The following is a 115,343-nucleotide window of genomic DNA, read 5'->3' on the forward strand; positions in this document are numbered from 1 at the left end:
ATCAGGTTCAGGTTCGCGTGCTTGATGTGCGTCTTATATCACTCGCAACACACGAGTTCATACGCAATTATGTGTTACCAACCAGTGCATTTGTGTATGTTCAAGGCAGGGGTCAGGTCTGGCTCGATGAAGAGGTATGGACTACAAACCAGTTCTTGCTGCTGCATGGGGGAAAAGGAAGACGTCTGACACTTGAAACGACAGGGGTTATGGAGGTACATCTGATTTTGTACAAATCAACCTTGCCCTCTAACGTGCTTGTGGAGTATCGAATGATGCTGAACCAGCGTAATCCGTTTGAAGAGTCCTGGGCGACAGTGCCGGATCATACACTTGAGTTACGTGAGCTTGTGCGGAATATACATGAATGCTGGTCAGGGCAGGAGCGAGTGGGCAAAATTCAGGTCAAAGTGTATTTCTTTCAATTGGTACAGCTTGTCTTGTTACAGCGGAGTCACATGTTTAACGAAGTTCAACAGCCTTCGCTTACCGATCAGGTTTTGCGATATATCAAAGCTCACTACCGGGAATCGATCTCACTTGATTCGCTTGCCCAGTCCTTGAGTTACAGTCCGCAATATTTATCACGCAAATTCAAGGAACAGACGGGATGTACACCGACAGAATATGTGATTCGGTTACGAATGGGTGAGGCAAGGAGTCTGCTTGCGTCCACAGAAGCTTCATTACAGGAGATTGCTGCGTATGTGGGTTATATGGACCCGTTTTATTTCAATCGTATATTCAAAAAAGAGACCGGTATCACACCAGGGCAATATCGGTTGAAGCAGCAGGAAAACTCGAAATCAGTTTCAAAAAGTACATTAAATGCAACAAATGAATCCATTGTAACAGGAGGGGATCAACGTTATCCTTTAATTGATGATGATAATCATTATCAACATAAGGGAGATGAGGAAATCAACATGTTTAACCATTTTAAATCAGTGATCATGTCGCTTGCGCTTGTACTCACATTGAGTGCTTGTGGAACAACTCAGCAGGGGGCAGAAACATCCGAAGTTGCGGCTGAACCCGAACAACCGGCAGTCGTGGAAACCCAAGTGGTAAATACGACCTTTGGTGAGGTAGAAATTCCTGCACATCCCGAGCGAGTTGCTGCCATAGATTATCTGGGAACGGTGCTTGCTCTTGGTGTCAAACCGATTGGTGGAGGCCAATTTCTGATGAACAGTCCTTATCTGGAAGGTCACATGGATGGTCTTGAAACGATAGGGGATTCCGTTGAACAATTGATGGAGCTGGAACCTGATCTCATTATTACATTGAATCCGGACAAGGCCGCTTATGAGAAATACAGCAAGATTGCTCCAACCGTTTCGATCGCATCCATCACTTTTCCGACACTCAAGGACGAAGTAAACTATTTCGGTAAAGTCCTTGGCAAAGAAGCGGAAGCAGAGAAGTGGCTGGCTGATTTTGATGAGGAGATTGCCAAAATCAAGCAGGAGGTGCAGAGCGTTGTTCCAGCTGACGTTACATTCTCTGTTATGCAGGAATATGATCGCCAAGTCTTCATTTTTGGCAATCAGTCGGGCCGGGGAGGACGTAACATCTATGAATTGCTTGGTTTGCAAGCACCAAAGAACATTCCATCCGAGTTGATGCAGGGCGCCTATCATGAATTCTCTATAGAACTGCTCTCCAAATATGCCGGAGATTACATTGTGCTGACCAGCAAGTCTCAGTTGAAAGATCTTCAGGCAGATCCGATCTGGGGTTCATTACCTGCTATCAAAAATGGAAATGTGTACATATGGACGGAAGAACAATCCTGGTTCCGTGACCCTATCGCCTTGTTGAAACAGACACAGGATCTGGCTGAATGGATTATTGGACTTAATACACCGTCTAAATAAGGAACTTCAAAAAACCGTGCCGCCCAGTTTGCTGAGCAGCACGGTTTTCATATTCTTATGTAGGACTGAACAGTAGAGGGGATTAGCTGCCTGTACGGAGATGAAATAACAGTGTGATTACCTAAGAGTTTATTCGCTCTTTTGTTCGTTCTGAATTTCTTGCAGATCCTCCAGCTGGAGTGTAAGGTCATTCTCGGGGTTTGCACTCACAATGACTTCTGACGGTGATTGTTGCTGACCCGGCTGGTTCGACTTGGCGGCAGGTTTGATCACGTAGAGACTCTGAACGGAGTTGAGCAGGCTCGCAGGGGTGTCTTCATACGTTTCCAGGAAGAGTACATAGTCTTTGGTAGGAATCAGCTTGAGGTTGTCATCATTAATAATCTCGGTGTTGCCTAGTTGTCCGCCAAGTTGCTTCACTTCAAGTTTTTCCCCGGCAGTGTAACCGCCTTTATAGGATTCAGCGACCTGAATCGTGTGGATCGTATAGATTTTGTCAAAAGAAGATGGCTCTCCGCCCGGATCGGACGCGGGGTTTAACTCGTTTTCATTGGCAGCATCGGTAACTTGTACGATATCGTTTAAAGCTTCCACACGAGTCTCAACAACACTGCCTTTCACAATCGTATTTGCTCTCTCGGACAGGTCGCCAATGCTGGCATAACTCGGGTAATCTTCAGAAGCAATAATGGTCATGGGTGCATCGGATGGGGACGCGGTAGGTGTAACAGAAGAACATCCAACAGCAGATAAAATGAAAATGGAAGAGAGAAGCAGCGTTAATACTCGATTTTTGTTCATGGACAGGAATCCTCCTTGGATTTTTGGGATAAGTTCGTAGCGGATTAATACTTGGATTTTACGTTATTGATATCAAAAGTTTGGGGTTGGGTCATGGAATTGCGGTTACGGGAGTAAGACATAATGGAAGGACTGCTTGTTGTTGGGTTGTCACCGAGCCAGATGGAGTGTCCGAGTTCGTGGACAAATACACTTTGAATGAAGTTGGATAAGTTGGTTGCGTCAGGGGTGATCGTGGATGCATTGAGTTCGATGCGGAAGCTTACGACTTGACTGCCGGATACGGAGGCGTAGTTGACACCATATGCTGTATTATTGAAGTTTCCTGCGGTGATGGTGTTTGGGGAGTTACTTGTTTTGGTGAATTTAACTTTGGCACCTGCATTGTTCCAGTTGGTAAGGGAAGCGTCCATGGGAGTCTGCCATGCGGCGGCGTAATTATACGTGCGAATGGGGATGGTGGTACTGGGATAACCGTAGGTTAGAAAGGTTGCCGCATAGATGGTACTGCCAAACATCGCAATCGCTGAGAACAACATGATGCTCATCAAAAACTTCCTTTTCATACTTAAAACCTCCAATAAATGTATTTTATTCTCTATTATAGTAACAAGTAATATTGGAGTTGAAATGAGTCCGAGGTCGTTGTTTTTGTCGTGAAAAACCTAAAATATATCTTGATCCGACCCTAATGGTGTCAAAATAAGTCATTTTCTGTTCGATGTGCATGCATAATTTCCCTAAAGTTACAAACAATACATCCAACTTACACAGGGAAAGGTAGTGCTTGAGCATGTGCAACCGTTTTTCATTGGCAGCCGATCTGGACGAGGTCAGAGATCATTTCAAGATTCAGCGGGTGATGTATTATTATAAAAACCGATACAATATCAGCCCAACCCAGCATACGCCAATTATTTTGCATCAGGATGGTGAGCGTGTATTGGATGAATTTCGGTGGGGGTTCATTCCATTCTGGGGTCGTGATGCCGTTAACGCGAACCTCATGACGGTACATGAGAATCCTTCCTATTACAAACTGGTAGAGACCAAGCGCTGCGTCATTCCCTGCAATGGATTATATTACTGGCGGCAAGAGGGCAAGAAAAGTTATGCGGTTCGTGTTGTCATGCCGGATCGCGGTCTGTTCGGCATTGCTGGGTTATACGAGGTGTGGAGAGATACACGGAAAGAGCCGCTTCGTACCTGCACGATGCTTATGACAGGCGCAAATATGGTTACACGTGAGTTTGGTAGCAAAATGCCAGCCATTCTCTCCGAAGAAGAGATCAACACCTGGCTTGACCCGGCTAATACACGGGTGACTCAGTTGTTACCGCTATTGAAATCGTATAATAGTACAGAGATGAATCTGTATCCAGTCACCCCAATGGTCGCTAACGATGAACACGATTGTTACGAATGTGTAGAAGAGATGGATCAGAAGCTGGCTTACGTTCGGAGTTTCTGAGTATCCTTTGGATGATGTGAAGAAAATGAAGAGGGCTGAGAGTCTGGAGACACTCTGCTCTTTTTTTCCTTTCAGAAAATGAAAAGTTGCAATTGCAGTGAAACGTAACTATAATCATTACAGTAAGTGAACGCATATATTCATATATCTATTAAAAGAGATATTTATAATCAGGAGGGAACCACGAATGAATCCAAAGTTTAACCAGATGTTTGAACAAGTTTCACTACCGACTGGCATTACACTGAAAAACCGTATCGTGCTCGCTCCCATGACTCATATGTCCTCGAATGCTGATGGTACGATATCCGATGCTGAACTTGCTTATTATGCACGTCGCACCGGTGGTGCTGGCATGTCAATTACGGCTGTAGGGCATGTAACAGAGACGGGCATAGGTTTCCCGGCTCAATTTGGTGTTTATGATGACCGCTTCATTCCTGGTCTGAAAAAACTGGCTGAGACCATTAAACAACAGGGCTCCGTAGCCGTATTGCAAATTTTCCATGCGGGCCGTCTGACGCCTGAACAAGCTGTACCTGCGGGTCAAGTAGTAGCTCCTAGTGCAGTTGCAAGTGAGCGTCCAGGATCTCCTGAACCAAGAGAATTGACGGATGCCGAGATTACTTCGATTATCAAAGACTTTGGTGAAGCGACACGTCGTGCAATTGAAGCTGGCTTTGATGGTGTTGAGATTCACGGTGCTAATGGTTATCTGATCCAGCAATTCTTCTCCCCTCATTCCAACCGACGTGAAGATCGTTGGGGCGGAAGTGTCGAGAAACGTCTGACATTCCCACTTGCTGTTGTGGATGAGATTCAGAAAGTGGTTGCCGAACATACCAAACTGCCGTTCATCATTGGTTACCGTTTCTCCCCTGAAGAACCGGAAACACCGGGACTCACAATGGAAGATACGTATGCATTGGTGGATGCGCTGAAAGATAAAAACCTGGATTACCTGCACGTTTCCCTGAACGAGTTCTGGTCCAAGCCAAGACGTGGCGAAGCAGACACACGTTCGAGAATGGAATTCATCCTGGATCGTGTGAACGGCAAATTGCCTGTGATCGGCGTAGGTTCAATTCATACGGCAGATCAGGCTGCTGAGGCGCTTCAAACGGGAGTACCTCTGCTTGCCATTGGACGTGAGCTGATTATTGAACCGGATTGGGTTGAGAAAATCGAGAGCGGACGGGAAGAAGATATTGAGACGATTCTGACCAAATCGGATCAGGAACGTCTGGTTATCCCTGACGGATTGTGGAATGCAATCATCCACACACCCGGCTGGTTCCCTATGGCAGAAGATAAATAACATACACTTCAGGACTGGATTAGAGGGGGCGAAAGCTCCCTCTTTTTGCACATGGTCCAAATTCTCCTTGTCATCGCTCTGTGGTATGATGGATGAAAAGGATCAACTGGATAATCAACGGTTTGGAGTGAAGGAATATGCTCGTAGCTGAACGGTATGAGAAAATAGTGGAATGGGTGGATACGCAAGGCAGCATGCGTGTGACCGAACTTAGTGAGCGCTGCGGAGTGACTGAAGAGACGATTCGTCGTGATCTGGACAAGCTCGAACAGGCGGGCAGGCTCAGACGGTCCCATGGCGGGGCGGTCAGCGTAAAATACAAGGATGAGTTACAGTCGGAGATTCCGTATCCGGAACGGGCTATAGCCCATGCAGAAGAGAAGCGCAGAATTGCAAGCGAAGCGGTGAAAATGGTTGAATCCGGCGACCGGATCGCCTTGGATGCAAGTACAACGGCGTGGTATATGGCGGCAGGATTGCCAAACATTCCACTGACGGTATTAACCAACTCGATTAAGGTCGCCGCAGAGCTGAGTAACAAGGAGCAGATTCGTGTGATTGCCACAGGTGGGCAATTGGCTTCGAAGTCACTGTCTTTTGTAGGACCGCTGGCGGAACGTTCGCTGGATGCTTATCATGTGGATAAAGTATTCCTGTCTTGCAAAGGAGTGCATCTGACCAAAGGTATCAGTGAATCCAATGAATTACAGGCCTTGGTGAAGCAGAAAATGATCCATATTGCGGATGAGGTCATTTTACTTGCAGATTCCAGTAAATTTAACATACAGGCGTTTACCAGAGTTGCTGAGATGAGCAGTGTGGGCAAAGTGATTACAGATCAGGGTGTAGATGAAGATCACGTTAGCGCATTGATCGAGCAGAATATTACGTGTATACGTGTGTAAACAAGAAAGGAATGAATGTCATGAAACATCCTTTTCATCTGAAAGCGGTATGGAATGGTGGGCGTAACAGTGAGGGAACAATTGATGCAGGTGGATTAAAAACGGTCATATCGATTCCGCAGGAGATGGGCGGACCTGGTACGGGAACTAACCCGGACGAGATGCTGCTGGGTGCAGCCTCCACCTGTTACCTGATCACGTTGGCAGCGATGCTGGAGCGTTCGGATATTACGCCGGATGAATTAACGCTTGAATCGGAAGCAACGGTAGATGTTACAAATAACGTATTTACGTACGAACGGATCGTACATAGACCCCGGATTGTGCTCAGCGCAAATGCCTCTGAGGCGGATCTGACCAAGGCTGAGCGCTTGGCGCATAAGGCTGAATCCTCCTGTATGATCTCCCGAGCGGTGGCAGGTAATGTCCAGATGGAGACACAACCGGTCATTGTTACTACAGGTGCTAACGCGGTGTGATATACTGAAGAATAGACGATTCAAGTTGTCATTTGTGTAAAATAAGGAGTAATTCGGTATGAACACACAGAAGCGCAAGACTAACCGCTGGATACGTTTAACACGTGTTATGAAGCTGAATTTTCTCAAATTGTTACGTGCTCCCGGAGGTGCCCATAAAGTATCTACCGGATTTGCCATAGGGTTCGGACTGGAACTGATCGTGATCTCGACGGCTTCCCTGATATATCTCGTATTTTATCCGATTGTGCGACTGTCTGGGGGTTCGGTGCCAGCAGCCATTGTTGGTAATGTGATCGGGAAACTTACGTTTTTACCTATTATCCTGATGCCGCTCGCGAAACAAATTGGCTCATGGATATTGCCTGCTCACAGCATGGGACAGGGACCGGTACATGAGAGTGCATTCATGGAGCTGTTTCGCGGGAACTGGTCGGCCGTGAGTGAATTGTTGCTTGGTGGACTGGATATTCTGGCAGGCATGTCCGTATTTGGTGTCATTCTGGGTGTGATTTCGTACTTTGTCGTAAAATTCTTCTACGTCAGAGCACTCAACCGGCGTTATGAACGCCGGCTGGAGAAACGCCGACAAGCGGATATCGCCTCGGTATCACCTCCGGTATTAATCAGGAAGCCATCACAATCATAATGGGCAGCATCAACATGGATGCAGCGGTGGTCCACAGAATGCAGCGGGATACAAACTGCGGAGAAGCATTAAACTGTTCAGCCAAAATAACGGCGTTCACTGCGGTCGGCATCGATGCGAGGATCAGCAGCACACTGAACAACGTACCTTCGACCTGAAGAGCGGTCAGTATCAGCCAGGACAAGATTGGCGCAGCTGCGAGACGGACCACAAGCCCGGTCCAGAAAGCTCGGCGTACATTGGGCAACCAAGGCACCGTTGCACCTTTTGGTCTGAGCATCTGTGCTCCCAGAATAGCGAGAACGACAGGAGAGTAGCCCGCAGCCAGCATGGAGATCCCTCCATCCAGCGCTTCAGGCAGGCTCAGATTGGACGCACGCAGTGCAATGGCGATGCCAGCAGCATAAATGGATGGCATGCGGAAAACGGACAGGATCGCATCTTTCACCGTGAATTCGGATCTCGCGGCAAAAAAGATACCTACCGTATTAACAATGATCATCTGTCCAATGACGTAGACCGAAGCCTTGTCCAGTCCAAGTTGACCAAAGGCAAGCAGTACAAGCGGGAGCCCGTAATTCACGCAGTTCGTAAACGTGGAGACGAGGGTGAGACCCGCTTTTTCGCTTGCACCCAGACGGAACCCCCGGCTTAACAGCTCGGCGAGGGCCCACAGAGCAATCAGATTAATAATAGAGAACCAGAACGTGCTGGTGACGTCCGTCCAGGTAATCTCTGCATGCAGCAATGTATTGAAGATGAGCGCAGGGCTCAAAATATAAAGGGAAAAGGTCGAGAGCGACCGGGTATCCCAATTCTTGAAGCGTTTTAACAGAATACCTCCGATCACGGGAAGTGATATCGGCAAGAACACATGGTATAAGGTGAGTAAAAATGAGTGAAGCAATGCAATTCAGTCCCTTCTGGATGAAAAACCTATCTTATCATAGCAGAAGATGCATCTCATATGAATGGATTTCAGTATGATGATGTGTAGTAATCGCCTTGCTTAACTAAGGATTTCCCTGATGGGCAGCGACAGCGGATTGCTATTTTGATATGGCAGATTTATTATAGAAGAGGTGCAACAAGATTACATACACATAGAGGAGGAAACTGTAATGAGTGATTCAAAACGCTTGCTCGTACTTGCTGGCTCTTACGCCGAAGCGGAAAATGAGGGCATTTATGCATATGAATTGAATGAGGATACAGGCAGCTTGTCCAAGCTTGACGGCATCGCGGGTGTGAAAAACCCAACGTTTGTCAACGTGGATGCTGAAGGAAACAAACTGTATGCGATTGGTGAAACAGCGTCAGCTGAAGGCAACAAAATGTCTGAAGCTGTAGCTCTGAGCATTGATCCTTCTACAGGGAAATTAACGTTGCTGAACCGGAATGACTCCATTTCAGCTCCACCATGTCATATCCAGCGTGATCCTTCCGGCAAATACTTGATCCTGTCCAGCTACCACGGTGGCCTGGTAGGTCTGCAAGCCTTGACGGATAACGGTGAAGTTGGAGCGCTTCTGGACGAGAAGAAACATGAAGGACAAGGTGCGCATCCTGAACGTCAGGACAAGCCACATGTGCACTCCGCATTCTTCAGCCCGGATGGTAAATACATGATGGTACAGGATCTGGGCGCAGATAACATCGCGATCTATTCCATTGATGCAGACAAAAATGAACTTGTGCTGCACAGTGAAACCAAAACACATCCGGGAGCAGGCCCACGTCACTTGGCGTTCCACCCGAATGGTCATTTCGCATATGTCATCAATGAAGTGGATTCATCCATTACTTCGTTCAAATATGATGCAGCAGCGGGTACGTTGACTGAATTGTCTACCGTATCCACACTGCCTGATGGATATGATGGCAAAGAGAATACAACAGCCGAAATCACTGTTTCCAATGATGGACGTTATGTATATGGTTCTAACCGTGGACATGACAGCATCGTTGTATTTGCAGTAGATGCAGACAAAGGTCACCTGTCACTGGTTGAACATGTATCTGCAGAAGGTGAGCACCCGCGTCACTTTGCTCTGACACCTAACGGCAAATTGCTGATCGCAGCTAACCGCGATACGAACAACCTCGTGACATTCACGGTAGATCAGGAGAGCGGACGTCTGAAATACACAGGTCACAGCACAGGTGTATCCAAGCCGGTATGCGTGAAACCTGTATATCTGTGAATCAATTTCATAATACCTTTTAGTGAGTTATGAAATTGATTCGTGTAAAATGATAAATTCGTAAAACCAGCTCTGCTGGGTTGGAAATGAGAAGGACCCTGCCATGTGGCGGGGTCTTTTATATTGAAAACCTGGTTGGATGATCAGATTGCTGTTCTGCTGTAAACGGTTGGAACAGAGGAGTAATTCTATTATAAGATTCACCTAACAACGAATAATTATTAATAGTATCGTGCAAGTAACTACCCCACTTCAAAGTGCGTACTTCCTAAACGGATAGTCAGGGTCTACAATGAGTGAGTAGCCAAAACAAACACTGCATGCATCTGAACAGACAAATTGGTGCAGGCTAAATATCTGATTATTATTTTTACAGGAACGAATCATACTTGAACAACAAAGGAGAAATACATGATGAAATTGCAATTGGCGCTTGACTTGGTAAATATCCCTGAAGGTATCGCACTGGTTAAAGAGGTTGAACAATATATTGATATCGTTGAGATTGGTACTCCAATCGTTATTAATGAAGGTTTGCACGCGGTAAAAGCGATGAAAGAAGCATTCCCTAATCTGCAAGTTCTTGCAGACCTTAAAATCATGGACGCTGGTGGTTATGAAATCATGAAAGCAGCTGAAGCTGGTGCGGATCTGATCACTGTACTTGGGGCAACCAATGACAGCACGATCAAAGGTGCAGTAGCAGAAGCGAAGAAACAAAACAAACAAGTTCTTGTTGACATGATCAACGTGCCTAACCTTGAACAACGTGCTCGTGAAATTGATGCGCTTGGCGTAGATTACATCTGTGTACACACAGGTTATGATTTGCAAGCTGAAGGACAAAGCCCGTTCGAAGATCTGCAAACGATCAAAGCAGCTGTGAAAAACGCTAAAACGGCTGTCGCTGGTGGAATCAAGCTGGAAACATTACCAGAAGTAATCAAAGCACAACCGGATCTGGTTATTGTAGGAGGCGGTATCACAGGACAAGCAGACAAAGCGGCAGTTGCAGCTGAAATGCAACGTCTCGTTAAACAAGGGTAAGCAGATGAGCAAAACACAGTACGCAGCTGACATCTTGAAGGAGCTGGAACGTACGTTAAGCCAGATCGACGATGCAGAGATGCAAGCGATGGCTGAGCACATTCTGGCTGCGGAACAGATTTTTGTAGCAGGAGCAGGCCGGTCAGGACTTATGGGGAAGGCTTTTGCCATGAGACTGATGCAGATGGGGCTTCGTGTATATGTGGTGGGCGAGACCGTAACACCTGGGATCAGCTCGAAAGATTTCCTCTTGCTGTGCTCTGGCTCAGGAGAGACAGGCAGTCTTGTAGCCATGGCTCAAAAGGCTAGTCAAGCTGGTGCGCCTGTAGGTCTCATTACGATTAAGCCAGAGTCCACGATTGGGAAATTGGCAACTACGGTAGTGCGCCTTCCGGCTTCAGCCAAAGAGGACACAGCAACTTCCGGAGCAGCAGTAACCATTCAGCCGATGGGCTCGTTGTTCGAACAAGGACTGTTAATCGGCATGGATGCTCTCATCCTTACGATGATGGAAATGAAAGGTATGACCGGAGCGGATATGTTTGGCCGCCACGCGAACCTGGAATAGTGAATAGATGAAAGACCGGAATCCTTTGATTACGAAGGGTTCTGGTCTTTTCTGCGATACATAGTCATTCATGTGCATAGGTTTTATCCGTGATTTACAGTTAAACTTTGCATCCCGACCAGGCTGTAGTAGAATTAATAGATAGCTGTATCGAATGAATGTACTTATTACATCATGCATGGAGCGGAAAGCTTACCTCGTGTGAAGTGTCCCCGTGATATGCGTAATATACGCGATATAAGATTGAAGATGAGGGGGCTCGGAGCCATGGCATCCGAAGTGAAGGAACGGATTAATCTGAAAGAAATCAACTGTGAGAAGGAATTGACCCTTGCGGTGATCGGTGGAAAATGGAAACTGATTATTTTGTGGCATTTGGGTCTGGAAGGTACCAAACGTTTCAGTGAGCTGAAACGCCTAATCCCTCATATTACCCAGAAGATGCTGACCAACCAGTTACGTGAGCTGGAGGAAGACAAACTGATTGAGCGTAAAGTGTATGCCGAAGTCCCTCCTCGGGTGGAATATACATTGACAGATCACGGTCAGAGCCTGATGCCCGTCCTGCATGCGATGTATAACTGGGGTAAAAATTACGGTGAAAATGTAATCTGGAAAGAGAGCTAAACAAGTAAGATCTAAGAAGCTAAATAAGTAAGTTCTATAATGAACCGCCGGGTAAATGGATTCTTCCATTACCCGGCGGTTTTTTCGTTGCTTTTAAATTTTGGTCACATGAGCAAAAGTTTATACGAAACGTAGAGTACAGAAATAGCTTGAAGAAGCGAAGCTAAAAGCTTTCTGAAAGAAAGCTATATCGCAAGCATATACTGGCCTTTATCCTAGATACCCTTTTATATAGATGGAACTAAACATTCACACGAGAACGTAGAGGACAGAAAGAACCTGAAGAAGCGGAGCGTTCGCCTTTATCACCGGATTTTTACCTTTGAAAAAGGGGAATCAAAAAATCTGGGGATAACAGCGATCGGAAGGTTGTTCTGTCATCGGAGTGGTAAGTGTGAATAATCTTTAGTCCAATCTATACTCCCTTGAACTGGAATATGATACGATGAGAGATATTGGAAAATGCAAGGAGGATGACAACTAAAGATGGAAAAAATACGTACACGTGCTGAGGTAAATCAGGAAACAACTTGGGATCTGAAAGACTTGTTTGTAACCGATGTAGAGTGGGAGCAGGAGCTTCGATCACTTCCTCAGGCTGCTGCCCAGATCGAAACGTTCAAAGGGCGTCTAGGCGAAGGCGCTGAACAATTGCTGGCTTGTCTGGATGCGCGTGAAGCTTTGCAAGAGCGGATCGGCAAGACGGCTTCTTATGCCCGTCTGAAGCAGTCAGAGGACAGCACCAATCCGGTTAATATTGAGAATTCAGCTAAAGCAGGAGATATCCTATCAAATCTGTCATCGTCCTTGTCTTTTGTCAATTCGGAGATCGTTGATCTGCCGGATGGAACTGTAGAGCGTTATATTCAAGAACTTCCGGGATTGGAGCCGTATGCCCGCAGTTTGGAGCGTTTGATTCGAGAAAAAGCACATCGGCTCACGCCTGAGACCGAGAAGGTACTTGCTTCACTTGGAGAGGTGCTGGATTCGCCATACCGTATCTATCTGCGCGGTAAACTGGCAGACATGACGTTTGACGATGCTCTTGATGGAGAGGACAATAATCGTCCACTGTCCTGGTCATTCTATGAAAATAATTATGAGATGTCGTCTGATACCAAGCTGCGCCGTTCTGCTTATGCTGCATTCAGCTCGACATTAAATGATTACAAAAATACGTTCGCAGAAGGTTATGCAACCGAAGTGAAAAAACAGGTTGTTTTATCCAGGTTGCGTGGTTACGACGATGTTACAGATATGCTTCTCAGACCACAGCAAGTGAGCAAAGAGATGTACAATAATATTCTGGATATTATCCAGCAGGAACTCGCACCTCATATGCGCAGACTGGCGGCTCTCAAGAAACGTGAGCTGGGTCTGGACAAACTGATGTTTTGTGATCTGAAGGCTCCGCTTGATCCTGAATTTAGCCCTGCCATTACATATGATGAGGCGTGCATACTCATTCGAGAAGCACTTGATGTGCTTGGGCCGGAGTATGGCGAGATCGTAGAGCGTGCATTCAGTGATCGCTGGGTGGATTACGCAGATAATGCAGGCAAATCCACAGGGGCATTTTGCTCCTCTATATATGGTTCACACTCCTATATCTTAATATCATGGGCGAACAATATGCGAGGAGCATTTACACTTGCCCATGAAGTGGGGCATGCAGGCCACTTCATGCTCGCCGGACGTTACCAAAAGCTCACGAATACACGGCCATCTCTTTATTTTATTGAGGCACCGTCGACCATGAATGAAATGCTGCTGGCAGATCATCTATTGAAGCGTTCCGATAATCCGAGAATGCGTCGTTGGGTCATTTTGCAACTGTTGAATACGTATTACCATAACTTCGTTACACATCTGCTGGAAGGTGAATTGCAGCGCAGGGTCTATGCACGCGCAACCAATGATGAGCCCATTACGGCGAAGACGTTAAGTCAGCTCAAAGGAGACATCCTTTCCGAATTCTGGGGACCTGATCTGGTAATTGATGAAGGGGCCAAGCTGACGTGGATGAGACAGCCTCATTATTATATGGGACTATATCCGTATACCTATGCGGCAGGTTTGACGGCTTCTACAGCGGCTGCACAGCAGATTCGGGAAGAAGGACAGCCTGCGGTAGATCGCTGGCTTGAAGCACTCAAAGCCGGTGGAAGTCTCACGCCGCAGGAGTTAATGAAGCTCGCGGGTGTGGATATGTCCGGACCTGAGCCGATTCGTTCTGCAGTTGCTTATGTCGGCAGTCTGGTCGACGAACTTGAACGTCTGTATTCCTGATCTGGTTCATATAGTATACGGACAAGGCAGAACGGGTTGTCTGCATGCACCGCCTTCCTTGCGTGGGGGGCGGTGCATCTTATTTTTGCAAGGGGAAAGGAACGATGAAGAATGGCGTTAACGAGCGTGTCCTCATCGCTGGGCCGATTAAGCGTAGACGGCTTTGGTGTGTTTGACGACATGAATGGGGTACCAGGTTTTGAAGGCAATCAGGGTGGTTTTTTTTCGGGATTTAGTGAGTTTGCTGCAATGAATGCATTTGCTTCGATTTTCATTGGCGCCATATTTCTCATCATTGCGGGAGTTATTGTTTTTGTTATTATTTCAGGCATACGCTCAGGGATGTCAAATAACGCGGCAGCCTTGTTAACCCTGCACTCAACGGTGGTAGCCAAACGAACGGAAGTCTCAGGTGGAAGCGGCGATAGCAGTGCGACTACCCGGTATTATGTTACATTTGAATTCGACAATGGGGAGCGTACTGAACTGATTGTTGGCGGAAACCATTATGGCATGATGGTGGAAAATGATCGAGGGATGCTGACGTATCAGGGGACACGATTCAAGCATTTTGAGAGAGATGTACAACCCCAGTCGGGGGTAAGCAAAGGTCAATTTTATACGTAAAAAAAGAACTGCGGCTCCTCCCAAGTGGGAGAGAGTCGTTTTTGGTATAACCAAAAGAAAGAAAAACCGAAGGGTATTCAAACGCTTACAATGGTGATATACTCGTTAAATAAAGTAAAACAGTATTAAACAAAAATAAACAAACAATAAATACAGAATAAAGTACAGAGTTACGGACTGAATCAAGTGATACGGTTTGGAAAATAGGATTGGTTCGAAAGGTTGGTGAAGCGCGGTGAGTGTGCTGGCTTATGATTTGGGCGCTGGGAGCGGGAGAGCGCTACTGGGACATCTAAATGATCGTGGGATCGAAACAAGCGAAATTCATCGGTTCAAGAATGAACCGGTGAAGATTGGCGAGCGGATGCACTGGGATATCCTGCGATTACATCATGAATTGTTGCAAGGGCTTACCCTTGTGAAACAGCAAGGAGAAAAACCAGAGAGCCTGGGGATCGATTCCTGGGGTGTTGATTTTGGTTTGCTTGGGAGTAATGGTGAGTTGCTTGGTAACCCGTATCATTACCGTGATACACAGTTTAACGGCATGATGGATCAGGTACGGCAAGAGCTGAGCTCCCAGCGAATCTTCGAACGTACAGGGATTCAGTTTCTTGGCTTTAATACCTTGTATCAATTGGCAACGCTTCAACGCAGCGGTTCCCCGTTGCTTCATGAAGCAGAGCGTTTTCTCATGATTCCGGATTTGCTACGTTATTTCCTGACAGGGGAAGCGGTGAATGAGTTCACCAATGCAACCACAACACAATTATACAATCCATCAGCGGGGCAGTGGGATAGTGAGTTGCTGGCGCATATTCGTATTTCGGAGAAACTGTTTGGTGAAGCCGTGCTGCCAGGTACCCTTGTTGGACAATTGCGAAGCAGTATTTGTAACGATCTGGGATTGTCCCCGATCCCCGTGATCGCTGTTGCGGAGCATGATACGGGTTCAGCCGTTGTGGCTGTTCCTGCAACGGAACGTTCATTTGCTTATCTGAGCTGTGGAACCTGGTCCCTGATGGGTACGGAGATAGATCATCCTGCGATAAGTAGCCAGAGTCTGGCCTTGAACTTCACGAATGAAGGCGGGGCGGGCGGAACATTCCGTCTGCTGAAGAACATTATGGGCTTATGGATTTTGCAGGAAAGCATGCGCGAGTGGGATCGTCAGGGGCAGGGAATTAGCTTCGATGCGTTGTTGGCGCAGGCGGAACAGGCACCTCCATTTGCCAGTTTGTTTGATCCGGATGATGAACTGTTTATGCCAGCAGGAGATATGACGACGCGTATACGTCAGTATTGCCGTGATACAGGGCAAGTGGTACCAGAGGATCAGGGGGCTATTGCCCGGGCAATTCTGGAGAGTCTGGCATTGAAGTATAGAAGAGTTCTGGAATGGACGGAGCAATTGTCGGGTCAGACGTTCAACGGATTGCATATGGTCGGTGGAGGCATCCAGAACCGCCTGTTATGTCAGTGGACTGCAAATTCCATTGGCAAGCAGGTATGGGCAGGTCCGGCAGAGGGAAGTGCCATCGGGAATATGGCTGTGCAATGGATGGCGAGCGGAGCTTTTAAAGATATCTGGGAAGCTCGTAAGGCCATTCGTGATTCATTTCCGGTAACTGTGTATGAGCCGCAGGACGGATCAATCTGGGAAGATGCTTACGGCAGATTTCTGCGTGTGACGGCTTCATCTAATTCACAAGCGGGGAGTGAGGTGTAACATGCTGGCAGCCGAGCGGTATGACCGAATTGTGGAGATGGTGAATGTAAAGGGCAGTATGCGTGTATCTGAGCTTAGTGAGCGCTGCCGAGTGACGGAGGAAACCATCCGGCGGGATCTGGATCGGCTGGAACAGGCAGGACGACTGCGTCGCTCTCACGGTGGTGCAGTGAGTGTGAAGGAAGATCAACCGGAGATCCCTTACCGGATCAGGGAGACAACCCATGCGGAAGAAAAAAAGCGGATTGCACAAGCTGCTCTGGCGATGATTAATCCGGGTGATCGCATTCTGTTGGATGCGAGCACAACGGCAGGTTATATGGCAGCGAATATGCCGGATTTCCCGCTGACGGTCTTAACCAACTCGATTCAAATTGCCACTGAACTCAGCAGCCGTGACAAGGTTGAGGTCATCTCAACAGGGGGCCAGCTGGCATCGCGCTCGTTGTCTTTTGTTGGGCCGCTCGCGGAGCGTTCTCTGGAAACGTATCACGTGGATAAAATGTTCATGTCGTGCAAAGGTGTACATCTCGAAGGTGGCGGGATCAGTGAATCCAATGAACTTCAAGCAAGGCTGAAGCAGAAGATGGTTGGCATATCCGATCAGGTCATCTTACTTGCAGATGCCAGTAAATTTGGTGTCCGTGCTTTTGCCCGGGTATCCGGGTTAAATGCAGTCCATACGATCGTTACCGATCAGCCATTGGAGGCTGAACAGACAGAACGTTTGAGCGGATACGATATTGGTATCATCACGGTTTAAGCTTTTATATTTTATTTATTTAAATTGAACTAAATTAAAAAATCTGGGGATAACAGCGATCGGAAGGTTATTCTGTCATCGGAGTGTCCAGTGCAAATATTCTTTAGTCAATTCATCTACTAATCAGTTAATAGGAGCGTGTAATTATGAAGGTCTCCTTATTCATTACCTGCCTCAGCGATGCCATCTATCCCCGAGTTGGGGAGGCCATGGTCAGATTGCTCGCCGCTCATGGCGTTCGGCTGGATTTTCCACCGGTTCAGACCTGCTGCGGTCAGCCTTCCTACAATAGCGGGTACTGGGATGAGACTCGGGTAGCGGCCAAGACAATTCTTGAAGCGTTTGACGACAGTGATTTTGTAGTTTGTCCATCCGGATCGTGTACGTATATGATTCATCATTATCCCGAACTGTTCGCGGACGAACCGGTATGGCTGGAGAAGGCAAAACGATTGGAAGCCAAAGCCTATGAGTTTACTCAGTTCCTTGTTCAGGTACTCGGGATAACCGATCTGGGCGCACATTTTCCGCACAAAGTAACCTATCATCCATCCTGCCACGGCAGCCGTCTGCTTGGTGTAAAAGATGAGCCGATGGCGCTGCTCTCTCAAGTAAAAGGACTGGAATTGGTTCCACTTCCATTCGCTGAGGATTGCTGTGGGTTCGGGGGTACGTTTGCCATTAAAATGTCCGATATTTCAGGAGCGATGGTGACGGAGAAAGTCGATCATGTCAAAGAGACACAAGCTGAAGTGCTGGTTGGGCTGGACATGGCCTGTCTGATGAATATCGCAGGTAATCTGCGTTATCGGAATGAACCGGTGCGTGTGATGCATCTGGCGGAACTACTGTATGAGGGGGTGCGAACAGGATGAGCCAACCGGGAGTTATGGATACTACGGTCAAAGAACGTGCCGGACTGGCCTTGAATGATGATTTTCTGCGAAAAGCGGTCAAATTCACGACAGAACGTTTGCGTAACGGGAAGAAATCTGCCTCAGAAGAACATGGAAACTGGGATGAATGGCGGGAACGTGGCCGTCAGATTCGTCTGCATACGATTGCGTATCTGGATTATTATCTGAATGAATTTGTGAATAACGCCCGTGCGAACGGGGTTCATATTCATTTTGCAGATACATCGGTGGAAGCAGCGGCGATTGCGCTGGATATTGCGGCGCACAAGCAGGCTTCTACGGTGGTGAAGTCCAAATCGATGGTCTCGGAGGAAGTACATCTGAATCATGTGCTGGAGTCGGCGGGCATTGAAGCTATCGAGACCGACCTGGGTGAATACATCATACAGTTGGCAGGCGAGGCCCCATCTCATATTGTCATTCCAGCCATCCATAAGAACCGCTATCAGATCGCAGAGTTGTTGTCGAAGGAAGCGGGTGAGATTCTGGAGCCGGACACGACGGTACTTGCCGGATTTGTTCGCAAAAAGCTGCGCGAGAAGTTCCTCGAAGCGGATATCGGTATGACCGGCTGCAATTTTGCGATTGCAGAGACAGGCTCCATGGTTTTGTTCGAGAATGAAGGCAATGCCCGTATGGTATCCACTGTTCCCAAAACGCAGATTACACTCATGGGCATGGAGCGGATCATCCCATCGTGGACGGATCTGGAGGTCATGGCAACCTTGTTGCCACGCTCTGCAACAGGTCAGAAACTCACGATGTACATGTCAGGCATCACAGGTCCTCGCCGTACAGCGGATGCGGATGGACCGGATGAAATGCACATTATTATCGTGGATAACGGTCGATCCCTTCAGCTCGGTGATCCCGAATTCCAAGAACTGCTGAATTGTATTCGCTGCGGTGCTTGTCTGAATGCTTGCCCGGTATATCGCCATATTGGAGGTCATGCCTACGGTGGAACATACAGTGGTCCGATTGGCGCGGTACTGACACCTGCACTCAATGGCAACATTGATGAATGGAATGATATTGCCGGTGCTTCGAGTCTTTGCGGAGCCTGCTATGAAGCATGTCCGGTCAAAATTCCGCTGCATGATATGCTCGTTTATTTACGCAGACGCAAGGTAGAGGATGGTCATGGAAACAAAATGGAGAGCATGGGCATGAAGGGCTTTGCTGCCGTGGTTTCCAATTCGAAACGCTTCAGTGCGGCCATACGTCTCGGACAGATCGGGCAGAAGGCAGTTGTACGCAACAACGGCATTTCTCTCAAGCTGGGTCCACTCAAAGGCTGGAATAATTATCGGGTTGCGCCAAGTCTCGCCAAGAAATCTTTCCGTCAGCAATGGAACAAGCTGGATCAGGAATTGAACCAGGAGCAACCAACCATGAATTCTTCCGTTCGCAGCCGCATGGAGCAGATTATTCGTGAACGAGAGGAAGGGGAGGATAAGCATGGTCACTGAACATCAGCAATGGCTCGCGCAATTGGAGAAGAAGTCCATGGAGCAACAGGAGCAGTTCATGAACGACATCGCTTCGAAATTGAGAAGACCAAGGCAACGACATGGGCCAACACAACCTTTCCGGGGAGCACCCGACTTTTGGACTGAGCTGGAATGGGATGAAGAGAAGCGTATTCAAGCATTTACAGATAACTTTGTGAGTGTAGGCGCCCACATTGCCCGGGTTCAGAACATGGAAGAAGTGTCTCAATTCATTGCCAACAAATCGCATGAGCTGAGTGCGAAATATATCATTCGTCAGAATGAACAGGCGTTAAAAGATCTCGGATTGGAAGGGCAGTTACCGGATGTGCAGATCTCAGTCTGGAATAGTCAAGCGGATGAGAACTGGAGGGCACGTGCAGCTGAGGCTGATATCGGTGTGGTCATGGCGGATTATGCAACAGCATACACAGGTTCGGTCACTGTACTTTCTTCACCGGAAAAAGGTCGGTCAGTGAGTCTGTTGCCTACGGTACTCATCATCATTATTCCAGTGGATCGACTGTACACCAGACTGGGTGAGACGCTGAATCGATTTGACGAAGCGGGAAGAGAGAATCTTCCGGCAGGCATCCATTTTATTTCAGGGCCAAGCCGCTCTTCCGATATTGAAAATGATTTAACCATTGGCGTACATGGACCAGGTATTGTATATGGTTTGATTATGGGTTAACGGTGTGTTGAGCGTGATGGCCAATCATGATTTTAATAACTGTCCTAGATGCAGAATTAGTCTGCTGAGGGCAGTTTTTTGTTTACGTTTTATAGTTAAAAACTATTAATATTATATTTATTATATATTTAACCTATTAATAATGGAGGTGTATAATCCATTTCAAGAGAGAATTTATATGGGATACGAAAATGAAAGAGGAGGATGAATACAGATGAGTATATTTTCTTACCAGGTTCCGTTCATGAACGGCCACGAGGGTGATTTTTCTGCGTTGAAAGGCAACGTACTGCTTATTGTGAATACAGCAAGTCGGTGTAGCTACTCCCGGCAGTTCAGTGAACTTCAGCAGATGTATGAGAAATATGGTGAACAGGGGCTGGAGATTCTGGCTTTTCCTTGCAACCAGTTTAACGAGAAAGAACCTAGCAGCAGCGTTGAGATTGCCGAGTATTGCAGAAGTCAGTTTCAGATATCCTTTCCGATCTTGGAGAAGGTTGAGGTCGTTGGGCAATCGATGCATCCGTTGTTCCGTTATCTGATCAACCAAGCGCCATTTCAAGGTTATGATCTGAACACGAAGGAGGGACAGTGGATGGACACCTTTGTGAAGGAGAAACATCCAGAATTGTACCAAGGAGACGGGATCAAATGGAATTTCACCAAATTCCTGATTGACCGCAGTGGGAACGTCCATGGCCGTTATGAAACGACAGTAGCTCCATTAGAGATGGAGTCGGTTATTCAGAATTTGTTGAAGAAATCATAGGTATATCGTAATCCCTGTCCTGAGGTCCTATGACTTTGGGACTGTTGAAGATTAGAACTGGAAATGTTAGGGTAAAAGAAGATAACGAGGTCATCCATTTTTTTTAATCAAAAATGACCAATATACCATTTCGGTCAGTTAGTTCTTTGATGGTTTTATCGTTATCTGGATGAAATATGAAAATGTGCAAAAAATAACTTGAATCTGTTGATCTGAAGAGTAAGTGTAATCGCGTCTGTAAATCAAGTCATTATTTTTAGTTGTATAACTCTTAACTTGGAAAGAAGGAGTGAGCGTCATGCCACCAATTTCAGTGCCTCAACCGAAAACATTTGGCCCACTGGGCAATTTGCCGCAATTGAACTTTGAAGAACCGGTGCAATCCCTGGTGAAACTGGCTGAAGAATATGGACCGATCTTTCGTATGGAGTACCCTGGGCGAAGTGAATTGTATATTTCCGGTCACGAGCTGGTCGCTGAGGTAACGGATGAATCCAAATTCGACAAACGGGTGTGGGCACCCCTTGCGAAGGTTCGTGCTTTTGCAGGAGATGGACTGTTTACGAGTTGGACCGAAGAACCGAATTGGAAAAAAGCCCATAACGTGTTGCTGCCAAGTTTCAGTCAACGTGCGATGCAGGGATATCACAACAAAATGATTGATCTGGCTGTGCAGCTGGTTCAGAAATGGTCACGGTTGAACCCGGATGAGACGGTTAACGTTCCGGATGATATGACACGTCTTACGCTTGACACAATTGGCTTGTGTGGGTTCAACTATCGGTTTAACAGCTTCTACCGGGAGGAACCACATCCATTCATTACGAGCATGGTTCGGGCGTTGGATGAATCCATGAGTTCATTGCAGCGACTGCGTCTGCAAGACAAGTTGATGATCACCAAAAAGAAACAGTTTGAACAGGATATCCGTTCCATGTTCTCGTTGGTAGATCACATTATTGCCGAGCGTAAAGAGAAACCGCAGGAAGGGGCAGACGATCTGTTGTCCCACATGCTCAGCGGCAAGGACCCGGAAACGGGAGAAACACTGGATGATGAGAACATCCGTTATCAGATTATTACATTCCTGATTGCTGGACATGAGACCACAAGTGGACTGTTATCCTTCGCCGTTTATTATCTGATGAAGAATCCGGATACGCTGGCTAAGGCCCAAGCAGAAGTGGATCAGATTCTGAAAGATCCGGTTCCCACGTACAACCAGGTTCGCAATCTGAAGTACGTTCGTATGGTTTTGAATGAAGCATTGCGGTTATGGCCGACGGCCCCGGCATTTTCTCTGTATGCAAAAGAGGACACCGTACTTGCGGGTCAATATCCTTTGCAAAAAGGAGACAGCGTCAGTGTGCTTATTCCCAAGTTGCATCGCGACCGCGAAGCCTGGGGAGATGACGTAGAGGAATTCCGCCCGGAACGGTTCGAAGATCCGAGCAAAGTGCCGCATGATGCCTATAAACCTTTTGGTAACGGTCAACGGGCCTGTATTGGTCAGCAGTTTGCACTTCAGGAAGCAACGCTGGTACTGGGCATGGTGCTGAAGCATTTTGACTTCATAGATCATTCTGATTATCAGTTAAAGGTGAAAGAAACGCTGACGCTTAAACCGGATAACTTCACAATTCGTGTACGTGCGCGTGGCGGGCAACCAGTCATGGCCGTTCCGGGTGTAGCGGTCGAAGAACCAAAGCCGGTTGCCAAAAGAACAGAGCCGGATGCAGCAAATGCCCACCACACACCGATGCTTGTTCTGTACGGTTCCAATCTGGGCACCGCTGAAGGCATTGCACGTGAAATTGCGGATACCGCCAGATATCAGGGTTTTCGGAGTGAGGTCGCTGCGCTGGATGATCGTGTTGGCAAACTGCCAAAGGAGGGTGCCATCATTATTGTCAGTGCATCCTATAACGGTCAGCCGCCAAGTAATGCCAAGATGTTTGTCGAGTGGATTGAACACGCGGATGCCAATGAATTCAAAGGTGTGCGTTTCGCCGTTCTTGGATGTGGTGACCACAACTGGGCCAGCACCTATCAGCGTATTCCGCGTTTAATAGATGAACAGTTATCTTCCAGAGGAGCAGAGCGGTTATCACCGCTGGGTGAGTCAGATGCCAGCGGAGATTTTGAGAAACAGGTGGGGGATTGGACAGAGCAATTATGGCCAGATCTCGCACGAACGATGGGACTGAAACTGAACACAAGCTCCAATAGTGAACGCAGCTCACTATCTGTACAGTTTGTCAGTGGGCTCGCCGTAACACCGCTTGCGGATACGTATGATGCCCATGTGGCAGAAGTACTCGAGAACAGGGAGCTTCACGACGCGGGCAGTGAACGCAGCACACGTCACCTGGAGATCAAATTGCCTGAAGGCATAATCTACAAGGAAGGCGATCACCTGGGCATTCTGCCGCAGAACCCACCAGAGCTGGTGGAACGTGTATTGCGTCGTTATGGATTCACCGGAACGGAGCATCTCGTTCTGGATGCATCCGGTCGCAGTGCCGCGCATCTGCCGCTGCATCAACCGGTGAACCTGTATGATCTGCTTAGTCATAGCGTTGAGCTTCAGGAGGCGGCAACTCGTGCCCAGTTGAGAGAAATGGCAGCATACACAGTATGTCCACCGCATAAGAAAGAACTTGAAGCGCTGCTTGATGAATCTGTGTATATGGATGAAGTGCGGAACAAACGGATCTCCATGCTGGATTATCTGGTGAAATATGAGGCATGTGAACTGCCGTTTGAGCGTTTCCTTGAATTATTGCCTTCATTAAAAGCCAGATATTATTCGATCTCCAGCTCACCGCGTGTTCAGCCCGATCAAGCGAGTATTACGGTCAGTGTTGTGCGCGCCCCGGCATGGAGTGGACAGGGAGAATACAAAGGTATTGCGTCCAACTATCTGGCTAACCTGAAACCGGGTGACGAGATCGTGATGTTCACGCGGACACCGGAATCCGGGTTCCAACTGCCGGAGGATGCACAGGTTCCCGTCATCATGGTAGGCCCGGGTACAGGTGTTGCTCCATTCCGAGGTTTCTTGCAAGCAAGGCATGTATTGAAGGAACAAGGTCAAGAGGTTGGCGAAGCCCATCTGTACTTTGGATGCCGGAATCCCGAGCATGATTATCTGTACAAAAATGAATTGGAAGCAGCCCAGCAAGAAGGGCTTGTGAAGCTTCATACTGCCTTCTCCCGTGTAGACGGGGAGGAGAAATGTTATGTACAGCATCTGATGAGAGACGATGCCCGTCACCTGATTCCTTTGTTTGAAGAGGGTGCGCATCTGTATATCTGCGGTGATGGCAGCAAGATGGCACCTGATGTGGAAGCTACACTCCAGCAGGCATACGCTGATATTCATGGCAAGTCCGCGAAGGAAGCAGAAGATTGGCTTAATCAGCTTCAGCAGGAAGGTCGTTATGCCAAGGATGTATGGACAGGCATCTGATATACACATGTGAAGGGTCAGCTTGATCCGTAACTGGCTGAGCGGTGAGATACAGAAGCAGTTCTGTTCTCACCGCTTTTTGACATAAAATGATTCTTCAGCAGATAAGTGGTTGCATGGGTTATAATTATATATTGGAAGGGGGCACCCGTATGCAGACATTTGGGAACCATTGTAAGGCTTGCGAAAAGAACCAGCTTTACTTCCGCCTACAAGGCCGTTTCAGGTTTTTTCTTCCAGTGGTTGGCCGATAAATCGACTCGACGCTGGAGAGAGGAAATAATATACGGGAAGGGACTCTGCCTTTTCCCTGAAGTTCAAGATAATCCAGTCCCACGCCCACAAGTCTGATATTGTTAAATGCATTCCTGGAAGGGAAAGTCGTGCGGATTCCCACTCTCACGCCTCGCCGTGTTCGAGGAATATCGAATACCCGAATGGAATTCAGACTAAGTGGAATGAATAACTGCCGGTTTACTTTGATAAACTGCCTTAGATAGACACGACGAATACGTCCCGGTTCCAACCCGGAGAGTGGAGTATTCAGTTCTGCAAGGTGCCCCTGGAGTTCTGCCAGGCGCTGCTGAAGTGTTTTTCCGGTATGGAGATGCTGCCAGCTCATAAGTATTCCTCCGTTCGCCATTTGTACCTAGTATATGAAGGCACGGGGTCGGAAGGTGTACGTTTGATAGCCCATGTTCGCTAAGGCTAACGGGGTTTCTTTTATAATAGAGGAGTGATTCAAATGATCGTAGAAATGTATAAAGACCTCATTAAGGATGAGCGTGGCAATTATTATATGGCAGTGCAGATCGAGGGCAATGAGCTTACGCTCGTTAATGCTTTCGTCGAAGCGGCATTCACACCTGAACTGATCTACAATGAAGAATTTCGTAGCAAGCATAAAGAGATGGAAGGCGGGTTTGTAGGCAAAATTGCGATGGACCTGCTAAGGCACGATGTGGTCATGGGGATGAAGCAAATCGACCGAAAACTGTTGAACTTGTCGGATGTGGAACAGCAGTTCACGGTAAATTATATTGATACGATTGAATTTTATCGTCACCCGGCGTGGAACCGGAAGGTGTAAGGTGAAAGTCATCTCCTCTGTAACCAGAGAGAGAATGATTTCCGAAGTGGTCGTCAATTTCTATCTTGTGTCCTTATGAATAAGAAATTAAGAAATGTAAACGCGCAAAAGGGAAAAGCGCAAGTGCAGGGGAAGTGAGCCTCCGCAACTTGCGCTTTTTGCATACAAACAATTAACGATACGTAGGATAGATGATGCCAATATCGCGCTCGGTTCTGAAACTTCCATCAGTGTAACGCTGCATTTCATTTCCTTTGATCCGAATCGGGATGTGCTCTCCTTGATAGTAAAGCTCCCCCTCGACGGTGCGAACGGTCATTCCGATGACTGCCTCCAGATGCCCACTATGATCCGTTACAAGCCGGATCCCTGACGGGCCGTCCAGATGAACCTTGCCTTCCAGATATACCGTCATGCGATCTGGCGTGTTGACCAATTCATATCCTACTCCTTTGACTTTTCGGCTATAAGCCGTGTTGCCAGATACGATCTCGCCATGATCCATGTCGATGGGGAGCAGTCCGGTAAACCAGAGCTGATTCGATCCAACAGGCATAATTCCGCATAGTCGCTCCACATAATCGAGGAGACAGAGAATGGAGGGTGAGTAAGTCTCGGTAAAACCTTGTTCTCCGGTCCATGGGCTTAGTACCTGACCAAATCGTTTATCTTTGGATAGAGCCGACAAGATTGGCTGCATTACCCAGGTTAGCTCCACATATCGATGATGATACTCAAATGCGTGTGGTGCCCGGATCAGACTCAGGAAATTGGAACCCCCTCCCCAGCTGTTATAGGAGGAAAAGGGATCAAATCTGGGATCATCCATTGAAATCGATGTAAACGGGTATTTAGCGAAAAACTTGCTTGTATTCAACAGATACCGACGCAGTAGGTTATCGAATAATTCACGATCACCAACTTCGCAGGCCATCACGCGGAGTAGCACATCGGATTGGACTCTGACCATTTCGTCATTACGGTCCCGATCATAGAAGAACATATCCTGTTCGTCGTAACAATAACGAAAGAGACTTTCCAGACTGGAATGGGCTTTTGCTTTCCAATCTGTCCCCGATTCTCCCAGTTCTTCAGCCATACGGGACAGATACATGCGCTGACAATAGATATTGGCAGTCAGATCTGGTGCCAGAAAAGGCAGAATCGGAGAATCCGGGTGATAGGCAGAAGCATCATTCATGTAAGGTGTATCCGGAACATGCCAGAAACGGGGGGATAAGTCATGTCCGGTATCAAACGTACTGAAGGCTTCTACACAGCCGGTTCTTCGGGTATTACGGTTGCGTGCAATCCACTCATCGTAACGAACCATAGCCTTATACATCGTATTCAGGAAAGGCGAGTGCTTACCATGATTGTCATGAAGCTGATAGTGGTTCCATACACTGCGTGCCAGCGGAGTTACCAACTGGATTTGCCGGAAAGAGGGTCCGTTTGCCGTGAGTTTATACGGAAGCAATCCATCATCTCTTTGCTGCTTGGCAAATGCGAGGTACGTTGTTTCGGATACGGAAGGCAGCAGGCGAGACAGCAGCTCCGCATTGATGGTACCTGTACTCTCTAACCAACATCCGAGATAGATGCCACCTTCTTGTAAAATAGGATTGCTGTCTCCCATGGGCAGGATACAAGCAAGCAATTCCTCCACTGCTGCATAATACGTAGCTTCCATTCGTCCGCCCGATGCCACAAACCGGATACCCGACGCATGCCATTCCTGTAATAACTGCTGATCTTCCGGTTTAACTGGCTGAACTTGATCCATAATCGAAATGTTGCGCAGCCGATTTAATATCTCTGCTGTCATATGTTCCTCCTCACAGTGTCTGTTTCTGGTTATTGATTCGATTCAAAAATACGAACGGTCCCGTTATAGAAGTCGGAGACAGCTTGCTCCACACTTTTTCTTCCAAATCCGATCTCCTGATTCGTTGTCTGAGCTAACTTGGAGAACTCTGCAAACCCAGGTGGGTTGTAACTCACGTCAAAAGGTTCAGTCTTCGTAGCTTCAGAGACAAGGTTTGTATAGTTATAGACAATCTCCTCCACAGGGCCTGCACCCTCCTGAAGAAGATTTCGATTGGCTTCTGTAACGGGCACGCCACGGTCATTACCAAGGATTTTGGCTGCTTCCGGATCATGAATCCAGAAATCCATTAACGTTGCCACTTCCTTCGGATGTTTGGTATTGGCATAACCTGATAATCCCTGACTGGATTCAAATACAACACCCGTTCCCTTAGGGCCTCGTGGTACAGGGAGTAACACCAGAGGATCTTCCGTCAAACTCTGGAATGCAGCAAGTTGGTTGGATGGTAGTAGAGTCATGGCTGCTTTGCCTGTGATTAACAGGGACTTACTGGTGTCATCATGCGGGTTGGATACCTGCAATTCCGGTGTAACTACACCGCCGGATGCCGAAGTCTTTTCCCAATACTGGAACCATTCCAGAATATCTTCTTTGGCGAATCCGAGTGTGCCGTTTTTCATGTCATATAGTTGTTTACCCCGTTGTTTTAGAAAAATATCCATTCCGTCGACGGTAAAATTGTACGTTCCATAGAAGCCGTCTCCGAGCTTGTCGGACAACTCCTTGCTAATGGCGGCATAGTCCGCCCAGTCCCAATCTGAAGCTGGCAAAGGCACGCCGGCTTTCTCAAAGAGTGCCTTGTTAACAACAATTCCTCGTGCGTTCGCACCGGCAGAAATATGTTGCAGCTTCCCGTCGAGACGTCCGTATTCGATCATGGTTTCATCCATACCATCCAGATTCAGTTCGTTGCCTACATACGGGTCCAGATTAAGCAGGACATCTTTTTTGGCATAGTCTACGACATTTCCACCGAGAAAAAAGATATCTGGTGCTGTGCCTGATGCCAATTGGGTATTCAGCTTGTCGAAATATCCGGAGGAAGGTGCAAATTCTCCTACAATTTTAATATCCGGATGTTTCGCCTGAAAGATCTTCAGGGCTTCATTCGTAATATCTGCCCGTTTCTGGTCACCCCACCACATGATGCGAAGTTCGACCTGTCCGCCCTCGGTAGTTCCATTATCATTACCATTGCCTGCATTATCATTAGCCCCTGTATGGTCTGTTCCAGAGCAAGCTGTTACGAATAACAAAAGTGAAGTGATCATACCGATCATGAAACGTTTGAACATGGTAAATCCCCCTGTCTATGGATAATGAGAAACGTATTGTTACTTCAGACCTGTCGTTGCAATGCCCTCAAGGAAATATCGCTGAAACAGTAAAAAGATGATGGTCACGGGAAGCAGTGACAGGGTGGACATGGCGAGTAATGCGCCCCAATCGGATTGTCCTGATGGATCAAAGAGAGATCGAATGCCCAACTGCACGGTGAACAGATCAATTTTGCTCAGATAGATCATCTGGCTGAAAAAGTCATCCCAGCTCCACAGGAAGGTGAAGATCGCTGTTGTAATCAGTGCCGGAACGAGCAGTGGCACTACGATTCGGAAAAAGATCTGTGATTGCCCGCAACCGTCAATGGTCGCACTCTCGTCCAGCTCTCGCGGTATACCGCGTATAAATTGAACCATAAGCAAGATGAAGAAGGAATCCTGCGCAAGCCACTTGGGCAGAATCAGCGGGAAATACGTGTTAATCCATTGAAGCTCATTATAGAGAATATACTGGGGCACCAGAGTAACATGGTAAGGCAACATAATTGTGACCAACATCATGCTGAACCACAGGCCTTTGAATCTAAATTTCAATCTGGAGAAGGCGAAGGCTGCAAGGGAACAGGAGATCACATTGCCCAGCACACTCATGACCGAGATCAGCACGGAGTTGCCGAAGAAACGGCCGAAAGAGATGCCCTGTAGACCTTTCCAGCCGTTAATATAGTGCTCCAGCGTAAAACTGGTTGGAAATAGACTGCCACTGGTGAAAATGAGATGGTTCGGTTTAAACGAACTGAGAATTAACCATAGTACTGGATATAACATCAGCAGACCGAAGAGTACATTGGCGGCATGCCTCCCGGCCTGAACCAGTTGTCGTTTGATTGGCATATGCATTACCTCCCCTCCTGATTATCCCCGTAGAACACCCAAAATCGGGATGTGACAAAGACGATTGCGGTGAATACCCCGATAATGACCAACATGATCCAAGCCAGAGCCGAAGCATAACCCATATCAAAGAACGAGAAACCTTTCAGATACAGATACAAGGTATAGAACATTGTTGCGTCGAGTGGACCCCCGCGGCCATCCCCGATCACATAAGCTGGTGTAAACGCCTGAAATGAATTGATCATGCTCATGATCAGGTTAAAAAAGATAACGGGGGAGAGCATGGGCAGGGTGATTCCAAAAAATTGACGTATCTTTCCCGCTCCATCGACATCGGAAGCTTCATATAAGTCTGCCGGGATCTGTTTCAGACCTGCAAGAAAGATGACCATGGCAGACCCGAATTGCCACACGGATAGTGTGATGATGGTATAGACCACATAATCCGGATGCGCAATCCAGGATGGACCTGAGATACCAAACCAGCTTAAAAACTGGTTAACCAGTCCGTTCCCCTCAAAAAGTTGCCGCCAGACGATTGCAATCGCGACGCTGCCGCCCAAGAGGGAAGGGATGTAATATACAGTCCGGTAGATGCCAAGGGCTCGAATACCTTTGTTCAGCGCCATCGCCACCAGTAAAGCAAAGGCGAGCCTTAGTGGAACGGATAGAAAGACATAATAAAACGTCAGCCCGAGGGACCTGCGAAAGGTATCGTCCTCGGTAAAGATGTGAACATAGTTGCTAAGTCCGGTCCAAGTCGGTGATGACAGCAGGTTGAATTTGGTCATGGATAAGTATAGGGACGCAACCATTGGTCCTAGTGTCAGACAGAAGAGTCCGATCAGCCAGGGGAGAAGAAACAAGTAGGCTGTGGTATTGTGCTGACCGTATAAGGGCTTGGTCTGTTTTCTCATCATGTGCCTCCCTTCTGAATGGGTAAGTATAATGGTTACCAATTATGAATCCGCTTACAACATACGGCTTTCTCTTGGTAACCACATCATACCGGGGAAGGGGAGCAGCTTGAATCTCATTTCTTCGGATCATGGCTATCGATTTTTTCGGAATGCTGCAAGCGATAGTCTGAAGGACTCATGTTGAACATTCTTTTGAATTTCGAGCTGAAATAACTTGGCGAACTGAAGCCGGTCAGTTCTGTAATATCCCACACGGTTAATTGGGTTTCCTTCAGCAGTTGCAAGGCGTGTTTCATCCGAACGCCCGTCACATACTGAATAAAAGAGGTACCTGCACCTTCCTTAAACAATTCGGAGAAATAGGTAGGATAATAGTTAAATCGTTCAGCGAGTAACGTTAACGTTAGCTCCTGCATGTAGTTCTCCTCGATATATCGCTTGGCTAAATCTATAACCGTCCCATCCCCATCTTCTGAAGGAAGTTGTCGACTCAGGAAGTCTTGAGCCCATTGCATTAATAAGCGTTCTGCTTGATCTGGCGTCTTAAGCCACAGTATCCATTCCGGGGCCATAGGAAAATCCATCAACAGTGACATTTGAAAAATGCTTCGTGTCATTCGGGAGGGAGAAAGCTGGAATGCCTCGTGAAGTTCCTTGCGGATGATGCTGCGGAAGGAGTCCAGTTCCCCTCGAATGAGGCAACGATGCAGCAGGCGTGTCGTTTCTTCAGGAAGTAATGGACTATAATCTGTTCCTGCCTGAGGGTTTGGCCCGCTGCCAGCCCGTTCAGCTGATTTCCATGCCAGAAGGGAATGGATATAACCTTCTTTCCAGTGCTCAAGTCCAGAACCAGAAAGCCCCACCCCAATCTTGAGTTCCACGGAAAAAACAGATGCCGTATGTCCCGTGAGCTGTTGGATGAATTCATGCTGCATACCGTCTTGTACCATGAAATGCATGATCCCTGCGTGTGCCGAATCATGAAAAACCTGGACATTGTCTGAATCAGACTGGGCGATTTCATAACATACCATCTCGAAAGGAAGATGCATCTGCTCGTGTAAGCGATCTTTTCGAATATCCTGCTTGTCCGATTGACTTATACTCGCGGTGATGAAACAGATCTTCTGATCCTGCCATGATTCGAGATGAAATAATCTGAGCCGTTCTGGCATGGAGGAAGGCGGTAGGCGATTGCCTTTGACGAGATCAAGAAGGAAACGTTCCTTCATTTCCCTGTAATACTGAGAGAGTCGCCATTGCATCAATTCGGAATCGCCTCGTATTTTACGTTGTTCATCCAGATTTTCTTTGATTTTGCCTAATGTCGCCTTCAGTTCATCACGAGTTACAGGCTTCAGTAAATAATCCATCACCTGGCTGCGGACCCCCGCTCTGGCATATTGAAAATCTTCATAACCCGTGATAATGACAATCTGGATAGAAGGATTATAACTGCGGCAGACATCCAGTAATCGGACACCGTCCATGACAGGCATGTTCATATCGGTAATCAGCAGGTCAAAATGTTCAGATTTCAAAAGTTCATCCGCTTCGGTCCCGTTAGAGGCTTCTCCTGTTATGACAAAACCCATGCCATGCCAATCGACTTTCAATTTCAAGCCTTCGCGAACTTCGATCTCGTCATCTGCGATTAATACGTTGTACATCATATTCCTCCTGTACGGGTAGAATCAGTTCAATACATGCGCCTCCGTTTTCATCGTTCTCCATGTGGACCGTGAACAAGCCACCATAATGCAGACGGCAACGAGCAATGACATTGCCCAGTCCAATATGCCAGCCTTCATTATGCAATATGGATTCCAATGAGGAGGGAGCAACCGGATGTTGCAACTTGTGGATTATTTCTGCTGGAATACCTGGCCCATTGTCTGAAACACTGATATGCAGACGATCATTCATCCGGTTGATCCGTATCTGTACCTGAGCTGTCGTCTGATGCTGGAAGCTGTATTTCACTGCATTTTCAATAAGCGGCTGAAGAATAAACTTGATGATGACCACGGAGTTCAGTGTACCTTCCAACGTTACCGAAATGTCGAGTTTATGACCGAAACGGGTCTGCAAAATGGAGATATAACGCTGCACATAATCCAGCTCTTCGGTTAGGGGAACACGGTCGTCATTGGTGTTGATAGAAAAGCGCATCATTTTACCCAAATCCTCAATGACCTGAACCGTATCATTCGTTCTGCGCTGAATGGCAAGGCTGCTCACCAGCTCCAGAGTATTAAACATAAAATGGGGATTAATCTGTATGAGAAGTGCTTTGTACTCTGCTTGCTGGCGAAGAAGTTTCAGTTCAAATTCATTCTGGATATGCTGCCGCAGCTGACTGATCATATAACGGAAGGTGAAGATTACATAACTGATTTCGCTCTTTACATTTTTATCCGGAGGAAGAAGTGAATCCGCTTGGTCAAAAGCACCTCGTTGAACCTGTCTCATCGCCAGTACCAGTCTGGTCAAAGGTTTGGTTACGCCATGAGATAACCATGCAGCAGCCAAGAGGGAGATCAGAATCAGGGCAATCGTCACCACCACAATCGTGCTTTGGAGCTTATGGAGAGAGAGGTACATTTCCTTTTCCGGTGCCAGCCCCGCCAACATCCAGCCCGTACGTCCCAGTTTCTTGAATACAAGGATGTCTCGCTGTCCTTCATGGTTTGTGAGATACGCCACACCGGATTTCAGCGGGCTGTTTCGAAAACGATCGATCTCTGCGGTAGCTACAGCACCCAACGCGTCTATCTGTTGTGACAGAATAGGATTTCCCTGCTCGCCCAGTAGAAAAATAGTGCTATTCTCCGCAAGATGTATGCGCCGGAGCGGCTCCAGAAAATAAGATTCACTGACATTCACCTTCATGACATTCTGCGCTGTAGCATGATGAAAGGTGCCAATGGGCATCAGCAGACTGACCACCGGATTACCATGATCTCTGACACGTTCATGTTGATCGGTGTGTGCAGGTAACCAGCGTTCCCCCAACGTGTAGAAATTTGTATACCAGGATTCTTGTACAAAGGCAGGGTCATATGTTACCTGATTCTCGCTGCCAATTCGCAGTCCATTCCGTCGATAGATGGATACATCAGAGATACTAGTGTAACTGTTGGTTGCCTGAGTGAGAAAACGGCTCATCGCGAGGTTGGCCAGCATCTTTTCTCCTTCCGAAAGGTTCGGATCTCCGATCGCATTATCCCAGTTCTTGCCCATATCACTATTGAAAACAAGAGAGGCGACATCATAGATCTGCATCTGTACCATGTCTACATATGAACCGTACTCCTCCATTTTCTCAAGAGCAGAGGATTCGATGTAAGAGCGAATGACCGTGCGTGATTCCTTGAAGAGCAGGTAGGAGAGTGTGCCAAAAGCGAGGACAAACAGGACAACGATAAAGGCAATCAGACGGTTTTTTAAAGAGAAGAACATGGATTTCCTCCTTCTACCGAGTCAACTTGCGTGCAGATTAATTATAAAAATATAAAAAAGACTGCGTGATATGCGCAGCCTTTAAATGAAATTAATAATGTAGTGCAGACCTGGGAGACTTAGAAACGAACCAGATTATTGACATTGACAGGCAAACCCGTCGCGATGGCGCGATTGGCAGCAATACCCGTCAGAATGGATCTGGCACCGTCCACGTGGTTAGCAGCGCGATGGAACGGATCTTCTACAGGCTCTCCAAACAGATCATTCAGCAGAACCGGGTCACCTCCGCCATGTCCACCTGCTTTCTCTTCCACTTCAACCTCATATGGCGCATCAAACATTGGAAGAACCCGCAACGTTTTACCGATTAAAGCACCTTCTTTACTTTTGTCACCCAATGAATTGACATAGGATTGCTCCACAATGTTCATTTCAATCCGGCCTTTGGTGCCATTAATGGCAATGCGATAACCCTCCCATGGCTGGTAGGCAACGAGGGAGTAGGTCAGAATGGCTTTGTTCCGATACTTCACAAGAACACCCATCGTATCCTCAATGTTGATGCCATCCCCAAATACACTCTGATCGCGCTGGTAACCATCTTCCGATTCGGCATCCAGATACATGGACTTCATATGTGCGTCTGAATCCAAATGCAGTGCAAAAGGGTCATCCTTTGCGATCGGGTTGCCGGTTGCCCGGTTGTAGAATTGCGTTACACCGCGTTCTTCTGCGTTTTCTCTGCCGTAATACATCAGATCACCAAATGCAAACACGGTATCCGGTTGCGAGCCAATCCAGAAATTCACCAAATCGAAGTGATGGGTGGATTTGTGCACGAGTAATCCGCCGCTATTACGCTTGTCCCGATGCCAACGGCGGAAATAATCTGCCCCGTGGCGGGTATTCAGCAGCCATTCAAAGTGAACGGAAGTGACTTTCCCGATGGTATCATTCAGAATAAGTTCCCGAATCTTAGTATGGTGCGGTGCATAACGGTAATTAAAGGTGACTCTTACGTTCTGGCCAGTCCGCTTGACAGCATCCAGAATCTCCTGACATTTCTCCTCATCGATGGTCATCGGTTTTTCAGTGACAACGTCACAACCCAGTTCCATCGCACGAATGATGTACTTGTGATGGGTGCGGTCAACACTCGTTACGATGACATAGTCAGGCTTCTCGTTCTCAATCATCTGATCAAACTGATCTGCAGGATAAGTGGGTACCTCAGGATACTCGTACTTTTCCTTCAATAGTTGATTCGCGTAGTTCATGCGGACTTGATTTATATCACAAAAGCCGACAAGCTCGGATGTATCCCTGTAATCCCGGGTCAAAGCACCATAAAAAAATTCGGCGCGGCCGCCGGTTCCAACTAATACATAACGTTTTTTGTTACTCATGTCTATCGCCTCCTTGAATATAGCTCTAGACTATAACAAGGGAGTACTTCTTTCGCCGCATTTTATGCGTAACCGCTTTCAAATGCCGCATATTTTGCTATAATTTATGGAAAGGAGAGAGGGCGATATGACAGAACCTTTCAGTGCAGATTTTCATGATCCCTCGGATTTACTGCACATCGAATATGATCGTCGCATTGGATATTTCTCGATGACGGATGACCATCTGCATGATCATTATGAGTTATATTACTTGTTGTCTGGTGAGCGTATCTATTTCATCAAGGACCGGACTTACCGGGTAAAGGCTGGTGATCTGGTGTTTGTTGACCGAAATACGGTTCATAAAACATTGGAGAGTGGCATGCCTGACCATGAACGGATGGTGCTGTATTTGAAGCCTGAGCTTTTTGCAACCATAGCTATTTCCGCGGAGTTAGTTGAAGGCTTGAAGGAACCCTTCTGTTGGGAGATTCCTATTGTAAGGTTTCCATCTCAAGTCACTGAGGTTCTAGAACGGATGGTTAGCGAAATGGTGGATGAAATGCTTCGTCCTCAACCTGGAAGCAACCTGTTGCTCCGTCACCGGGCTGTTGAATTGTTGCTCCATGCCTATCGTAATCAACACTTGGGCAGGTTAAACTCCGATGATCGTGAGCCGGTTCTTCATCCCAAGACACAGGCAGTTGTACGTTACCTGAATGAGAACTATCAGAAACCACTGACATTACCGGAGGTGGCGGGCATGTTTCGCATTAGTCCGCATTATCTGAGTCGATTGTTCAAACAAACGACGGGATTTACCTTCAGTGATTATCTGAATCTGTTACGGGTGAAGGAAGCACAGCGTTTACTGCGAGAAAGTGAAGAATCCATTACGGACATCGCCTGGCTTGCGGGATTCAGTAACTTCTCTCATTTTGGCAAGATGTTCAAACGTACCGTTCAGGTATCACCAAGAGTTTATAGACAGGAATACAAGGAATCGGGTTCCGTGAGGACCATAAAAGAGGGAGAGAATATACGATGATTGAAGCGAGACTAAATGAACTGGGGATCATTTTGCCACAGGCCAGTGCCCCCGCAGCGAAATACGCCAATGCCGTTATTGTGAATGGAATTATGTATGTATCCGGGAAAGGACCGGATACCTCCGAACGCGGCAAACTGGGATCAGACTTCACAACAGAGCAGGGGTATGATTTTGCCCGGAATGCTGGACTGGAGGTGCTTGCTGTCGTTCGAGATGTGTTGGGTTCACTGGATCGGGTGAAGAGAGTGGTTAAAGTGCAGGGATTCATTAATGCGTCCGCTTCGTATCAGGAGCATCATAAAGTGCTAAATGGATTCTCGGATCTGATGATGGAGGTATTTGGGGATCAGGGAGTACACGCTCGTTCAGTATTCGGTGCAGTGTCCGTAAGGGATAATTTGCCGCTGATCATTGATTCTATTTTTCAAGTGGAGGAGTAGGTATAACGATGACAGAATCGTCTTCATTTAATCCAATTATGCTAACGATTCCCGAGAGCTTCCACACGGAACGCCTCACAATTCGAGCACCGCAGTGGGGGGATGGCGTAGCCGTTAATGAAGCGGTCCGTGAGAGTGCGGAGCAGCTGCGGTTGTGGTTACCTTTTGCCGAGAAAATCCCTTCGTTGGAAGAGTCTGAAGTGACTGTTCGCAAAGCAAGGCTGCAATATCTGGAACGTACCGACATGATGTTACATTTGCGTGATAGACATACGGATGAATTCGTAGGCAGCAGCGGGTTACATCGCATCGACTGGAATGCACGTTGTTTCGAGATCGGTTACTGGATTCGCACATCGCGAGTTGGTGAAGGTTTGATGACGGAAGCGGTGAAGGGCATTGAGCAATTCGCCATTACTCATCTGGAGGCAAACCGGCTGGAGATCCGCTGTGACGCCCGCAATGTGCGAAGTGCCAAAGTAGCCGAACGAGCGGGTTATACGCTGGAAGGTATACTGCGCAAGATGCGGCGGGACAGTACAGGCACGCTGGTTGATTATATGGTTTTCTCCAAAGTCAGAGGAAGTGAGTTCGAGTAAAAGGGCGGGTAGATATGGAGCGAATTGGTCAGGGAAGAACTGCAGAAATCTATGCCTATTCGAACGAGCGCATTATAAAGTTATATAAAATGGATTCTTCACTCAATGTAGTCCAGAATGAAGACAACATTGCCTGATTAACAGCAGATCTGTCATGGCGATTTTCACCCTGATAATGTTATGCTCAGTGAGGCTATGATCCATACTGGGGTCAACGATTGGATGACTGGTATGTCGGGGTGATCCTGCGGGTGATGTGGCTCGAAGCTGGGTAATATTAATGAGCGGCATATTGCCGGAGGATACAGAGCCAGTTATACAATAGTTCAACTTCTATAAACGAATCTAACTATTTTATATAAGGGTAGAGATTGAGAGGGGACGAATACATGCTGCATTCATTAAAAGCCATACAATCATACAAGTCAGGAAACACGGTGGAAGCCCAGCAGATATGGCTGCAACTGCTGGCAGCAGCAGAGAAGCCCCATATTAACCTCGAACGTATTCATTCCATTGCCGAACTTGAGGGAACAAATCCGGTGCTGGATTACACAGAGCGTACACTTCACGTGCTGGAGGAGCTTCAGGTTTCTTTTTGGGTGCGAGAAATTCTGGAGGAAGTATTAATCTGGTCAGAGACAGCGAAGGCCGGATCACGGGAGCAACGGCGGGTATGGCAAAAGCAGGGCGTTAACTTGTTTGTACACAATGTGGGGTCCGCTCAGTTATATGACTTATACGCAGTGGCAGAGCACCTGGATAATGACATCGGTAAGACCAAGGAGACGAGTATATATCAACTTGGTTCTCCGGGCGATGCCTTAAGTAAGAATGCGGATATAAGCGAGCATGATGCGCTGAATACACACACTCCAAGGCATGAGATTATACGTACTCTAATTGCTACGCATGGACTTATTGGTCAATACATACGTGGAGAGATTCCATTTGCCGAGAATGCTTCGCTCCACGCCTTGATCGTCAAAGGATGGCTTACTACAGATGAATTGCACACTATACTGATGGCATTAAATGAATGCATTATTGCAGGCGTTGATCCAGCGTTATGGAATCAGGTTCAGGTTGAGGTACAGCGCATTGTAGGCTGGATTATCGCTGGACCAGATCATGAGGACTGGAGCGTGAAGGAACGGTTATCCCGCTTAAGAAGTTCATCCATTCGGCAGGGAGAAGCTATGGATAAGGCTTACGCCAAGCTCCAAACGGAACTGGATGTAGAACAGGCGCTGGCTCCGCTGGCTCATCGTACTCTGTGGTATGTGGAGTCTGCCCTGCAGGATTTTTCGTTGCAGGAGATGGTAAAAGTGTTCCTGTTGACGCTTCGCAGCGAGAGCATGCATCCAACATCCATGGAGAGTCGATCTGAAATCGTTCGCCATATCAGCTTCGAACCATTGATGAATACGATGTATTACGACTACAAAGGCGTCAAGAAGCTCAATATTTACAAGAAACGAATGATTGAAAAATATTTGGAACAGTATGCGTGGGAACAGATTACGGCAGGGGAGCAGATCGTCTATCCTCATCTAACCCACCGCATTGAACGTCATACGGATCTGCCGGATACATTATTCGTGACCTTTGAATTTTCCCCAGCGGCTGAGAAGCTGATTGCATTCTGTATTGAAGCGGAAAAGTCACCATTATACGAGAAGGCTGTACTGCTGTTATTTGACCTGTTCGGATTGCGCCGGGATGCCTATGACCGTTTCCACAACGAAGAGACGTATTTGTCCGATATGAACAGCTCCGGTGATTATAAAAAAGTACTGCTTGACTATATCGTTGGTAAACGGGTACTGGATATTGGTCCAGGTGGAGGAATTCTGCTGGATCTGATTGAGCAGGAAAAACCGGAAGTGGAGCCTATTGGTATCGATATCTCAGCCAATGTCATTGAAGCGTTGGAACGCAAAAAACAACGTGAGGGACATCGCTGGCAAGTGATGAAGGGCGATGCCCTGCAACTGGAGCAATATGTGCAGCCGGGCACCGTGGATACGGTTATTTTTTCATCCATTCTGCATGAACTATATTCCTATATTGAACTGGACGGTCGAAGATTTAATTCCGATACGGTTGTGGCCGCGCTGAGAAGTTCATTCCGTGTGCTGTCACCTGGAGGAAGAATTCTGATTCGGGATGGCATCATGAGTGAACCGGAGGCACAGAAGCGCCGGATTCGTTTTCTGGAACCGGATGGAATGCGCTGGCTGGAGCGGTATGCAGAGGATTTTCAAGGACGTGCAATTCAATATGAGCGGGTCTCAGACAATGAGGTTGTATTGCCGATCAACGATGCGATGGAATTTCTCTATACCTATACGTGGGGGGAAGAGGCATACGTGCATGAAATTCAGGAGCAGTTCGGTATATTCACGCCGACAGCCTATGAGAACTGTATTCGAGCAGCGCTGGGTGAACAAGCCGAGATTATTACGCTCCGACATTTCCTTCAGGAGGGGTACACGGAGGCACTTGGTGAACGAATGATCTTCATGGAGGAAAATGGTGAGCCTGCGCCTTTGCCAGACAGTACCTGCCTGATTGTCATTGAGAAGAAAAAAGGGTTGGCGGATGGATGATGAGCGAAGCCAGTACGTTTTTGTATTTTGTCAGACATGCGGAGTCTCGATATGTTGACGGACAGGAACGCGAGCGTGGACTGACAGAGCAAGGTCATCAAGATGCAGAAACGGTTGCCAGTCTGCTCCATGGGGAGCAGATTCAACTGTTCTATTCCAGCCCTTACAGGCGAGCGGTGGATACAATTCAGATTCTGGCAGAGCGGTCAGGTGGAATTGTGGTGACAGAGGAAGATCTGCGTGAACGCCAGTTGTCGAGTTCGGATGTGAGGCACGATAATTTTCGTGAAGCCAAGCAGCGGTTGTACCGTGATCCTACGTATGCGTATCCTGGTGGAGAGTCTGGTGAACAGGCACGCTCAAGAGCAGTAACGGTCATCGATAGAATTCTGGATAAACATGTGGGTCACAAGGTAGTCATCGGAACCCATGGAGATGTAATGACGCTTATTTTACAACACTATGATTCTTCCTACGGTTATGATTTCTGGGAGAAGACTACGATGCCGGACATCTATAAGTTGCAGTTTGATGGAACGCGCAAGTTGGTCCAGGTCACTCGATTGTGGGAGTAACAGAGTTAAATATGAGCAATGCATTAACCGTGATGAGAGTAGAGAGGAGTGAGTTGAACGGATGAAAATTACGCTGTTGCCTGATACATACTTTATTGAGAATCTAAGCGTATCTTCATTACAGGATAGAATGTACTGTATATTTGATCTCGAAGGTACGGGCATTAATCCTGTGGTGGAGAGTGTGACACAATTTGGTGCGATGCATTACCAGAGAGGTCAACAATGTAATACAACATATTCTTCACTTGCACGCGCGAACAAACCTATACCAGAACCTGTGGCCAAGTTAACAGGCATTTCGAATGAGGATATGGTGGAGGCTCCTTCGTTCGTAGAAGCATTTCAGACCTTTCAGGAATTCATTGGGGATAACGTCCTGGTGACACAAGCCGGATATGAGTATGACCTGCCCATCTTGAAGCGGCATTGTGATGAATATGGCCTCCCGCTGTTGACTAACCCGGTGCTGGATACAAAAGCGATGTTTACCTATATTCATCCTGAGATTACCGAGGTCGTCTCAACGGATTTTCTGATTCGGTATTATGATCTGAATACAGATGGAATTCACAGGCACAATGCTTTGGCAGATTGTGGTGTGATTGCTCGTATCTTTGAAAGTATCCTTAGCGAATATGAGGAACTTCAATTGGATCATTTTACAGCCGATTCTAATCGAATGATGAAGCGTTTTGTTATACCTGAGATGTATCTGACATGATGATGAACTGGAGGTGAGATCAATGAGCAAAACGGATGTGGAGAAGCTACTGTTTGATCTTAACAAGGGACGGATTCTGACCAAGCAGACATTCGAAGGATTGGATGTGGAAATTTACTTGGATGAAAGGGATGCTTCTGCATTTGCTGACGAGTGGATGCAAGCTTTTGAACGATGGGCTCAAGATACCGCGGTAGCTGAAGAAGAGGTGCTGCGCGCATGCAGGGAACAGGCTTTCAAACAGACATTAGCTATCACCGGCGAACCTGAGTTAGCGGGATATGTGAGTGATGATATAGGTTTAATTGGCGCTGCACTGTTACAGGATGTGATGCAAGATTCCTTTGTGAATCAGCTATTGGAGAGTTATCGTCAAGGTCGGTTGCCCCTGCGATAAGCGGGGAGCGATCAATATGGTTGTTTTCGTTTGTATAAAAAAATAGCATCAAATGTACATTGTGAGTCGGCTGAAGCATGAGTTACAATTCACCTAGGCAATAGATGAGAATGATAATCATTATATGTATAACATTCTCACGGTTACATCAACAGATCACATAGGGGTGAAGGGTAACATGGTAGGTTTTATTAAAGGTTTCAAAGGGTGGGCGATCACATTATTGCTCATGGGTCTAGTTATTTCAGGATGTAGTACAAATACCGCTACGAATGCGGAACAGACTCCTGCAACTGAAAGTGCAGCTTCTGGAGAAAATACTACTGAAACCGAGACAGAGCCTGCTACACGGGTTGTACAGGATGAATTTGGAGATGTGACGATTCCGGTTCAACCAGAGCGGATTGCTGGAATATATGTGGAGGATTATCTGAAGGCGCTAGATATTACACCTGTAGTGCAGTGGTATCATCCGTTGTGGGGTGTACAGAATTATTTAGGACTGGATGTTCCGCAATTTGACACCACAGGGAGCATTGAAGCTTTGTTGGCATATGATCCGGATCTCATCATTGTAGATGGTGGAGTGGATATGGAGAAATATGAGATGTATTCCAAGGTGGCACCAACCTATCGCTTGCCTGAGAGCGTATTGCAGGATTCGAATCAAATTTTGAAAACCATTGCCGATGTTGTGGGTAAACCGGAAAAGGGTGAAGAAGTTGCTACGGCATTCGGAGCTAAGGTTGCAGATGCTAAGGCGAAGTTGCAGGAAGCGGTTGGAGACGAGACCGTCGCAGTTGTCCGGCTGAATGTTAACGATGATACACTGGCGTTATTCGGTGTGAAGAATCGATTTACCGGATTTATTTATTCGGAGCTTGGTCTAACACCTCATCCTCTGGTTAGCAAGATGGAGGAATACCAGGAGATTCTGTCTGAAGAGGCCGTACCGCAACTTGATGCGGATCATCTTATTATTTTCCCTTCCAATGGAGAATGGTCTTCTCCTGAGAACAAGGAAGCCTTGAAGGTACTTGACAGCAAGTTGTGGCAGTCTCTTCCGGCGGTTAAGAACAATCAGGTGTATATCATGGAAAGAGCACATTGGCAATCAGGTGCGATTACAGCGAATTCCATGAAAATAGATGATCTGTTGGAAAAAATGACTCCATAAGTGAATCAATTTCATAAGACCTTAATCCATTTTTAGTGAGTCATGAAATTGATTCGAGCATGATCCCATAAGAAAGTTCTTCAGCCAGGGTTGAAGAGCTTTCTTTTTTCGTATACACTATTTTAAATGATAATAATTCTCAGTTAAGGAAGATGAACATGTGCCCCACGATAATACAATGGATTCCCAAGCCCTGGCTATGCACGCTTCAACATATGGAATACGTAGATCACAACACATCACATATTGATAAACGTTTGCTATACAGAATATCGTCTTCCCACTCTCTATTCGTTGTAACGTCTGGGAAGGGTTCAATGCTTTGCTCAGATCGGGAAGTTCATTTGGAAAAAGGAATGATTATGTTTGTTCCCGCTGAAACATCCATTAAAATAGAAGGTTCTACTTCAATAGAAAGTGATTTGCAATACTATAAGCTTGATCTAATGGTGGCTCAATTGAAAGAAGAGAATTCGAACGCTTTGTCTAGAAGAAACACTGAAGAGCAGCAAGAACTTCCCGACAGTACAGATTCTCCGACAATACTACCTCTTATGCAGCTCAGTTACAGTCCATGGAGTTCCTGTCTCGAAGCCTTGGAACAAATACTGCGTCAACAGGTCACTGGTGATTGGCTGGAGCAATGGGAGGTACAGCTTCGTTTCCAGGAGTGGTTCCGTGCTTTGCTTCGCCAGAGTAATCCTGAAACAGAAGCACCCGATGAGCGTGCACGTCTTCAAAATTCAATTCGCTATATTGGCGACCACTATGATCAGACCATAACCGTGGATGAGCTCGCGGCAGATATTGGTCTTACCAGAGCAAGCTATACTCGGCAATTCAAAAAAATTACAGGCAAGCTTCCGCTTGATTATGTGAATACGGTTCGGTTGGAGCGCTCGAAACAACTATTGCAGCTGACGGATGACCGTATCCATGAAATTGCACAGAATGTGGGATTTAGCAGCGAGTATTATTTTGGTCGCCGTTTCAAGCAATATGCTGGTATTTCACCTGGATTGTACCGCCGTCATCACCGTCAAGAGGTTCGTGTCTTTGCTCCGTATCTGGAAGACTTTGTGTTGGCTCTAGGTGTAAAACCCGTATTGCAATGTTCACATCATTCGTGGGGCAGACAGCAATATTTGGGGTTGGATGATGTACCCGAATTTGATGTGAGCCAGCAGGATGCGCAATTTAATCTGGGCCATGTACCTGATTTTATCATGCTGGATAAGGGATATGACCGATGGAATCTGGACCGCTTTGAGCATGTGGCACCCACATTTTACGTCGATCATCTGGGAGAAGATTGGCGCTCCATTTTGAAATCGACAGCCGATGTATTGGGGAAGGTGAATCGGGTTCAAGATGTAATTGGTGCGTATGAGGACAAGGCATTACAGGCTAAGGGTCTTTTAGCACGTTATATGCGTGGTCAGACGGTAGCTTTCTTGCGTATATCTTCCTCAGATATTACTCTCTATGGGGATCAACAGGGTTACGTGGGCCCTGTAATTTATCAGGATCTTGGACTGACTCCGCACTCCCGTGTGCAGCAATGGACAAGACACGAGCGGAGGATTTTCATTGGGTTGAAGCAGTTAAGTCAGCTTAATGCGGATCACTTGTTGATTACATTTGACACTGGAAATTCTGCTAAACCTGGAGATGAGCGCGAACTGCTCGAAAGGGATGAATGGAAACGTCTGCCTGCGGTGAAGAGTGGCAATGTGTATGAGGTGGATTTTATGAGCTGGATGAACTACGGTGTGATCTCACATGGGAAGAAGATTGAGGATGTATTGCGGTTTATGGCTTGAACAATGCATGGTCTGTGAGATGTTTTTCGAAAAAATCAAGAAAATCTTATACTTTCAAAGCTATCAAAATTTTGTGATGTAATTCACAGGCACTCTATGAATCTACTGGTATTATCCTTTTTAATCAATAATCTGTTTGTTTAATAGACTAAATAAAGGAATTTCAATTAGATTGAGGAATATCTTATAACAGATAGGATATAACCTAAAGGAGCAGATTAATGATCAAGGATAAAATTCCAATTTGGTTCTGGTGTACCTCGGTAGTAGTTGTCATTATGCTAGTATATAACTTGTTTCAAGTAGATTCTCGTATTAACATGCTTGCACTAGGCATTCTAAATATTGCTAATGCCATTCGGATGTGGAAGAAATATCCGAACTCAGCAATTATATTTTTGATAATAGGTGTTCTTTGTGCAGTTTTATTTTTCAAATATCTATATCAATAATCATCTTGAAGCCTGACCGTCATTTATATGGCGGTCTTTTTCGTTTTTAAAAATTAAAACAGTGGAGGTATCACAATAAGCGAAAAACTACAAAATAACAAACACGCTGGATTCAACATCGGAGAAAAGGAAAATATTATAACAATCCATTTTAATGTATAATATAGGAAAAATGAATTGGAGAATAGACATCCTATGCATAAAAAAATCTGGGCCTCGCTTTTAGTAATAGCTGTTATTGGGATGATTCCTGTTACAGCAATATCGACGACTGCGGTCGCCGAATCGCATGAAATTTCGGGTGAAGATCTTCCTGAAAGCTTAAGATATGATTCTAACCATCCAGATATAATTTATGTGAAGGATTGTGGGGTCTTCGAGAAAGTGGATTCGAGTTTAGTAGATTACGGCGAAGAAGAAGTTGTGTTCGATGATATGCAAAAGGTAACAGATAAAACAAATGTAATTGTTGCTTATGATGCAACTTACATCAAAAAAGGTGAATGGGAATAGCTAATTCATTAGATTTACAATCTGGAAGCGCAAGGAGAGATTTATTCTCCTTGCGCTTTTTTATATCCAATAAAAAAATAAAATTTCAAAAATTTAGCTGAATTTTATAGTTGAGCAAGTTTATGTTTAGACACATAAACATATATAGACTAAAGTGTGCTTGTACATAAACACTTTAGGAGGATTCATGTGAAAACAACATTTTTTAAGAAAGTCGGATTATTTATTGGAGCATTTATTTTTACAATTGGTTTTGCATCTAATTCAGGGGTACATGCTGCGGTAGATTATAGCGGCGGGCTCATGGATAAGATGGTAATGACACTTAGCGATACTGAAAGCAAGGGGAGTAAATCTACATATGCATTAACAGACAATAATGAAGCTACAAGCGCGATTATAGAAAAATGGAACACGCCATCTACAGCGGTGGATCATGCAGTTGGAATCTTTAATGGAACAGTTACAGCGAATGCTATCCGTGTAAAAGCAGATTTTGATGTTTCAATTGGATTATTCGATTCCACTGGAAAGGCGATTTTACCGACGTATTGGTACACAGTAAAAGAAAATCAGGCTGATGGAAGATTAATTTATCTTCCTACAACGTACAAAGGAATAGCAAAAGTTAACTTGTTTAATTACTCCAATACACGGACAGTCAGTGTATCCGAGTTTCAGCTGTATAATATCACACCTCCAGCTAATCCATTAGATCTCGAAGCATCTGCAGATGAATCATCCATTGGATTGACATGGAATGAAGTAGCAACAGCAACCAGTTACACAATTAAAAGATCAACTACAGCAAATGGGCCATATACAACAGTGGCAACTGGCGTAAACAAGGCCAATTATACAGATTCAGATGTAACCTCAGGTACAACCTATTATTACATAGTGACTGCTGTTAATCCTATTGGTGAAAGTGTTAACTCAAACGAAGCATCAGCAATTATTGAGAGCAACGGTCAGGTTGATCCGGAACCAGAGCAACCAACCACACCAGAACCTGAAGAACCTACAACTCCGGAACAACCAGAGCAACCATCCACCAACCGTGCCATCTTTGTCGTCACCATGACAACGGGTTTGGAGAAAGAATTCGACCTAAGCATGAAAGAAGTAAATGATTTCATCAACTGGTATGAAGCCAAGCAAGCGGGAAGCGGAAAAGCTTCGTATGCCATCGATAAACACGACAACAACAAAGGGCCATTTAAGAGTCGGAAGGATTATATCCTGTTTGATCGGGTGCTGACGTTTGAGGTAAGTGAATATTAAAAATGTGAAGTTCCTTCAGCTTAGCTGAAGGGGCTTCTTTTTTGTTCACTACGATGAATTAGCGATCTAAATCCATTGACATGTGTTGAGTGTGGCGACGAAGACCTAATGTTATGAATATATAAATACAGGTTAGAACAGCCGATACAGCACTGCTGACCCAGATTCGTTCAAGCCCCGAAAAAGAGGAAAACAGCTGCAGCAAAAATTGAGCGATCCATCCCCCCATTGTGATAAGAGGAAGTGTAATGCCGTGTATACGCTTGTGAATTAAAGTCAGTAGCAGCATGGGACCAAGCATGCAAGCATGCAATGATCCGAACAAATACAGGATTTGAATTGGCGTCATCGATACGGAAAGGGAAATGATGGTTGCTATAAACATGGCCATGCAAATGATGATGTTCCGGGTACGTTTTTCACCGGAGTTGGCAAATTTGAATTGTTCCATACATAATTTCAGAACGGCTTGAAACCGGCTCATATAGGACACCGTGAACATCAGGATTAGACATATAATCAACATCCCAAACAAAACGGGTGAATGGGTTATGGACAATAGCGGATAGATCAGAGACGGTATATTTGCTAGCCCGCCAGAATGAATGGAGACCATCACGAGCAGTAGAAAAGCCATCAGCACGGTCGCATACATCATACCGGACATCATAAATGCTGGCACAATTTTGGATCGTTCGATGTGAAATAGACGCTGCCAAGTGGCCGGATCAGCAATAACCTGTCCCAGACCAACCAATACACCAGTTGCGATAAAAAGCAGGGCAGAATGGTTGTCGATCACAAGCATATAAGGATGATAGAGGCGAATTCCAGAGTAAACCGGGTCAACACCTTGCCGGATAAAATAAAACAAAGGAAACATGATGGCAACGCTGAAAGTCAGAATGACTTGGGGAATAGCCAATGCATAGAGTGTCTGTAATCCAATAAAACCTGCAAGCAAAGAGCAGATGATGATAAAAGTCGTTCGCCCAGCAACTTCGGGAAGACCGAATAATTGATGAAAGAAGAATCCAGATACCATTCCTTGCAGGAGCACCGTTTCCAGAAGGAGTATCGCAAACAATCCTGCCATCAAACGAGCCCCTGAAGGTGTCAGTTTGGCTGTCAGCCATTGACTCAGTGTTAATGCATCACCGGAGTGGCTTCTCACATATTTGCCCAGCCATCCAAATAACATCAGCGCGAGGGCTGTCGCGAGAGAGTACCCCAAAGTGCCGTACAAGCCATAACGCATCAATGCTTCAGGTGAATCTACAATGTTGAGCCCGGTGAGCCATCGCCCAAGTAGCGCAATCGCTCCAAGTCCAATCCCCAGTTTGACAGGTGCCGCCAAATTGTCGCGGAAATGATTGTAGCGCATCTTAACTCCTCTTCTCACGGAACTTTTTGGGTGGCATCCCCACATGTTTATGGAATTGTGTGCAGAAGTAGTGCTGACTGTTAAAGCCACATCGCTCAGCAACGTCTGCAATATTCAAATCTGAATGACGGTGAAGAAGTTGTTTGGCGTACTCCATTCGTAATTGATTCAGATATTCAGAGAAAGAGATACCTACTTCTTCATGGAAGAGTCGGCTCAGATAGGTTGGATTCATGTGAACAGCTGAGGCGAGCCCGGAGAGATTGATTTTTCCTGAAAACTGTTTTTGCATAATCTGGAGTGCTTCCTGAATGACTTTGGACTGCACGGCTGGTGAGTCATTGTGATCAAACTCATGTAATACTTCGAGCAATTCCTGTTCAATGACGGGTTTGGTGATGTAATCCATAACTTTCAGCTTGATCGATTGACGAGCGTATTGAAAGTTGTGGTGTGCAGAGATCATGATAATATGAATTTCGGGGTGAAGACGGCGCAGATCCTCGGCAACGAGCAGACCGGATTTGCCAGGGAGATTAATATCGAGCAGGGCGAGTTGAATCTGCACTTCTTGTCCAATCGATGTGGCTTGTGTTCCATCGGCAGCTTTGTAGAGACGCCAGAAAGGAAATTGAGGCTGAATTAGAAATTCCAGCTGCTCCAGTTCCAGAGGCTCGTCATCAACCAGCAATACATTCATGATGAAGTCCCCCTATTCGTGATGTATCGTTCTCCGTTTCTAATGGACTTTCAATATCTCTTCTTGGGTATAGGGCCAACTGACCTCAACGACAGCTCCTCCTTGGGGTCCCGCTGCTAAGCGGAGATAACTCTCCTCACCAAAAAAGATATGAAGTCGCTTTCTGATATTTTCCAGCCCATGCCCTTGAATCACTTCATCTGAGGATGTTGGTGTGAGACCCACACCGTTATCGATAACGGTAAGCAACACTTGCTTTTGATTTCGAAGACAACGAATGGTTAACTCGACAGGGCCCATTTTGGGTTCAAGTCCATGTTTGAACGCATTTTCTACAATCGTTTGAAGCACAAAGGGAGGGATGAAAGCATCAAGCACATTCTCATCGTAATCCGTGACAAGTCGCAAGCGTTCACCAAAGCGCAGGTGCTGAATCTCCAGATAATGACCGGTATAACGAATTTCCTCTTCCAGACGAATCATGGGCTCATCGGTATTGTACTTGAATTTGAGGAATTTGGAGAAAACCTCAAGTGCACCAACAACCTGTTCGGTACGACGTAGTCTGGCCAGACTGAGAATAACGTTGAGGGTGTTAAACATAAAGTGAGGTTGAATCTGTTGACTAAGCTGTAAATACAGTGATTTTTGGAACTCTTTCTCCAGCTCGATCTGCCTTGTTTGCATCCGAAGCAAGTCCAGCTGTTTCTCGAAAAAAAACAAAATCAATAGAGCAATCGCCCCCACAATGGGAGCGATTATGAATATTAGGATGATGAGAGTAAATTGATCAAGATTAATCATGATGGTCCTCCATGCTAAATGCTAACATTGGGTGTCTATTGAATCTGATAGAGCCATCCGTAAATCATAAATTATAAAAATATGAAGTTGAAATAGAAATGTATTGTCATATTAATGTATTTTGGTAAGTGATTCAATAGAAGGAAAGCAATTTGTAAATGGTGCCCAAAAAGGATGCATGATTTTAGGAAATAAGATGGCAGGCAGCCCGATGTCCCTCATGAATGGTGCGTAGTTCAGGGACCTCAGAAGAGCAGCGATCAACTGCAAATGGACAACGTGTATGAAACCGGCATCCACTAGGTGGATGGATGGGAGAAGGGACATCACCGGTTAACTGAATACGTTCTTTTGGCTGATTACGTTTCGTCGAAGGAATGGAACTCAGCAGTGCACGTGTATACGGATGTTGCGGGCGATCAAACAGCGATTTTTTATCAGCGATCTCGACGATTGTGCCCAAGTACATCACGATCACACGATCAGAGATGTGACGGACCACACCAAGATCATGGGAAATAAACAGGTAGGTCAGTTGATGTTGTTTCTGAAGTTTTTTGAGTAAATTAATAATCTGAGCCTGAATGGATACATCCAGTGCAGAGACGGCTTCGTCACAGATAATCAATCGGGGCTCCAGGGCAAGGGCTCGAGCGATACCAATCCGCTGGCGCTGCCCACCGCTAAATTCATGAGGTAAACGATCAATATGCTCCGGACGCAAACCAACATTGTCCATCAGTTCACGGATACGGTCATCTTGTTTGCCGCGAGGGACTACTTTCTGTATTTCCAGTGCTTCCTTCAAAATCTGCCGTACGGTCTGGCGAGGGTTTAAAGAGGCGAAGGGATCTTGAAAAATAATCTGCATATCCTTGCGCATTCGCTTTAACTCAGCTTTATTTAACTCTAGAATGTTCTTACCCTGAAAATATATCTCTCCACTCGTTGGGTCATCGAGTCGTAGGATGGAACGCCCCGTCGTTGATTTGCCACAACCCGACTCCCCTACAATGCTGAGCGTTTCACCTGCATGAATCTGAAAGCTGATGTCATCCACAGCTTTGACATGGTGAACCACTCTGCCAAGCAGGCCTCCTCGAATCGGAAAGTATTGTTTCAAATGCCTGATATCGGCAAGAACATCAGAACTCGAAAGTGCCGAAGATTTCATGTCCGTTGCGGATAATTGGTGCTTCACATGGATGTTTGTCATATCACTTTACTCCCTTCCTGATTCGTGATGTGCGGTTGGCCGCTTGCATCACAGTCACTCCATTTTTCGTCATACATCCAACAGCGCACCGATTCTTCATCGGAATTCTTCAACAGCTCAGGCTGAGCCACAGAGCAGATATCTTTGCGGAAAGCACATCTAGGGGCGAATCGGCAACCTGAAGGCAGATCATAAGGACTCGGAACAGTTCCCGGGATGGCTAACAACTCGTCCTGGTCCTCATCGATCCTTGGCAGTGACTGAAGCAGCCCCTGGGTGTATGGATGTTTGGGGTTATCAAATATGGAGTCCACAGAGGCGTATTCAACAATCTGTCCTGCATATAGAACAGCCACGCGGTCACAGGTTTCTGCAACAACACCCAAATCATGTGTGATCAGGATGATGGACATGCCCATACGCTGCTGGAGTTGCTTCATCAGATCAAGAATTTGAGATTGTACAGTTACATCGAGCGCTGTCGTGGGTTCGTCTGCGATTAACAGATCAGGTTGACAAGCCATAGCCATTGCAATCATGACGCGTTGACGCATGCCGCCACTAAGTCGGAAGGGTTCCTGATGCGCGCGTTCTTCAGGGGAAGGTATTCCTACCATGCGCAACAGTTCAACAGCCTTTGCCCAAGCTTCCTTCCGTCCCAGGTTCTCATGCAGCCTGAACACCTCAGCAACTTGTTCTCCGACTGTATAAACAGGGTTCAGCGAGGTCATTGGTTCTTGAAAAATCATGGATATCTCTTTGCCGCGAATGCACCGCATCTGTTCTTCAGACTTGGTCAGCAGATCCTCATTCTTGAACAAAATCTGACCTCCGACCGTTCGGCCCGGCCGACTTAGAAGCTGCATGATGGAGAGAGATGTCATGCTTTTTCCACAACCGGATTCTCCAACCAGACCTAGTGTTTCTCCGCGATGTACACTGAAATCAATGCCATCAACGGCTTTGCTAATTCCTTCGTCCGTAAAAAAGTATGTTTGCAGTCCTTGTACTTCCAGCAACTTCTCCTGCGTTACCATAGCCATGCGATTTTCTCCTCCTTAATCCATCTCAATTCTTTTGTTGAAGTACCGGTATAACAGATCCACACCCAGATTCACGAAAACAAAAATGACAGAAGCAACAAGTACGCCTCCTTGTACGACAGGGAGGTCCCTCATACGAATGGCATCAACGATCAATCGGCCCAGACCATTGATAGCAAAAACAGATTCAACCAGAACCGTCCCGCCAAGCAGTGTTCCAAATTGCAATCCGATGACAGTGATTACGGGAATAAGCGCGTTTTTGAGGGCGTGTTTGTATACAATGAGTCTATTTTTCAGACCTTTTGCCCGTGCGGTACGGATGTAGTCCTGATGAATGACATCCAGCATACTGGAACGGGTCATGCGGGCAACGATGGCGGCTCCCGAAGCACCAAGCGTAATAGCAGGTAAGATGACGTGTTCCAGGCTTCCCCAGCCGGTAACGGGTAAGAGATGATATTTGACGGAGAAAAAGGAGATTAACATCATGCCCAGCCAGAAGCTGGGGAGTGAGATGCCCAGCAGGGCAACCAGCATAATCAGACGATCCGCTGTAGTATGCTGGCGAGTGGCGGATACAATTCCCGCTATCATACCGAGTACAATCGTGATGACAATACTGGCCAGTGCCAATTGAATGGTGGTGGGCAGGCGAAGCATAATTTCGTCCATTACCGGATGGTCTGAGCGATACGAGGTTCCCAGATCTCCGCGAAACACATCGAGCACATACTGGATGTATTGCAGCGGAAGAGGTCGATCAAGTCCCAGATCATGGCGGATGGCTTGTACCGTTTCTTCAGATGCCCCGTCTCCGGCGATGAGAACGGCAGGGTCTCCGGGGACCATTTGCATAATGAGAAAGACAACTAGAATGACGCCAAATATAACGGGAACGGTCTGAATGAGGCGTCGCACAATGTAAGTCAGCATATAGGATGTTCTCTTCCTTTCATGAGCAAAGTTATTTTAGTTTGGGGTCAAGTGCATCCCGAAGACCATCACCAAACAGATTGAAGCCAATCACAAGGGTTGAGATGGCGAGACCGGGGAAAAGAGCCAAATATGGGGCACTGAACATGTAATCACGTCCACTGCTTAACAAGGCGCCCCATTCTGCGGAAGGAGGCTGAGCACCCAGACCTAGAAAGGAAAGACCTGCTGCGGACAGAATTGCAGTTGCGAGGCGCAACGTAATCTGCACGATTATAGGCGACATAATATTGGGCAATATGTGCACGAGAATGATTCGCAGATCACTTCCGCCAAGCGTGCGTATGGAATCAATGTATTCGAGCTTCCGGACCGTCAGTGTTGAGCCTCTTACAATTCGTGCAAACATGGGAATGGAGAAGACACCAACAGCAATCATGACATTGATCAGGCTTGCTCCCAGTGCACTGACGATAGCCAAAGCGAGCAAAATACCCGGGAAGGCCAGAAGGATATCCATGATTCTCATAATAATGGCATCCATCCAACCGCCGTAGTAACCAGCTATCAGTCCCAGGAGCACGCCGAAGATTGCACCAATACTTACAGCAGCAATACCGATTAACAGGGATAAACGTGTTCCGTAGATGATGCGACTAAGCAGGTCGCGACCCTTATCATCCGTACCCATCCAGTGATCCCAGGAGGGGAGAAGTAATTTGTCAGGCAGATGGATGTTATAAGGATCGTATGGAGCAATCCACGGGGCAAAAAGAGCAACAATAATATAGAAGAGAACAATGAGGCCTCCGGCAGAGGCTAGTTTGTTTGCTGCCATACGGGTAAGAAACTTACGTAGTTGACCAGGTCTTATTACCGTGTGTGGAGCAGCAGGTGTGATCGTAGATTGATTCATAGGAGCCTCCCTTATCGCTTGATATGTTAATAAAACTAACACAAAATAGTGAAAAATAAAGGATTTTTACACATGAAGTAAAAATAACGAAAATTTAAGTAAAGATCATGTAAATAAACATGACAATAAATCGCTAGAATGGAATTCAAGGCAGGATTGATAGCCTCCAACTCCAAAACAAAGAAGCTAAGAAGGGGGAGATGCGAATTGGACTACATGAATTCAACAGACTACTGGCTGCTTAATGTTCAGATTGAACGCCGCTATGTGTATGACGGGGATGCTGTACGGGGTACAGAAACAGAACTTAGTCATGTACAGATTAGAGAAGGGGTGATTGTGCAAGTCATTGTGGCTGACAGGATGAATTCGGTCAACATGGACGGAGAACAGATTCTGGCGGAGCCTGCGTATGATGGCAGAGGAATGTTGATGTTACCTTCATTTACTGAGAAGCATGTTCATCTGGATAAAACGTTGCTGGGAGAACCGTGGCAAGCGGTTATACCCGCCAGCGGGGTGGCCGGCAGATGTGAAATCGAAAAAAGGCTTCTTCCGCAGCTTGTCACACCGCCGTTGCAAAGGGCTGAACTTCTACTTCAACGTCTGATTGAAGCAGGTTCTACTCATATACGGACCCATATCGATGTGTATCCTGAAGCAGGAACGAAACAACTGGAACCCGTATTGAACTTGTTCCATTCTTATCGTCATCAGATTACACATGAGGTTGTGGCGTTCCCCCAGCATGGTTTATTGCGCTCGGGCAGCAAGGCATTGGTTCGTGAAGCGCTTCAGCAAGGGGCTCATCTGGTCGGCGGGGTTGATCCTGCAACAATGGACACAGATCTGGAGGCGAGTTTGCAGCTGATGGTGGAGCTTGCAGTTGAAGCGAGTGCTGGTATTGACCTGCATCTCCATGATCCGGATTATTTGGGCACCTATACAATGAAGAGATTGGCAAGATTAACTGTGGAGGCAGGACTGCAGGGTAACGTATCGATCAGTCATGCATTTGCACTTGGCGAAGTCAGTGAGGCAGAAGCGCGATCTACAGCAGATCTGTTGGCAGAAGCGGGAATAACCATCATAACCAGTGCGCCTCATGGTCGAACACTGCCACCTGTGCCACTGCTGTGGGAGCATGGAGTGAACGTGGAAGCAGGGTGTGACAACATATATGATACGTGGCAACCCTTCGGAAACGGGGATATTCTGGAACGTGCTTCGAGACTCGCAGAACGGTTTGCCTGGATTGATGAACGTTCATTAGCCCGGTCGCTGAGACTGATCACGGGAGGCAGAGAAACACTGGATGCTCAAGGTGAACGGGTGTGGCCAGTTCCGGGCGATTCGGCAGATTGGGTATTGGTCGATGCAAGCTGTGCAGCAGAAGCTGTAGCCCGCAGAGCACCAAGAAAAGCAGTTTTCTCCAAAGGACATCTCATCTGGGATGATCAGACGGGACACCGAATGGTGCATGAGTAAGCCTGTCTCACAAACCTACGGAAGTTCATTGGATTCAAATCATGTGACGAAGAAGGGGATGAGGAGCATTATACAGCATCAGCATACACCGTATTGGTTACGCAGTGTCCGTCTGGAACAAGGGTATCGTTATGAGAATGATTATATAGCCGGGACCATAAGTGAATTGTTTGATCTATGGATCGAAGATGGAAAAATCATGCGAATCGTTAAAGCCGAAGAACGTAATATTTCAGAAGAAGAAGCGGAGTTGGCCAAGCCATGCTCAGATCGGGATGCGGGAGGGATGCTGCTTTTACCCGGGTTCCGCGAAATGCATATTCACATTGATAAAACATATTACGGTGGACCTTGGATCGCGCCGACGCCGCCTGAAGGAATTTTCAAAAGAATTGCAGAGGAGCGTGAACTATTGCTACGGCAATTGCCGCATGCGCAGGAGAGGGCTGTGAAAGTATTGTCTCTTCTGCAATCCAGCGGGGTTACGCATGTGCAAACCCACTGCAATATTGATCCCCAGATTGGGCTTGCCAACCTTGAAGCAACCGTGTCAGCCGCGGCTCAATTTAGCCAGAGTCTCACATGCGAGATCGTGGCGTTTCCACAACATGGTCTTCTACGCAGTGGCGTCGTTGCAGAAATGAAAGAGGCACTGCGACGGGGGGCACGCTGGGTAGGCGGGGTGGACCCGGCAACGGTGGATAATGATATTGAAAAATCACTCTCTACCATCATGGACCTGGCGGTGGAAGCCAATGCAGGAGTGGATATTCATATTCATGATCCGGGTCATTTGGGCACATTTACGATGAATCGTCTTGCAGCGATGACGGAGCAGGCCGGTTGGCAGGGACGAGTGAATGTGAGCCATGCACTGGGTTTTGCAGATGTTCCAGAAGCGATGCAGGTGCAACTGGCTGAACGGTTTGCGGAACTGGATATCTCGATAACGTCAACTGTACCGCTTAACCGCTGGATGCCCTACTCTCTTCTGAAGAAATACGGAGTTCGAGTTGAATTGGGTGAAGATACCATCACGGATCACTGGGGACCTTTTGGCCGTGGTGACATATTGGAACGAGCCGGACGGTTGGCTGAGCGTGAGCGATGGAGTTCAGAACGGGGATTAGCCGAGACACTGGGATATATTACAGGGGGAATAACCCCGTTAGATGAACAGGGTAATGTTCAATGGCCTCTCATTGGTGATCCAGCGACAGCGGTTCTTGTGCAGGCTTCCTGCTCGGCTGAAGCGATCGCAAGGCGTTCAGCACGGGGAGCATTCATATATCAAGGGAATCTTGTTAACGTGTAACATTCAGACATATTACATCATTCAATCCAATTCAATTCAAACGGAAGTAGGAGATTTATATGAAAAAAAAAGGGTTTGTCGGAAGCATGCTGGCATTGTCCATGACACTTGTAATTAGTGCCTGTTCATCGGGAGGAACATCTACAGCAGGTGGTGAAGCGGTCTCTCCGGGAGAACGCCAATCGGGAGGTACACTGGTCATAGCGAGACAGAGTGATGCAAATAATCTGGACCCTCAGTACAGTTCCCAGATTAATTCGATGGCGGTATACCATCACAAAATAACAGAAGGACTTGTCTTGATGGACAAGAACAGCAAGTATCAACCATTGCTGGCTACGGAATGGACGCAACGGAATGATACAACATGGGAGTTCAAACTGCGTGAGGGAGTGTCTTTCCATGATGGGACACCTTTTAATGCAGAGGCTGTGCAAAAAACGTTTGAACGTATTCCGACTACACCCAAAGCAGGCATGTTCTCCATGATCAAGGAAGTGAAGGCGGTGGACGAGCATACGATTCAGTTTATCCTGAATTATCCTTACGCTCCAATCATGTCGTTGCTTGCCAGTGCGGAAGGAAATATACTTAGCCCGGCTTCCATAGAATCGGCTGGAACAGATATGGTGAAGGAGCCTAGTGGAACAGGACCGTTTGTATTTGAATCATGGACGCCAGGAGACAAAATTGTACTTGCTAAAAATGATAATTATTGGGGTGACAAACCAAACATCGATAAAGTGGAATTTAAAACCGTCCCGGAAGATACGACTCGCTTAGCGATGGTTGAGACAGGAGAGGCTCAGGTAGCAGAACAGGTTCCCTCCACGGAGATTGCACGGATTGAAGCTTCTTCAACCATGAAACTGGGGCGTTACGAGGCTTTTTCTACGGACCATATAGGGTTTAATACAAGCAAAGAGCCATTTAACAATCCGTTGGTTCGCCAGGCTGTAGCGTACGCGGTGGACAAGGAATCTATCGTCAGCGGCGTGTACAACAATATTGGCAAGGTAACGGACTCCACACTCGGAACCACGATGATCGGATACAGTTCCAATGTGAAGGGATACAGTTATGATCTGAACAAGGCTAAGTCCTTGCTTGCTGAAGCTGGGTATCCGGAGGGGTTCTCGGCCACGCTATATACCAGTGATAACAAAACAAGAGTGAACGTAGCAGAGGTACTACAGTCTCAGTTGAAAGGTATCGGAATTAACCTTGAGGTGAAAGTGCTGGAGTTTGGAGCTTACATTGATGCAGCTGCCAAAGGGGAAACCGAAATGTTCCTGAGTGGATGGGGGAATGCAACAGGCGATGCGGATTATAACCAGTTCAACCTGTTTCACAGCACCTCCAAAGGAGTCCCTGGTAATCATTCTTTCTATAATAATCCGGAAGTGGATCAATTCATTGAAGATGCCCGGAAAGAAACGGACCCCGATAAACGCACAGCCATTTATGAAAAAGCCATTCAACTTGAGCTGAACGATGTTCCCATTCTACCGTTCCGTAATGGGGAGAATCTGGCAGCCCTCTCCAAAGATGTGGATGGGGTATGGATTAGTCCATCCGGTTTTGTTGAGATCAACAGTGCAAGCTTTCTGAAATAACGGACGGAGGAGTGGTCAACATGATCCGCCAACTCATTCAAAATTGCCGGATTCCCGGGAGTCATGGACTACATGATATCGTATTACATGGTACAACCATTGAAAAGATCCTGCCGTCTTCGGACGGTGGGGGTTCTTCCATGAGTGACATGACAGCTATGATCCATGGAGAACTTGAAGAAAATCATGGGCAGTATGGATTTATATTTGATGCTAAGGGTGGTCTCGTCCTGCCAGGGTTAATTGAACCACACATCCATCTGGAAAAGGCGCTTTTACTTGATCGCATGCCTGGTGATGCTGCCTCATTGCAGGAAGCAATCTCGATGACAGCTGCGCTTAAGGCAGGGTTCACGGAGCCCGATATGATCCAAAGATCCATAGAAGTGATCCGAAAACTATCCAGTTACGGCGTAACCAGACTCCGTTGTCATGTTGAAGTGGACCCCATGCTGGGACTACGGGCTATGAACAGTGCGTTGACTGTGAAAGAAAAAATGGAGGACATGATGGGGATACAGATTGTGGTCTTTCCGCAAGAAGGAATTTTTAGTACCCCAGGTACTGCAGATCTTATGGAAGAGGCAGTAAGGATGGGAGCCGACGTAATTGGTGGAATTACTTATGTTGATCCTAAACTGGATGACCATCTGAATTTTGCGTTTGAACTGGCTGCACGGTACAATCGACCCCTTGATTTCCATGCTGATTTCTCATTAAATGCTGAAGATGAAGCTATACTTCACATTGCGAATAAGACCTTGGATTATGGGTTCCAGGGCAGAGTTTCGGCTGGTCACGTAACTTCGCTTGCGGCTATGCCTCGGGAAAAGGTGAAGTTATGCGCCAGAAAGATTGCAGAGGCGGATATCCATCTCATGACACTTCCTGCAACAGATCTGTACCTGAATGGCCGAGCGGATAACGATAACACCCGCAGAGGCATAACGCCGGTTGGTTTGTTGCGGGAGGAGGGGGTGAACGTAATTTACGGCGCCAACAATATTCAAAATGCCTTTACACCTTTTGGTAATGGCAATCCGTTTGATATCGCTTGGTTACTTGCCCATGCGGCCTACATGGGGAGTGAAGAGGATGCCGATACTTTGGTGGAGATGGCAACACTTGGTGCAGCACGGGCGCTCGGAATAGACAATTACGGTCTTCGAGCTGGAGCACAGGCCGATCTGGTCATATTTCCAGTGCAGTCAAGGCGTGAACTGATTATTGAACGACCGCGACCTGTTGGAGTATGGAAGAATGGTCGCCTTCTGACTACAAGAGTGGAGGATGGAGAATGTTATGAAATTAGTTATCGATAATGTACTTTTGCCTACGGGAACACACACGTTGGTTATTGAAGAGGGGAAGATTACACAGGTTATAGCAGAATCCACGGATCAGGATCAAATCATACATGCTCGCCAGAGCGATGCCGATTCATGGAACGCTGCCGGGCTTGTGTACCTTCCGGCACTTGCAGACATGCATTGCCATCTAGATAAACATCATATCGGGGAACGTTGGATTCCCTTGGAGCCGTTCCAGACACTGGAATCACATCTTACTTATGAAAAAAAGCTGCTGGGTGGATTGACCCAAACGGTAGGAGAACGGGCGAAAGTTCTTGCGGAACAAATGATTGATTACGGTACGACACGCATTCGTACACATGTTGATGTGGATTCCGAGTTGGGTCTCCGAAATCTGGAGGACATACTGCGCGTACGAGATGAGCTTCGTGATTACATGGACATTGAGATTGTAGCATTTCCACAGCAAGGGCTCATTCGTTCATCATCTGAACAGATCATGAAGGAGGCGCTGGCACTAGGTGCCGATCTGGTTGGTGGTATCGATCCGGCAGGTCTGGATGGGGATATGGAACGCAGTTTACAGATGATGTTTGATATCGCTACAACTGCAGATAAGGGAATCGATCTTCATCTTCATGATGGAGGTGAAACCGGTTTAGCCACCTTACGGCGATTTGCTGAACTGACAATGGAGGCAGGACTTCAGCATCGAACAGCGGTTAGCCATGCCTATTGCTTGGGGGAGCAAACGGAATCCGACGTACAGCCTACCCTTGATGTGTTAAAACAAGCCGGAGTAACACTTGTATCTAGTGTACCTATAGATCGTCCAATGCCGCGAGGAAGCCAGGTTCTCGATACAGGTGTTAACTTTATGCTTGGTTCCGATAACATCCGTGATGCCTGGTCACCATTTGGCAACGGCGATATGTTGCAGCGAGTTTCCCGAATGGCTGAACGTGAAAATTGGGTCAGTGATGACAGGTTGTTAGGCACCTATTCGTGGGTGAGTAATGGCAAGTTAACCCCAAGCGTTGGTGATCCGGCTGACTTCATGTTAGTACGGGCATTGAACGCCCAACACGCTCTAGCTTCTGTACCTGCGCGCACGGCGGTATTCAAAAAGGGCAAACGTATACGTTAAGATAGAAAATACGTTTTACATTCCGAACACAAATGTCGAAGCAAATGTCCTTGACTGCCTCATTGCAACATACCATTAACTAAAGGGCAATTCGAATGGTTGGGTTGCCTTTGAAGCATAGCCATGTAATGGCAGATGGGAGCGCTGTAATGACGAAACGGGTAGTTCTGTTGGAAGAAGGTACGGCAGAGATGAAAGGGCTGATGGGTAGTAAAGGGGCTGGACTTGCAGTGTTGCTTCAGGCAGGTTGGCCCGTTCCGGCCGGGTTCATTGTAACAAGGGAAGGCTGTCGCGCGTTCTGTACCCGTCTTGGACATCTTTCCACAGAAGAAGTTCAAGAGATTGGCAGCGCAGTTCGGCACTTGGAAGGGCAAACAGGAAAATTCTTCGGCGATGCTTTAGCACCGTTGCTACTTGCCGTGAGGTCAAGTGAAGCGAGTTCCCATGATATGGAATCCCTTGCTTTGCTTCATGTGGGATTGAATGATGTGACGGTTGAAGGGTTCGCCAGGCAGACCAATGATCGACAGTATGCGCTTAATTGTTATCGAATTTTATTGCAGGATTATGGTCAGCTAGTACATGGCATCTCGTATTCCCTATTTGAAGAGAAATTGGGTGACTTCTCGATCCTCGATGAAGCGAAGCTGGAATTCGCCATTGCAGAATATAAGCAATTAATAGAAGATATAGGGTTTCATCCATTCCCTCAAGATGTTCAATTACAATTAAAAGAAGCGATTCGTGCGGTTTCTCATACACAACGTGCACCACGACTTAACTCCCAGCAAGAACTTCTTCTCCAATCTACTCGACACTCAGGGGATCATCAAGGAGCTCCGGCTCTTATTCAGGTGATGGTTAATGGTGAGCAAGGTGAACGCAGCGGCAGCGGCACGGTATATTCCCGTCATCCGGGTACGGGTGAAAGAGGCATAACAGGCGAGTACTCTGCATCTGCTTTTTCCCAATCTCAGGATGAAGGACTGGATCAGTTGCGGAGAGAAGAACCTGGAGTATATGGTCTTCTGTTGGATGCTTGCAGTTATCTGGAGCGCTATATGGGGAAAGTTCAAAAAATCCAATTCATTATCGATTCAGGGGAGCTGTATCTTCTGCATGTCAGTCCAGCGTGCTTGAGTGCTAAGGCCGCCTTGCAGAGTACTATTGATTTTGTGCATGAAGGGGTAATCACCAAAGCGGATGCGCTGTTACGTATCGAGCCGTGGCATGTGACGGAGATGTTGAAAGGGTTCTCAAGTGCTACACCGGAACTACAGCTTCTGCTCGAATGGTCTGATGAAATAAAGGAACTGACGATACTGTCCAATATAGATTATCCGCAGGATGCCATGACAGCACGGCTACAGGGGGCCGAAGGAATTGGTTTGTGTCGTACAGAACATATGCTCATGTCTGCTTCAAGGCTTCCTTTTGTACAAAAAATGATCCTGGCAGACAGTGAATCCGAACGCAGGCGTGGTTTGGAGCGTCTGTTGCCGATGCAGCAGTTTGATTTTGAACAGATATTCGAAGCGATGGATGGATACCCGGTAACGATACGTTTGCTCGATTCGCCGTTGCATGAACTGCTACCGGATCTGGAAGTGTTGGAGAAACGACGTGAGTGGTTACAAGCAGAGGAGTGGCAGGAGCAAAAAGACCATCAGATTGAACTGGAGGAACTGGAACGTGTAATTCGCAGAGTCAGTGAATTGCATGAACATAATCCGACATTGGGGCAACAGGCTTGTCGGCTGAATACGGTGTTCCCGGAGATCGTTGATATGCAGCTTGAAGCGATTTTTCGCGCAGCGGTGAAAGGTATCCGGCAAGGCTGGTGGGTACGTCCCGAGATTATGATCCCGCAGATCGGTCATGTGCATGAACTTCAGGTGATGAGAGATCTGGTGGATCATGTGGCTGACCAAGTGCTTGGTGAGGAGAAGCGGCATTGTCTCTATAGAGTGGGGGCGATGATCGAAGCTCCGAGAGCGGCGCTGACGGCGACTCACATTGCTCGCCAGGCTGACTTTTTCTCGTTTGGCACGGATGAGCTGACAGAGATGACATTTGGATATAGTCGCCATGAAGCTGAGAAGCGATTCATTCAACTGGATACGGACTCTCGTACGGTAACGAATAATCCATTTTATGTGCTGGACATTGAGGGAGTCGGACAACTGATTGAGATGGCGGTAGTCCAAGGTCGAATTCGAAAACCTCATCTGAAGACAGGGATCTGCGGAGAAAATGTGGTGGATTTGGAGTCCATTACGTTCTGCCACCGCATTGGTCTGGATTACGTAAGCTGTTTGCCTGCACAGATCCCTTATGCACGAATTGCTGCTGCACAAGCAACCATTAAGGAACAGAGAGAGGGCGCGAACACTCAGAATGCAGATATATCCACAATTGCGTAACACTCACCCCGTCCTACACGGAACTTCCATGGAATAGCAACCAGAAAACTGTTATACTGAAATATGCGTTTTGTAAAATGAACGTAAAATTTCAGGGTAAGGGTTGAAAGCGACCATGTATAATTCCAAAAATGAACGAACTTCATCACGGACCTTATTCGCCGTGTTATTCATTCTTATGCTGCTGAAGTTATCACTGCTGCGGTATTTCTTTTTCCAGGGTCTGTCCGGCATCGGTCTGTTAACTGACGCATTAGGTGCACTAACTGTGGTATGCCTGCTGGATCTGATCGTGCCCAAAGGCTGGAAGCGAGCAGTATACGGAGGATTCAATATTCTGTTTTCTCTGGTTCTGTTCGCGGCTACGCTGTATAACGTTCATTTCAGTTCGGTACCCACCTATACCGCGCTAAGTGAGCTGGGGCAAGTTGCCCAAGTGCGGGGAAGTATCGGACCACTGGTTCGACCTGAGCACTTTCTGTTTTTTGCAGACATCGTACTGGCATTGCCAATATGGTTGATTATGCGCAGACGTGCTGGCGGGCGTAACCACACCAGTTACCGCGATAGCGGTTTGACGTTTGGCAGAATTCGCAGACGTTACTGGGGCAAGCTCGGTGTTGCCCTTACCGCTGCATTTTGCATCGTGCTATCTGGCAGTTTTATTGTCAAAGGTGAAACGATTGATAATGAGCTGGTTCGGGCCGAGAATCTCGGTTTCCTGAACTATCAGGTATCGTCCGCCATTCTGACGAGCAAAGAAAATGAGGCCATTGCGAATGGCAACATTAACGAAACGATCGCCAAGATCAATGAGCTGGTTAGCAAGTATCCGTATCAGGATAAATCAAGTAACGGCTCAGCCGTGAAAGCCAAATATTTTGGTCAGGCCAAAGGTAGTAACCTGATTGTACTGCAACTGGAGTCCTTTCAGAATTTCCCGATTAATGCTTCATTGGATGGTCAGGAGTTAACACCGGTACTGAATGATCTGGCCAAAGAAAGCTATTATTTCTCTCATTTTTTCCAACAGATCGGACAGGGAAACACATCAGACGCGGAGTTCATGTCGAACACGTCTATCTATCCAACCGGAGTTGTTCCCATGTCAGCAGGGTACAGTGACCGCGAACTGCCGAGTCTTCCCAAGTTATTAGGTAAAGAAGGATATGAGTCCGAGACGTACCACGTCAATGACGTCACCTTCTGGAACCGGAATAAAATGTATCCGGCACTCGGATTCACTCGTTACTTCGACAAGCCCAGCTTCGAGAATGACAGATTCAATGACTTTGGACCATCGGATGAAGAGTTGTACCGTGTAGGTGTGGAAAAAATGACTGCGCATCAGGCTGCGAATCAGCCGTTCTATGCTCAGTTCATTACGGCATCGAGCCACTCGCCGTTTACGGTTCCCGCTGATCGTGCACGAATCACGATTCCTGCGACCATCACGAACAAACTGCTTCACGATTATCTGCAAGCGATCAACTATACGGATTATGCCATCGGTCAACTCATTAATGAGTTGAAGGCGAACGGACTATGGGATAACACTACTTTAGTGCTCTACGGAGACCACTTTGGTCTGCCTGCTGACGAAGAGATTACACAGCAGATTCAGGCCAATCTGGGCGTCCCTTATGACGGTAAAGTAAGTCGATTCAACATCCCGTTCATGATCCACACGCCGAAACAGACCAAAGGACAAGTGATTGAGCAGCCAGGCGGTCAGTTGGATATGTTGCCAACGATCATGAACCTGATGGGAGTTTCGCTCCAGGATGAGAAATTCACTGCCTTCGGACATGATCTGCTCAACATGGACCACAATGCCTTCGGTATCCGGTATTACTTGCCAACGGGTTCATTTGTCAACGATGACATCATGTTTATCCCGGGTGCGGGCTTTGACGATGGAACAGCCTATTCGCTGAAGACATACGAGCCGATAACGGATTTGGAACCGTATCGTGCCGATTATGAACATGTGCTTAGCCTGATGAAACTGTCTGACGAGTATGTGAAGTTGTTACCGAAACGTGCACCATAAATCAATTTTTCTGCAATAGGTCAGATCAAAAACGTCACCAGTTCAAAAGCTGGTGGCGTTTTTTTTGCATGTTTCTTGCACAAGTGTGGTAATAAAGAGAATAACTAAAGTTTGAAACTGTAATAATTAATGTTACAATGTAATGAGCAAGAATGAAGTGAGCAACAGCGCGTAATATTCGCAGATCTCATATTCACAGTACTTATGAACCTAACAGACGAGAGGATTGAATATATATGAAACTGAGTGTACTCGAACATGGACATATCAATGAAGGACGAAGTGTACAGGATACGTTGCAGGAAACGGTGAAACTCGCACAACATGCGGATCAATTGGGGTATTCCCGTTTCTGGATGTCGGAGCATCACGGTAGTGGTGCGCTGTCTTTCTCCAGTCCTGAAGTTATGATTGCACATGTGGCTGCACAGACGGATCGAATTCGCGTAGGTTCCGGTGGCGTTATGCTACCTCATTATAGTGCCTATAAGGTTGCAGAGAATTTCCGTCTGCTGGAAGCTTTGCATCCGGGGCGGATTGACCTTGGGATTGGCAGAGCACCAGGCGGCATGCCGATTGCCAGCAGAGCTCTGAATGAGGGGAAATCATCGAATGTACAATTCTTTCCGCAACAGATCGCGGATCTGGGCGGATATTTCCACGAGCAGTTGCCCGAGGATCATCGTTTCGCATCTCTGGTAGCGGGACCATCGGTTCCCACGGTACCAGAAGTGTGGTTGCTGGGTTCCAGCTCTGAAGGTGCAAGAATTGCTGCAGCGCAAGGGACATCGTATGCGTTTGCCCAATTCTTCGGAACACCAGGCGGCGAAGAAGCAATGAAACATTACCGCAGACATTTCAAGCCGTCCATCCTGAATGACAAACCACATTCAATGATTGCTGTTTCGGCATTCTGCGCGGAGACAGAGGAAGAAGCCGCTGAACTGGCGCGCAGCAATGAACTTTTCTTCCTGCGCCTCGGACGAGGTCTTGAACAAAGTTCCTTCCCATCCCTGGAGACGGTGAACAACTATCCATTCACAGCGATGGAGATGGAACAGATCCGTCAACGTCGTTCTTTTTCCATTGTGGGTACACCAGATCAGGTGAAAGATAAAATTACCGCAATGGCTGAACGCCATGAAGCAGACGAAGTCATTATTGCATCAGCGGTCCATTCGTTTGAAGCACGTCTGCGCTCATTCGGCTTGATTGCAGAAGCCTTTGGACTTAAGCAGGACTAATGGTAAGCAAGCGGGAATAACTACTCTAAACAGACTGGAATCTTGCTCATGCAAGGTTCCGGTTATACTCTTGCGTGATCAGGGAGAGGAGAGATTCACATGCGCAGATGTGTCATTAGTGATATTCATGGCTGTTACGATGAATTTAATGCACTGCTTAAGCTTGCAGATTATAATCCGCAGCAGGATGAATTGATTTTACTCGGTGATTATGTGGATCGCGGTCCAAGCAGCAAACAGGTCATCGAACAGATTATGCAGCTTCAGCAACAGCACCATATTATGGTGATTAAAGGCAATCATGATGCCATGATGGTCAAGGCGTTAACCCAGGATGTTGAGCAATATGATCAACACTGGATCCGTAATGGTGGATTACAGACGATGGCAAGTTATCTGGATCTGGAGCTTACTTATGATGAGCAACAGATAGATTGGGAAGCTTATGCTGAAGCCAAAAAGTGGATACGTACACACTATGAACACCATCTTCGTTTTCTGGAACAGCTTCCGCTGGTGTACGAGATTCCGGGTTATATTTTTGTGCATGCCGGGATCAACCCTGACATTGAAGATTGGAGAAGCCAGTCCGAGCGGGACTTCATTTGGATTCGTGAATCATTCTATTCCAGACCAACGACGATTAGAGAGACGGTCGTATTTGGCCACACCCCCGTGAAGCATTTGCATGATGAGACAGGCATTTGGTTTGACCCGAGCGGAGACAAAATTGGCATTGACGGTGGTTGTGCCTACGGAGCGCAATTGAACCTGCTGGAGATTAGCGAAGACGGCAGTCTACAGACCTTTTTTGTACGACAAGGGCAGAGCGCGGAAGAGCCTGAGATTTAATGTTTTCGTTGCGTATCAGGGTTTCGTATGCTAATTTTATAAGGTTGTACGTTGAATAAATACGATACATATCATATCGACTTGAGGGTAATGAACCAAGTTTGGCTATTTTCCAAAATGACTTACCTGAGAATGATTTGCAATCAATTCGCTGTAAAAGGATTGGAATTAAGCCTTATTAGCGCTATAATCAGTAGGGTATGATTAAAATATGACATGTATTATTCTAAATGAGAATTGACGGAGGGCTATAAATATGGAGAAAGCGTTAATCTTCGGTCACAAAAATCCCGACACGGATACGATCTGTTCGGCAATCGCCTATGCGGATCTCAAAACAAAATTGGGTCAGGACGTTGAAGCTGTGCGTCTCGGCGAAGTCAATGGTGAAACCCAGTTTGCACTGGATCAATTCAAAATTGCAGCACCACGTCTGATTAAAACAGCTGCAAATGAAGTAAACAAAGTTATTCTGGTTGACCACAACGAGCGTCAGCAAAGTGTAAGCGATATTGAGGAAGTGACTGTCGTTGAAGTTATCGACCATCACCGTATTGCTAACTTTGAGACAAGCGGACCTCTGTATTTCCGTGCAGAGCCTGTAGGTTGTACAGCAACCATTTTGAATAAAATGTACAAAGAAAATGGTATCGAAGTGAGTGCGCCGATTGCTGGCCTGATGTTGTCTGCGATTATCTCCGATTCCCTGTTGTTCAAATCCCCGACTTGCACAGAGCAGGACGTAGCTGCTGCGCGTGAACTGGCTGCCATTGCTGGTGTAGATGCAGACAGCTATGGTCTGGACATGCTGAAAGCCGGCGCGGATCTGAGCCAAAAAACAATTGCTGAACTAATTTCCCTGGATGCAAAAGAATTTGTAATGGGTCAATCCAAAGTGGAAATTGCACAGGTTAATGCCGTTGACGTGAATGATGTTCTCGTGAAGCAACCTGAGCTTGAAGCAGCTATTGATGCGATTATCTCCAGTAAAGGTCTCGACTTGTTCGTATTTGTCGTAACTGACATTCTGAACAATGATTCCGTAGCTCTGGCATATGGTACATCCACTAAAGCAGTGGAGAAAGCCTACAATGTGACGCTGTCTGATAGCAGAGCTATCTTGAAAGGCGTAGTATCACGCAAATCACAAATCGTACCGGTTCTGACGGAAGCATTCAACACGCTGTAAATCAGACGGATTAGCGTATTCATACGCTCATATGTATTACAAATAACTAGCAACACCATCCTAGCCTGCTCTGATCCGTAAATGGTCAGGACAGGCTTTTGATGTAGAGGAGGAAGAATCATGATCAAAAATGAAAAGATCAAAGCAGCCGAAGTGCAGCTTACGGGTCTGAATGGTGAAGATCTGGGTGTGATGTCCACGCAGGAAGCACTTCAACTTGCGAAGCAGCATAAAGTAGATCTGGTGTGCTTGTCCTTGATGACGAGTCCACCGCCTTGCAAGCTGATTGCAGCTGGAGCGGCCAAAGCAGAAGCGCAGCAGGCGAAGAAAAAAGCGAGTAAATCCGCCGATAAACGTAAAGTAAAGGAAATTCGATTAAACCTTGCGATGGAGGATCATGACCGGGATACGAAGCAGTCTCAGGCGGAGCGCATTCTGAAGAAGGGTGATTCGGTAAAACTCGTCATCCAGGTGCATGGAGCCAAAGAAGGAGTTGCAGGCAAGGAGTGGGCTGAGCAACTGAGCAAATCGCTGGCTGAATTCGGTAGCAAAACGACAGGTGTTCAGGTAAGTGGTAAACAGGTTGTCGTGCAACTGGACCCGAATGCGTAAACTGCCTGGAGCGATCCTCGATGCAGCACAAAGGTAAGGCGAATTTCGATATAGTAATGATCTTTTGGATGTAAAGAAAGCCCAATGAGGTGGCAGGCTAACTGCTGCTGTATTGGGCTTGTTTGTCATCACTTGGGTTGAGGTATTGTGCGCAATTTAATGCAAAAGCCGTTTCCGTTTCAGTAGTTCAACTGCGTAAATAACGGCTGCCACCAAGTCGTACATATAACTGTCCGGGTAATACAGGCGTAGAACCAGCGGCCATATTATTCTGGCTGTTTTTGGCGAATCGGGATAAATAAAAGAAGTCCGGATAGATCACCATATCCATTAAGTAGGCGGAGACCCGGCTACCTGGAACCCGGAACTGATTCAGGGTACGTATAATCTCTTCGCCGCTTGCAATACCAATGCCATGACCATAATACCAGTTCTCACGAAGCATGAACGTATTCTCTCCCTGCCACTCGGGGGTTTCCGGAGAAACATCCGGATTTTTGAAATACAGCACATCTCCTGGAAGGGCGGTTTCGCTACCGTTTTTTTCGGTTAATCGCAGGTCACTGTCATAATGCCAGTCAAAGAGTAACAGATTTCGAAACAGGGAATTAAAGGCGTCTTCTCGAATGCTTCCCAGCACGCCACCATACAGCACAATAACGGTAGCTGTTGCACATTCAAAGGCATATAAGTGTCCATTCCTCCAGATATCCCGGATACCGTCGGCGGGGGTCACGTTTGATCTTAGCTCAAACCCACCTTCCGCATTACGATTCCAGTAGGCGGGATTACATCTGGATTTTTCAAAGGATGCAAAACTCACACCGCTTCGATCCAGTCCTTCCGCGGCTTCCACGAGAGAGCCCCTCAAGTCCCATTCAAATCGAAGATGATCCATGGATTGGTACACATACCTCGTTGGACGATTCTGGAGTTGCTGTAACCAATACCATTCAAAATCAGACCATTCCGAGCGGTTCAGCTGGACGGGTTGATTAGCAACAATGATCATGATCCATAACCTCCGTTCCTATTCGAATATTCAACATTGTATAATCGGGAGAGCACGGGTATTGTGTAGTATATGACGTGATGTGTTCGAATTGGTATGTACACAATGAAAGTTGTCAGCATTCAAAATTAAAAATGTCGATTCATACAGGGATTTTGTCCGATCTCGTTTATCAATCATGGCATTTGGGGTAGTACTCTATAGATGAAGTTATGTTCAGGTCGATCTATTCATACGGAATACATTCAGATTCTCATAAAGGAGGACATGTAATGTCGAAATCCATTACAGAGAGCCGATCTCTGTTCGAACAATTGTATACGCACGCACCAATCGGCATTGCTGTCGCATCGCATGTAAATGGACGGTGGTTGCAGCTTAATCCTGCATTTTGCGAGATGCTTGCATACAGTGAAGATGAACTGATCGATACTTCGGTCATACATATGATCTACGAAGAAGATCTGCATATGGAGGAATTCCGCAGCAAGTTCTGGGAAATGACTCATGAAACAAGTCCGATGTACGAGACGGAGGTTCGTCTGAAACGAAAGGACGGTTCGTTATTATGGGCAACCATTAGAGCTTGCATTGTTAGGGATGAAACGAATGGTGAGCCCTTGTATTTGCTGGTACAAGCTGCTGATATTACGAAACAAAAAGATGCAGAGGAAATCCTCATTGTGCAACGTAAGCAATTGGAAGAGAGCAGTCGCATCTCTCGCCTGCTGGCGGAGTCTTCACTAGACCTGATTGCAATACATGATGCCGATTCAAGTCGTACATTTAAATATGTATCAAATGCATGTAAAAGCATGTTGGGCTATGAGTTGGAAGAAGTTATAGGTAAGCCGGGAACATTTGTGATCTATCCGGAGGATGTGCCTTTGGTTGAAGCGTACGTAGAAGAGCAGAGAAAGGGTCTGGCTCCCAAACGGCTCAATTATCGCCTGTTACATAAGGATGGATCTACGGTATGGGCAGATACGATTACGCACTATGTATATGACGATTCAGGTGAATTAATAGAGATGGTCGCCGTAACCCGGGATATCACAGCCAGCCAGCAACAACAGTTAAGCATGCAGGAGTACAGATCGTTATTTGACTGTAATCCCCTAGGTGTGGCTTCTCTTGATCTGGAAGGCAATCTGCTGAAAGCCAATATGGGTCAGGAACAGTTGACAGGACACACCAAGGAGGAGCTGCTGAGTCGTCCTTTTGATCACCTCATTGATCCTGTGGATCTGGAGAAGACTCGATATCATTTTGAGGAAACGGTGAAGGGCAATGCACAGAGCTACGAGATAGGCCTAATTCACAAAAATGGGCAGCGAATTGAAACAAATGTGATTAATGTTCCTATTATACTTGAGGACAAAGTTGTTGGGGTCTACGGGATTACCAGTGACATTACAGAGTCCAAACGTTACGTCGAGGAAATCGAGAATCTTAGTTATGAACGGGCATTGATTCTGAATGGCATGTCTGAAGGTGTTATTGGACTGGACCTGGAAGGGAATCTGAACTTTGCCAATCCGGCCGCTGCGGAGATCATGAACTTCTGTCCAAGTGAATTGAATGGCAAACCATTAGAGCAGATGATGATCCAAATGCAGAGCGAAGGCATCCCCTACCCATCCAAGGATACACCAATTCTACAGGCCGTTCGTGAGGGACGAGGTCTGCCGCGTACCGAATCCGTATTCTGGAGACCGGATGGATCCAGTTTCTTGGCGGAGTTCCAATTGAAGCCGATTATGGATCAGGGTAGAACCCGCGGAGCAGTGTTGGTTTTCCGTGATATGACATCTGTTAAGGACATCATACGTGCCAAGGAAGCAGCAGAGCATGCAGACCGGGCAAAGTCCGAGTTTCTCGCCATCATGAGTCATGAGCTTCGTACGCCATTAAACGGCATCATGGGCATGGCCCATCTGTTAATGGAAACCGAACTGGATGATGAACAGAAAGGTTTTGCGGAAATCATGATTGATAGCGGCGAATCCCTTTTGTACATTTTGAACGAAATTTTGGATTTCAGCAAAATCGAAGCAGGCAAAATGGATCTTGAGCGTGCACCTGTAGATATTAAGGCGATGCTGGGTGGGGTGATCGAGCTGTTTGCACTGAAGGCATCAGAGAAAAATATTGAACTCTATTGTGAAATGTCGGATCACATTCCTGAACGCATTCGAGGGGATGAGACACGAATCCGGCAGATTTTGATTAATCTGGTGGGTAATGCTGTTAAATTCACAGAGCAGGGCTGCATTATGGTGAGTGTAGGTGCTGATTTCTCAGATGAGCATGGTCAGGATAAGCTGATGTTGACCTTTAAGGTGAGAGATACGGGGATTGGCATTCCAATAGAAAAGCAGCATCAGTTGTTCCAATCCTTCTCACAGCTTGATCCGGCCATCAATCGCAAGTTTGGCGGGACAGGTCTGGGCCTTGCGATCAGCAAGAAACTGGTGGAGTTAATGGGCGGAGCGATTGGCGTACAGAGTGAGCTCGGTGAGGGGGCAGAATTCCAGTTCACCCTCGTAGTGGAGCGGTGGTTAGAGGAAAGTAATGACCCGATTGAAATCACTGCGAATGATGAACTGCAATTGGATCGAGCTAGTCTTGCCCATGACATCAAAATTTTGATTGCTGAGGATCAAGCGGTCAACAGTCATCTGTTGGAGGAGATGCTGCGCAAGTTTGGCGGAGTATGTGATATCGTTGAGAATGGTGCACAGGCCGTCGATTCATTGAACAAGATTCAATATGATCTGGTGTTTATGGATATTCAAATGCCAGTTATGGATGGGATTGAAGCGACCTGCCACATCAGACAGACCCACCCAGAAATACCGGTTATTGCAGCGATTACAGCTTTTGCAGGCGCCGGTGACCGTGAGGAGTGTCTGAAATGTGGGATGCAGGATTTTATCAGCAAACCGTTTCATTCCACGGAGATTAGCCGCGTACTGAATACATGGGTTCCATATATCCGCTCTCAAAGGGTAACGTAACGAAAAAATAACCTGCACCTTGATATTCAAGGTACAGGTTATTCTGTCATTTACTCAAATTAATAGGCACCTGACAACAAAACTCAGGACCAGCCTCCGATTAACCCGGAGAGAGTCACACATTCGTCATCTTCCAAATCTGCAATCAGAGTGAGTTCTTCGTTGTCTTGTGGATCAACGGAGAATAATTCACGGCGTCCGTCCTCATGCACAATAATGACTAACTGATGGCCGCCCTTTGTATCAAACTGGTACTTAACTCCAATACCAGGTAGTGGGCATTCGCGGATATTCATGAAACCTGTCACCTCTTTAGCTTTGCTTAATAAAAAATTAACCGTTCACACAGTACGGATGTATTCTACTATCCATAACACCGTTTGGCAAGTCACAAATAAAATTGGTGTTAAGAATTAATTTTTTCCGCGATGTGATCTTGCACTATGACGCTGTCTGGCCCGTCTGCGACGAACAAAAAACCAAATGAGCAGAGCAGCGATTAATAATAGACCAATGACTGCAATTATGATGATATTACGGATATTGGGAACCTGTACAGTCAGATCCAGTTTATTCATCTGGAGGGGTGAAACGTGCCAAATGAGTGTTTTTCCGCCATCCTCTACTTGATCCGCATTGGAATCGGCTGCCTTGATGGGCAAGGACAACTTGAAGTCAAAGTTAACATCTTTTAACAAGAGGTTTTTAAGAAAGCTAGGCACCTTGTTAATCTGATTTTTAATCTCACCATCTGGCATGGACTCCATGAGGTCGGCTTCTGCTGTAATGTGCATCTTGGAAGTGAAGAAGCCGGGTGAAGTTGATTGTTCAACCTTGATCCCTTGTGGTAACTCGGATGTATCAAAGCTGGTCGTATTGTTTTTTTCAAAATGAGTGGTCGCTGTGAGTTGCTTCTGATCGCCCTGTTCCGAAACCTCTGCCTGGAAGTTATTTCGATTCAATGCATCTGCGATCAGAGGCATGAGATTGTCTTGTCCAATCTTTCCAAGAGCGGAGTTCTTTACGTTGAGATTGAGATCCAGATCCGTTGATCCGTCCATATTCACCGTTAGATGGGCTTCTCCATCCGCACAGGCGGTTAAAACAGATAACATAAGGGCTAGTAAAATAGTAAGAAATAGCTGACGTAAGGGGATGCGAGTTGACATGTCTTTCAACCTTTCTGCGTAAAAATCCAAATTCCATTTCATAGAAGTATAGTATACACCGTAAACATGGCGGATGAAACTTCGCACCGTGCAGCCAGGTACGTATGATTTAGTGTGTTCGGGGAAATAATCCATTTATTAAAATTAAAGATTTCGTATTTTTGTCAATGTTCGGTCAATTCAAACGGCGCTTCACCGTGTACACTAGTAGTAGTGTGATGAATATACGGAAGCAGGGAGGTTACATTCATGACATATATCATTATTATGGCCGTTATTATGGTCGTGGGCATGGTCGGAATGGGCTGGTTCTATCAGATTATGGATAAAGACCAAAGCTAGTATTTTTTAAATGTGAAAAGAAGAGAGACAACCTATAAGCTGGCTTCGCTAACGCGAGGCGGGCTTATTTGTGTGGGGAATATTTTTGAGGCACTGACCTTACATAAGTACGTAATATATGTAACCATTCATGTTGTACAATTTGACCGATGGACAAATATTTTTCGTAATTATGGGATTTTTTAGCTGCTCTTTTGTATAATAGGGGGTAGTTTAACTCGGGATACTCCCGAAATTCTGCCAAACAGGAAAGGGTGTACATAAATGAAATTTAGTGAGTATACGTATACACGTCCGAATCTGGAACACATCAAGACATCTTTCCGTAAGCTGTTGAGCGGTTTTGAAGCTGCGGCAACGGTTGAAGAACAGAGTGGGTTCATGGATCAGATTAACGCGCTACGCAGTGATTTTGAGACACAAGCCCAATTGGTCTACATCCGTCATTCCATTGATACCAATGATGAGTTTTACAAGGCGGAGAACGAATTTTTGGATGAGAATGCACCAATTGTACAGGAATACATCACGGATTTTTACCGTGCATTGGTTAACTCCAAATTCCGCAACGAGTTGGAACAAAAATGGGGTTCACAGCTGTTCCAACTGGCGGATCTTTCACTGAAAACATTCAGCCCAGAAATTATTGAAGAACTCCAGAAGGAGAACAAACTTTCCACAGAATACAATCAATTGATCGCATCCGCTAAAATTCCTTTCGAAGGTGAAGAGCGTACGTTGCCACAGCTTCATCCATTTGAACTGTCCACGGATCGCTCCATGCGGGAGCGTGCTTCGGAAGCCAGATACACTTTCATGGCTGAACATGAAGCTGAATTCGATCGCATTTACGATGAACTGGTTAAAGTGCGTACACAAATCGCGAAGAAACTGGGTTATCCAAGCTATGTAGAACTCGGCTATGATCGCATGAACCGCACGGATTACAACGCAGAGATGGTTGCTAACTTCCGGGCACAAGTTCGTGATTATATTGTACCTGTGGCGACCAAGCTCAGAGAGCGCCAGCGTAATCGGATTGATGTGGATACGCTGTATTATTACGATCAGGGATTCAGCTTCAAGACGGGTAACCCGACACCTAAAGGTGACGCGGACTGGATTATCGATAATGGTAAAAAAATGTACGCTGAATTATCACCAGAGACAGATGCATTTTTCCAAATGATGACCGAAAACGAGCTTATGGATCTGGTAAGCAAAAAAGGTAAACAGGGCGGCGGATATTGTACGTTCCTGAACGATTACAAAGTGCCGTTTATCTTCTCCAACTTCAACGGTACATCCGGTGATATTGATGTATTGACGCATGAAGCAGGTCATGCTTTCCAGGTGTATGAGAGCCGTGATTTTGCAGTGCCTGAATACAACTGGCCGACATATGAATCGGCTGAAATTCATTCCATGAGTATGGAGTTCTTCACATGGCCGTGGATGCAGTTGTTCTTCAAGGAAGATACGGACAAGTACAAGTTTGATCATCTGTCTTCCGGTCTGTTGTTCATTCCGTATGGTGTAGCTGTGGATGAATTCCAGCATTTTGTGTATGCGAACCCGGATGCAACTCCAACGGAGCGCAAGCAGGCTTGGCGCAACATTGAGAAGACCTATCTGCCACACATCAATTACAAAGATAATGCGTATTTGGAGCAAGGTGGTTTCTGGCATAAACAGGGTCACATTTTCTCATCGCCATTCTATTACATTGACTATACGTTGGCACAAATCTGTGCATTCCAGTTCTGGAAACGCAGCAATGAGGACATGAAGTCCGCATGGGCCGACTATCTGACATTGTGCAAAGCGGGAGGAAGCCTGTCCTTCACCGGATTGGTTGAACTGGCTGGATTGAACTCTCCATTCGAGGATGGCTGTGTATCATCCGTAATTGGCGATATTGAGGCATGGCTTGACGGCGTGAACGATAAGGCGCTGTAAGCCTTTGTAAGGATGCTTTTAGTGAAAGTACCTTCGGTAAGGTATAAGCACTGGATAAAGCTTTAAGATAGATAAGTAAGACGGCTTGGAGACCTTCGGGTGTCTGGGTCGTCTGTTTTATTACGGGTAAAAATCAACCTCCAGTGTAACATTTATAGGATTAATTGTGATTTATTTCACTATATCTGAAAACGGATTCAGTTACAATGGAGATAGTAAATCAGGGGTTACAGGAGGCTGGTTCAAATGGCAACACATGCATATTATGTTCCGCCCGTGAACTTGATGGGTAGAGGATGTTTACAAGAAGCAGGTCAGATGATTGAACAGATGGGTATTCGCAAGGCGCTGGTTGTAAGTGATCGTCAATTGATTACTTCAGGCGTTGCTGAACAGGTACTGTCTATATTAAGAAAATCAGGGTTAGACTATGTAGTATATGATGAGGTTCAGCCTAATCCAACATGTCAGAATGTACATGACGGACTTCGAGTATTCCACGATCATGGCTGTGACGCCATTATATCGATAGGCGGAGGTTCACCGCAGGATGCTGCCAAAGGCATTGGCATTGTAGCTGCGAACGGTGGGCATATCCGTGAATATGAAGGATTTCATCAATCGAAACATAAGTCCGTGCCACTTGTGGCTGTTAACACAACGGCTGGCACATCGAGCGAGGTGACAATAAACTACGTGATTACAGATGAGGAACGTAAAGTGAAGATGGTGATGGTGGACCGCAATAGTCTGGTTTCCCTGTCGGTTAATGATCCGGAGCTGATGCTCAGCAAACCTGCAAGTCTCACAGCGGCCACAGGAATGGATGCGTTGACACATGCCGTAGAAGCGATGGTTACACCGGGTGGATTTACAGTGACAAGTGCCACAGCTGCAGCAGCTGTTGAACTGATCTTTGAATATTTGCCAAGAGCCGTGAGAGACGGCAGTGATCTGGAAGCGCGGGAACATATGACGTATGCGTGTTTCCTTGGCGGGATTGCTTTTAATAATGCAGGATTAGGTTATGTCCATGCGATGGCGCATCAACTGGGTGGCGTATATGATCTGCCGCACGGTGTCTGTAACGCAATGTTACTCCCCTATGTGGAAGAGTTGAACGCCAAGCATGTACCCGGCAAATTCCGTCATATTGCTAAGGCAATTGGTATGGATGTGAAGGGTAGAAGTGATGAGGAGTGTTCGGATTACGTCATTGAGGCCATACGCCAGCTATCGAAGGAAGTCGGCATTCCTGAGAAACTGTCTGAACTGGGTGTAAAAGATCCCGATGTGGAACTGCTTGCCGATAACGCGATGAAAGATGCCTGTGCACCAGGCAATCCCTATCAACCGTCCAAGGATGAAGTGATGGAGTTGTTCCGCAAAATTATTTAAGTGAGAACGTATCGAGTCGGAGGGGATCCGGCTCTTTTTTGTTTTTCAAATCTCGGATATTGTATCTATGCCTTTGGGCATCTTCACAAATGGAGTTCAATGCGTAATAATGTAGGTCGGGCCATTGGCAACATATGACATCGACATCAGGAGGCATCATGAGACTTAGTACAAGTAACCTAAACACCTATATTAAGCAATATGAGACTTATTTAAGCGTGGAGCGTAATCTATCACTTAAATCCATTAAAGCCTATCTGTCTGATCTCAATAGACTTGTAGAATGGCTTGATACTAAACATATTCATGATGTAACCAGAGAAAATTTACGAATGTATCTGGAACAATTAAACAGTGAACACACACTTAAAGACTCGACCATTAAAAGAAAGTACATATGCTTCAAAGCATTTTTTAATTATTTGGTTCAAAGCGGAGATATAAGCGAGTCCCCAATTATTGGTTTCGGAAAAAAATTCAAAACGGCAAGACGTATTCCAAAGACACTTTCTGTCAATGAGGTTGAAAAGTTATTAAATGCACCACAAGAGCACATGAAACAATTACACACGAGTTTTAGAAGAAGAATCAACCTTCGCAACGATGCTATCATTGAACTGCTCTATGTGATTGGAATTCGTATTGGAGAACTAGTGAATATTGATATGGAGCACATCGATCTCGAAGAGAAAACCGTGTTGATTTTTGGAAAAGGCCGTAAGGAGCGATTGCTATACATTTCAAGTAGCGAAGTCATCCATAAAATTAAAACATGGTTGCATGCCCGCGAACATTTCGATCCCCAATCTGATGCCTTGTTCCTCAATAAATACGGTGATCGACTCTCCATTTACTCCATTGAGGATATTTACTCTAAATACAGGGACTTATCTAAGGTTAGCAAAAAATCAACACCGCATTATCTCAGACACAGCTTTGCTACACATCTGCTGAATAATGGTGCAGATTTACGATCAGTCCAAGAAATTCTCGGACATACCAATGTCAGCACGACCCAAATATACACAGAAGTGTCTGTTGAACGGAAGAAGGATGTGCTTTCACGGTTTAATCCGAGAAATAATCTAAAAGTGTAGAGAAAAACCTCCAAATAACTATAAATTATTTGGAGGTCTATTGAATAATTAGATTTGAAAGGTATTGTAATATTGCACTCAACAAAAACACGTTCTACAAATCGTAGTAAAAGAAAGGTTTGGGGTTAATGGATGATATAAGCAAAGAAATCTTTATTCGTGAATTTGAAAAAGCGATTTTCCAAGAAAATGCTGCCATTTTTGCTGGAGCTGGCTTATCTCAAAATTCTGGTTTTGTCAATTGGAAAGAGCTTCTGCGAGAATTAGCTACAGAGATTAAATTAGATGTTGATAAGGAATCTGATTTAATCTCACTTGCTCAATACTTTGTAAACGGTCGATCAGGAAGTAAACATGAGTTGTTGACACTTATCCTACAAAAATTTTCTCATAATTATGTAAAGAATGATCCTATGGATATATTAGCGTCAATGCCAATTAAAACATATTGGACAACTAACTATGACAACATAATTGAGAGATGTATAGAAAAACAAAATAAAGAATATGACCTAAAAATCTCTGACTCAAACTTCTCTACAACTAAAGATAATTCTGATGTAACAATATATAAATTTCATGGTGATTCACGCACTCCGGATAGTATAGTTTTAACAAAAGATGATTATAGTTCCTTTTATAGTACTCATCAACTATTTATTAACGCACTCACGGGTCAACTTTTAACTAAAACTTTTCTCTTTATTGGCTACAGTTTTAATGATCCAGATTTTTTACAGATACTTTCCTCTATTCGAGCAATAGCCAAAAATGTTAGAACACATTATTGCTTAACGAAAAGAATAAATAGTTTTGAAATTGAAAAAAAATATTCAGAAACTCCAGAAAACACCCCAGAAAAGAAAAAGTTGAAAATTGAATATGACAACTGCTTATATGAAATAGAGAAGCAAAAACACATAGTAAAAGATTTAAAAAGATTTGGAATTAATACTGTTTTTGTTGATGATCACAAAGAAATCCCTAGATTACTATCACAAATTCAAAAGAAGAATGCCACTAGAAAAATCTTCATAGCAGGTAGTTGCAGGGATTACGGTGTTTGGACTGAACAAGATGCTGCAATTTTAATGAGTAAGTTGGGAGAAAAATTAATAAAAAAAGACTATCATATTTCTACAGGTTTAATTGAGGGAGTAGGTCCTCAAGTAGTCAGTGGTGCATTACACGCCATCGCTGAGAAAAATTTTGATATAAATAAGTATTTATCTATAAAAACGTTGCCCCTTATTAAAGGCAAAGCAGATCACATAGATCATGACGCAAAAAAAATGTACCAGGACGATATGATTAAGAAGGTCGGAATAGTTATATTCTTATTCGGAAATAACTTTTACGATGGACAGCTTAAAGCATCTAAGGGAGTACTAGGTGATTACTCTCGTGCACTTGAACATAACAAATATATAATTCCAGTCGGGGCAACTGGATATGCTGCTAAAGTAATATTAGAAGAAATAGAATTAAACATCGAAAAGTTTTATTATTTAAAGAATTTTATCTCGAGGTTAAATACCGAAACTGATCCTGATATGTTAGTTAATACTATTTTAGAAACGATAGAGTACATTCGTGATTTTGAGTATGACAATCTATTAGAACTTTCCCTATTAAGTTAATAACATCAAGGTCAGAGCGAGTAAACATTTCATTAAAATAAAATTGCAGTTTGATTTCCGTTATGTTTATTAAAACATTAATGAAATTGGGAACTATAATTTTGTTTGTCTTATAAAAGTAATGTATGAACTTACCTATATTATTTGCGGAAATAACACAAGAATCTTTATATTGTGTCTCAATATAACTATATATTAATGATTCGAAAATTGTATTTTCAATTTTAGTTGAAATGCATTTCTTTTTATTTTTCTCAATATAGACAGTAAGTATTTTATTAATTGCATATTGATAGCTATCATCATTAACAGAACGAATAGTTACCCTATCCAGAGATTTTATAAATGAGTATTCCATAGGGATATCTTCCTTGGTAATTTCAAATAATAGTGGAAACACAGGAATATTATTATTGATGAAATACTGAAACTCAATCTGACACCACTTTTTGAAGAAGTAATTATTACTAATGATTAGAATTGCTCCAATGGTCTTCTTTGTTTCATTAAGAACCTCACCCAAATGTTCGAGAACGTTCACACCAAGTGGAACATCGTGAATATCAACCCAAAGTTTAATTCCATATGTTGATAAATCTTTTATTACATGTTCACTAAATCCATCATACGAAGACCTTGAGTAGCTAAAGAAAAAATCAAACTTTGCATTCAAATCTATAAGACCTCCAAATAATTTATAGTTATTAGTATGTAATTCCTCGATAGACTTAATGCTTTAGCAATTTCTAATTACTATTTAAGACCACGATTATCTATTCGACACATTTCTATATATTCCTCTAAAAATTTACAAATAAATTGCCGTTTTCTGATTCGTAAGACCTGCATTTTTGATTTTATAGGTTTATGGGTCTAGAGTGTCACACTTTTACCATGAATTTTCCAAAAGGAGTTTGGTTCCCTATTATCGAATACAATATGAATAACAGCGGCACGAGAAAGGGTAATCTTACCCGCAACTTGATGTCGATGTTTTCCAGTAAGATTCCCCAGTCCGTTTCGTGTTTAATGTTAAATAGGAGTAGTCTATTTCATTGTTCACGAGCTACACCTGAAGTTCTGCATCTAACATTCACCTCTGTAAGACAATCAAGGCAATTCTACACCAGCATCATCTCTATTTCAGGCTTTACAATCCAAGCAGTTCAACTGCAACAAAGATTCACCGGTTACACATCTGTACAGCAAGCTCCTAATCAAGACAACAGTGTCCACACAACAGAATATCGATTATGGGCTCTGAAATGAATCAGAACGAATGCACGTGGAGGAGGCTGTAATGATGGCGAAAAAAGAAGTTGTAGCGATGCTACTTGCCGGAGGGCAAGGTAAGAGGTTAAAAGGATTGACCAAATCACTGGCTAAGCCGGCTGTTTATTTTGGCGGCACGTACCGAATCATTGATTTTCCGCTGAGTAACTGCTCTAATTCTGGTATTGATACAGTGGGTGTATTGACCCAATATGAACCACTTGTCTTACATTCCTATATTGGTATTGGCAGTGACTGGGATCTGGATCGGAAAAACGGCGGGGTATATGTACTTCCTCCACATGAACGTGAAGACGGTAGCAACTGGTACCGGGGTACAGCGGATGCGATCTTCCGCAACCTGAACTTTATTGAACAATTCGATCCTGAGCATGTGCTCATTCTGTCAGGGGATCATATCTATAAGATGGACTACGAAAAAATGCTCCAGTATCACAAAGATAAAGATGCGGATTGCACCATATCGGTCATTGATGTTTCATTGGAAGAAGCCAGCCGATTCGGGGTGTTGAACACCAATGATGACTATAGCATCTATGAATTTGAAGAAAAACCTCCTGAGCCCAAGAGCACACTCGCTTCCATGGGTATCTATCTCTTCAAGTGGGATGTACTGAAACGTTTCCTGATCCAGGATGAACAACAGGCATCCACCTCCTATGATTTTGGTAAAGATATTATTCCTTTATTGCTTGAAAATGAAAAATCCTTATATGCGTATCCATTTGAAGGTTATTGGAAAGACGTTGGTACCATTCGCAGTCTGTGGGAATCCAATATGGACCTGTTGGACGAAGACACACCGTTTAATCTGAATGATCCGGACTGGCGTATTTTCACACGTAATCCGAACCAACCTGCACAATACATCTCACCTTCGGGTAAGGTACGGAATTGTATTATTAGTGAAGGTACTGTAGTTCATGGTGAGGTCAATCATTCTGTTCTGTTCTACGGAATTGAAGTTGGTGAGAACAGTGCTGTCATCGATTCGGTGATCATGCCAAGAGTGAAAATCGGGCAAAATGTGCGCATTTACCGAGCTATTATCGCAGAAGGATTAGTTATTCCTGATGGAACACAGATTTCGCCTGCACCGGGAGATGAGAGTGATATATTGCTCGTGGATCAGGAAGAACTGGAACGTCAGCTTCGCCAAGGAATAACCAGCAAGGCCTAATTGAAGTTAAAAGGACGGTGCATGCGATGAAACAATTGATCGGAGTTATTAACCTTGACCATGAACTTGAGGAATTGAAGGAATTGACGTATTTTCGCTGCGGAGCCGCGGTGCCTTATGCCGGGCGTTACCGTCTGATCGATTTTGTTCTATCCAATATGATGAATGCAGGCATTGAGAGTATTGGTGTATTTGTACGGCGAAAATATCGCTCGTTGATGGACCATCTTGGTGACGGTAAACCTTGGGATTTGGATCGCAAGCATGGGGGTATGTTTATTTTGCCACCAGACTGGAACGATCCAACAGATACATCACAAGGGGACTTGCAGCATTTCCATAACAATTTAGACTTTTTCCACAGAGGGGCAGGACAATATGTTGTGCATGCGGGCAGTCGCCATGTGACCAAAGCAGACCTCCAGGATGTCTACAGATATCACATCAGTAAGGGAGCGGACGTTACACTGGTCTGCAAAAAAGTAGATCAACTGCTGCCTGAGCATGACGCCTGTGTCAAAGTTGAACATGACGGGGACGGTAACGTGGTGGACATTCACCAAAGCGCTAATCACCCGAATATATATACAGAAATTTTCATCATGGAAAAAGAATTGTTCCTGCGCCAGGTGCAACGCTGCATTGATCATGGCGAGAGCCATTTCTTCCGGGATGTGATTCAAAAAAATCCGGATGGATTGAATATCGCTGCGTATGCATATGATGGCTATCACGCAGTCATCAATTCCATTGACAGTTATTATCGCAACAGTATGGATCTGCTGAACACAGGGCAATATGAACAACTGTTCAAGGAAGATCCGATCCAGACCAAAATTAAATATGAAGCCCCTGCCAAATACCTGGATACCGCCGATGTTAAACATTCACTTCTCGCGAATGGCTGTATCGTAGGTGGAGAGGTGGAGGACAGCATTCTGTTCCGTGGTGTGCAGGTGGCCAAGGGTGCCAAAATAAAAGGTTCCATCATCATGCAGAAATGTTACATTGGTGAGGGGACGGTCCTTGAGAATGTCATTCTCGATAAAGACGTGAGGCTGACCGGAGGACAGACGCTGATCGGCGACCCGTCGAATCCATACATTTTAGCGAAAAGTACTATTATCTAATGCCCACACGTAACCGATATCTTCTATAAATATATATAAAATAAAATTCCTGTAGGATGGATTTAAGGTTCATGGACGAAAGTTGTTTGATAAAGAGCTAGGCAGTAAGTGAAGGGGACGAAATCGATTCTGAAGAAGCATAGCGGTCGCCTTTATCACTGTATTTTCACATCTAAATAATAAAATCAAAAAATACAGGGATAACAGCGATCAAAAGAACGATTCGTAACCGTAACGGGCGCATGCTCAAACCAAAATGTTGAGTGTATGAACCGCCACCATCCTACAGGATTTCCCCGGGAGGAACCTACTTTTGTTTGACAACAAGGAAACGTTCAAGAGTATCTTTACACGGAATCTGGTCAGCAAATTGGGCAAACCGATTGAAGAAGCAACACAGGAAGACGTGTACCATGTACTGGGAAGCATGATCCGTGAATATGCAGGCCAGGATTGGGCAGCGTCGAATCAGGGGTTCAAGCAGCGCCAGGATAAACAGGTCTATTACTTCTCGCTGGAATTCCTGATTGGACGTCTGCTCGGCAACAATCTGTTGAATGTGAATGAATTGGAATTGGTGCGTGACAGTTTAGCTGAGCTGGGCTTCTCCTTAGAAGAGATAGAAGAACAAGAGGCGGATGCAGGACTCGGTAACGGAGGTCTGGGACGACTGGCTGCCTGTTTCCTGGATTCACTCGCATCACTACGATATGCAGGACATGGTTGCGGGATTCGATATAAATACGGGTTGTTTGAGCAAAAAATCATCAATGGTAATCAGGTAGAGTTACCCGATAACTGGCTGGATAAGGGCAATGAATGGGAAGTCCGCCGTCCAGACAAAAAGGTGGAAGTACAGTTCTGGGGCCGAGTAGAAGCTCATGAGCAGGATGGAGAATATCAGTTTGTTACAAAAGATGCCGAATCGGTTGTCGCCATACCCTATGACGTGCCTGTCATCGGTTATGGTCAAACCCATGTGAATACATTGCGTCTATGGAGTGCCGAGCCAAAGCGCGAGACTTCACTCGACACCCCTTCGAACTACTACGGTTATCTGGATTATAGCCGATCGGTTGAATCAATCTCGGAATTCCTGTATCCGGATGACTCTCAGTATGAAGGAAAGTTGCTGCGATTGAAGCAGCAATACTTCATGTGCTCAGCAGGTGTACAGAGCGCCTTGCGTACGTTCAACAAGCTGGAGTTACCGTATGATCGTTTGCCTGATAAAGTGGCCTTCCACATTAATGACACGCATCCAACCTTGGTTATTCCAGAACTGATGCGCATCCTGATTGATGTGAAGGGTTACGGCTGGGATGAAGCATGGGATATCACAACCCGTACTGTATCGTATACCAATCATACAACGCTTAGTGAGGCTCTTGAGAAATGGCCTGTATCCATGATCAGCAGGCTACTGCCACGAATCTACATGATCATTGAAGAGATCAACAAACGCTTCTGTGGCATGCTGCTGGACCGGTATCCGGGAGATCAGGATCGCATAGGGCATTTGGCGATTGTTGCAAACGATCAGGTACGGATGGCACATCTGGCGATTGTAGGCAGTCATAGCGTGAATGGTGTTGCTGCTCTGCACACCGAGATTTTGAAAGAGCGCGAGATGGCTCCGTTCTATGAACTGTATCCAGAGCGTTTCAATAACAAAACCAATGGTATCACCCATCGCCGCTGGTTGATGCATGCCAATCCGAAACTGTCGGATCTCATCACGGATACAATCGGTAACGAATGGATAACAGAGCCGGGCAAGCTGGACCAGTTGGCTGGTTTTGCGGATAATACATCATTCCAGGAGCAGTTCCGTTCAATTAAGCGGGATAACAAAGAGCGGCTTGCTGCGTATATTCTGGATCATACCGGGACAGCAGTGAATCCGGATTCCATCTTTGATGTACAGGTGAAGAGACTACATGGGTACAAACGTCAACTGTTGAACATTCTGCATGTTATGCATCTGTATAACCGACTTAAGAATGATGCTTCGTTTGATATGGTACCACGTACGTTCATCTTTGGTGCCAAGGCAGCGCCGAGTTATTATTTTGCCAAGAAAATTATCAAGCTGATCAACAACGTGGCTGACACGGTGAATCGGGATGCGGCCGTGAATGACCGCTTGAAGATATTTTTCCTTGAAAATTATTCCGTCTCTCTTGCAGAGAAGATCATTCCAGCTGCGGATGTTAGTGAACAGATCTCAACCGCAGGTAAGGAAGCTTCCGGTACGGGCAACATGAAGTTTATGATGAACGGTGCTTTAACAATTGGCACGATGGATGGAGCCAACGTGGAGATGGCAGAGCAAGTCGGAGAAGAAAATATGTTCATCTATGGTCTGCGTGCAGACGAAGTGCTTGAGTATTATCGTTCCGGCAGTTATCGTCCGAATGAGATTGTGCAGCACGATGAACGCATTCGCGAGGTCGTGGAGCAATTAGTGCATCCAGGTGCATTCTGTTATCGTGACGGGGAGTTCTGGGATATTTATGACTCCTTGCTGGCCCATGGTGATGAATACTTTGTATTGCGTGATTTTGCTGCTTATGCAGACGCGCATGCTGCGATTGACCAAGCGTATCGGGATATTCCGGGCTGGACTCGGAAAGCGATATTAAACACGGCACATTCCGGCATATTCTCCAGTGATCGTACCATTAGTGAGTATGCGACAGATATCTGGGGTATTCATCCTGTGTCCGGGAACTGGAAAGGTTAAGAATAGATTGTTAAACAAACAAGTCCCCTTGTTCACAAGAGCTATCTCTGCTGGTAAATCAACCAGCGTAGAGAGCATCTCCTTGTAGAACAAGGGGATTTTGGCATAGAGTGTATCATAGTGTCATTCAACATGATGAGAAGTGCAACTCACATATTTCCATCATACAAGTTCGCACACAAAATCAAAAAAAAGATCTGGATCTCAGTCATACTACATAAGAAATCGTTTGATATTTTGAATTAGATAGGGGAGCTGTCACTATGGATCATTACACACGAATTCAGCTTGCTATTGAGTATTTGGAGCAGCATTTGCAAGATGATTTTAATATCAGAGAGACGTCCGCTGCTGCGAGCTTTTCGGCGTTTCATTTTCAGCGTTTATTCCAGGCAATCACGGGATTCACGGTACTGGAATACGTGCGCAGACGCAGATTAACGGAGGCTGCTGGGATGCTTCGGGGCACATCGGAAGGCATATTGGACATTGCGATGAGCTTTGGCTATCAATCCCAAGAGGCATTTACCCGTGCATTTTCAGCCTACTTTGGAATGACACCCGCGAAGCTGCGCAAGCTGGAAGCGGATCAGTTGTCTTTTTTGAAGATGCAACAGAGCATTGATTTTAATGATTATCGAACTTCGCTTGGTGGAACATTCCACATGAACACACCCCGTCTAGTCACATTGGAAACGAACTGGATTGTCGGCTATGAATATAAGACCAACCTGAATGACAATCAGCATTATGCTGAAATACCCGGATTTTATCACGATTTTGGCATGGAACAGAAATTCATGGCGATCCCGGAGAGGACACGCCCTGATATGGCTTACGGTGTGGCCTGTCATTTTGAAGAGGATGGAGCATTTTCTTTTATTGTGGGTGAAGAAAGCAGTGGAGCATCACAGGTACTTGAACCCGGTTTTACTTCAATTGAAATTCCGGGTGGGTTGTATGCAGAATTCACCGTGGAAGGCTCCGGTCAGGATATTCGGAAAATGATCTATGGCAGCTGGTTGCCGCAGTCTAACTATGAACGGAGGGAAGGGCCTGACTTTGAAGTGACGGATGTCTGGAAATCGACCCCTGAACAACTGGACATGAAGATCTATATCCCGTTAAAATAGACCTTACCGCTTCGCGGAAAACAAGGTCGGAGGATAGAAGGAATGAACGAAATGTCTTGGCTCCACTCCAAGTGGATGCTGACCATTGTTGCTTGCATGACAGCGCTCTACATACTGATTATGGGCATTTTACTGTTTGTTAGTGGCCGAACACCAGGCATGTATTATCAATATAATCTCGTACCCTTCGAGACGATTCGTCCACTTCTTATGGAGAGGGAGAGGTACAATACAGATACCTGGGTCAAAAACCTCTTTGGCAATATCGTATTGTTCATTCCGCTGGGCATCTGGATTCCATGGTTGTTTCGGAGGTGCCGCACATTCCTGATCTTTACATCTACAGTTGTTTTGCTTCTGTTATGTGTTGAGGTCACACAATTGATTACACGTGTAGGTTCGTTTGATGTGGATGACATTATTCTGAACACGATCGGTGCCTGGATCGGATACGTCGGATTTAAGTTAATTTTATGTTCACGAAGAAGGACTCGGAAATGAGCCGCAGAGCGCGGTCCATGACCGGGTCTTTTTGCATAAGATACCTTTCAAATGTTTACAAGGGAATCTTTTCGGATAAAACATATTAACGGCTTAATACAGTGAGCAGAGATTATATATATAAATTGAACTAAACATTTACACGAAACGGAGAGGACAGAAATAACCTGAGGAAGCGAAAGCGTTCGCCTTTATCCCCGGATTTTCCCCTTATAAGGGGAATTCATAAAATCTGGGGATAACAGCGATCGGAAGGTTGTTCTGTCATCGGAGTGTCCAGTGTAAATATTCTTAGTTCAAATTATATAGTGGACAAAGATGAGAGCGAGGTGGGCGATATCGTTTGGTGGAAAGAGAGTGTGGTATACCAGATTTACCCGAGCAGCTTTAAGGATTCGGACGGGGATGGATATGGCGACTTGCAGGGAATCTATGAGAAACTCGATTATTTGGAGAATTTGGGCGTAGATGTGATCTGGCTCTGTCCCATCTACGATTCACCAGGACATGATAACGGATATGATATCCGGGATTACTACGGCATTTTACGCAAGTATGGCACGATGGAGGATTTTGATCGATTATTGGCAGAGGCACACAAGCGTGGCCTCAAGATCATGATGGACCTGGTGCTGAATCATACGTCAGATGAACATGCTTGGTTTGCTGAATCGCGTTCATCAAAGATGAATCCGAAGCGGGATTATTATATTTGGCGTTCAGGCAAAAATGGGCAGCTGCCAAATAATTGGGAGTCCTATTTTGGGGGTTCGGTGTGGAAACATGACCCTGAAACAAATGAATATTATTTGCATCTGTATTCGGAACAGCAACCGGATCTCAACTGGAATAATGCACAGATGGCAGAAGAGATGTATGAGATGGTGCATTGGTGGCTGGAAAAAGGGGTCGACGGATTCCGTTTCGATGCAGTAGCGCATATCGCCAAGGCAGAGGGTCTGCCAAGTGCCCACAACCCGCATAATTTGCCGGTGGTTCCAGCGTATCAGCTCTTTTCCAACCTGGAACAGGTACACTCGATCTTGAAGAAGCTGAATAACATGATCCTGAAACCCTACGGACCCATGACAGTTGGCGAAACTTCAGGACTTGGACCTGAGCAGGCGTTGGCTTATGTGGGGACGGATCGTGATGAGCTTAATATGGTATTCCAGTTTGAGCATATGTTTATCGATGCTAAATCCTCCGGAATTGGTAAATGGAACTATAAGGAATGGAAATTGACAGATCTCAAAGAAATCATGAGCCGGTGGCAAACGGTTTTGCATGGTAGAGGCTGGAACGCCAATTACATGGGCAATCATGATCAGCCCCGCCCGGTTTCCCGTTTTGGTGATGATGGTAAATATCGGGTGCGTTCTGCTCAGATGCTGGCGACATGGATGCTTACACTCGAAGGGACCCCCTACATCTATCAAGGAGAAGAGATCGGCATGACCAATGTCGCTTTTCCGAATATCGAACAATACCGGGACATAGAGACCAAAAATTATTTCAATCATTACATTGGTCAAGGTAAATCAAAGCATGAAGTCATGCAGGCGATCTGGCTGAAGAGTCGCGATAATGCCCGCACGCCTATGCAATGGGATGAGACGGAACACGCAGGTTTTACCCAGGGTCAGCCGTGGATTCAGGTGAATGATAATTATCCTGAGATTAATGTGGCTGATGCCGAAAGTGATCCGCAATCCATTTTGCATTATTACCGTAAGTTAATTGCCCTTCGCAAACAACATAAAGTGCTTATCTATGGTGCGTATGAACTGCTGCTGCCGGATGATCCGGATATCTATGCCTATACCCGAACGCTGGATGATGAGCAGATGCTGGTCATTCTGAATTTCCGTGGGCATGAGCCTGAGATGCACTGGCCGGAAGGCTGGACTTCCGAGCATGCCAAGCTGATCATCAGCAATGTGAGCAGACGTTATTCTACCGATGAAGGTGCCATTCAGCTTCAGCCGTATGAAGCAAGGGTATATCGTAAGCAGCGGTGAGACGGAGGCTAGCGTAATTTTGCGTTGGTGAAGAGCTATGATTTATAATAAATAGTGGTTTTCAAAATAATCAAAACATATGTCGGGAGGAATCCAAATTGTTGAATATTACGTTCCACGGTCACTCCAGTGTACAGCTGGGCACAGAAGAAAAGTCTCTGATCATTGATCCCTTCCTGCGTGGCAACGAGCTTGCCGTCACGAAGCCTGAAGATATTAAGACCGATGTTGTGTTGCTGACACATGCACATATGGATCACATCCTCGATGCTGAACCTATTGCCAAAGCAAATAACGCCAAAGTTGTGGCTATTGTGGAATTGGCTACATATATGTCTTGGAAGGGTCTGGATACACTCGGCATGAACATGGGCGGAACGGTAGATCTTGATTTTGCTCAAGCCAAAATGATTCAGGCGTTCCACACTTCCGGGATTGTGCTCGAAGAAGAACAACGGATCATGTATGCAGGTTTGCCTGCTGGATATATCATTAATATTGGTGGTAAAACGATTTTGCATGCCGGAGACACAAGTCTCTTCGGGGATATGAAAATGATCGGTGATCGTCATGATATTGATGTAGCTTTCTTGCCCATTGGTGGACATTTCACCATGGGACCTGAGGATGCGCTCCAGGCGGCCGAATGGTTTAATGCTAAACTGACGATTCCGGTCCATTATGATACGTTCCCGGTAATTCGTCAGGATGCGGAACACTTCGTGCAACAACTGGCTGCAAAAGGGTTGGAAGGCCGTGTGCTGGCCCCGGGAGAATCTATTACCCTGTGATGCACATTTAACCCTTGTTCAATAATAAATGGATTTATGGATAAAGACGAATATCACGTCAAGATAACTGACGCGATATTCGTCTTTTTTCGGTTTTAGGTTCAATTTTCACCAATAGAGTTGGTACAAATGACAAAAACATTGAAATTCCATTGTTGAACTCCCTTTTAGAATGATATAAAAAGTTACACGGAAACCAAACGGAAATCCGAATTGACCGCAAACAGGGGGAGCGTTCATGTCATTTATGAAATCATTATTTTTTCAAATTATTGTAGCGGTAATCATCGGGATTGGCGTAGGCATTCTGTGGCCGGATCTGGGTAGCTTGCTGCAACCGCTCGGAACAGGTTTCATCAAATTGATCAAGATGATCATCGCACCACTGATTTTCATGGTGATTGTGACAGGTATTGCCAAGATCGGTGATCTGAAGTCGGTAGGTCGCATCGGACTGAAAGCCATCGTGTGGTTCGAGATTGCAACTACCGTTGCGCTGGTACTTGGATTGGGAACAGCTAATCTGCTTCGCCCCGGTGCCGGAATGAACGTGGACCCTTCAACCATAGATGCAAGCGGCATTGAAGCGAAAACCAATGGTTCCGAGTTACCGCATACGGTAGACTTTATCATGAATATTATTCCGACAAGTGTTGTAGATGCCTTTGCACAAAATGCACTTCTGCAAGTATTGCTCGTGGCATGCCTATTCGGGGTTGCGCTGGCAGCAACAGAGAGCAAGGCAAAAGAGAATGTACTGACGCTGATTGAGAACTTGCTCGGCATTGTGTTCCGCATCATCGGTTATATCATGAAACTCGCGCCAATTGGTGCATTTGGAGCCATGGCTTACACGGTAGGTGCCTATGGTGCTTCCACATTATCGTCCTTTGGTTTGTTAATTCTGGCCTGTTACGGCGCAGCGCTGCTATTTTTGGTCATGCTGGCATTGGCTGCCTGGTGGATCACTGGGCTGAATTTCCTGCAATTTGTGAAGTATACCCGTTCTGAAGTGATGCTGGCGATTGGAACCGGATCATCAGAAGTGGTGATGCCACGCATGATGGACAAACTAACCAAGGCGGGTTGTGATCGTGCGGTTGTGGGGCTTGTGGTACCAACGGGGTACTCGTTTAATTTGGATGGCGCTTCAATCTATTTATCGTTGGCCACGGTTTTTGTTGCTCAGGCCGTAGGGATTGAACTGACATTGATGCAGCAAATTACGATTTTGCTGGTGTTGATGTTAAGTTCCAAAGGCATGGCAGGAGTACCTGGCTCCGCATTCTTGGCCCTGTCCGCAACGGCAGTGGCTGTCAATGCTTTTCCGGTAGCAGCGGTTGCTCTGCTGCTTGGTGCAGATCGTTTTATGGATACAATGCGTGTCTTCACAAACCTGATGGGCAACTGTGTTGCAGCATTTGTGGTTGCAAAATGGGAAGGGCTGCTGGATCAAAAGCGAATGCGTGCCGTACTCTCTGGTGAGATCAGTGCTGCTGAACTGGAAAGGGAAGAGCAAGCTGCACTATCTCTATTGAAGTTGAATATGCAGGAAAAACAAGGGAAAGCCGTAGTTTCACCGGAGATGTCGTAAGAAGCGTGTCCCCGCTGTGGTGACTTAGCCAACTGATAGTAAGCGTATCATTTAAATCAACGGAATCATTGACTGATAACAGTAAATTCAATTAACAAGTTCAACCCAATTAGACCGTCTGTTGCCCACTCCAATCGTGGGAAGAACAGACGGTTTCTTGTTGTCCCAATACAGATATCATGGAGTTCACGAACGCAGGCTCCAAAATAAATGTTACAGAGGAAAGATTTATGGGGAATGTGTAGAAGAGGCGAAGAATATACATATTATAGTTTCAACTTGTATATACATGTTTACTTATGTAATATAGATATGAAGTTAACCGAGAACATCACATGAGAGCATTACAATTTATTGGAGGCGTTAACATGAGTTCTAATGACACTACTCCGTCATCTTGGTGGAAGACATCAACGGTGTATCAGGTATATCCGAAGAGTTTTAATGATACAACCGGATCGGGTACGGGAGATATTCGTGGATTAACCGAGAAGCTTGATTATTTGCAGCATCTGGGTATCGATATTGTATGGTTGCAGCCGGTATATGTATCCCCACAGCATGATAATGGATATGACGTAGCGGACTATTACCGGATTAATCCGGATTATGGGACGATGGAGGATTTTGACGAACTGCTGAAAGGTCTGAAGGCTCGTGATATGAAACTGATGATTGATATCGTGGTGAATCACTCCTCGACCGATCATGAGTGGTTCCAGCAATCCCGCTCTTCCAAGGATAATCCGTATCGAGATTATTATATTTGGAAAGATCCTGCCCCGGATGGCGGTGTGCCGAACAACTGGCAATCCAAGTTCGGCGGACCTGCTTGGCAGTATGATGAACAGACGGGACAATATTTCCTGACTTTATTTGATAAAACGCAGGCAGATCTGAATTGGGAGAATGAAGAAGTACGCAAAGCTGTGCGGGATATGATCAAGTTCTGGGCGGATAAGGGTGTGGATGGTTTCCGTATGGACGTGATCAACCTGATCTCCAAAGACCAGCGTTTCCCTGATGATGATGGCAGCGTGTCACCGGGTGATGGACGCAAATATTACACGGATGGACCACGTGTGCATGAGTACATCACCGAGATGTATGATGAAGTATTCGGGCCTCACAACATGGTGACTGTAGGGGAAATGTCCTCCACAACACTGGAACATTGTATCCAATATTCGAACCCGGCTTCCCGGGAGTTTTCGATGACGTTTAACTTCCATCACCTGAAAGTGGATTATCCGAATGGTCAGAAGTGGGAACTGATGCCGTATGATTTCGAAGCGATGAAGCAGCTCTTCAGTGAGTGGCAAACTGGCATGCAGGCCGGTGGAGGTTGGAATGCGCTGTTCCTTAATAACCATGATCAGCCGCGGGCACTATCCCGATTCGCCGACGATGGTGATTATCGTGCCGAAAGTGCGAAGATGCTTGCAACAACGATACACGGCATGCAAGGTACACCTTATGTCTACCAGGGTGAAGAGATCGGCATGCCGAATCCGGTCTGGAATGACGTTAGCGAGTTCCGCGATATCGAATCAACGAACATGTACCGCCTGCTTCAGGAAGAACGAGGTAAATCCGCTGAAGAAGCTTTCAACATTGTAAAAGAGCGTTCCCGGGACAACTCCCGCACACCGATGCAGTGGAATGGAAGTAAAAACGCCGGATTTACTACCGGAACACCTTGGCTGAAGGTGGATGAGCGGTATCCTTCCATTCACGTGGAACAGCAGCTGGCTGATCCAGATTCGATCTACTACCACTACCGCAAATTAATTGCCCTGCGTAAACAGGTTAACGTGCTGACCGACGGTCTGTATGAACGATTGGACGATGCACACCCGAATGTATTCGCGTACGCACGGACCAATGGAAGTGAAACTCTGATTGTTGTATCCAACTTCAGTAAACGAGACGTCACGTTCTCGCTTCCGGAAGCGGTCTGGAATGATCACATTGCAGGCAAATCAGCAGAGTTACTCATAGGAAATACGGAGGCAGCCCCTGCGCTGACGCAGGAAATCTCTCTCAGTCCGTATGCATCCTATATGTGGCTTGTGCCACAACAGGACTAATCACATTTTATAAATAGGAAGTGACACTATGGCAATCGATAAAAAACAGGTTGAGGAGATCGTCCGGGCTGTCGGTGGCAAAGAGAATATTGAAGCTGCTACACACTGTGTTACACGACTCCGGTTTGCCTTGTACGATGAGAGTAAAGTGGATACTGAAAGTCTGGATCAGAATGATCTGGTCAAAGGACAGTTCTCTTCCCAAGGACAATTCCAGGTCGTTATTGGGCCTGGTCTGGTGGATAAAGTCTATGATGAGATGATTCAGATTACCGGGGGAGATCGTTCTTCCAAGGATGATGTGAAGGCGGTTGCTGGTAAAAAGCAAAATCCAATCCAGCGAGCGATTAAAACACTCTCGGATATTTTCATTCCGATCTTGCCTGCAATCATTACGGCAGGTCTTTTGCTCGGGATTAACAATATTCTGACAGGTCCAGGCATTTTCTTTGATGGAAAATCACTGGTGGATGTTTATCCAGCCTGGAAGGATCTTGCGTCCATTATTAATACGATTGCAAGTACAGCCTTCACGTTCCTGCCGGCGCTAATTGGTTGGGCAGCTGTAAAAAGGTTCGGCGGCAGTCCGCTGCTCGGGATCGTGCTGGGTCTCATTCTGGTACATCCCGATCTGCTGAGTGCATATGGTTACGCTGATGCTGTGAATAATGGCACGGTGCCAACATGGAATCTGTTCGGTTGGGAGATTGAGAAGATCGGTTATCAAGGGCAGGTTCTACCGGTACTGGTATCGGCGTATCTGCTTGCAAAGATGGAGATTTTCCTGAACAAAAGGGTACATGATTCAATTAAACTGCTGGTCGTTGCACCGGTCACGTTGCTGATTACCGGATTCCTGGCCTTCACGATCATTGGACCAGTTACATTCGCCATTGCGAATGCAATTACTTCCGGCTTGATCTATGTTTACGATTCATACGCGGCGCTAGGTGGTCTGATCTACGGTGGTCTATACGCTTTGCTTGTTATCACCGGTATGCATCACACGTTCCTTGCGGTAGATGTTCAGCTCATCGGTAGTCAGGGCGGAACGTTCCTGTGGCCGATGCTGGCATTGTCCAATATCGCACAGGGTTCAGCGGCACTTGCGATGATGCTTGTCCTGCGTGAAAAGAAAATGAGAGGACTTGCGGCAACGTCCTCCGTGTCGGCCTTCCTCGGGGTAACCGAGCCGGCGATCTTTGGTGTTAACATTCGTTACCGTTATCCGTTTATCTTTGGTATGATCGGTTCCGCGATTGGTGGTGTGTTGCTGACGATGAATAATGTTCAGGCAACCTCCATCGGTGTAGGTGGCGTACCGGGATTCCTTTCGATTTTCCCTGACAAATGGGGCGTCTTCTTCATCGGCATGGCGATTGTTCTGGTTGTACCGTTTGTACTGACCGTCCTTTTTGGTAGAGCCAAACTGAGAAAAGAAGATCGTAGTGCAAGCTATGAAACCGTTAATGAGCCTAAAGCGGCTACATCGCAGTCTGCTTCAGGTGTTACCTCTTCAACTGCAAAAACAGATCCAAACCAGCGCACACGTAGTGCAGCTCAAGTAGGGGTCGAAGCAGTGAATACGCTGGAAATCATGGCGCCATTAACAGGCCAGGCTGTGTCACTGGAGCAAGTACCTGATCCGGCTTTTGCTGAGAAACAGATGGGTGAAGGTGTAGCGATTGAACCTTCCGGCAACGTTGTTGTTGCCCCGTTTGATGCTCAGGTAGCTCATGTGATTAAAAGCAAACATGCGGTGATTCTTGAACACGCAAGTGGATTACAAGTTCTGATCCATGTCGGGATTAATACAGTATCCCTCAAGGGTGAAGGCTTCAACATGCATGTGGAAGCTGGCGAGCATGTAAAAGCTGGGCAAAAACTGTTGGAGTTTGATCGTAAGGTAATTGAAGATGCGGGATACCCGCTGATTACACCGATTATCATTCCGGATGGTCAAGATATGGTTGAACGGGTGGAAGTCACGACAGGTGATGTTACATCTAATCAAAATGGTGTGCTGAAGGTTCATCTGAAAGGTTAATTGAATACAAAAACAAGAAGGGGCTGCGTGATGCGCAGCTCCTTTTTGTTGTATGATCGTTATTTTCATGACGATCATGGTAAACTGTATATAAAATGGAAGAATCACATTTTTAAAATAATGGTGGTTGGAAAGGTTTTTCTGACAAAGCAAGCTTCAGGCATGTTCGAGTCGTGGCGTTCATATGGTGGAGGAAGAGTTCCTAGATCGATGAGGAGGAGAGCCATGACACGTATTGCGGTGATGGTCATTCATGGGCTGGGTATGCGGAAGGATGGGTACGCGGACAAGCTGATTGCTTGTTTGCATAAGGAATTGGACAAGGTAATGGTCTTGCCTGGAGCCTCCAAACAGATGCTGGATATCGAACCTGTATATTGGGCGGATGTATTTGAGGAGCGGGAAGAGGCGCTCTTTCAACAGCTCGTCAGCTCTCCGGGATTGAACTTTCAGGCGTTGCGCCGATTTGTCATCCATTACCTGGCTGATGCGGTTGCTTATCAACCGGTGGAAAATCAAGGCCATAACTACGATGCCGTACATCGAACGTTGAATCAGGCGATGCATACCCTTTCACAGCGCAATGGACCGGAAGCTCCGCTCTGTGTGGTTGCCCATAGTTTGGGTGCCGTAATCGCGAGTAACTTCTTCTACGATCTGCAATATCCGTCCAGTCGTGTGCCTGAGATTGTGGATGTGAACTCCGCTCTGGAGCGGGGGGACACGTTGACCAATTTTTACTCGTTTGGTACAACCCTGCCCTTATGGAGCTTGCGTTACCATGACTTTAGTTGCCCAATTCAAGTGCCCTCTTCCCATGTGAATCAGTATTATGCCGGACTGGAAGGGGAATGGGTGAACTTCTACGATCGGGATGATATTCTCGGTTATCCGTTACGCCCCATTGATCCCGCTTATGAGAAAGCGGTCAAAGAAGACATTGAAGTGAACTCTGGCGGCGTGGCAATGAGTTGGAACCCGCTAAGCCATGGGGGGTATTTTTCAAATCGAAGCATGAATCGGAGAATTGCTCAGGGACTTGCTCGAACCTGGACTTGGATAAATCGCTCATAATATCAGAGGTAGTTCAAAAAGTCCGCTTTTGATTACGAAGGATGCCTACTGGCATCATCAGCATCGAATATGGAATTTAGCCCATCTTCTTGGTACTGAAAACCGATCTTTTTGAACATGTATTGTAAGTGTATTGAAATTAGGAGGGAATATGTATGGAATGCAGGACAGGCTGTGCCGCATGTTGTATCGCGATTTCCATATCATCACCGATACCAGGCATGGCTCATGGCAAGCCGGCAGGTGTACGTTGTGTGCAGCTTACGGATGATAATCGCTGCGGAATTTTTGGCCAAAAGGATCGTCCTGCGGTATGCAGTGGATTGCAAGCTGAGGAAGAGATGTGTGGTAACACTGATCAGGAAGCCTTTGATATTCTAACCTGGTTGGAGCAAGAAACTGCACCAAAGGTCATTGTACCGAAAGTAGTTTGAATGACTTGTTTTAATTAAATAGGATAATTATACTTAATATGGAAGAAGGTCGATCAGAGAGAGGAGACGCGAATACAATGGGGCTTGTTAAACGTTTTGTATTGGTTGTTGTGAATATGATCGGAGAGTTATGGCTGGGGTTTTACCGACGTAACTCAGATTATTATGACCATCAGACTTCGGAGTCCAAAAGTAAGATTGGCTATTATGCATTTATTATTGGGGCAACAGTGGCTACGGTGGGCATTGTAGGCTGGATGTACAACCGAATATATTCATAATTAGTCATTATGCTTAAAATTGAATGAGGCAAAATGCTGAAGTAGAGTCTGTACAAATATAAGAGAGTATCCACAGGATGTGACATCCAATGGATACTCTCTTTGGCATGGAATCAGACAAGATATGATCATTGAAGATAGGGTTTAGCTTTCTTTTCTTTCAACATATGTACAAGAATCATCTTCAGTACGGAAGAGACGATGAAAAAGATAAACAGGATGCGGAACAATTGATACCCGGATACAACCGAAAGATCGGCATTCACTTCATGTGCCATAATACTCATCTGATCCATCCCGCCAGGGGCCATACTGAGTAGTGAGGTTGCCGCGGAGAGGGAGAACACATTCATTAACAGATAACTCAATCCAAGCGCACCAGCAATGAGAAGTACACTGCTAGTCACCGCTAGAGTGACTGTCTGTGTTTTGCGTTGCAACTGTTCCGGCTTGAGCATCAGTCCAACGTGACTGCCAATCATCAATTGCGATACATTTAAGAGGGAGGTTGGCAGGCTGGGTGTGTGCATCGTTGTACTTAATTGAACGACACACATGACAAACATGGGACCCAGCATAAAGGCCGTCGGAAACCGGAGTTTGCGTGCAACCCATGCACCCGCTACACAGAGCGGAGCATAGACAAGAATCTCCGGGAAAAGGGAACCCCACGTCGCTACGTCAATGAACGGATGATCCAAACCTCCACCTGCGGTACCTCCAATCCAAGGACTGAACAGTAAGAACGGAACACAGAAGACAATCATGATCAGCCGAGTCACCTGCAAAAAAGTAACCAGCGTCAGATTGATGGATTTCATCTCTTCTGCAAGGGACACCATCTGGGATAGTCCTCCTGGAATGCTGCCAACCAGCAGGGAGGGGAAATCAAAGTCGGTTACCTTTGAAGCGATGTAGGCCGTAATTACACACAATCCGATTAACAGCAAGGTCATCAGCAACATCATGGGAAGTTGTTGCAAAATGCCGTGCAGTGACTCTTTTGTTAAGGTGAGTCCAATGGAATAACCAACAATCAAAATGCCATAGTCCCGAATGGAGGCAGGCCACATGAGCGGCCATTTGGCTACTTGGGAGCCAAGCAGCATGAATACCATTGGCCCAAGCAACCACGGGATCGGTGTATGAATGACTGTGAACAGCAATCCGCCAAGAACGGAGACACCCAGACTAAGAAAAAACCGAAAGACAACGTGGGAACCAAGCTTGCGCATCAGTTCCATCCGTTTAGCCTACCGGTTGAATGAGGTGGTATGAGATTCAGGTATGCATTCAGGTTTAATGAAGGATTCATGTTCATGTGTGATCACTCCTGATGATGAGATACGTTGCGTTATCTGCGGAACACCAAGCTGCTTCTGTTCAACTTATCAAGATCCTGCAAGAGCCGTAGCGGAAGGCTTGGGTTCTCTGAACATTACAAAGTACATCAGTGATGAAATAACGTATAGACATCCTGTGATGCTGAATGTGATTGCATAACCCCAATACGTTCCGTACGTGGTGACCAGATAGGATTGGACAGGTCCCATGGTAGCCCAACCGATCATGAACGAGGTCTGCATCAGTGAATTGGCAATGCCGCGGCGTTTGTCAGAGATCCGATCCACCAGTATGGCTGAATGAATGGGATTGGCTGCGTTCATCAATGCTTGTCTGAATAAGAAACTGAGCGAAGCAATGAACAACAGATTGGTGAAGCCTGTTAATAGAAGGAAGGGCAGCGACATGACCTGGAAAATGACAACGGCTCTTACGCTTCCGACCTTTGCCGCCAGGGTAGGACCAATCAGCATGGATACAATCGTCATAATCTGACCAAGTGCAATCAGTAAGCTCATGCCGCTCAGAGAAACCGAGAACCGATTGGTGAAATACAGATTCAGATACGGTACAACCAGTCCAGAACCTAATCCAATTAACAACTGAGTCACTATAAACTGACCAATCAGTCGGGAATCTTTTTTCTTCGTGATCGAATCGTCCGTGCTTGGGTTATTCGTTAAACTTTCTTTTAAATCTGCATTGGGCTGAAGAACGGGTTGCGCCGGAATTGTTGTCTGCGGAGCAGCCTTGCCTTCGGTTACAAATAACAGTGGAATAAATGCAGCTAGTGTTGCTGCACCACCGACAAATAAAACCGTCTGCAATCCGGTCACTTTGGCGAGTCCTGCCGTATGTAACAAATCTGCGAATACACCGCCACCCAGGCTACCAAGCACCTGGGAAGCGAGCACAAGAGATGAATAATAACTGAACATCTTCAGCCGCTGACTTTTCTTGACGTTTTCCGCCAGATAAGGAATGGCTAGTACTTGGAACACCCCAGCGAAAAGGCCAGAGAATACCGCGAACCAGATCAGTCCTGTAGCCGAATAATCGAAGGAGCGTCCGATCAGAAAGATTCCGCTGAATAACGCCCCGGTAATGAGTAATCGCTTGCGGCTGAACAGATCACCGCATAGACCGATAGGAACAAACATAATGGCTGTTGCGAGTGATTGAATACTTACAATCTGGCCGTTCATTGTATCATTATAGCCCAGACCCTGAATGTACAGATTGTACAAGACAGAGAACATGCCATTTCCGATCTGATACAGAATGCTAGCCAGGAAAAACAGTTGAATATTGCGGGACCAGCCGCGAATTTCATCATTAATATGTTGTAAAACTCTCAAGTGGTTCCCCCCAGTCTGCCTGTGCAGTGATTCCAGTTTAACAGGAAAGGGGAATTTGCGGAAGAATTGACCACTGTTTATTTTGGTTCAGGGGCATCAATCACACGAGCAATGACGAATCCATCGTAACCTTTGCTACCAACCGTTTGCAGTGCTGTAGCTTCAAGTCGAGGGTGATCCGCGATCAACTGCAGGAATGATCGAACGCCCTGAACTCTGGGGTCTGTGCTGTCTGTCCGGATCACTTCACCGTCTCTGACGATATTATCACCAATAATAACACTCCCCGGCCGAGTCAGTCGCAGGGCCCATCTCAGATAATCTGGATTACTCGGTTTGTCAGCATCGATGAAGATCATATCAAATGGTTCCCTGTATTCTTCCTGAACATCGGGAAGGGTGGTAAGGGCAGGACCAACTCTCAGGTCAACCTTGTGCATCAGTCCTGCTCGTGTAAGATTGGCTCGGGCCAAGTCTGCATGGTGTGATTCCGATTCCAGTGAGACGATGCGTCCGTGTTCAGGCAGCGCTCTTGCCATCCAGATGGTACTGTATCCACCCAATGTGCCGATTTCAAGTACACGGGATGCACCTTGGATTTGCAGCAGGAGTTGAAGTAACTTTCCTTGATTTGGTGTTACGTCATGAGCAGGGAGTCCAGCTTCGGCATTGCTTTGCAGTGTATGTTCCAGCAGGGAATCTGATGGAATCAGCAGATCATTCATGTAGTCGTCGACTTGAGTCCAGGTATGCTGTAGGTTGGTCGTATTTATATTTTTCATCTTCACATGTTCCTTCCTTGTTTCTTGTATTGGATTTCATATTTCAACTATAAATGGAGTAGATATATAAATAAAATATATGTTATGTATGTTAATATAAATTTAGATTATGTATTTGACGTGGAAGAGGTGTAACACATGAATCTGCATGGATTACGATTATTTCATGCCATCGTGAGATATGGCGGGGTCACTCGTGCCGCAGAGGAACTAAATATTAGTCAGCCAGCAGTATCTTCTCAGGTGAAGAAGTTTGAACGTGAATTGGGAATCCAGCTTTTTGTTTCGGAGGGAAGGAGACTGGTGCTAACGGATGCGGGGATACAGTTAACAGGTTATGCGGAACGTCTGTTCATGCTGGAGCAGGATGTCGAGAATTTTGTGCAGGATTTTCGGGAGGGCAAGAAAGGACTGATCCGTCTTACGGCAACCTACTTGCCTTCAAATTTTCTGTTGCCGGGCTGGATTGCGCGGTTTAAGCAAATGCACGAGGATGTGGAGATTGTTGTGAGCACAACCAACACCCGGATGGCTTTTGACCAATTACTTCGTTATGAGGCAGAGATTGCAGTGTATGGTGGAAGTGGCATTACACATGCAGGTGTCCAATGGGATGAATTGTTTGACGATGAGATGTGGTTTGTTGTGCACCCTGACCATCCGTATGCGGGAAAAGAAATCGAGCTGCATGAGATGATGGCAGAACCGTTCATCATGCGAGAAGAAGGCAGTGCTACACGTGAGCGACTCGTTTCCCTTTGCACAACAAATAACCTGGCCGCTCCCCGCATTGCGCTTCAGTTCAACGGGCTGAACGAAACGATCAGTGCGGTGAAGGCAGGTTATGGGGCCAACTTTATATCTTCTTTGGTTGTGAACGAAGATGTGCAGCAAGGCAGGCTGGCACGTGTGTTTGTTCGAGGTGTACAGCTGAGAAATACGGTTGCCGTATGTACACGAGCCGGGGAGGTATTATCACCTGCTGCACAGCATCTGGTCAAGCTTATCCGCCAAGAAGCTGCTTTGATGAAATAAATAGCGTGATTGTACTTAAAATAACTTAAAATACGTGTTCAAAAAGACCAGTTTCCAGTGCCCTATAACGGAATTTTGAACAGCCTCTTGAACATGGACAGGTTGCTTCTTCAACTATTAACTTTCGCTTTGTTGTGAAGTTCCCCATGCATGTAATCGGGCGTATAGGGTTACGCCGCCAATGATCAGGACAGGAATCCAGACTGCAATCATGGGCACACGATGGAATAACAATGCGGCTGCAATGACGCCGATCAAATAGATGACAACAGCACCTGCACGAAGGTAGGCGTCTGTGGACAAGGCTTTGGTTAACGATCGGATATTAGCATGTCGCAGCTTTTTAAGGATGTTTACGGTATCCTCAACCACAGCGGCCAAATTATTGGTGAGCACGGTTGTTGAGATGCCAGCAATGCCAATGCGGCGTGCCGCAGTTGTTTGCATCCCCATTGCAACGGCTAGAATGACAATTAACAGATAAGACAGTTGCTCTGAAAATGGACTAATCATGGCGATGGCGAACAGCAGCAGCAAAATGCTTTCAACAGTAAATACGGCTGTGACCTTGGAAGACCAGCCATTTTTGGTATGCACAGGTCCAACCATATGTGCTGCAATGGCATTGCCGGCAATAAAACCGATGAGAGCAAGCAATGACCGCAGCACGACAAATTCCTGAGCACGGGCAATGGCAATACCTAACAAAACAATATTTCCCGTCATATTGGCTGTGAGCACATGCCCCAGTCCCAGATATCCGATCAGGTCCACCATTCCGGCAGACATGCAGAGAAGCAACATGGCGTATTTTTGGAGGGTGCTTTGATTCATCCTATCCGTCCTTTCAAAAAAACGTAGCCCCTCCAGTATACAGCCATAACCCACGCTTCTTCAAAATGAAATTCATAGCGCAAGACTTAAGGTGCAGCGAGCCAATCAAACATATTGTTCACCGCTGACTCATGTATTTTCTCGTGAAAATGATGATCCTGCCCGCCATAAGCGTGAAATGTGACGTCTGCACCTCGCCGCTTAAGCCAGTGGTACATTCGGGTTCCGTGACTATAATTCACCTGTGTATCTGATGTACCATGCATGATTAGCACAGGACAAGATAGTTTGTTCGCTTTCGACAAGGGAGAACGGGCGAGATAAGCTTCTGGAACCGTGCGTGGGGAACCACCCAGCACCCGTTTCAATGTGCGCCTCAGGTCGGTTCGCTCATGGTAAGTGCGTTCCACATCGGCGACACCGCTCCAAAGAACTAACTTATGTACTCTGTCAGGTCCCTCATTATAGGTCGTTGCGGTATGTACAGCATTAATGGCCCCACGGGAGAACCCCATTAACGATATCCGAGTCGAGTCGACAAAGGGTAAACGCTGTATCAACCGGTAAGCGGCATGCACATCTTCGGCATCTTTCCCGCCATACTCGTCACGACCTTCACCGCCTTCGTTGCCACGATAGGATGGGGCGAACACGATATAACCTTTATGTACAAATTGCTCAAGCCAAACGGTATTTACCCCGCCATAGCTGCCTAGTCCGCCGCGACAATAGATCAGCACAGGCTATTGTTCCTGTGTGTGTGCGATATCATGCATTCTGGCAGAAGGGTAGTGGCTGGCGAGTGGTTGCAAATGTAGAGATGTATGTAAGGAAGCGAATTCCGGAAAGGCAGAGGAGACAGAGCCGGGATGAGAAGGTTCATATGTCGTGATATCAGGTAATGAACAACCTTGTGGCAGGTATAAATAAGCTTTAACCCGAAGTGTATCGGATGAATACGTCACTTGATAGAGCAGGAAAATCCACCTCTTTTATTAATAATTGCGGGCCAAATGAAAGGGATGCTTCTATAGGATGTGCGTAAAATAAGTTCCCATACCTTCCAGGCTGAATCGCCAGCCCAAATGTGAGAAATTCGTTTATTGGCTCCATATGATTTATAATGGTTCAGGAGACATGTGGATTGACCGCTTGTTCTCATATTCATAAAACTAATTTTAGTGTGCAGAAAGAAAGGGAGAAAGCCATGATGAACGCTCCACATCCAATCGATCAATTCAAGAAATTCAAATATGAAATTACCAGATTTATGATGATCTATAAATTTGCTCTGGATCAAATGGAGACCAAGATTGAAGTCCTGAAGGAAGAATTCCAGTCTCTGCATGATTACAGTCCAATTGAGCATACAAAGTCCAGACTGAAATCACCTGAGAGCATTATGAACAAGATGTTCCGCAAAAATCATGAGTTAACGTTTGAGAGCATCAAGCAAAATATCAAGGATATCGCTGGGGTACGGATTACATGTTCCTTTATCTCGGATATCTATCGCATTAAGGATATGCTGTGCAATCAGAGTGATCTGCGTGTACTGGAGGTCAAAGACTACATCGAGAATCCAAAGCCAAACGGCTACCAAAGCCTTCACCTACTGGTGGAAGTGCCTGTGTACATGTCCAATGGTGAGGAACGAGCATGTGTGGAGATCCAGATCCGTACAATCGCGATGGATTTCTGGGCGAGTCTGGAGCATAAGATTTTTTATAAATACAATAAGGATGTTCCCGAGCATTTGACGAGAGAGTTAAAGAGTGCGGCAGATTCGGCAAATGCGCTGGATCAACAGATGGAGCGACTTCACCGGGAAATTCAGGAGATTAAGGACGCCGATAACGAGCGGGATGAAGAAGAACTGCGCCGTATTATTATTAACAATCAACAGTTCACACTGCCATCCAACCTGCTCAAGCTGCTGGGTAGCGGGGAGTAGTATTTGATGAAAAGTACAACAGCTTCATTGAACACAAACTCCACATCTCGTGTACGGATGGCTTTAATTCTGGGGACACTGTCGGCCTTCGGGCCGTTGTCCCTGGATATGTATTTACCCGCATTGCCCACGCTGGCTGATGAGTTTGGTTCATCTACATCGTATGCTCAACTCAGTCTGACGGCGTGTATGATTGGACTTGCGGTTGGACAGTTGCTTGCCGGACCTCTAAGTGATATACGTGGTCGGCGAACACCGCTCATTGCAGGGCTTGTGCTCTATACTATCGCCTCCATACTTTGCCTGGTCAGCCCTACGATGGGCTCTTTTGTTGTGCTGCGGTTCATTCAAGGTGTAGCTGGAGCGGCAGGGATTGTCATCTCCCGCGCAATCGTCAGAGACGTATATTCGGGCCCTGAACTGACACGGTTCTTCTCCCTGTTAATGCTGATTAACGGCGTAGCTCCGATTGCTGCACCGATTATTGGTGGACAATTGTTGACGTATACGTCGTGGCGCGGCGTATTTATTTTGCTCAGCCTTATCGGTATACTGACGCTGTTGGCTGTCATTTTCGGTCTTGGAGAGACATTGCCTTCCAACCGCAGATCAAGCGGGGGATTGAAACAGACATTAATTACGTTTCGCCAAATCGCAGGGGATCGTCAGTTTATGGGTTATGCGTTAACACAAGGGTTTGTAGCTGCTGGCATGTTTGCGTACATATCAGGTTCACCGTTTGTGCTTCAGAAAATATACGGGGTATCCCCGCAAATGTTCAGTGTCTGCTTCGCCATTAACGGGGTAGGCATTATTCTGGCCAGTCAGATTGCTGGCAGACTTGCAGGAAAGATATCAGAGACTCGCCTGTTAATCGCGGGGCTGCTAACCGCGGCGCTCGGCGGAACTTCACTGCTCATCGCCATTCTGGCTGGAGGTAATCTAATTTCTGTACTGATTCCTTTATTTCTGGTGGTATCCAGTGTTGGGTTGGTCAATACCGCGTCCTTTGCCTTGGCGATGGCTAATCAGGAGAAATCGGCAGGCAGTGCGTCTGCGCTTATTGGTGTGATGACGTTCCTGTTCGGCGGTATTGTCGCTCCCCTCGTAGGTCTCGGGGGAGAAGGAACAGCTGTGCCAATGGGAATCGTTATTGCGTGTGCTGATCTCGGTGCCTTGGTGATTTATTTCCTAATGGTCAGTAGAGGCAGGAAGCGCCAGAACGATCAAGTGTTCAGTTAAATGTACTGATTCTGAACATCTTACGTTTGTGGAGTCTTAGTAATGTAAAGGTACATCTGGATAAAAGAACGAACAAGAGCCTCACTTGGAAGGAATCATGCTTCCAAGTGGGGCTCTTGCTGTAGGTAAGGACAGGTTTAGCAGAGCGCAAACAAAATTTGTGTATTGGACAGTATACCTGGCGTGAGGAATGGATAAAAGTACCCCACCACAAAACCAAACAGATTAATCGCAGGCCACATCAGGTAGACATCATTGTATGTGAAGACAAGGGACCATCGGTTGTAACAAAAGTTGGGCAGCGCACGTTCTTCGTTATCTCGTGGTGCCGCTGCACCAGTCTGTGCAAATTGCACCGCTTGAGTGAGGCTTTGCGGCTGTTGCTGGAGGAAGAGCGGGAGCAGACCCGGGCTGCTTTTGATCAGGTTATACAGAAAAAGCATTTCTGCCGGAGGCTGACCTACCGGACGAGGATAGGCACTAAGCAGGGTGGGCAGATTGCCTTGAGTCAGTTGAGCAGGTACGCCCGGTGCTGTACCCGGGATTGTACCTGGAATGCCTCCGGGGATATATGGACCGGGCCCTCCGCCTGGAATGTAGGGAGGATAGGAGCCTTGACCGCCAGGTATACCAGGAAACGTCGGACCACCCGGTGTGCCGCCACCTCCTGGGAACAATGGAGGCAATTGAAAGGAACGGTCTTCTCCATAACTTAGATAAGGGTTATATTCGTAATACATGTACAGAACATCCTTCCTGTCGTCGTATTCTGCATTCAGCATATGGCGGCATCCGCCTATATGTGAGTGCCGCCAAGAAGATTGTATATGATCTATATAGTTGAACTAATCATTTACACAAAACGGAGAGGATAGAAAAAACCTGAAAAAGCGAAGCGCTCGCATTTATTACCGGATTTTCCCTTAGAGAAAGGGGAATCTATAAAATCTGGGGATAACAGCGATTGGAAGGTTGTTCTATCATCGTAGTGTCAGTGTAAACAATCTGTAGTTCAACGTATAGTGCAGAGCATAATCGAATTGACAACTGAACTGATAACAATTATCATTGTCAATGGAATTGGTCAAATGTACATACGGATATTATATGTATCAATAATAGTATCATTTTTGAACGTAGATATCTGTCACAATCACGCCGACTAACGTTTCCATATTGAAAGGGGATAATAAATTGTTTAAGAGAAATAGAAAGATGATTACACTTTTGATTACGGTGATGGTCATGTCCATCTGGTTAGCAGCATGTGGAGCGAAGCCGGCAGAGAACGACACAACAACCGAGACAGAGACACAAACAGAAGCGGCTACAGAGCGCACATTAACAGATGCTATGGGACACAAAGTAACCATCCCCGCAAATCCGGAGCGCATCATCGCTTCTTATCTGGAAGACAATCTGGTAACACTAGGTGTTAAGCCAGTTGCCCAATGGTCCGTAGCCAACGGAATTCAGGAATATTTACAAAAAGATCTGAATGGTATTCCAACGATTGCTTTCGATCTGCCTTTTGAAGCGGTAACAAGTTTTAATCCGGATCTGATTATTATCGGTTCCGAAAGTGTAGTTGAAGGAGAGAAGTACGAACAGTACAGTAAGATTGCACCGACGTACGTACTCGGTGATGAGATTAATAGCGACTGGCGCAAAACGCAGCTGAAAATCGGTGAAATTTTGAATAAAAGTGCCGAAGCACAAAAAGCGCTGGATGAATACGAAGTTAAAGCTACAGAAATCAAGGAAAAGATCAACACAGTTACAGGGGGAACGAAATCGGCAGCGGCTATTTGGTTGGTTAGCGGCAAGTTCTTCATCGTAAGTGACAATGTATCGAGTGGAGAAGTAATGTACAAAGAACTGGGACTTGTAGAGCCTGAAGTTGTAAAAGAAATCTCTGCCAATGCGACAGGTAACTGGTCTTCCATCTCAATGGAGAAATTGGCTGAAATGGATGTAGACTACTTGTTCTTTGTGAATAGTGATGAAGGTACAGGGTCAGAAGCACTGAAAGATCCGGTATGGCAAAGTATCCCGGCTGTGAAAAATGGTAATCTGTTCGAGTTTACCCGTTCCAGCAGCTGGTTGTATAGTGGAGTTCAAGCGAACCTTCAAATTATGGAAGACATTCAAAAGAGCATTGTTAAATAAGAAATGGTCAAATGTATAACATGTTTGAACTCCTTGGTGCAATGCACACCAGGGAGTTTTTTGTTAATACAGCATTTTAGGATATATAATAAAGAAGTTAGTTTATTGTATTGTCATGAAGTAGAGTTGTTATTTACTTCACGAGCAGGGAAGGGGATATTTACATATGTATACATTGGATCCACGTGAAATAACGGGAAGAGACAACTATAAACTGATGAGTGGTTCGGTGGTGCCGCGTCCAATAGCTTTTGTGACGACACGTTCAGATGAGCATGGTGTGATCAATGCAGCGCCTTTTAGTTTCTTTAATGTGGTTAGTTCGGACCCACCGCTGTTATCCATATCCATTGCACGTAAAGACGGTATCATGAAAGATACCGCACGTAATGTGCTTGCTCATAATGAACTGGTCGTGCATATATGTGATGAAGCAATCATAACAGAAGTGAATGAGACAGCAGCCATACTGGAACCCCACGAAAGTGAGCTTGAGCGGACGAAACTGACTACAGTGCCAAGTACAAAGGTCACCGTCCCAGGAATAAAAGAAGCACTTATTCGAATGGAGTGTGAGCTGTATCAGCACATTCCCATCACGAATGATGAGGGCAAACCCGCGAGCGACTTACTGCTTGTGCGCATTATACAGTATCATTTCAGCGAACAAGTCTACAATCCGGACAAGGGCTATATCCTGATGGATCATTTGAAACCAGTCAGCCGACTGGCGGGTAATGATTATGCCAAACTTGGGGAGAGATTTACTATAATTCGGCCTGAGTAGTTCTGACAGATCGAATATGTAATATAGGAACGGGTTTAATCCGGTAGCAAAGGCGGACAGCACGTGCGAAACTCGCATATGTTGTTCGCCTTTGCTTGTTAATATGAACATAAACAGGACAGGTAGTGAATAGACTTGTACTATATCCTGCACACATGTCATATGAACCTATTTTATATATAGGTTGTTTAAAAAGCCTACTTTTGAACACGTACTATAAGGGGGTTAAGCCGATGAACCAGCTTGAGGCAACTACTGGGGCAAGTATTATGGGAATAGGAACGGCGTGGCCTGCCCACCGTATTGAGCAAAAGGATGTGTCTGCCCGTCTCGCGCAAGCGCTGGAACATGAGCCAGATGCGAGAAGGTGGGCCAAACGAATCTTTAATCAGTGCGGTGTGGAGACTCGTTATACATGTGAACCGAATCTGCTTGAGCCTGTGGAGGCTTGCCGATATTTACCCTTTACTTCTGTGGAGGAAGTCCCGACTACAGCCGAGCGTATGGCCAAATACAAAGCTGCTGCTGTTCCACTTAGTCTGGAAGCGTCCGGACAGGCCCTTCAGGATGCAGACGTATCCTCTACGGAAATTACACATCTCATTACGGTGAGTTGCACGGGGCAATTCCTGCCCGGACTTGATGTTCGGCTGATCCAGCAGCTTGAACTGTCACCGCAGATCAACCGGATTCCACTGGTGTTTCAAGGATGTGCGGCCGGTCTGAAGGCGATCCAACTGGCGAATTCCATTGTAACGGCAGATCAGAAGGCTAAGGTTCTCATCGTGTGTGTGGAACTATGCACACTTCACTTTCAGCCATCTGCCAAACGGGACGACCTGTATGCCGCATCGTTCTTCGGAGACGGTGCCTCTGCCTGCGTCATAGGTGCGTCCGGAACAGGCCGTAATGAATGTTTTCGACTAGGCCGAGGGCACTCGACGCTGCTCCCGGATTGTGCAGAAGAGATGATCTGGGAAGTGGGCAATACAGGCTTCGATCTCTACCTGTCACCTCAGATTCCGAAGCTGCTTGGGTTGCATCTCGGTCCAGAGGTAGAACGGTTGCTGGAGGGGAGCGCTTTACCGGAAATATGGGCAATCCATCCGGGAGGCAGAGGCATCGTGGATGCCGTGCAGAAGCTGTATCAGTTGACAGATGAGCAGGTCTCCTACAGCCGAAACATCCTGCGGGATTATGGCAACCTGTCTTCCGTGACGATTCTTTTTGTTCTTCAAGCCATCCGCGAGGATTACAGACAGAAGGAAGAGCATTCCAGTGGGATTGCGCTGGCCTTTGGCCCGGGACTGACGGCAGAGTTACTTCCTTTTACATACATCCCTGCCCCCATAGCGAATAGAACACCTGTGAATCATGGCATTCAATAGTTCACGAACCCGAGTGAGGTAGATATACACCGCAAGTGTATGAATGTGCTTATGATCTTACCGATGAACATAATCGAATGACTAATCTGATCGCAGAGGAGCTTAGGTATGGGTTATCGCAGACTTGCTGCCTTCATCAGCCGATATCCGCGGTTCATTATTCTCTGCTGGGTATTTATCATCGGGATGTCAGCGGTCTGGGCATGGAAGTTACCTGACATTGTTCAAGATCACGGATTAAAACGGGTTCACGGGGATGCACAAGCGGTTGAACTTGTTCTGGAGGACGAATTCGGTTCTCCTGCTGATCCGGTTATTCTGGTTTTTGAGAAAAAGGAAAATACCTCGCCGTTACAGTTCCGGCAGTGGATCAAGGATCGTTTGACACAGGTTCAAGTGTTGCCTGCGGTAACTTCTGTCACGTCCCCTCTGGATGTTAGCGAAAGGGTGACGCTGCAAGACCAAAGGGCATATGCCCTTGTGAAAATGGATGTGCCCGCGCATCAGATGGGTCCCCCACTGGAGCAGTTGCGCGCCGTGCTGGCAACAGACGGTCCAGGTACGGTGCAATTGACGGGAAAGGCAGTCGTGCAGCAGGATGTCAATCATCTGAGCTTCCGTGATCTGGAACGGGCAGAGATGGTGGGCCTACCGATTGCCCTGATCGTTTTGTGCTTTGCATTCAGGGGGCTATATGCTGCGTTGATTGCTGTCATGATGGGGATCAGTGCTGTGATTACCGCGATGGGAGTCACGTCACTCCTTGGTTATCATCTGGAATTGTCCAACTTTATCATTAATGTGATTCCCATGGTGGGCATGGCACTGAGTATAGACTTTGCCCTGATCATCCTGAGCAGGTACAGGGAAGAAGTTCAGCGGGCCTATGAAGAAGAAAGCGAAGCTAATGTTACGGGCAGTAGCCTGGATATGCAGAGCGAGGTTTTGCGGAGCGAGATTCTTCAGCGAACATTGCGTACAGCAGGCAGAGCGGTGTTGTTCTCGGCAGCTTGCGTGCTCCTTGGGCTGCTGGGTTTGCTCTGGATCAGACTGCCAATGTTTCTGAGTGTCTCCTTGGGAGCCATTATTGTTCTGCTGCTATCGCTATTGTTAAATGTTACGCTGCTTCCAGCTCTGCTATCACTTTGTGCGGATCGGGTCTTCAGGCGAAAGTTAGCCCATTCGTTACCCAGACGCTCGGTCTGGCATAGATGGTCAGCAATGGTCATGAAACGCCCAGTCAGTATGGCCATTGGAGGTACGGTTGTGCTGCTCCTGTCTGTTTATCCAGTGACCCGGCTGGAACTGTCCGTCCCGGATGCCTCTTCACTGCCAGAGAGAATGGAGTCCCGCCAGGCAGCAGAGCAGTTGCAACATGATTTGGGGCAAAAGAATACCTCCGCCATCGAGATCGTGATTGGCGGACAACAGGAACTGTTGACTGCCTCTCACTGGCAGTTGGCCCACAACAAAGCCAGTCAACTAATGCAGGACTCAGACGTATTGAGCATTGTTTCACCATGGGGCCTATTACAGCCGAATCAAAATGACTCGCAGAGCCTTTTTCAAATTCCACCGTCGGCGCTCACTCCTTCCATAGAAGGCAAGGAGTCAACAAGGACGGCATGGCTGCGTTCAACGGTCTCTGACCATTCCATACGATTGATAGCTACCGTGTACGGGGAGCCTGGGTCGGAACAGGTTGCAGACTGGCTGGAACGAATGAGGAATAGCGATTATGCACCAGGTTCCAACAACGTAAAACTACGTTATGGCGGGGAGGCTGCCAAGCAGTATGAAATAATGCAGGAAGTCACAAGTCAACTGCCCAAAGTGCTGGTATTTGTAGTGGTCACCAATTATCTTGTGTTACTGGCGGCATTCCGATCGATGCTCATTCCAATCAAGGCAATTCTGATGAATCTGCTCAGCTTAGCTGCTTCATTTGGCATATTGGTGTGGGTGTTCAATGAAGGACATCTGGGTATGGAGCCGTCAGCCATTGCCATTATGATTCCTGTATTCATTGCAGGATTGGTGTTTGGCATATCCATGGATTATGGTGTGTTTATGCTGAGCCGTATTCAGGAAGTGTATAGACGAACCGGAGACAGTGATGTGGCTGTCCAACAGGGATTGGCTTCTACAGGCCGTCTGGTTACCTCCGCAGCGGCAATTCTGCTTGCGGTGACTGTGCCGTTTGCCTTTGCTGAAGTCGCAGGTGTGAGGCAATTAGGGATCGGAATCACGGCAGCGGTGTTGATTGACGTTACATTAATCCGTCTAATACTGGTACCTGCATTGATGAAATTAATGGGCAGGTGGAACTGGTGGCTGCCAGGTCAGCTGAAATGAAGGGTATTTCCGTAACCTGTCTTCAGGTTGGAGATATCCTTTTTTTGGCTAGAAATCGTAGGATTCCATTCAAAACAGGCAAACATGTTCAATTCATGGGTGACATCGATGTTCTATAATGGATGGGATTAATTCCATATGACAGTCTTATATCTACGTTATTCTACGAAAAACAGGAGGGACACAGGCCCATGTCTGATATTGAAGCCTATCTACAACAACAAACGAATCTTCGTGGTCGTTCCGCGTATCATGCAGATCAACCCCTGGAGTTATGGCGCAGTCAGTTACGTACTCGCGTGAAAGAACGGCTGGGCGGTTTCCCCACGATGGCGGCCGCACTGAATCCAATCTTACTGGAGCGCATTACATGTGACGGATATATTCGGGAGCGGATTGAAATTACGACCTATGCAGGACTTCGCATGCCTGTATATTTATTAATTCCTGGTGATGGAAGCGTTACTGATACAAAGAGACCTGCTATCGTTGCTTGTCATGGGCATGGCTACGGTAGCCGAGAGATATCGGGTATGGAACCGGATGGGTCACTACGGACAGGAGAGCCCGGATTACACAAGGACTTTGCAGTAGCACTTGTGAAGCGTGGAT

Annotated in this window: 97 protein-coding genes (2 of these 97 only partly in view); 69 read left to right on the forward strand and 28 right to left on the reverse strand. The window is 46.1% G+C overall.

Annotated elements, in window-relative coordinates; genetic code table 11:
* Positions 1-1,880, forward strand: the 3' portion of a protein-coding gene (locus MHI12_RS12310; protein ID WP_405172502.1) for an AraC family transcriptional regulator. 31 nt of this gene lie to the left of the window's left edge; only the last 1,880 of its 1,911 coding nucleotides appear in the window; its start codon lies beyond the left edge, outside the window; it ends in the stop codon at positions 1,878-1,880.
* Between the two features lie 129 nt (positions 1,881-2,009).
* On the opposite strand, the gene MHI12_RS12315 is transcribed toward MHI12_RS12310, so the two are convergent.
* Positions 2,010-2,681 (reverse strand): hypothetical protein, encoded by a 672-nt coding sequence (locus tag MHI12_RS12315; RefSeq protein ID WP_341007057.1) that lies wholly within the window; start codon positions 2,679-2,681, stop codon positions 2,010-2,012.
* Positions 2,682-2,725: 44 nt separating this feature from the next.
* Positions 2,726-3,247, reverse strand: a complete 522-nt coding sequence (locus MHI12_RS12320; protein WP_315372625.1) for a hypothetical protein — start codon at positions 3,245-3,247, stop codon at positions 2,726-2,728.
* A 227-nt stretch (positions 3,248-3,474) separates the two neighbouring features.
* Between MHI12_RS12320 and MHI12_RS12325 the strand changes: the two genes are divergently transcribed.
* The 5 genes from MHI12_RS12325 to MHI12_RS12345 all read left to right on the forward strand — a co-directional run bounded on the left by MHI12_RS12325 (position 3,475) and on the right by MHI12_RS12345 (position 7,503).
* On the forward strand, positions 3,475-4,152 hold the full coding sequence (locus tag MHI12_RS12325; RefSeq protein ID WP_091016984.1) for an SOS response-associated peptidase: 678 nt from the start codon (positions 3,475-3,477) through the stop codon (positions 4,150-4,152).
* 187 nt (positions 4,153-4,339) lie between these two features.
* The gene (locus MHI12_RS12330) at positions 4,340-5,470 is read left to right on the forward strand and encodes an NADH-dependent flavin oxidoreductase (protein ID WP_405172503.1); all 1,131 of its coding nucleotides are present in this window, start codon (positions 4,340-4,342) and stop codon (positions 5,468-5,470) included.
* Positions 5,471-5,607: 137 nt separating this feature from the next.
* The gene (locus MHI12_RS12335) at positions 5,608-6,375 is read left to right on the forward strand and encodes a DeoR/GlpR family DNA-binding transcription regulator (protein ID WP_315936146.1); all 768 of its coding nucleotides are present in this window, start codon (positions 5,608-5,610) and stop codon (positions 6,373-6,375) included.
* 20 nt (positions 6,376-6,395) lie between these two features.
* Positions 6,396-6,854, forward strand: coding sequence for an OsmC family protein (locus MHI12_RS12340; protein ID WP_405172504.1), 459 nt, complete (start codon positions 6,396-6,398; stop codon positions 6,852-6,854).
* Positions 6,855-6,912: 58 nt separating this feature from the next.
* Positions 6,913-7,503 carry a DUF2062 domain-containing protein gene (locus MHI12_RS12345; RefSeq protein WP_405172505.1) on the forward strand — a complete coding sequence of 197 codons (591 nt, stop codon included), beginning with the start codon at positions 6,913-6,915 and terminating at the stop codon, positions 7,501-7,503.
* On the opposite strand, the gene MHI12_RS12350 is transcribed toward MHI12_RS12345, so the two are convergent.
* Positions 7,481-8,410, reverse strand: coding sequence for an AEC family transporter (locus tag MHI12_RS12350; protein WP_405172506.1), 930 nt, complete (start codon positions 8,408-8,410; stop codon positions 7,481-7,483). The genes MHI12_RS12345 and MHI12_RS12350 overlap by 23 nt on opposite strands.
* Before the next feature lie 214 nt (positions 8,411-8,624).
* Between MHI12_RS12350 and MHI12_RS12355 the strand changes: the two genes are divergently transcribed.
* The 13 genes from MHI12_RS12355 to MHI12_RS12415 all read left to right on the forward strand — a co-directional run bounded on the left by MHI12_RS12355 (position 8,625) and on the right by MHI12_RS12415 (position 24,702).
* Positions 8,625-9,707 (forward strand): lactonase family protein, encoded by a 1,083-nt coding sequence (locus MHI12_RS12355; RefSeq protein WP_405172507.1) that lies wholly within the window; start codon positions 8,625-8,627, stop codon positions 9,705-9,707.
* A 414-nt stretch (positions 9,708-10,121) separates the two neighbouring features.
* Positions 10,122-10,754 (forward strand): 3-hexulose-6-phosphate synthase, encoded by a 633-nt coding sequence (hxlA, locus tag MHI12_RS12360; protein ID WP_036670570.1) that lies wholly within the window; start codon positions 10,122-10,124, stop codon positions 10,752-10,754.
* Between the two features lie 4 nt (positions 10,755-10,758).
* Positions 10,759-11,322, forward strand: a complete 564-nt coding sequence (hxlB, locus tag MHI12_RS12365) for a 6-phospho-3-hexuloisomerase (protein ID WP_047842632.1) — start codon at positions 10,759-10,761, stop codon at positions 11,320-11,322.
* Between the two features lie 267 nt (positions 11,323-11,589).
* Positions 11,590-11,949, forward strand: a complete 360-nt coding sequence (locus tag MHI12_RS12370; RefSeq protein ID WP_036608849.1) for a helix-turn-helix domain-containing protein — start codon at positions 11,590-11,592, stop codon at positions 11,947-11,949.
* 486 nt (positions 11,950-12,435) lie between these two features.
* Positions 12,436-14,238, forward strand: coding sequence for an oligoendopeptidase F (pepF, locus tag MHI12_RS12375; RefSeq protein ID WP_405172508.1), 1,803 nt, complete (start codon positions 12,436-12,438; stop codon positions 14,236-14,238).
* A 111-nt stretch (positions 14,239-14,349) separates the two neighbouring features.
* Positions 14,350-14,865 carry a DUF2500 domain-containing protein gene (locus tag MHI12_RS12380; RefSeq protein WP_405172509.1) on the forward strand — a complete coding sequence of 172 codons (516 nt, stop codon included), beginning with the start codon at positions 14,350-14,352 and terminating at the stop codon, positions 14,863-14,865.
* 235 nt (positions 14,866-15,100) lie between these two features.
* Positions 15,101-16,594 (forward strand): rhamnulokinase family protein, encoded by a 1,494-nt coding sequence (locus MHI12_RS12385; protein ID WP_405172510.1) that lies wholly within the window; start codon positions 15,101-15,103, stop codon positions 16,592-16,594.
* A 1-nt stretch (position 16,595) separates the two neighbouring features.
* The gene (locus MHI12_RS12390) at positions 16,596-17,357 is read left to right on the forward strand and encodes a DeoR/GlpR family DNA-binding transcription regulator (protein WP_105598339.1); all 762 of its coding nucleotides are present in this window, start codon (positions 16,596-16,598) and stop codon (positions 17,355-17,357) included.
* A gap of 146 nt (positions 17,358-17,503) precedes the next feature.
* Positions 17,504-18,232, forward strand: a complete 729-nt coding sequence (locus tag MHI12_RS12395) for a (Fe-S)-binding protein (RefSeq protein ID WP_017688927.1) — start codon at positions 17,504-17,506, stop codon at positions 18,230-18,232.
* A complete protein-coding gene (locus tag MHI12_RS12400; RefSeq protein ID WP_062833994.1) occupies positions 18,229-19,746 on the forward strand; it encodes a LutB/LldF family L-lactate oxidation iron-sulfur protein in 1,518 nt (505 codons plus the stop codon). The genes MHI12_RS12395 and MHI12_RS12400 overlap by 4 nt, the downstream gene beginning before the upstream one ends.
* Positions 19,736-20,461 (forward strand): lactate utilization protein C, encoded by a 726-nt coding sequence (locus MHI12_RS12405; protein WP_405172511.1) that lies wholly within the window; start codon positions 19,736-19,738, stop codon positions 20,459-20,461. Before MHI12_RS12400 ends, MHI12_RS12405 begins: the two co-directional genes overlap by 11 nt.
* Before the next feature lie 214 nt (positions 20,462-20,675).
* Positions 20,676-21,230 (forward strand): glutathione peroxidase, encoded by a 555-nt coding sequence (locus MHI12_RS12410; protein ID WP_405172512.1) that lies wholly within the window; start codon positions 20,676-20,678, stop codon positions 21,228-21,230.
* 298 nt (positions 21,231-21,528) lie between these two features.
* Complete coding sequence (locus MHI12_RS12415; protein ID WP_405172513.1) at positions 21,529-24,702, forward strand: bifunctional cytochrome P450/NADPH--P450 reductase; 3,174 nt, start codon at positions 21,529-21,531, stop codon at positions 24,700-24,702.
* 199 nt (positions 24,703-24,901) lie between these two features.
* Here the strand turns inward: MHI12_RS12415 and MHI12_RS12420 are convergent, their stop codons facing one another.
* A complete protein-coding gene (locus MHI12_RS12420; RefSeq protein WP_405172514.1) occupies positions 24,902-25,324 on the reverse strand; it encodes a hypothetical protein in 423 nt (140 codons plus the stop codon).
* Positions 25,325-25,447: 123 nt separating this feature from the next.
* Here MHI12_RS12420 and MHI12_RS12425 point away from each other — a divergent pair, with 123 nt between their 5' ends.
* Positions 25,448-25,792: a hypothetical protein gene (locus MHI12_RS12425; RefSeq protein WP_405172515.1), complete on the forward strand. Its 345-nt coding sequence runs from the start codon at positions 25,448-25,450 to the stop codon at positions 25,790-25,792.
* 172 nt (positions 25,793-25,964) lie between these two features.
* Here MHI12_RS12425 and MHI12_RS12430 read toward each other — a convergent pair whose 3' ends face one another.
* From MHI12_RS12430 to MHI12_RS12460, 7 genes are all read right to left on the reverse strand, one after another.
* Entirely contained in the window at positions 25,965-27,620 is a 1,656-nt protein-coding gene (locus MHI12_RS12430; protein WP_405172516.1) for an MGH1-like glycoside hydrolase domain-containing protein, read from the reverse strand.
* 29 nt (positions 27,621-27,649) lie between these two features.
* The gene (locus MHI12_RS12435) at positions 27,650-28,978 is read right to left on the reverse strand and encodes an ABC transporter substrate-binding protein (protein ID WP_405172517.1); all 1,329 of its coding nucleotides are present in this window, start codon (positions 28,976-28,978) and stop codon (positions 27,650-27,652) included.
* Between the two features lie 39 nt (positions 28,979-29,017).
* Positions 29,018-29,857 carry a carbohydrate ABC transporter permease gene (locus tag MHI12_RS12440; protein WP_405172518.1) on the reverse strand — a complete coding sequence of 280 codons (840 nt, stop codon included), beginning with the start codon at positions 29,855-29,857 and terminating at the stop codon, positions 29,018-29,020.
* Positions 29,858-29,862: 5 nt separating this feature from the next.
* Positions 29,863-30,777 (reverse strand): carbohydrate ABC transporter permease, encoded by a 915-nt coding sequence (locus MHI12_RS12445; RefSeq protein ID WP_405172979.1) that lies wholly within the window; start codon positions 30,775-30,777, stop codon positions 29,863-29,865.
* A 116-nt stretch (positions 30,778-30,893) separates the two neighbouring features.
* The gene (locus MHI12_RS12450) at positions 30,894-32,453 is read right to left on the reverse strand and encodes a response regulator (RefSeq protein WP_405172519.1); all 1,560 of its coding nucleotides are present in this window, start codon (positions 32,451-32,453) and stop codon (positions 30,894-30,896) included.
* Entirely contained in the window at positions 32,425-34,242 is a 1,818-nt protein-coding gene (locus tag MHI12_RS12455; RefSeq protein WP_405172520.1) for a sensor histidine kinase, read from the reverse strand. Before MHI12_RS12455 ends, MHI12_RS12450 begins: the two co-directional genes overlap by 29 nt.
* Before the next feature lie 119 nt (positions 34,243-34,361).
* Positions 34,362-35,651, reverse strand: coding sequence for a Gfo/Idh/MocA family oxidoreductase (locus tag MHI12_RS12460; RefSeq protein WP_036670584.1), 1,290 nt, complete (start codon positions 35,649-35,651; stop codon positions 34,362-34,364).
* 127 nt (positions 35,652-35,778) lie between these two features.
* Here MHI12_RS12460 and MHI12_RS12465 point away from each other — a divergent pair, with 127 nt between their 5' ends.
* The 12 genes from MHI12_RS12465 (at position 35,779) to MHI12_RS12520 (ending at position 47,280) form a co-directional block, all read left to right on the forward strand.
* Complete coding sequence (locus tag MHI12_RS12465; RefSeq protein ID WP_405172521.1) at positions 35,779-36,681, forward strand: helix-turn-helix domain-containing protein; 903 nt, start codon at positions 35,779-35,781, stop codon at positions 36,679-36,681.
* The gene (locus MHI12_RS12470) at positions 36,678-37,124 is read left to right on the forward strand and encodes a RidA family protein (RefSeq protein WP_047842646.1); all 447 of its coding nucleotides are present in this window, start codon (positions 36,678-36,680) and stop codon (positions 37,122-37,124) included. Before MHI12_RS12465 ends, MHI12_RS12470 begins: the two co-directional genes overlap by 4 nt.
* Before the next feature lie 8 nt (positions 37,125-37,132).
* The gene (locus MHI12_RS12475; protein ID WP_405172522.1) at positions 37,133-37,723 is read left to right on the forward strand and encodes a GNAT family N-acetyltransferase; all 591 of its coding nucleotides are present in this window, start codon (positions 37,133-37,135) and stop codon (positions 37,721-37,723) included.
* 147 nt (positions 37,724-37,870) lie between these two features.
* Positions 37,871-37,966, forward strand: a complete 96-nt coding sequence (locus tag MHI12_RS12480; protein ID WP_405172980.1) for a phosphotransferase — start codon at positions 37,871-37,873, stop codon at positions 37,964-37,966.
* Positions 37,967-38,112: 146 nt separating this feature from the next.
* Entirely contained in the window at positions 38,113-40,335 is a 2,223-nt protein-coding gene (locus tag MHI12_RS12485; RefSeq protein WP_405172523.1) for a class I SAM-dependent methyltransferase, read from the forward strand.
* Positions 40,332-40,910, forward strand: a complete 579-nt coding sequence (locus MHI12_RS12490; RefSeq protein ID WP_405172524.1) for a histidine phosphatase family protein — start codon at positions 40,332-40,334, stop codon at positions 40,908-40,910. Before MHI12_RS12485 ends, MHI12_RS12490 begins: the two co-directional genes overlap by 4 nt.
* A gap of 61 nt (positions 40,911-40,971) precedes the next feature.
* Positions 40,972-41,634, forward strand: a complete 663-nt coding sequence (locus MHI12_RS12495) for a PolC-type DNA polymerase III (RefSeq protein WP_405172525.1) — start codon at positions 40,972-40,974, stop codon at positions 41,632-41,634.
* A 22-nt stretch (positions 41,635-41,656) separates the two neighbouring features.
* Positions 41,657-42,031, forward strand: coding sequence for a hypothetical protein (locus MHI12_RS12500; RefSeq protein ID WP_405172526.1), 375 nt, complete (start codon positions 41,657-41,659; stop codon positions 42,029-42,031).
* 178 nt (positions 42,032-42,209) lie between these two features.
* Positions 42,210-43,208: an ABC transporter substrate-binding protein gene (locus MHI12_RS12505; RefSeq protein ID WP_405172527.1), complete on the forward strand. Its 999-nt coding sequence runs from the start codon at positions 42,210-42,212 to the stop codon at positions 43,206-43,208.
* 344 nt (positions 43,209-43,552) lie between these two features.
* Complete coding sequence (locus MHI12_RS12510) at positions 43,553-45,031, forward strand: helix-turn-helix domain-containing protein (RefSeq protein ID WP_405172528.1); 1,479 nt, start codon at positions 43,553-43,555, stop codon at positions 45,029-45,031.
* Positions 45,032-45,678: 647 nt separating this feature from the next.
* Complete coding sequence (locus MHI12_RS12515) at positions 45,679-45,996, forward strand: hypothetical protein (protein WP_338594139.1); 318 nt, start codon at positions 45,679-45,681, stop codon at positions 45,994-45,996.
* Positions 45,997-46,185: 189 nt separating this feature from the next.
* Positions 46,186-47,280, forward strand: coding sequence for a hypothetical protein (locus MHI12_RS12520; protein WP_405172529.1), 1,095 nt, complete (start codon positions 46,186-46,188; stop codon positions 47,278-47,280).
* Between the two features lie 58 nt (positions 47,281-47,338).
* Here the strand turns inward: MHI12_RS12520 and MHI12_RS12525 are convergent, their stop codons facing one another.
* The 7 genes from MHI12_RS12525 to MHI12_RS12555 all read right to left on the reverse strand — a co-directional run bounded on the left by MHI12_RS12525 (position 47,339) and on the right by MHI12_RS12555 (position 54,279).
* Positions 47,339-48,664, reverse strand: coding sequence for a hypothetical protein (locus tag MHI12_RS12525; protein ID WP_405172530.1), 1,326 nt, complete (start codon positions 48,662-48,664; stop codon positions 47,339-47,341).
* 1 nt (position 48,665) lies between these two features.
* On the reverse strand, positions 48,666-49,364 hold the full coding sequence (locus tag MHI12_RS12530) for a helix-turn-helix domain-containing protein (protein WP_315936121.1): 699 nt from the start codon (positions 49,362-49,364) through the stop codon (positions 48,666-48,668).
* Between the two features lie 39 nt (positions 49,365-49,403).
* On the reverse strand, positions 49,404-50,168 hold the full coding sequence (locus tag MHI12_RS12535; protein WP_405172531.1) for a sensor histidine kinase: 765 nt from the start codon (positions 50,166-50,168) through the stop codon (positions 49,404-49,406).
* A 184-nt stretch (positions 50,169-50,352) separates the two neighbouring features.
* Positions 50,353-51,342, reverse strand: a complete 990-nt coding sequence (locus MHI12_RS12540; RefSeq protein WP_405172981.1) for an ABC transporter ATP-binding protein — start codon at positions 51,340-51,342, stop codon at positions 50,353-50,355.
* Positions 51,343-51,380: 38 nt separating this feature from the next.
* Positions 51,381-52,421, reverse strand: a complete 1,041-nt coding sequence (locus MHI12_RS12545; RefSeq protein WP_405172982.1) for an ABC transporter ATP-binding protein — start codon at positions 52,419-52,421, stop codon at positions 51,381-51,383.
* Positions 52,422-52,442: 21 nt separating this feature from the next.
* Positions 52,443-53,363 carry a nickel ABC transporter permease gene (nikB, locus tag MHI12_RS12550; RefSeq protein ID WP_405172532.1) on the reverse strand — a complete coding sequence of 307 codons (921 nt, stop codon included), beginning with the start codon at positions 53,361-53,363 and terminating at the stop codon, positions 52,443-52,445.
* A 31-nt stretch (positions 53,364-53,394) separates the two neighbouring features.
* Complete coding sequence (locus MHI12_RS12555; protein ID WP_405172533.1) at positions 53,395-54,279, reverse strand: ABC transporter permease; 885 nt, start codon at positions 54,277-54,279, stop codon at positions 53,395-53,397.
* Between the two features lie 216 nt (positions 54,280-54,495).
* Between MHI12_RS12555 and MHI12_RS12560 the strand changes: the two genes are divergently transcribed.
* From MHI12_RS12560 to infC, 11 genes are all read left to right on the forward strand, one after another.
* Complete coding sequence (locus tag MHI12_RS12560) at positions 54,496-55,767, forward strand: amidohydrolase (protein ID WP_405172983.1); 1,272 nt, start codon at positions 54,496-54,498, stop codon at positions 55,765-55,767.
* Between the two features lie 58 nt (positions 55,768-55,825).
* Entirely contained in the window at positions 55,826-57,082 is a 1,257-nt protein-coding gene (locus tag MHI12_RS12565; protein ID WP_405172984.1) for an amidohydrolase, read from the forward strand.
* A 59-nt stretch (positions 57,083-57,141) separates the two neighbouring features.
* Positions 57,142-58,698, forward strand: a complete 1,557-nt coding sequence (locus MHI12_RS12570) for a glutathione ABC transporter substrate-binding protein (protein ID WP_405172534.1) — start codon at positions 57,142-57,144, stop codon at positions 58,696-58,698.
* A gap of 20 nt (positions 58,699-58,718) precedes the next feature.
* On the forward strand, positions 58,719-60,020 hold the full coding sequence (locus MHI12_RS12575; RefSeq protein WP_405172535.1) for an amidohydrolase family protein: 1,302 nt from the start codon (positions 58,719-58,721) through the stop codon (positions 60,018-60,020).
* A complete protein-coding gene (locus tag MHI12_RS12580; protein WP_405172536.1) occupies positions 60,001-61,158 on the forward strand; it encodes an amidohydrolase family protein in 1,158 nt (385 codons plus the stop codon). The genes MHI12_RS12575 and MHI12_RS12580 overlap by 20 nt, the downstream gene beginning before the upstream one ends.
* 149 nt (positions 61,159-61,307) lie before the next feature.
* Positions 61,308-63,581 carry a putative PEP-binding protein gene (locus tag MHI12_RS12585; RefSeq protein ID WP_405172537.1) on the forward strand — a complete coding sequence of 758 codons (2,274 nt, stop codon included), beginning with the start codon at positions 61,308-61,310 and terminating at the stop codon, positions 63,579-63,581.
* A gap of 115 nt (positions 63,582-63,696) precedes the next feature.
* Positions 63,697-65,634 carry an LTA synthase family protein gene (locus MHI12_RS12590; RefSeq protein ID WP_405172538.1) on the forward strand — a complete coding sequence of 646 codons (1,938 nt, stop codon included), beginning with the start codon at positions 63,697-63,699 and terminating at the stop codon, positions 65,632-65,634.
* A 236-nt stretch (positions 65,635-65,870) separates the two neighbouring features.
* Positions 65,871-66,878, forward strand: coding sequence for an LLM class flavin-dependent oxidoreductase (locus MHI12_RS12595; protein WP_405172539.1), 1,008 nt, complete (start codon positions 65,871-65,873; stop codon positions 66,876-66,878).
* Between the two features lie 99 nt (positions 66,879-66,977).
* The gene (locus tag MHI12_RS12600; protein ID WP_100528824.1) at positions 66,978-67,730 is read left to right on the forward strand and encodes a metallophosphoesterase family protein; all 753 of its coding nucleotides are present in this window, start codon (positions 66,978-66,980) and stop codon (positions 67,728-67,730) included.
* Between the two features lie 256 nt (positions 67,731-67,986).
* Entirely contained in the window at positions 67,987-68,919 is a 933-nt protein-coding gene (locus MHI12_RS12605) for a manganese-dependent inorganic pyrophosphatase (protein WP_017688903.1), read from the forward strand.
* Positions 68,920-69,039: 120 nt separating this feature from the next.
* Positions 69,040-69,531, forward strand: coding sequence for a translation initiation factor IF-3 (infC, locus tag MHI12_RS12610; RefSeq protein ID WP_405172540.1), 492 nt, complete (start codon positions 69,040-69,042; stop codon positions 69,529-69,531).
* A gap of 187 nt (positions 69,532-69,718) precedes the next feature.
* Here infC and MHI12_RS12615 read toward each other — a convergent pair whose 3' ends face one another.
* Complete coding sequence (locus tag MHI12_RS12615) at positions 69,719-70,543, reverse strand: protein-glutamine gamma-glutamyltransferase (RefSeq protein ID WP_341007091.1); 825 nt, start codon at positions 70,541-70,543, stop codon at positions 69,719-69,721.
* Positions 70,544-70,815: 272 nt separating this feature from the next.
* Here MHI12_RS12615 and MHI12_RS12620 point away from each other — a divergent pair, with 272 nt between their 5' ends.
* The gene (locus MHI12_RS12620; protein WP_341007092.1) at positions 70,816-73,563 is read left to right on the forward strand and encodes a PAS domain S-box protein; all 2,748 of its coding nucleotides are present in this window, start codon (positions 70,816-70,818) and stop codon (positions 73,561-73,563) included.
* An 83-nt stretch (positions 73,564-73,646) separates the two neighbouring features.
* On the opposite strand, the gene MHI12_RS12625 is transcribed toward MHI12_RS12620, so the two are convergent.
* The gene (locus MHI12_RS12625) at positions 73,647-73,859 is read right to left on the reverse strand and encodes a hypothetical protein (protein ID WP_017688899.1); all 213 of its coding nucleotides are present in this window, start codon (positions 73,857-73,859) and stop codon (positions 73,647-73,649) included.
* 117 nt (positions 73,860-73,976) lie between these two features.
* Positions 73,977-74,732 (reverse strand): hypothetical protein, encoded by a 756-nt coding sequence (locus MHI12_RS12630; protein WP_405172541.1) that lies wholly within the window; start codon positions 74,730-74,732, stop codon positions 73,977-73,979.
* 606 nt (positions 74,733-75,338) lie between these two features.
* On the opposite strand from MHI12_RS12630, the gene MHI12_RS12635 reads away from it, so the two are divergent.
* The 4 genes from MHI12_RS12635 to MHI12_RS12650 all read left to right on the forward strand — a co-directional run bounded on the left by MHI12_RS12635 (position 75,339) and on the right by MHI12_RS12650 (position 81,168).
* Positions 75,339-77,033, forward strand: a complete 1,695-nt coding sequence (locus MHI12_RS12635; RefSeq protein WP_405172542.1) for a M3 family oligoendopeptidase — start codon at positions 75,339-75,341, stop codon at positions 77,031-77,033.
* Positions 77,034-77,279: 246 nt separating this feature from the next.
* Complete coding sequence (locus MHI12_RS12640) at positions 77,280-78,431, forward strand: iron-containing alcohol dehydrogenase (RefSeq protein WP_405172543.1); 1,152 nt, start codon at positions 77,280-77,282, stop codon at positions 78,429-78,431.
* Positions 78,432-78,589: 158 nt separating this feature from the next.
* Complete coding sequence (locus tag MHI12_RS12645; protein WP_405172544.1) at positions 78,590-79,528, forward strand: tyrosine-type recombinase/integrase; 939 nt, start codon at positions 78,590-78,592, stop codon at positions 79,526-79,528.
* A 128-nt stretch (positions 79,529-79,656) separates the two neighbouring features.
* Positions 79,657-81,168: an SIR2 family protein gene (locus MHI12_RS12650; RefSeq protein WP_340915588.1), complete on the forward strand. Its 1,512-nt coding sequence runs from the start codon at positions 79,657-79,659 to the stop codon at positions 81,166-81,168.
* Here the strand turns inward: MHI12_RS12650 and MHI12_RS12655 are convergent.
* Complete coding sequence (locus tag MHI12_RS12655; protein ID WP_405172545.1) at positions 81,095-81,841, reverse strand: toll/interleukin-1 receptor domain-containing protein; 747 nt, start codon at positions 81,839-81,841, stop codon at positions 81,095-81,097. The two genes, MHI12_RS12650 and MHI12_RS12655, sit on opposite strands and share 74 nt — an antisense overlap.
* A 630-nt stretch (positions 81,842-82,471) precedes the next feature.
* On the opposite strand from MHI12_RS12655, the gene MHI12_RS12660 reads away from it, so the two are divergent.
* From MHI12_RS12660 to MHI12_RS12720, 13 genes are all read left to right on the forward strand, one after another.
* Positions 82,472-83,641 carry a glucose-1-phosphate adenylyltransferase gene (locus MHI12_RS12660; RefSeq protein ID WP_341009828.1) on the forward strand — a complete coding sequence of 390 codons (1,170 nt, stop codon included), beginning with the start codon at positions 82,472-82,474 and terminating at the stop codon, positions 83,639-83,641.
* A gap of 26 nt (positions 83,642-83,667) precedes the next feature.
* Complete coding sequence (gene glgD, locus MHI12_RS12665; RefSeq protein ID WP_341007096.1) at positions 83,668-84,771, forward strand: glucose-1-phosphate adenylyltransferase subunit GlgD; 1,104 nt, start codon at positions 83,668-83,670, stop codon at positions 84,769-84,771.
* 313 nt (positions 84,772-85,084) lie between these two features.
* The gene (locus MHI12_RS12670; RefSeq protein ID WP_405172546.1) at positions 85,085-87,517 is read left to right on the forward strand and encodes a glycogen/starch/alpha-glucan phosphorylase; all 2,433 of its coding nucleotides are present in this window, start codon (positions 85,085-85,087) and stop codon (positions 87,515-87,517) included.
* A gap of 263 nt (positions 87,518-87,780) precedes the next feature.
* Positions 87,781-88,650: an effector binding domain-containing protein gene (locus tag MHI12_RS12675; RefSeq protein WP_405172547.1), complete on the forward strand. Its 870-nt coding sequence runs from the start codon at positions 87,781-87,783 to the stop codon at positions 88,648-88,650.
* Positions 88,651-88,692: 42 nt separating this feature from the next.
* Positions 88,693-89,151, forward strand: a complete 459-nt coding sequence (locus MHI12_RS12680; RefSeq protein ID WP_405172548.1) for a VanZ family protein — start codon at positions 88,693-88,695, stop codon at positions 89,149-89,151.
* 329 nt (positions 89,152-89,480) lie between these two features.
* Positions 89,481-91,172: an alpha-glucosidase gene (locus MHI12_RS12685; RefSeq protein ID WP_405172549.1), complete on the forward strand. Its 1,692-nt coding sequence runs from the start codon at positions 89,481-89,483 to the stop codon at positions 91,170-91,172.
* Between the two features lie 98 nt (positions 91,173-91,270).
* Positions 91,271-91,963 (forward strand): metal-dependent hydrolase, encoded by a 693-nt coding sequence (locus tag MHI12_RS12690; RefSeq protein ID WP_017688878.1) that lies wholly within the window; start codon positions 91,271-91,273, stop codon positions 91,961-91,963.
* 238 nt (positions 91,964-92,201) lie between these two features.
* Complete coding sequence (dctA, locus tag MHI12_RS12695) at positions 92,202-93,557, forward strand: C4-dicarboxylate transporter DctA (RefSeq protein ID WP_036670619.1); 1,356 nt, start codon at positions 92,202-92,204, stop codon at positions 93,555-93,557.
* 368 nt (positions 93,558-93,925) lie between these two features.
* Entirely contained in the window at positions 93,926-95,647 is a 1,722-nt protein-coding gene (gene treC, locus MHI12_RS12700) for an alpha,alpha-phosphotrehalase (protein ID WP_405172550.1), read from the forward strand.
* A 28-nt stretch (positions 95,648-95,675) separates the two neighbouring features.
* On the forward strand, positions 95,676-97,694 hold the full coding sequence (treP, locus tag MHI12_RS12705; RefSeq protein ID WP_405172551.1) for a PTS system trehalose-specific EIIBC component: 2,019 nt from the start codon (positions 95,676-95,678) through the stop codon (positions 97,692-97,694).
* Positions 97,695-97,919: 225 nt separating this feature from the next.
* Positions 97,920-98,768, forward strand: coding sequence for a chemotaxis protein (locus MHI12_RS12710; RefSeq protein WP_405172552.1), 849 nt, complete (start codon positions 97,920-97,922; stop codon positions 98,766-98,768).
* 155 nt (positions 98,769-98,923) lie between these two features.
* Complete coding sequence (locus tag MHI12_RS12715; RefSeq protein ID WP_405172553.1) at positions 98,924-99,202, forward strand: YkgJ family cysteine cluster protein; 279 nt, start codon at positions 98,924-98,926, stop codon at positions 99,200-99,202.
* A gap of 77 nt (positions 99,203-99,279) precedes the next feature.
* Positions 99,280-99,483, forward strand: a complete 204-nt coding sequence (locus tag MHI12_RS12720; protein ID WP_405172554.1) for a hypothetical protein — start codon at positions 99,280-99,282, stop codon at positions 99,481-99,483.
* A gap of 128 nt (positions 99,484-99,611) precedes the next feature.
* Here MHI12_RS12720 and MHI12_RS12725 read toward each other — a convergent pair whose 3' ends face one another.
* From MHI12_RS12725 to MHI12_RS12735, 3 genes are all read right to left on the reverse strand, one after another.
* Entirely contained in the window at positions 99,612-100,727 is a 1,116-nt protein-coding gene (locus tag MHI12_RS12725; protein ID WP_405172555.1) for an AbrB family transcriptional regulator, read from the reverse strand.
* A 147-nt stretch (positions 100,728-100,874) separates the two neighbouring features.
* Positions 100,875-102,185, reverse strand: a complete 1,311-nt coding sequence (locus tag MHI12_RS12730) for an MFS transporter (RefSeq protein WP_047842666.1) — start codon at positions 102,183-102,185, stop codon at positions 100,875-100,877.
* Between the two features lie 77 nt (positions 102,186-102,262).
* Positions 102,263-102,967 carry an O-methyltransferase gene (locus MHI12_RS12735; RefSeq protein WP_405172556.1) on the reverse strand — a complete coding sequence of 235 codons (705 nt, stop codon included), beginning with the start codon at positions 102,965-102,967 and terminating at the stop codon, positions 102,263-102,265.
* A gap of 138 nt (positions 102,968-103,105) precedes the next feature.
* Between MHI12_RS12735 and MHI12_RS12740 the strand changes: the two genes are divergently transcribed.
* A complete protein-coding gene (locus MHI12_RS12740; protein WP_036608744.1) occupies positions 103,106-104,002 on the forward strand; it encodes a LysR family transcriptional regulator in 897 nt (298 codons plus the stop codon).
* A 117-nt stretch (positions 104,003-104,119) separates the two neighbouring features.
* Here MHI12_RS12740 and MHI12_RS12745 read toward each other — a convergent pair whose 3' ends face one another.
* On the reverse strand, positions 104,120-104,836 hold the full coding sequence (locus MHI12_RS12745) for a YoaK family protein (RefSeq protein WP_405172557.1): 717 nt from the start codon (positions 104,834-104,836) through the stop codon (positions 104,120-104,122).
* Between the two features lie 86 nt (positions 104,837-104,922).
* Complete coding sequence (locus MHI12_RS12750; protein WP_405172558.1) at positions 104,923-105,576, reverse strand: alpha/beta hydrolase family protein; 654 nt, start codon at positions 105,574-105,576, stop codon at positions 104,923-104,925.
* Between the two features lie 470 nt (positions 105,577-106,046).
* Between MHI12_RS12750 and MHI12_RS12755 the strand changes: the two genes are divergently transcribed.
* A complete protein-coding gene (locus MHI12_RS12755) occupies positions 106,047-106,790 on the forward strand; it encodes a GTP pyrophosphokinase family protein (protein WP_036608962.1) in 744 nt (247 codons plus the stop codon).
* A gap of 6 nt (positions 106,791-106,796) precedes the next feature.
* Entirely contained in the window at positions 106,797-108,032 is a 1,236-nt protein-coding gene (locus MHI12_RS12760) for a multidrug effflux MFS transporter (protein ID WP_405172559.1), read from the forward strand.
* 137 nt (positions 108,033-108,169) lie between these two features.
* On the opposite strand, the gene MHI12_RS12765 is transcribed toward MHI12_RS12760, so the two are convergent.
* Positions 108,170-108,814, reverse strand: a complete 645-nt coding sequence (locus tag MHI12_RS12765) for a hypothetical protein (RefSeq protein ID WP_405172560.1) — start codon at positions 108,812-108,814, stop codon at positions 108,170-108,172.
* 433 nt (positions 108,815-109,247) lie between these two features.
* On the opposite strand from MHI12_RS12765, the gene MHI12_RS12770 reads away from it, so the two are divergent.
* The 5 genes from MHI12_RS12770 to MHI12_RS12790 all read left to right on the forward strand — a co-directional run.
* Complete coding sequence (locus tag MHI12_RS12770; RefSeq protein WP_405172561.1) at positions 109,248-110,201, forward strand: iron-hydroxamate ABC transporter substrate-binding protein; 954 nt, start codon at positions 109,248-109,250, stop codon at positions 110,199-110,201.
* A gap of 166 nt (positions 110,202-110,367) precedes the next feature.
* Positions 110,368-110,988 carry a flavin reductase family protein gene (locus MHI12_RS12775; RefSeq protein ID WP_405172562.1) on the forward strand — a complete coding sequence of 207 codons (621 nt, stop codon included), beginning with the start codon at positions 110,368-110,370 and terminating at the stop codon, positions 110,986-110,988.
* 233 nt (positions 110,989-111,221) lie between these two features.
* On the forward strand, positions 111,222-112,376 hold the full coding sequence (locus MHI12_RS12780) for a type III polyketide synthase (RefSeq protein WP_405172563.1): 1,155 nt from the start codon (positions 111,222-111,224) through the stop codon (positions 112,374-112,376).
* Positions 112,377-112,484: 108 nt separating this feature from the next.
* Entirely contained in the window at positions 112,485-114,731 is a 2,247-nt protein-coding gene (locus tag MHI12_RS12785; protein ID WP_405172564.1) for an MMPL family transporter, read from the forward strand.
* Between the two features lie 191 nt (positions 114,732-114,922).
* Positions 114,923-115,343 carry the beginning of an alpha/beta hydrolase family protein gene (locus MHI12_RS12790; protein WP_353883785.1) on the forward strand. Its footprint extends 599 nt past the window's final position, so only the first 421 of its 1,020 coding nucleotides appear in the window; it begins with the start codon at positions 114,923-114,925; the stop codon falls past the right edge of the window.

This window comes from Paenibacillus sp. FSL H8-0280, assembly GCF_045040665.1.
Classification (GTDB): Bacteria; Bacillota; Bacilli; order Paenibacillales; family Paenibacillaceae; genus Paenibacillus; species Paenibacillus xylanexedens_A.

What these genes read in the sequence shown, in the direction of transcription:
- MHI12_RS12315 (WP_341007057.1), bottom strand. Translation starts at nt 2,681, where the DNA reads ATGAACAAAAATCGAGTATTAACGCTGCTTCTCTCTTCCATTTTCATT.
- MHI12_RS12320 (WP_315372625.1), bottom strand. Translation starts at nt 3,247, where the DNA reads ATGAAAAGGAAGTTTTTGATGAGCATCATGTTGTTCTCAGCGATTGCG.
- MHI12_RS12325 (WP_091016984.1), top strand. Translation starts at nt 3,475, where the DNA reads ATGTGCAACCGTTTTTCATTGGCAGCCGATCTGGACGAGGTCAGAGAT.
- MHI12_RS12330 (WP_405172503.1), top strand. Translation starts at nt 4,340, where the DNA reads ATGAATCCAAAGTTTAACCAGATGTTTGAACAAGTTTCACTACCGACT.
- MHI12_RS12335 (WP_315936146.1), top strand. Translation starts at nt 5,608, where the DNA reads ATGCTCGTAGCTGAACGGTATGAGAAAATAGTGGAATGGGTGGATACG.
- MHI12_RS12340 (WP_405172504.1), top strand. Translation starts at nt 6,396, where the DNA reads ATGAAACATCCTTTTCATCTGAAAGCGGTATGGAATGGTGGGCGTAAC.
- MHI12_RS12345 (WP_405172505.1), top strand. Translation starts at nt 6,913, where the DNA reads ATGAACACACAGAAGCGCAAGACTAACCGCTGGATACGTTTAACACGT.
- MHI12_RS12355 (WP_405172507.1), top strand. Translation starts at nt 8,625, where the DNA reads ATGAGTGATTCAAAACGCTTGCTCGTACTTGCTGGCTCTTACGCCGAA.
- hxlA (WP_036670570.1), top strand. Translation starts at nt 10,122, where the DNA reads ATGAAATTGCAATTGGCGCTTGACTTGGTAAATATCCCTGAAGGTATC.
- hxlB (WP_047842632.1), top strand. Translation starts at nt 10,759, where the DNA reads ATGAGCAAAACACAGTACGCAGCTGACATCTTGAAGGAGCTGGAACGT.
- MHI12_RS12370 (WP_036608849.1), top strand. Translation starts at nt 11,590, where the DNA reads ATGGCATCCGAAGTGAAGGAACGGATTAATCTGAAAGAAATCAACTGT.
- pepF (WP_405172508.1), top strand. Translation starts at nt 12,436, where the DNA reads ATGGAAAAAATACGTACACGTGCTGAGGTAAATCAGGAAACAACTTGG.
- MHI12_RS12380 (WP_405172509.1), top strand. Translation starts at nt 14,350, where the DNA reads ATGGCGTTAACGAGCGTGTCCTCATCGCTGGGCCGATTAAGCGTAGAC.
- MHI12_RS12390 (WP_105598339.1), top strand. Translation starts at nt 16,596, where the DNA reads ATGCTGGCAGCCGAGCGGTATGACCGAATTGTGGAGATGGTGAATGTA.
- MHI12_RS12395 (WP_017688927.1), top strand. Translation starts at nt 17,504, where the DNA reads ATGAAGGTCTCCTTATTCATTACCTGCCTCAGCGATGCCATCTATCCC.
- MHI12_RS12400 (WP_062833994.1), top strand. Translation starts at nt 18,229, where the DNA reads ATGAGCCAACCGGGAGTTATGGATACTACGGTCAAAGAACGTGCCGGA.
- MHI12_RS12405 (WP_405172511.1), top strand. Translation starts at nt 19,736, where the DNA reads ATGGTCACTGAACATCAGCAATGGCTCGCGCAATTGGAGAAGAAGTCC.
- MHI12_RS12410 (WP_405172512.1), top strand. Translation starts at nt 20,676, where the DNA reads ATGAGTATATTTTCTTACCAGGTTCCGTTCATGAACGGCCACGAGGGT.
- MHI12_RS12415 (WP_405172513.1), top strand. Translation starts at nt 21,529, where the DNA reads ATGCCACCAATTTCAGTGCCTCAACCGAAAACATTTGGCCCACTGGGC.
- MHI12_RS12420 (WP_405172514.1), bottom strand. Translation starts at nt 25,324, where the DNA reads ATGAGCTGGCAGCATCTCCATACCGGAAAAACACTTCAGCAGCGCCTG.
- MHI12_RS12425 (WP_405172515.1), top strand. Translation starts at nt 25,448, where the DNA reads ATGATCGTAGAAATGTATAAAGACCTCATTAAGGATGAGCGTGGCAAT.
- MHI12_RS12430 (WP_405172516.1), bottom strand. Translation starts at nt 27,620, where the DNA reads ATGACAGCAGAGATATTAAATCGGCTGCGCAACATTTCGATTATGGAT.
- MHI12_RS12435 (WP_405172517.1), bottom strand. Translation starts at nt 28,978, where the DNA reads ATGTTCAAACGTTTCATGATCGGTATGATCACTTCACTTTTGTTATTC.
- MHI12_RS12440 (WP_405172518.1), bottom strand. Translation starts at nt 29,857, where the DNA reads ATGCCAATCAAACGACAACTGGTTCAGGCCGGGAGGCATGCCGCCAAT.
- MHI12_RS12445 (WP_405172979.1), bottom strand. Translation starts at nt 30,777, where the DNA reads ATGAGAAAACAGACCAAGCCCTTATACGGTCAGCACAATACCACAGCC.
- MHI12_RS12450 (WP_405172519.1), bottom strand. Translation starts at nt 32,453, where the DNA reads ATGATGTACAACGTATTAATCGCAGATGACGAGATCGAAGTTCGCGAA.
- MHI12_RS12455 (WP_405172520.1), bottom strand. Translation starts at nt 34,242, where the DNA reads ATGTTCTTCTCTTTAAAAAACCGTCTGATTGCCTTTATCGTTGTCCTG.
- MHI12_RS12460 (WP_036670584.1), bottom strand. Translation starts at nt 35,651, where the DNA reads ATGAGTAACAAAAAACGTTATGTATTAGTTGGAACCGGCGGCCGCGCC.
- MHI12_RS12465 (WP_405172521.1), top strand. Translation starts at nt 35,779, where the DNA reads ATGACAGAACCTTTCAGTGCAGATTTTCATGATCCCTCGGATTTACTG.
- MHI12_RS12470 (WP_047842646.1), top strand. Translation starts at nt 36,678, where the DNA reads ATGATTGAAGCGAGACTAAATGAACTGGGGATCATTTTGCCACAGGCC.
- MHI12_RS12475 (WP_405172522.1), top strand. Translation starts at nt 37,133, where the DNA reads ATGACAGAATCGTCTTCATTTAATCCAATTATGCTAACGATTCCCGAG.
- MHI12_RS12485 (WP_405172523.1), top strand. Translation starts at nt 38,113, where the DNA reads ATGCTGCATTCATTAAAAGCCATACAATCATACAAGTCAGGAAACACG.
- MHI12_RS12490 (WP_405172524.1), top strand. Translation starts at nt 40,332, where the DNA reads ATGATGAGCGAAGCCAGTACGTTTTTGTATTTTGTCAGACATGCGGAG.
- MHI12_RS12495 (WP_405172525.1), top strand. Translation starts at nt 40,972, where the DNA reads ATGAAAATTACGCTGTTGCCTGATACATACTTTATTGAGAATCTAAGC.
- MHI12_RS12500 (WP_405172526.1), top strand. Translation starts at nt 41,657, where the DNA reads ATGAGCAAAACGGATGTGGAGAAGCTACTGTTTGATCTTAACAAGGGA.
- MHI12_RS12505 (WP_405172527.1), top strand. Translation starts at nt 42,210, where the DNA reads ATGGTAGGTTTTATTAAAGGTTTCAAAGGGTGGGCGATCACATTATTG.
- MHI12_RS12515 (WP_338594139.1), top strand. Translation starts at nt 45,679, where the DNA reads ATGCATAAAAAAATCTGGGCCTCGCTTTTAGTAATAGCTGTTATTGGG.
- MHI12_RS12525 (WP_405172530.1), bottom strand. Translation starts at nt 48,664, where the DNA reads ATGCGCTACAATCATTTCCGCGACAATTTGGCGGCACCTGTCAAACTG.
- MHI12_RS12530 (WP_315936121.1), bottom strand. Translation starts at nt 49,364, where the DNA reads ATGAATGTATTGCTGGTTGATGACGAGCCTCTGGAACTGGAGCAGCTG.
- MHI12_RS12535 (WP_405172531.1), bottom strand. Translation starts at nt 50,168, where the DNA reads ATGATTAATCTTGATCAATTTACTCTCATCATCCTAATATTCATAATC.
- MHI12_RS12540 (WP_405172981.1), bottom strand. Translation starts at nt 51,342, where the DNA reads ATGAAATCTTCGGCACTTTCGAGTTCTGATGTTCTTGCCGATATCAGG.
- MHI12_RS12545 (WP_405172982.1), bottom strand. Translation starts at nt 52,421, where the DNA reads ATGGTAACGCAGGAGAAGTTGCTGGAAGTACAAGGACTGCAAACATAC.
- nikB (WP_405172532.1), bottom strand. Translation starts at nt 53,363, where the DNA reads ATGCTGACTTACATTGTGCGACGCCTCATTCAGACCGTTCCCGTTATA.
- MHI12_RS12555 (WP_405172533.1), bottom strand. Translation starts at nt 54,279, where the DNA reads ATGAATCAATCTACGATCACACCTGCTGCTCCACACACGGTAATAAGA.
- MHI12_RS12560 (WP_405172983.1), top strand. Translation starts at nt 54,496, where the DNA reads ATGAATTCAACAGACTACTGGCTGCTTAATGTTCAGATTGAACGCCGC.
- MHI12_RS12565 (WP_405172984.1), top strand. Translation starts at nt 55,826, where the DNA reads ATGAGGAGCATTATACAGCATCAGCATACACCGTATTGGTTACGCAGT.
- MHI12_RS12570 (WP_405172534.1), top strand. Translation starts at nt 57,142, where the DNA reads ATGAAAAAAAAAGGGTTTGTCGGAAGCATGCTGGCATTGTCCATGACA.
- MHI12_RS12575 (WP_405172535.1), top strand. Translation starts at nt 58,719, where the DNA reads ATGATCCGCCAACTCATTCAAAATTGCCGGATTCCCGGGAGTCATGGA.
- MHI12_RS12580 (WP_405172536.1), top strand. Translation starts at nt 60,001, where the DNA reads ATGAAATTAGTTATCGATAATGTACTTTTGCCTACGGGAACACACACG.
- MHI12_RS12585 (WP_405172537.1), top strand. Translation starts at nt 61,308, where the DNA reads ATGACGAAACGGGTAGTTCTGTTGGAAGAAGGTACGGCAGAGATGAAA.
- MHI12_RS12590 (WP_405172538.1), top strand. Translation starts at nt 63,697, where the DNA reads ATGTATAATTCCAAAAATGAACGAACTTCATCACGGACCTTATTCGCC.
- MHI12_RS12595 (WP_405172539.1), top strand. Translation starts at nt 65,871, where the DNA reads ATGAAACTGAGTGTACTCGAACATGGACATATCAATGAAGGACGAAGT.
- MHI12_RS12600 (WP_100528824.1), top strand. Translation starts at nt 66,978, where the DNA reads ATGCGCAGATGTGTCATTAGTGATATTCATGGCTGTTACGATGAATTT.
- MHI12_RS12605 (WP_017688903.1), top strand. Translation starts at nt 67,987, where the DNA reads ATGGAGAAAGCGTTAATCTTCGGTCACAAAAATCCCGACACGGATACG.
- infC (WP_405172540.1), top strand. Translation starts at nt 69,040, where the DNA reads ATGATCAAAAATGAAAAGATCAAAGCAGCCGAAGTGCAGCTTACGGGT.
- MHI12_RS12615 (WP_341007091.1), bottom strand. Translation starts at nt 70,543, where the DNA reads ATGATCATTGTTGCTAATCAACCCGTCCAGCTGAACCGCTCGGAATGG.
- MHI12_RS12620 (WP_341007092.1), top strand. Translation starts at nt 70,816, where the DNA reads ATGTCGAAATCCATTACAGAGAGCCGATCTCTGTTCGAACAATTGTAT.
- MHI12_RS12625 (WP_017688899.1), bottom strand. Translation starts at nt 73,859, where the DNA reads ATGAATATCCGCGAATGCCCACTACCTGGTATTGGAGTTAAGTACCAG.
- MHI12_RS12630 (WP_405172541.1), bottom strand. Translation starts at nt 74,732, where the DNA reads ATGTCAACTCGCATCCCCTTACGTCAGCTATTTCTTACTATTTTACTA.
- MHI12_RS12635 (WP_405172542.1), top strand. Translation starts at nt 75,339, where the DNA reads ATGAAATTTAGTGAGTATACGTATACACGTCCGAATCTGGAACACATC.
- MHI12_RS12640 (WP_405172543.1), top strand. Translation starts at nt 77,280, where the DNA reads ATGGCAACACATGCATATTATGTTCCGCCCGTGAACTTGATGGGTAGA.
- MHI12_RS12645 (WP_405172544.1), top strand. Translation starts at nt 78,590, where the DNA reads ATGAGACTTAGTACAAGTAACCTAAACACCTATATTAAGCAATATGAG.
- MHI12_RS12650 (WP_340915588.1), top strand. Translation starts at nt 79,657, where the DNA reads ATGGATGATATAAGCAAAGAAATCTTTATTCGTGAATTTGAAAAAGCG.
- MHI12_RS12660 (WP_341009828.1), top strand. Translation starts at nt 82,472, where the DNA reads ATGGCGAAAAAAGAAGTTGTAGCGATGCTACTTGCCGGAGGGCAAGGT.
- glgD (WP_341007096.1), top strand. Translation starts at nt 83,668, where the DNA reads ATGAAACAATTGATCGGAGTTATTAACCTTGACCATGAACTTGAGGAA.
- MHI12_RS12675 (WP_405172547.1), top strand. Translation starts at nt 87,781, where the DNA reads ATGGATCATTACACACGAATTCAGCTTGCTATTGAGTATTTGGAGCAG.
- MHI12_RS12680 (WP_405172548.1), top strand. Translation starts at nt 88,693, where the DNA reads ATGAACGAAATGTCTTGGCTCCACTCCAAGTGGATGCTGACCATTGTT.
- dctA (WP_036670619.1), top strand. Translation starts at nt 92,202, where the DNA reads ATGTCATTTATGAAATCATTATTTTTTCAAATTATTGTAGCGGTAATC.
- treC (WP_405172550.1), top strand. Translation starts at nt 93,926, where the DNA reads ATGAGTTCTAATGACACTACTCCGTCATCTTGGTGGAAGACATCAACG.
- treP (WP_405172551.1), top strand. Translation starts at nt 95,676, where the DNA reads ATGGCAATCGATAAAAAACAGGTTGAGGAGATCGTCCGGGCTGTCGGT.
- MHI12_RS12710 (WP_405172552.1), top strand. Translation starts at nt 97,920, where the DNA reads ATGACACGTATTGCGGTGATGGTCATTCATGGGCTGGGTATGCGGAAG.
- MHI12_RS12715 (WP_405172553.1), top strand. Translation starts at nt 98,924, where the DNA reads ATGGAATGCAGGACAGGCTGTGCCGCATGTTGTATCGCGATTTCCATA.
- MHI12_RS12720 (WP_405172554.1), top strand. Translation starts at nt 99,280, where the DNA reads ATGGGGCTTGTTAAACGTTTTGTATTGGTTGTTGTGAATATGATCGGA.
- MHI12_RS12725 (WP_405172555.1), bottom strand. Translation starts at nt 100,727, where the DNA reads ATGGAACTGATGCGCAAGCTTGGTTCCCACGTTGTCTTTCGGTTTTTT.
- MHI12_RS12735 (WP_405172556.1), bottom strand. Translation starts at nt 102,967, where the DNA reads ATGAAAAATATAAATACGACCAACCTACAGCATACCTGGACTCAAGTC.
- MHI12_RS12740 (WP_036608744.1), top strand. Translation starts at nt 103,106, where the DNA reads ATGAATCTGCATGGATTACGATTATTTCATGCCATCGTGAGATATGGC.
- MHI12_RS12745 (WP_405172557.1), bottom strand. Translation starts at nt 104,836, where the DNA reads ATGAATCAAAGCACCCTCCAAAAATACGCCATGTTGCTTCTCTGCATG.
- MHI12_RS12755 (WP_036608962.1), top strand. Translation starts at nt 106,047, where the DNA reads ATGAACGCTCCACATCCAATCGATCAATTCAAGAAATTCAAATATGAA.
- MHI12_RS12760 (WP_405172559.1), top strand. Translation starts at nt 106,797, where the DNA reads ATGAAAAGTACAACAGCTTCATTGAACACAAACTCCACATCTCGTGTA.
- MHI12_RS12765 (WP_405172560.1), bottom strand. Translation starts at nt 108,814, where the DNA reads ATGCTGAATGCAGAATACGACGACAGGAAGGATGTTCTGTACATGTAT.
- MHI12_RS12770 (WP_405172561.1), top strand. Translation starts at nt 109,248, where the DNA reads ATGATTACACTTTTGATTACGGTGATGGTCATGTCCATCTGGTTAGCA.
- MHI12_RS12775 (WP_405172562.1), top strand. Translation starts at nt 110,368, where the DNA reads ATGTATACATTGGATCCACGTGAAATAACGGGAAGAGACAACTATAAA.
- MHI12_RS12780 (WP_405172563.1), top strand. Translation starts at nt 111,222, where the DNA reads ATGAACCAGCTTGAGGCAACTACTGGGGCAAGTATTATGGGAATAGGA.
- MHI12_RS12785 (WP_405172564.1), top strand. Translation starts at nt 112,485, where the DNA reads ATGGGTTATCGCAGACTTGCTGCCTTCATCAGCCGATATCCGCGGTTC.